The sequence below is a fragment of the Chryseobacterium sp. FR048 genome (assembly GCF_056844665.1).
In genome coordinates this window covers 1-115,343 of the sequence record NZ_JBXDSE010000004.1, presented here as the reverse complement: position 1 = coordinate 115,343, position 115,343 = coordinate 1, and the positions used below count along the sequence as shown (strand labels likewise).

Here is a 115,343-nt window from a genome sequence, read left to right as displayed (position 1 = left end):
ATCATCTTTTTTAGGATCCTGTTTTACCACAGTAACCCCGTCCGATGATCCTTCTTTGGCAAATTCTGCCTGGTTCAGCAATCTCAACTGATCGTCCAGTTTAGAGATGTTCTGCAATGTATTTTGTGAATTCACTGCTCTGTTGCTGACATCGCTGGAAATAGCAATCAATTGTTTTCTGAGATCATCTATAGATACGGTCTTTTCTCTACCCGGAACCTCGGTACCCGGTTTTCCATCTTTTCGTAAAACCAATGCAATGGCATCAAAAGCTAATCCGTATTTTGTTTTAAGATCGTTAACATTCTGCAATGCTGTTTTATAAGGCATTCCTATATGACCTTCAATTCTGTAGAAATCATTATTGTCAATATTATAATTCAATGGATTCTGAATAAAATCTTCTCCTGCTAAATTGGCTGTATGATAACTTAAGTTGTAGTTCTGTCTGTCAGTTTTCGTTTTTTCAAAGTTCCACTGAGCCAATAAAGGCTGATCTACATTATAGTAATAAGGGATGGCTTTGTCACCCAGTTTTACATCCATATTGGATGGTGTAATTTTAATACGCCCTACATAGGATTGAAATCCATTGATTTTCTGTACAAAACGATTGGCAAGCATTACCACTCTTTCGTAATTTTCATCATCATTGGTCGTTACCGGCGAATTGTAAAAGCCATGGCGTAAAGCCGTATATTGTCCTAATTCCATATTTGCTCCAACTGCTCCCAACATAAGGTGTTTAGGAAACGAAGCGATTTCCGGACAACATTCCACATTCAGATGTAAGATCAAATCTCTGATTTCGCCATAGGTATCAATCAAATCCTTTAGTAAATCATATCGGTATTGATAATCCTTCAGACCTGCTCCCGTCATTGACAGTAAAGCATTCAATTTATCATTGAGTGTCTGCCCTCCAAGGTTAAGACTTACTTTAAAAGTATCTGCAATGGAACTGAAACCTTTGCTTAATTCTGCAACTGCAGTAATCGCTCCCTGAAATTTTGACCTTAACTGATCTGCCGATTTAACGTCAGCATCCAGAATAACTCTTCTGGCCGCCAGGTTAGGCAAGCTATCAAAAAGCTTTTCATAGGTATCATGAAGTTTATAAATAGTATCTTTTGCATCCCCTCTGGCGATAAGCGCTGAAACAGACTCTGAATCTGCTAAAAGCACTTTAAGATTGGATACCTGCTCTGATCCGGTATGGTCACAATCTGCATCCTGACATGGGTTCTCATCATTGGAGTAGCTTTCCAGATACAGAATGACAATTTTATTATTTAATGTTCCACTGATTTCACTGACCAGTCTAAAACTTCCTGCATTGGCACCTGCAGCTAATGCTTCCTCATACTCCTTTGTTGTAAACAGCTCTAATAAAGGAATTTGCTGACCTCCAATACGGAAATGCTCATATCTCAGCACATCATTATAATCTCTGTAATATCTGTAGTTTTTGGATGTGAAGTCGATGACAGCCTCTGATGAAGTAGCTCCTTTCTGGCGCAGCGTTATCAGATCTCCGTCTGTGGTCACTCCTGCCCCTTGTGTAATCATAATGGTGTCGAAGGGAAGTTCCAAATCCGGTCTTCGGAGGTTATTGGAGGTTCCGTCCGACAAAGTAGGTCCTATTTCAAGCTCGATATACTTTGTCTGAAAACCGCACACTACTCCCACGCCGCTCAGCCTGGTTCTTGATAATCTGTCCTGATCTTCAAAATAGTCGATAAATTCGTTTAATTGCCCTTCGGTTAACGCCTGATTGTCGTTGAACTTCCTATATTGGGTTGTTACATGGTCTAATTTGGTATTCATTATTTTTTGATTTTTGATATGTTTGATTGTCCTATTATGAGTTTCCCGTCTAAGATGTCACTATCATCTGCTGCACAATCCAGAAGTCTTCCCGGACGATAAATATTGTTCAAATGGCTAAGGGCCGTCAATAAATCCATAATGCTATTCCCCAGATTCACGATATTGTTTCTCGATTTGTCTGACAGGTATTTTTTAAAAGCAGTTTCAAATTCAGCCAGGTCACCCTGAGCGGTTTCTTTTTCACTCAAACGATCTCCTACCCAGCAGATTTTTGCTAAAATATGGGCTGGAATTTCCTGTCTGATCACGGTTTCTGCATAGCGTCTGAAATCAGGATCCTGGAAACGGTAGGCAAATCCCGGAAGGACAACACTCACTCTGTAGGAATAAGGGTCAAAAACCTCTATTTCGCAACCTTCTTCACAGGAAGACATGAAGGCTTCCGTATATTTTATAGGATCAGATGCAGACACTTTGTCTTCAATGTCATACATCACCCGGAATGTACCTTCTATAGACATACAGCCGATTCCTCCCATCTGTTTATAATCTTTGGTGGTAGGCTTCAGTAATAAATGCTCTACAAGGAAAATTCCTTCTTCTGTAAACTCATATTTGAAATACCCTACTGTAGCCTTAATTCCAGCGATAAGATCTTCCGGATTCGAATAAGGGTTTGTTTTTTTATGAGCAGCCATTACATTTTTCTTTTCAGGATCGTCTACAATCTCGAAATAATAATTACCTCCTGATGAAATACGAATGATGATATTCCCGATCAACCTGTTATGCTCAATAGGTTCATTTAATGCATTTTCAAGATCTTCCTGATCGATCTGAATGGTCTGATAGATGGCATCATTCAGGTTTTTGATGGCAATATGCTCAGTGGTATAAGTATTTACCGATGATAAGACAATATTGCCATCTTTATCTTTGATCTTCCATGTGTAACTTTTTTTACCTAAACCGTCTACAGTCTCAATGATAGACACTGGTGATTGGGATAAATTTCTCTGCTGATAGTTTTTAATCCCCAACAAACGGGCAATTCTCTTCTGTACCCCGGAAATATTGTTGGTATTCCATATATCCGAATCTCCAATTAAGGTATAATTGTACCCTAATCCTCTGTCTTTACTCAGAGAGGTGTACTCGTTCAGGAAGTTTTCTTTATTACTCAGAATAATTTCGTCAGCAGATTTTCCGTACAATGATTTCATCAGGAACGTATAGTCGCTGAATGTTTCCGCAAAACGGGAGATCAAGTGATCCAAAACTTCATTTCGGCGCTCTACACTGTTATCCAATTCTTTATATAATGAATCTGTAAGCTGATCATCATCCCCCACAATGTATTTTTTGGAAACCAACTGATCAAAACCTTTAATATTTTTAAGAGCCTGTGTGAAGTAGGTTCTTTTCAGATCACCATGTACACTCAATACTTCTTTTACTTTTTCAAGGTGTTTGAAATAGCTGGCAAGGATCTGATCAAAAAACAGCAAATATCCTTTTAATTGTTTAGCCAGCGCTTCTCTCTCCGGAGAAGGGTTTCCTATAATACCTTCTGCTCCTACTCCGTAAGTATCCGGAAATTCATTTAAAATAGTGGCATAGTTTCCTATATCGTATGAAGTTCCCTGCGGTAAAGGCAATTCTTTGTTTTGTCTTGCATCTTCTCTCAGAACTTCTTCTTCTCTTTTAAGTGTTTGCTGGTACTCTTTAACCTTTTTTTCATTGATGTTTAAAGGAAGGGCTCCCTTGCTGTAGCTGAATGAACTCAATTCACACAATTCCGGCTTTCTTCCTTTTTCGATGCACAGCAGCCAATCGTTGGATTGTCTGATCACATTATCACAGCCTGCAATAGAAACATCATGAATTTCTTTCACCCCATCAATTTTCATGATCTCACTTACGATGTCGGAAAGACGGATCTCTCTTCTCAACTGGCTGTTTTTAAGCTCTTCAGTATCAATAAAACCGTTATTCAAAAGCGGTCCGTCAAAGATCTGATCTGTAGCAAAGCCTTTATCAAGCATCTGCTTCAGTGAATAAAAATGAACCTCCGGAGATAAATAGTTATTGATTGCTCTTAGTACTTTGGCATGTACGAGCTCTTCATCTGCTTTGTTTACAAGTCCGATACGGGCACACACTGCAACTTTCTGGGTTTCGACTTCTTTAATTTCTGCCAAGTCTTCACAAAGACTTCTATTGGCATGGTAACTGTCTAATACTTTAATATTGACATTAGATTTGTCGCATCCGCTGCCTGCAGCATCAATATCTTCGGCATAGTCTATATAAAGATCATACAGTCCTTTTACGTCAAAGCTCTTTGTCTTATCGCCGATAGGTTTAAAGTCTAATTTTCCGGTTTTGCAGTCAACATATAATTTTTCTGTTTTAGGAACCAGCCAACAGTTGCGGATGGGTCTCGGATGGCCTCCAGCCATGCTAATATCTATAAACAGCTTTCTATAGTCAAGTTCGTTTAAAGGTCTTGAAGGTAAAATCTCTGTAGCTTTCAGAAACTGGGTATGAATATCCGTCTCTTTGTCTTTGGATGCCAGGAGATCTTCCATATTCAGGTTCATTCTCATGCCGAGATCTGTAATGGCGTAGCTTAAAACCTCCAATGTGGTAATACCAGGATCATGAGAGTTGTAATCGGTCCAGAGTTTTCCTCCCAGCTTTTCGATGTATTCAATACCTGTTCTGCGTAGAAAATGAAAATCCGTCTGATCCCCAGTTTCTATATTTTTTGATATACTAATATGTTTATTTTCTGACATGATTATGTTTTCTTCTGTTTATTATTAAATACATGCTTGCTCCGTAATAGTTACCTTATGCTGCTTGGCAGATACCAGAATTGATTTCGGATCCACTTCGATCAATGATTTTTTCTGTAAAACATTGTTCACCAATATTTTGATCTCATCAATGTAATCTATGTAATACAGCTGCTCCAGATAATTAATCAGGTGATTAATATTCAGTTCCACATTGAAGTCAATATCTTTGGAGTCTGTAAAAGCCCACGGTGAGATATATTTTTTAATATCTTCATCTAATTGCTGAGTGTAGAATGTTTCATCATACTGCTCAAAGAATTTAACCTTTGTTTCTACTGTTGCTTCCTTATAGTTAGGATTCACCACCTGAGCTTTTACATGCATTGTATTTAATTCATTCACGTAATTCTGAATTTTGTTCAGACTGGCTCTGCTTACTCTTGGCTGATAGACGTCAAAAGCATTTTTATTTTTAATATTCGGTACCACCATCAGGGTTACATGCCCCGGAGCCATATAGGAGTTTTCAGAAGTATGGTTCAGACATTTCACCTTAAAGACTTCCGGAAATTCCTGCAATACCAGCTGCTCGTAATCCCATTGTGTAATTGCTCTGTGCTTATGTCTCAGCCTCTCACTCACACGTCTGTAAAATTCCAGATCTGCTTCTTTATATTTTCCGTCAAACGAGTTGTACGGCTGGCTGACCGATTTTACCTGAGGAACTCTCGTGATCAGTTTAGCAATGGTTTTTGCTTCTAATCCGTTATTCAGATGAGACAAGTCATTGTCCTGATTCTGGAAAGTCGCCAAAACAGCCTGGGTATAGATTCCCTGGATTTTACATACAGCATCATAACTTCTTTTTGATTTCGCCCTGATCCAGATTAATCCGTCGGTAAACCTTGTATGACTGGTGTTTATATCTCTTGGAATCTTGAATTTTACAATCCCCGATTCCAGGAATCTTCTGGTTTCATTCTGCAGCATATCATCTGACAGATCAACCCATTTATTGTTTGAAAGGATATGCCATTCTATAAATTCTTTTTCCTTGAAAGTGTCAACTATAGGGTTTTCGCTTCCTTCCAGCATTTGGATAAGCAGTGAAACGGTTGTTTTCGGCGTTGCATCCAGACCGATATACAATTCTCCTCCATTCTCGTGTACCGGTACAATACTGTTGGTGTCAACTTCTTTTTCGTATTGTCCGAACGCATCTTCATGGTACAGCTGTATTCCTTCATTTTTTGAAGCTTCTCCGGCTGCGTCTTTACTTAAATATGAGTATACACTTTCTACTGCGCTGTAATTAAGCTCTATATCTTCAGCAAAAGGAATATAAGGCTCATTAGGAATCAGTTTTTTCTTTAGCGGATTACTTGATAATGCCAGGGTATAAAGTTTCGGATATACATCCTGTAATGATGACTGATTCAGGGTTAATCTGATGGCTCCGCTCGTTCCCGGTTCATCATGCAAATTTTCTAAAGAAAACTGGGTTTTATAAGTACCATCTGACTTTTTGAATAATTCAATACCCTGAGCTTTGGTATTCCATACTTCTTTTTCCAGAAGCGCGGTGTCTGCTTTGAAATAATGATCTCCATCTACAATGGACGGTTTCTCTGCCGCCTCAAACTCACTCAAACTGATATTTTGATTAGGGCTAATGACGTACCCATTGTATAATTCTTTTATTGAGTTGGGCGCATTTTTCCAATTGATTTTGATGTCTGCCTTTTTCCATGTTTTGGAAAACATTTCAGGATATTTGATATAAAAATTAGATCCTGTAACGGGCTGTGCAGTGAACGGATAGTAAGGCTTTTCTGAGTTTAATGCCCCATTATCATTTTCTATCTGTACAGATTTTATTCCTTTTACATCAACCGATACTTCTATATTTTTTAAGACTTTTTCTGAAAGTGCTTCATAAATATCATAATATTTTTCTCCTTCGATCATCAGCCTTACCACAGGAAGATTTGTCTGGAATGTTCCTGATAAAACGTCCTTATTGTATGGGACAACGGCAGGGAAATCTTTCGGTAAGGGAAAGGAAAGTACCAACTCGTCCTGCAGATTATCGGTACATTCTAAAACGATGCCTGATAGCCATTCTTTTTCCCCGCTGCAAAATACCTTGATATTATTTCCTATATCTTCTTTTGAGAGTTTTTTTAGCTTCTGGGTTGAATTCTGATTAAAGCTGATTCTAAGCGTCACTCTTCGATCACCTTCTTTCAGATCAAATAATGATGATGCTACTGAGAAGCCCAGATTAGCTGTTGGCAGTTTTTTATAAATAGATTTTTCTGAAACAGTTTCATCAGAGTTGTATCCAAACGGCCACCAATAGTTGCTGTCTTCGGGTAATTTATCTCCCAGTCCGTCCGCTGAATTGGCCACCGGAGCCATTTTCAGCTCTCTTTTTTCAACATCATTCAAAAAGCTTTTGATTTCAACTACTTTTGCCTGGTTGGCAATGAATTCATCTCCTGTTTTGTAAATGCGTTTTTTTCCATTGGCGTCTTTACCGCCGTCCAGCAATGTACCGCCTGGAATTCTTTCCTGAATTGCTTTTTTAGCCAATTCAAAGATCACATAGACTTTATCTGCTCTGGCATCATTTTTCTCAATCTGAAGAATTTCGTTATAATAGAAGTCCAAATGTCTTTTCGTCAAATTATTGAAGGCTTTTTTTGAGAAATCCAATAATTTTAAAAAGCAGACAAATAATGTAAGGTGAGGCGTCAAGCTGCTGTCTTGTTCAAACTGGGAAATAAGATCTGTAACCTGTTTTTTCATACTTTTATACTCAACGCTTTCCCTACGTGGAACTGCATCGGTATCATCATCGCCCAGGAAGAAGTTTCCCCAGTTTCCTTTTGGCTTTGTATTATCATCTTTGTCAAAATAGTTTACACGCTTAGCAAAATTGTTTGCGAATAATAGCCAATCAAACAAATCGAAATCGTGTAATTCAAGATTGCCAGGATCTAATTCTGCTAAAAAGCGCTGCATTTGTGATTTTCCTTCACGATAATGTGAAAATGTATCTGTTTTTTTCATTTGTTTATATTTATCTTTCTATGGTCAGATGCAATACTTAATGTAGTGTTTGGTAGTATTTAAAAATGGCTACAGACATCCCGTAATTCATTATATTTCGGTAGCTTCTCCTTTGTAAAAAGGAAAAACAATATTGCTTCTTGTATTAGTATTTCTTACTTCGTAGTCAATCTGGATCAGAACTTCACCCTGAAGTTCCTCCTGGGTATCAATATCAATACTCAGAATATTGATTCTGGGCTCATGATATAAAATGGCGCGTTCAATGATTCCTTTCATCTGGGTAATCAGCGTCAGGTCCAGAGGTTTAAATAGCATTTCCTGCAGGTCACATCCATAGGTCGGGAACATGACACGTTCACCGGGACGTGTTGACAATAAAATAATAAGACTGTTGTTGATGTCTTCTACATCTGTGGTCATTGCCAGTTTTCCTTCAGTCTGATTAAACTCAGGCGGGAAGCTCCAGCCTATTCCTAAAAAATCTGTATTTATTTTCATACGTTATTGGTTTATATTTAATTGTAACATCTTGCATCTGTAACATAGAGTTTCAGTTAGTCTAACCGTTTTTGTTATTGATGTTTTACATTCTTGTTTACAGTCAGATGATATTGGGTATGGCATCTCCTATGGAAGCATCCACTTTTGTATATCATCCGCCTATCAGAACAGTAGCTTCCCCTGCCGTGATTACGCCTCCATGAGCGGTAGAATCGCCCATTCTTGCGGCTTGTTTTCCGCCTATCAGAACACTTGAGGATCCTGATGCAATGGTATCCAGCGGGCCGGTACATACTGCTTTATCTCCTACTCTTGCTGCAGGCATTCCGCCAATCAGTACGGTAGGTTCTCCTGCCGGAATGATCGGTCCCCCTACATGCGGAACAGTTCCGGTCACCATAGGACAGGTATGCATATCTGTAATTCTTGCTGCGGGTTTCATGCTGATTAATTAATTTTAACTTGAGATCCTTTTACTACGGTTACCGCTCCTGATTTAAGCTCTGAGCCTGAACTGCCCTCTGCTTTGAACTGGGCACTTGCTTTTACATTAATATTGGTTCCTTCCATCTTAATGTCGCCTTTTGCCTTGATCTTGATGTCTTTTCCGCTTTCGATACTGATCCCGTCTTTATTAAGTGTTAGAGAGTTAGAATGTTCATCTTCTATTTTAATAACATCTGCATCTTCATCCAAAATCACTTTTTTACCTTTAGGGGTTTCCAGTGTGTATGAAATTTTGTCATCATTAAAAATCATTTTCATCTCGCTTCGGGTAACAAATCCTTTTTCGTTATTCTCATCAGAAGCCACAATAGGAGCCGGTTTTGCACTGCTGTTCAACATTCCTAGGACAACGGCATCATTGGGATCATCATTGATGAATCCGATGATGACCTCATCTCCGATTTCCGGTCTGAAAAATGAACCTCTGTTTTCTCCTGCATCAAGGGTGGCAACTCTTGCCCAGATCCCTTCTTCTTCGGTATCGATGATCGGTATCTTTACCAGAATTCTATCTTCTCCGTCAGGATCAGATTCCAATTGTGATACGACCCCAATCTGTAATCCGCTGATGGCCGGGATAATTCCTGAGCCAGGCATTTCGCTTACATCATAGGTTTCTGAAAACCATGTTGGAGAAAGCCCGAACTGAGCGTCTACCAGCCAGTTTCCTTCGGCTATTTCATGACGGACACCTGTTACATATATTTTTCCGTTGAATCGGTTTCCTACTCCCTGAAGCGTTAATGAAACTCCTGGTTTTACTGATGGAATTCCCTGGAATTTTACTCTTCCCCTTGTCTTTGCCAGCTGCTGAAAGGTTGCTTTAGCATCGCCCCATTCCTGAAGTTCACCCTGGGTAAGGTTTCCGCCATGATTAAGTTGCAGATCTTCAATTCCAAAGACCTTTGCCAGATCACCGGATGAAAGGTTCCCATTGAGACTAATGGACGGATCCTGAGCTTCTACTTCTGTGAGTTCCTGATCGGTATAGCTCCAGGTTTTGGCTGTAATTTTGTTGAATTGATCTCTGGCGTCAATTTCTCCATCGAATTCATGGACTGATGATCCGTAAACCACTGTTTCTACGGTGTCACCGCTAAAATTAGGTTTAGCTACTTTCACTGTTCCGTCTTCAACAAAGCAAAGTTTTCCGTTGGCCTGTGCTCTGGTCAGTATAAAATCCCAATCTGAGGCACGGTACTGTATCAGTTCTTTATGGGTATTTGTGGTTGCTTCTACATCGGCAGTGGCACCACTGTTACCAATAAGTTCTTCGATAATATCACTGTCTTTACTGTCATAGAAGTATTTACTTTTTCTTCCTAAAGTCATTTTTACAGCTTTATCTCTACATTCTATGATGAGGTAAGAAGAATCATTTCTGACTTTTATATTATGCTTTACAACAACTCCTTTAAAAATAGTCTCTTCTTCAGAGTGGTATCCTGCAGTGATCTCAATTTCTTTTCCGGGAATTAATAGCTCTTCATTGCTTAGCTTAAAATCCTGTTCCGGTACACTTCCATCTAAAATAACAATGCGGGCATAAGGTATTCTGTTGACTTCTTTTTCTACTACAATGCTTTTCACACCGTATTTGCCTGGCAATTCTGTGCCTCCGGACATTACCTTATAGGTGATTAAATCCGGGTTTTTTGCTGTTTGTATGTATCCGCTATTATTCATCTTATGAAATTTTTTCTAATGGCGGAAAGAACAACTCTTGTCCTGGCTTTAACTGTCTGAAGTTGACAAGACTATTTACTTTAGCTACTTCCAGATAGTATTTGGAATCTCCGTAAATTCTTTCGGTCATTAATGGTAATGTATCTCCATCCTGTACTGTTCTTTTGTGGGTAAGATCAGGAGAAGTTGTTTTTACTGTTTTTGCTGCAAGCTCTTTACTCACTGCTCCGGAAAATGTTGCTTTTCCTACAGCTCTCAGAGGGGTTCCATCATTATTGAATAATTTATAATCTATTGTGAATTCGGTAAGAACTCCTTTAAATTCAAACTCCCCCCAAATAATGATAACATTATATGGTTTATGAATAGAGCCATTATAATTTCCAGTAGCTACATAAAATTCTTCTAGTTGATCTTCTACCGCTTTTTTACTGAAAGGATTTCTTTTTCCTAAACCTTCCTTTATTTTATTGATAAGCTTATTACCTGGATTAGCCTTTGTAACTCCGGTACCATCAAATAAAAATTCTAATTGTAAAGACCGGGGAGATCCACTGATATATTTGGGATCAATTTCACTTGTTCCAGGCTCCTGTTCCGCATTGTATTTATTTTTACGTGTCAAAGAAAAACCTGTCGGATTAATGAGAGCCACAAAAGCATTACTGCTAATCATGGTTCCGTATGAAGAATCTTTATAGGTTCCTATTGTTATTTTTTTTATTTCTCCTCCCATTATCTTTCTTTTTTACGTTGTTCTATCTTTACTGCCTGTTCTACACTTTCGCTGATTGCCCGCATGAGTTGTGCTTCATCTACCGATGTAGCAGTGGTCGTTGCTGCTGCTTTTTCGTCCACATTTATTTTAATGTGGAGCTCTTTTATTTCTATTGGCATTTCGTTTATTTTTAATCAATTATAAATACACAAAATACTTACAATCAATGATTTAACATTTTTATTTAAAAAAATCCAAGCACATAAAGGGTGTGTTCAGTCTCTGTTGTAGACCAATCTGTTGTTGTTTATGAAAAAAGATGTTGGTAAAAGTTATCTTTAAACTAACACACGCTTAAGTGCTTAGATTTGATTGTGAAATTACAAGCCTAGGCTTGCTAACGATGAGGGTATCGTGAAATATCTATATTTCAGTTCTATTGTTTCAATAGCAAGTTTGCTTTCTTCAGCATTGAATTCTGAGACTTCCCATCTTACAGGGTATGCTCCTACTACGTTCCAGACCATTAAAGGTGCTGTAGACTGCAGACCTCCCGAAAGAGAAATAATCAGGTCTCTGGGTTCAAACTGGAAGTTTTCCATAGCATCTCTACACCAGCTGATCAGTCCGGAACTTACGATTAATCCACGTTTAAGAACTAAATTGGGATATTTGGGTCTCAAAGGAAGCTGATGGGTAAATCTGTTTTCGCCTCCTTCGGCATATTCTTCAGTTGCAATTTCTGTTGATAAACCGGATATAGATTGAAATCTGGAATCAATACCCTCTGTTGTTGAAATCCCGTTAACAATAAAAGAGAAACTGGTTGGAGGATATAAAAGAGCCATGATTAGTTATTTTCAATAGTTAATCCTTCGTGTGCAATTTCTAAGGTTTCAACTGCTACCTCATTACCTTCTGCTTTCAGGTCTGTTGACTGCAACTTAAGCGGGAATGCATTTTTCAATTTCCAGGTTACTGCAGGCTCTCCGTTCTCATCTAAAAGAGAGATGGTAATAGATCTGCGCTCTACTGTATTAAGTCTAATTGTTTTGAACCACTCAAAATATTCGTTATCACTCTTGAAAGTTCCTCTTTTTAAAGTAACGTTACTGAAACTTGTCATTCCAGGCATTTTAATTTTGCTGAAATCAGGGCTCGCTCCGTGTCTGTATTCGATTAAAGCCGTTTCAGCATTTAAGCCTGTTACTTCCTGAAATCCGATTTTTTTCCCACCCCAATCTACTTCAAAGGCAAACTTTACTAATGGATATGTACTCATAATTTTATTTATATTTTATTGTTATTAATTTATTTTATGCTTCCTGCAGCTTGTGTGAAAAACGTAACACGATAAATTCTGCAGGACGTACTGCTGCCATACCGATCTCGATATTCATTCTGCCTTCTAAAATATCCTGTGCAGACATTGTTTTGTGAAGACCTACACTTACATAATAAGCTTCTTCAGGCTTGCTTCCTGCCAATGCTCCGTCTCTCCATTGCTGATCAAGGAAGTTTTCAATCATCGTCTGTACTCTGATCCATGTATTGGCTGTATTCGGTTCGAAAACGAAACGTTCTGTAGCATTCTTCACAGATTCTTCCACCATGTTGAAGAAACGACGTACTGATACATATCTCCACTCATTGCTGTTTCCGTCTAATGTTCTTGCACCCCAAACCAATGTTCCTTTTCCTGTGAAAGTTCTGATCGCATTGATTGATTTTCCGGCTACTGCATCTACATTCAGCATCTCCTGTTCTTCATGAGAGATTTTTACAGTTGGTGCCACTACCAGGTTAAGCCCTACGTTAGCCGGGGCCTTCCATACTCCGGAAGTGCTGTCTACTTTAGCATACACTCCTGCGATTGCTGATGATGGAGCCAATACTACTTTTTGAGCTGCGATTGCTTTTTGAGCGACGTTATACACCTCTGACTTATTTATTTTCAGCCATGCCATGTTCTTGTTTTCCGAAGCGATTACAACATCCACAAGAGCTCCTGCATCATTGGTTTCTTTATAGCTGGTAATTTTAACATCCTCATCATCAAAGCTATAACTTAAAACCGTTTCTAAGTTCGGGTAATACGCTGCTCCGTATTTCAAACGCTCACCGCTTGTCCCTGAACTTGGCCCTGCAGCTCCCTGAAATGCATCAGTCTTTCCAAGAACATCCATGATAACAAATCTGTCTTTCATTGATTCTGCCTGACTTAAAGCCAATCCGTATAAACCATAAGCTTCTGTTTCAGATATTGCTCCAGCATCCGGGAAAACAATAAGAGTTGGTTCGTCTTCTTTTTCAAGAGTAGCAAGACCTTTTTCGAAATCAACTAGTTCTCTTTGATCGGGATAGCCTACTACTGAAGCCTTTCCTACTGAAACAATGTAACATGGTCCTCCACCGTTGGCAAAATACATTTGCATAGCATAATGCATTTTGAAAGGGCTTACCTTAGCGTTATCCACCTTGGCAGTAACAGCAATATCTTGAATCGAAATAGAGATCGCTGTTTTTTCTTTTTTTGCTTTTCCAAAAATTGTTTCGTATTCCAACATAGAAGAGATTCTTGTCGGCTCATTTTTAGGTCCTTTTTCTGTATACCCGATAAAAGCCGGGATAGCTGTTTCTACTTGCGCTACAGATGGTGGGAATTTCGCAATTTCTTCTACGTAAACTCCAGGTGTTTTGTAATTCATTTGTTAAAAAATTTTAAGTTATTATTAGTTATTTTCAATAGTTAATCCTTCGTGTGCAATTTCTAAGGTTTCAACTGCTACCTCATTACCTTCTGCTTTCAGGTCTGTTGACTGCAACTTAAGCGGGAATGCATTTTTCAATTTCCAGGTTACTGCAGGCTCTCCGTTCTCATCTAAAAGAGAGATGGTAATAGATCTGCGCTCTACTGTATTAAGTCTAATCGTTTTGAACCACTCAAAATATTCGTTATCACTCTTGAAAGTTCCTCTTTTTAAAGTAACGTTACTGAAGCTTGTCATTCCAGGCATTTTAATTTTGCTGAAATCAGGGCTCGCTCCGTGTCTGTATTCGATTAAAGCTGTTTCAGCATTTAAGCCTGTTACTTCCTGAAATCCGATTTTTTTCCCACCCCAATCTACTTCAAAGGCAAACTTTACTAATGGATATGTACTCATAATTTTATTTATATTTTATTGTTATTAATTTATTTTATGCTTCCTGCAACTTGTGTGAAAAACGCAACACGATAAATTCTGCCGGACGTACTGCTGCCATACCGATCTCGATATTCATTCTGCCTTCTAAAATATCCTGTGCAGACATTGTCTTGTGAAGACCTACACTTACATAATAAGCTTCTTCAGGCTTGCTTCCTGCCAATGCTCCGTCTCTCCACTGCTGATCAAGGAAGTTTTCGATCATCGCTTGTACTTTGATCCATGTATTGGCTGTATTCGGTTCGAAAACGAAACGCTCTGTAGCTTTCTTCACAGATTCTTCTACCATATTGAAGAAACGACGTACTGATACATATCTCCACTCATTGCTGTTTCCGTCTAATGTTCTTGCGCCCCAAACCAATGTTCCTTTTCCTGTGAAAGTTCTGATCGCATTGATTGATTTTCCAGCTGTAGCATCTACATTCAGCAGATCCTGATCTTTATTGGAAATTTTTACAGCTGGTGCATCTACCAGGTTAAGTCCAACGTTAGCCGGTGATTTCCATACTCCCGCAGTTCCGTCTACCTGGGCATACACTCCCGCCATTGCTGATGATGGAGCCAATACTACCTGTTTAGCTGCGATTGCTTTTTTCGCCTGGTAATACAATTCAGAATTAGCAGATTTCAGATCAGATAGTTTTTTAATACCTAATACACCGGTAACTGAAACATCTGCATCTTTGAAGTCATAGCTTAAAACTGTTTTCAGTTTCGGATAGTAAGCAGCACCGTATTTTTGATGTAAAGAGGATACTTTGTTTCTGAAAGTAGCATAATCTCCAAGAACATCCATAATGACGAATCTGTCTTTTAATGATCCTGCATGGTCTAAAGCTTTGTTGTACACAGAGTATGCTTCTCCGATAGCCACCATATCTCCAGCTCTGGAACCAAGTGTAGTGCTAACCGTAGTTACTTTGCCAACAATATCGGAAGCGGTTATCAGATCTTTATCATAAGCGGTCAATACGTTCTGCGCAGCAAGCTTCACACTGGCAACAGTAGCGCCTGCAACAGCCGCTGCAGCTTTAACAGCATCTAGTACCGTCTGGGCAGCCTGAGCACGAACAATATCCAAATCGCCAGGATTAGCAACTGTAAAAGTAGCAGCAGCAGTGCTAGCAGCATCAACGGCAGCCTTTACATCTGCACCTGCAACAGCATTTGTAACAAAGCCAGCGGCATCTTTTGCTTTAGTAGCAACACTCTCATGATATGAAGCTGCCGGAACAACAGCCTGTGCAGCAACAACATCAGCATCAGCAGGAACTAAACTCTGAAGATCCGGGAAAACGATCAGTGTAGGTTCGTCTTCTTTTTTCAATAGTTCAAGACCATATAATAAAGTTTCTTTTTCCGTAGGCAATCCTACAGCCACCGATTTTGTATAATCTCCTACAGAAACGATATAACAAGGACCACCGCCATTGGCAAAATACATCTGCATAGCGTAGTACATTTTATAGTCGTTGACATCAGTCTGCATTGCTGTTGCCACACCTCCTTTGATAGCTACAGCGAAAGTTTCCGGGTTTGCTTTTCCAAAAAGGTCTTCATACTCCAACATAGAAGAGATTCTCGTTGGTTTATTTTGGGGTCCTACTGCTGTATATCCGATAAAAGCAGGAATTGCCGTTTCAACTTGCGCTACGGAAGGTGGGAAACTTACCTCCTCCTCTACGTAAACGCCAGGGGTTTTGTAATTCATTTGTTAAAAATTTTAAGTTAATATTAATTATTCCACGAAGTAAAACTTCGAATGTTCATTTGTGATTGATTGTTACGCTTTTTGTAATTTGTGTGAAAAGTTCAGTACAATAAACTCTGCCGGGCGCACTAATGCGATCCTGATTTCCAGTTCCATGGTGTTGGTATTTTTGGTTCCGGTAATGTTCACTTTGTAAGCTTCTTTCGGAGTACTACCTGCTAATGCACCATCCAGCCATTGCTGATGAAGAAAATTTTCAAGTTTAGTTTTTGCCCTTAACCATGTGTGTTCTGTATTGGGTTTGTCAATAAATTTATTGAGTGCTCCGTTTATAGATTGTCTGATCATGTCATAGTAACGGCGTACCTGTATATACTTCCATGTATTATCTTTCCCTTCTTTCTTATCCTGCCCGTCAACCGTTCTGGCTCCCCATACTAAGGTTCCTTTTCCTGTAAAGGATCTGATCGCATTGATTGACTTTCCTGAAATATGGGCATGCATACCTGCTTGTTCCTGATCGGAAATTTTTTCTGTTGGAGCTACTACATAGTTAAGGCTTACATTTGCCGGAGCTTTCCATATCCCTCTTGTACTGTCTACCCTACCATATACACCTGCCATTGCTGATGATGGCGGTAAGACTACGTTTAACGACTGTATTTCTTTTTTTACGTGATTGTATAATACTGAATTAGATAATTCTAAATTTTTAAGGGTTATTCCGTCCGCAGCTCCTTTTACGTCTTTTATATTAAGAATAGCTTCTTTTAATGCATCAAACTCTCCGCTGAAAACAGGTGCAGTTTCGTCAAAACCATCAGGGGTCATAAAATCATCAATTACTCCTGCATATATGGCTTCCACTACAGCTTTTGCTTCAGTAAGCGCCACCGTCAAAGCCTTTTTCTCAGTACCTGGATCAGCTGCTTCATGTATTTCTTCTGCAATCGCTACGGCCTGGCCCAACAGATCGGCAAGTACAAATGCATTGGCAGATCCGGTTGAGATTTCTTTACTTGCCAAGCTTTTTAATTCATCTAATGCAGCAGTTTCACCTGCATAAAGAATGGCACTTTCCTGTCCGGATTCCTGTTGTCCTGCATGTACGATAGGAGTTTCGGTCTCATCAAAAGTATAATTTAAAACAGTTTTTAAATGAGGAAAATACGCTGCAGCATGGCTGGTTAAATCAACATTTTTTCCAAAGTTATCAAGGGTATTAAAACCGTCTGAAAGGGTTGTAGAATTCCCATAATAGGTATCCAGTATAGCAAATGTATTTTTTGTTTCATTTTTTGCTTTACTAATGGCTTCATTATAAACCTCATAAAAATCAGATTCCTGAGATAAAGAGATGGCATCAGGTACAATAATAAGGTTGGGTTCTTTTATGGCATCCACGATCGCCAGTCCCTGTTTCAGTGGAGACAACGACACTTCACCAGTTGAAGGGTACTTCCCTACAGAAAAAATATAACATGGGCCGCCACCATTGGCAAAATACATCTGAAGTGAATAATACATTAAAAATTTTGCCTTAGGAGCGATAAGCGTCGTCCCTTTCCCCTTCACATCTTTTAATTGTAGACTTTCTTTTTTTGCTTTTCCAAAAAATAACTCATATTCTAAAAGGGAATTGATCTTTAACGGCTCATTATTGCGGGCAGGTACAAGTTCGGTATATCCGATGAATACTGGTACTGCTGTTTCTATTAATGCAACGAAGTACGGAAGCGTAGCAATTTCTTCAACTGAAACACCCGGTGTTGTTGGATTTGACATGTTCTAAAAATTTAAGTTAAAGGTTATTAGTTTTGTTTTTATTTTATAGTTGGTTGACTTGAATATCTTTTACATTAACATCTTTAATTAATTTAACAGAAGTCGGATCATTCGCTACAATTTTTATGATACTGATTTTATATAATACAGATGGCATTATCTTTCCGCCTAATAATCCCCATATGTAGCTCAGTTGTTCAAAAGGAACCGTGTGTAATTCTATTCTGAAACTGAAATCATTCGATGGGTCATTACCAGGATAGTGATAGGTCAATATATTATTGGCCTGAAATACTTCGATCACTTTTGAAATATTGGCCAAAGCGTTGTTATAGGTAGTTCTGTTTGCGGAAATCATCACGTAAAGATTTAAATAAGCCGGATTACTTTCCATTTTTATTTCATTCAGAGTGGGTGGTGTGACATACCTCGAACTGTTTTTCAATGTGGATTCTTCTTCAACGTTGACCAGGGTAATTACTACTTTATCTTCAATGCCCTGATTTTCGCCATCCTGTTTTGAAATGTTGTCAACAACAGTGATTTCACCCAGAATATCCTTTAAACCGCCAGGACCGTTCAACTGATCTTTTAAAACTGACAATACTTTATTAATCATAATTTCTGTTCTTAATTATTATGGTGCAAACATACAATCACCCCCCATCAAAAGACAAATATTTTGAGGTCTCAATACAGTCTTTGCAGTAAATAGGATTTTTAATTTTCGAAAAAGAGCAAAAAAAATACACCAACAAGCAATTAGTAATCAATAATTTAAACAACAAACACAATAAAATAAAATTTTGTCCTTAATATTTTTCTGATCAGACCACTACCAGATTTCATTTTATAGGTCTTATCTGGTTTTACCATTAAAAAGTATTTTATTCCAACATATGATGAATCGTAAGTAAGATATTCCTGTTTATTGATTTTGAATACATGTTTTTCATCGATATATACTGCTACTCATTCAATCCAGTAATCAACTGTTATTTGAAACAACTGCTTTTAATACTACCTTATGTTTTACTGTTTCACCGATCAGGAAATTTTCTGAAAAGGATCAGCCTGCATCATCAGAAAGATGATTTTGGTTTTTACTGCAAAGACAGAATGGAGCGGTCTTATAATTCGTAAAATGATTTTTCATCTTCTAATTTTGACCCCATAATTTTAAAACTTTAAACCTATGAACATCAAAAATCTTTTTGGTAAACGCAATGAAATCATTGGCGGCCATTTCAACGAATTACGCTCAAAGCTGGGTGTAGCGAATCAAAACGAAGAAGCTATTTTTTCTTTAAGAGAAGAAATCTGTAATGCATGCCCTTTAAAGAATGGCAACAACTGTAACGCTGTAAAATGGATGGATCCTAATACCCTGGATGTTGCAGACGGCCCGAAAGACGGCTACATCAGAGGCTGCGGATGCAGACTGAGCGCAAAACAAAGATCAAAATACAGCCTTTGTCCTGCAGGATTCTGGGGTGGAGAATTTGACCAGAAATAAAAGCTATCGGTCTACTATCGGTATTGTATAATTAAAATCTATTGAACGTGAATCAGGATCATAACATTCAGAAAGTTTTTGTTGAAATTACAGTTGACAATAAAGAAAGAGGATTGAGTATAAAAGAGGATATTAACAGCTTTTTGTCTATTGATGTTTTTCCGGAAATAGAAAAATACATCAATACTTTGGAATATAATTCAGTGGATTATACTCTGCAAATTCCCCGGTTAGAATTGAATCTGGATGTAAAAAACGGCTCGCTGAATACTGAATTAAAAGATAAAATTATCCAAATTTTTAAAAAAGAATTTTCAGCAATTTCTCAGTCTGTTGTAAGTGTAAATCAAAAAACAGAAAACGAATCCAAAGCCTACCTCATTGGTCATCAGGAAAAGACCCTAAAGGCTTTCCTCCACTTTTTAGAAAAAGGAAATATGCCCTGGTGGAATCCGGAGCGAAAAGGCATCAGCTTTTTGGAACCGGCTGTATTTGACACCTTGATTGCGGCTGAAAACTTTGAAAAAAGCATCATTCCTCTTTTGTCAAAGCAAAATGTTCAGGATCGAATGATCAATCAGCTTTCCAATGACCAAATAGCCCAACTATGTCTGGTTATTTTAAAAAATAAAGAATTAAAACTCAACTTAGAGGCAGGTACGATACGTCATTTTTCAAAACTGAGTCATTCCGACAGGCATATCATCTGGCGTTTAATCCTGAATATAGTATCAGAATATTTAAGGTCTTCAAACATCAATACACTGAAGGAATATCTTATACAGCAGATAACAAAAATAGAAACAGCAGGATTATTACAGACGAAAAACAGCCGTCAGGATTGGAAAGAAGTTGTTAAGATATTTCCTTTTATCAAAGAAAATGAAGTTTCTGAAAGCATCAAAATAAATGCGAAAGATCCTTCTGAAAATACAAAAACTTTGAAGGAAAGAATGGAGAGCAAGAATGAAAATGCAGATAAATCTGTGAAGGATGTGATGGTGAGTTTGGATGAGAATAAAGATGAAAAAGAGGATGAAAAGGTAAACTTGTATGAGCCGCTTCAGAAGGATTCGGATCAGAATGACGGACACTATGTTCAAAATGCAGGGCTTATCCTGATCCATCCATTCATTAAAACTTTTTTTGAACATTGCGATCTTCTGCATCCCAAAACCAAGCAACTCACTGATCCTGAACTAGCAGCCCATTTATTACATTATATTGCTACCGGAAATACCAATGCTCCTGAATACGACATGGTTTTTGAAAAATTCTTATGCAATATTCCAATGAATCAAAGTATTAACAGGCATATCAAGCTTTCGCGTAAACATAAAACACAAGCTAAAAATGTAATAGAAAGTGTTCAGCACAACTGGGCGCCTATGAAGAAATCCTCTGCCGCATTATTACAGAATGAGTTTTTCCAGCGTACAGGTAAGCTAGTGATTACCGATTATGATCATACCCTTACCATAGAACGGAAAGCACAAGACATTTTATTGAATAAACTTGCCTGGGGAATCGGCCTTTTCAAACTTCCGTGGCAGGAAAAATTCATATTTGTAAACTGGTAACGACTGAACTCTTTCTTTCAATACGCCAAACTGATTTTACATCAGAACCACAATCTCTGCACCTCTACTAATTCAAAATAAGATTATGAAATCTCCTATAAACTATGAACCCACCTCATTAATAAAAACAAAAGTTAATGAAAAAACAGAAGTAATTCAGCCCACATTTCGAGCCAATAATGTAAGCCACGAGTCTTTAAATGAAGAAATGCAATGGTTACAATCGCTTATTGAAATGCGGTGCAAAGAATTGTTTCTGGAAGATGATCTGGCATTAGACATTGTGCATGAAGTCCCTCAGCCTTCAAAATTTGATGATGAATCCCCCTATTCTATTACCATCAATTCACATGCACTTACAACTATAGACAGAGTGATTTTGGCTTTGGGTATTGCTTCTGCTCATTATCCGTCCATGCTAAAGACGTTCGTACAGATAGAAGAAAGCAGTAATGCCTTTGCTATTGAAGCGGGTGGTGAGTACAATAAGATCAATCGTAGTTTTAAACCCACTTTTCAAACCGCACTTTTTTTACTTGCCGGCAAAGATCTGGCATTGTGGTCACACTACAGTGCCCAACTGATGAATGGCAGTGTGCTTTTGAAAAATGACATCATTTACAACCGCTCTTCAACAGAGTTTATTTATGGAAAAATTGAATTGGATACCGCTTATTTAAATTATTTTTTATCAGGTCAGAAGCCACAATTAGACCATGGCTCCTATTTTCCGGGCAAGCTTTATCAATCTGACCTCACCATGGATGATATTATTTTAGAAGACCATGTAAGAGAGCAGATAAAACCCATTGGCCATTATATCAAAGCATTGGAAAACGGTTTTTTCAAAACCAATGAGCACAGTTTTAAACCTGGTTTTATCGCTCTGTTTTATGGAGCACCGGGAACAGGAAAAACAATGCTGGCCGGGATCCTTGCCAATACATACGGTATTGATATGTACCATGTAGATCTTTCACAAGTGGTCAGTAAATATATTGGTGAAACGGAGAAAAATCTTGAAGTACTGTTCAACAGGCTGCAAGGTAAAAACTGTATGTTATTTTTTGATGAAGCTGACGCCTTGTTTGGAAAGCGTTCTGATGTAAAAGATGCTCATGACCGCTATGCCAACCAGGAAGTTTCCTATTTATTACAGCGGATAGAAAAGTTTGACGGGTTAACAATCCTGGCTTCCAATTTTGAAAACAATATGGATGATGCGTTCAAACGCCGTATAGATGTGTCTGTAAATGTAATACGACCGACAGAGCCTACAAGAAAAGCACTTTGGGAGCATTATCTACCCCAAAATATAACCTTTGAAAGTGATGAGCTTTTACAATATTTAACGAAAGAGTATTCTTATACGGGGGCCAATATCCGCAATATTATGAAAAATGTAATGATGGCTTTATATGACCGTAACGAAACCATTATTACCTATTCATTACTAAGCGCTTATTTACTGATAGAAAACGAAAAGGCCTTTGGAAAGAATCAGGCCCGTCTCAGCCCATTTGTACAGAAATCAGAATAAAACCTTAGCACAGCATAATACACTCTTCTAATAACCAAAAACATGAGCAGACTTAAGAAAACATTTGCACCCAGGGCCACCAGGTCTGAAGCGCAAACCAATGATCATAAAGAGGATGAAACAAAATATGAGCCCATTAGCAATCAGGATGTTAAAATCTCCCTCGCCAAAACAGAAGTTACCCAAATAACATACGCTCCTTTCAGAAACAGAGCATTTAGCAAGATCGAAAAAGGTTTATCCAGAATAAAGTTTCCCAATAGCGGACTTCATGTACTGGCTCTCAACCAGGCACTCAACGCATTAGGGCACAAAGTACCTGAAAATGAAACCTCTTTTGGGGAGAAAACGAGGGTTGCCCTCATTAACTTTCAAAAAAAGAATGGTATTACGGGCTCCGGAATTTTTGATAAGGAAACTTTACTAGCAATGAATACGACATTGGAGGGAGTTAAAGATAAAAAAACTAAAAAAGGGAATAAAAATATTGCTTCAACTGCAAAATTGAAAAAGCCTAAAACCGATACTTCTAAAGATTCAGATTCAATTACTTATCCTATTGTTATTAAGAAAGGTCAAAAGTTTAATGGAAAATTAATTCAAACTGATGAAGATCTTAATCGCTTTGCCGAGCATACAATGAAGATAACCCGCCCTCTGACCTGGAATCCAAAATTTACGAATGAATACGTTAAAGAAAAAGTCAGCACCGGAGGAACTGTAAAATATAAAGTATCAGCAAAAGTAAACAGTATAGAAGGAGAAACAAAAGCATTGTCCTCTAATAAAAGACAATTTATAAGGGATGCTACCAGTACTGCCGATTATATTCAAAACATCCGTATACTTGATTTATTGAAGCAATTATCTGATGAAGAAGTGGCTGATTATAAGATTAAAGTTTCGAAGGAAACAACCGATTTGTTTGTGATTGAAGAGTCGCTTAAAGCATATATTGAAGCTCGGGATAAAGACCTTAAAAACCAAAACGAATTAGAAACCGCAAAAAACAAACTTTACGGCTTAGAAGATTTGTATAAAGAATATCAAGAGTATCAAAAGCTTCTTATTTATAACAAACCTACATATTCCGGGCAACGGTTTACTACCTCTAAAATAGAAAAAAATCGAATTGCAAGAATAAATGTGCGAAACAATGCCGCTAAAGAAGAACTTACTGAAAAATTAAATAAAAATGGATTTAAGTCTATTTCAGAATTCGAAAAGCTTATAAAAAGATATGAAAAGGCATTTGAAGCCAAAACGGTTCACATTGCAGAAGATGCTCTGATAAAATATAGACATATTCTTTTTGAACAAAGAAAGAAATTATTTAATGATACTTTCTTAAAAAATTTACTCGAAAAAATAAAAACTTCTAAGGCTAAGGAAAGTTATAAAGTAGCAAACGGTGCCAGTACACCTATAATAGTAGAGAAACCAAATTACCAAGATAGGGCTTATAAAAATGAAATGGAGCTACTTGCTGGAAGTAAAAAGGCAGAAGGTGATACCGCAATTAAAGAATTATCGTCTGTAATTCCCCTTGCTGAAGATAATGGCTTTAAGAAGGAACGTTTCGCCAAAATAGAAACCCAACAGGAACTCCGTAACTTCTTAGAAAACTACATTAATGACCAGGAAAAAAATATAACCAAAATCATTACAACATTACATGCCGATCAAGGACTTTCTATCTATGGCTTTCGAGACTTGCTTCAAAAATCAAAAGAAAAACAAGGAATAGTTAATGGCAGTATTTTTGACTCAATAATAGCAGATAAAACAAAAGAGGAAAGTACCAGACATATTATAAATGGTTTATTAATAGGTGCTTTGGCAGTTGCATTAGGATTACTTTCTTTTGGGACAGGAACAGTAGCAGTCTTATTAGCTGCAGGAAATTTTGCTTTAGGGGCCTATTTAACTTATGAAGAAATAGATGCATACCGTACACAACTTGCCGCCTATAAAGTAGATATTTCTGAAGATGAGCCAAGTGCGGTTTGGGTCGTGATTTCTGTTGTAGGTTCTATCATAGACGCTGCTGCTGTGGCTAAAATATCCAGTACATTGATAAAAGCAGGAAGGACGTTTGACCAAACAAAGAATATCAGTCAAACCGAAAAAATACTTGCAGAAGCAAAATTAGACCCTGTAATTCAGGAAAAAGTGATAAAAGCATTGGAAATTGATTTAGCCAGAGCTAAGACACTTGAAAATAAAATTCAACAAAATACTGCAAAACACACAAAACTCAAAGCCGAAATAAAGGAATCGCTTAATAGAGCTAAAAAAAGTATGTTTACACTAAATTCAGGGATAAATCCTGAAGCTGCAGCAGAGATAATAGCTGCTGGAGCTCAATTTATAAAAAAAAGCACGCTAAATTTTGAAAAGTTTTTGCTAGAACTGCAACATAGAAAAATAATCAAAGAAATAGAAAAACTATCACCTGAAGAATTATCTTTGCTTAGAAAAGCTTTTGAAGACGTAATAGAAATAAAAAATCCAAAAGCTGCTACAGATATAATAACTGCTGGATCTCAATTTATACAAAAGGGTACACTAGACTTTGAAAAATTTTTACAACAAATGCAACGTACAAACAGAATCAAAGAAAAACTATCACCTGAAGAATTATCTTTGCTTAGAAAGGCCTTTGAAGATGCAATAGAAATAAAAAAAGTAAAGGATGCCTTAAAAATAGAATTTTTAAATAAAATCGGCAAAAGACTCCCTGGAAATTGGGACCAGTTTTCACCACATACAAACATAGAGTTTGCGGAAGAACTAAAAAAATACAGAGGAGATTATGATTTAACTTTCGATGATAATTTTAGAGGCAGCGAAGGTCAATTATTTGATATACATCCAATAGAGGACCATGTCTTGAAAAGATGGTATGAAGGTAGAATAACAGATATGCCGAAGTCTATCCGCAAGCTAGAAGATGCTAAGAACATAGTAGATTCTAATCCTTTATTAAAACAATATATGGAAGTGGTAGAAATAACAGAAAAAGGAACAGACTGGATTGTTAGAGGTTTTGATTCTGATTCCATTCCTTTAAAAGATGCCATTTTAAAACCAAAAGTAAATAAAATCAGACAGTTAATGATTGATGAACTATCCAATAAGCAAAGTACTACTGAACAAGAAATTTTAAAAAAGCTTAATAAAAATTCAGCTAACCTCCATTGGTCTGAGACAAATAATAAAATATTAATTATTGATATGCAATAAATTTTAATAAAAATGAAAACTTTTGAAGAACTTAATAAAAAATTAAAACCATTAGAATTTTTACCTAGTGAATTGGGTACTACATATTTTATACCTAATGCCCCTCGTGAAAAAAAAATAATAATACGACACCTCGATGGTGAACTTACACCTGAACTCCTCCCAGTATATGTTCAATTATATGAGGCTGTATTAGAGTACATTGATGAACATCATAAAATAAAAGAGCATGTATTCATGCCTCAATTATTAGAAATAGGAGAAGATTATATTATTCGTCCTTTTTATGTGTATCTTGTACCTACCCGTAGATATTTTGACCCTAATGAACCATTAGAACCATTAAAAGAATACTATGAAATGATTCGGGATTTATCAGAAGAAATGATGAGTCAGTTTTCAGAAGAGGATATTACTGATCCCAATAAACAAAGTATTATAAAAAGAATTCTAAGAAAAAGTCTGATAGAACCAAGAGGCAAAACTTTTTTTGAAGGACGCTATCTAAAAAAACATATCATTGTAGAACCTGCTATATCCATAGAAGATTTAGAAAAATGGAAAATGATTGATGATTTTTTTTAAAAAGTAATGAATAAATACTGATTTAATCTTAACCCTCACTGAGGCTGTCTCAAAAGTACCCCCCTCTCTCGGACTCCTATTTAGGAGATTCTCAGAGCATTAGTTTACCTTTTGAGACAGCCTCTTTTATTTTCAATCACTTTATCAAAAACGATCTTTATAAAGCATAATTGATAAGTTCCCTGTTACAAACTCCGGACATCCATCCCTACAATAAAAATCTCTGAAGAACTCTTCACTGCAACTACAGAATCCTCTGCCCTAAAAACAGGTAATTCTCCTGAAAAAAAGTGAACTTTGAGCCTGGAAACTCAAAAAAGTAAGAGAAAAAACCAGAAGTAGCCCAATACCTCCTGTTTTCCGCCATCAACTGAACATCATCCCACTTCCGGTTACTCAGATTCTTAAAAAATCCACCATACACGATCTATTTTTCAGATCCAGGTATTCTATAAAGCTCAACCTTAGTGATTGTGCTTTGTATATCCTTTAAATCAATGTGAAATTAAAAAACTAAGTCAATGAAAGCAGCAACTCCTGTAGAAAAAGACAACAAATCCCACCAAAGCAAGAGCAAAAAGCAAAGGCAGCAAGAACAGGTGGTTGTACCTCTACCCGAAGTGGAAATGGCCGGTACACAGACTCAAAAACATGGAGATCCACCTCTGCAGGCTGGACCCGCAAATCCCAACAACAAGTCCAATGGGGCTATTGCACCCGTTCATGGTTCACACACCGTTTACGATCAGGGCTCGGAAATAATGTATGAAAAACTTCAGGAAAGTTTGGCACAAACCGGCGATATTAATCATCCTGATACCCAGGAGATCGAAAAAAGCTATATGACCACCCTGAATATTGACCAGATACAGGATTACCAACAACTCAAGTCGGGAACTTATCTGCCTCAAACAGCACAGGAACAGGCAACAGCCCACCAGGAAGCCAAGCCAAAAGAAAAAACAAAACAAAAGACAAAATCAGCCGGGAAAGGCAATACCAATATGGCTTTGTCCGATTTGGTAAATTCCCCGGCAACAAAATTGGCAAGTAATTTCAACGCTGTTCAAAATAACAGTACTACCCTTTTAAATAGCCAAGCCGAAAAAGCAACCGGTGAACTTCCAAAAGTGAACGCCAAAATAGGAAGTGCTTTTTCTCAATCCAAATCTAAAGCAAAAAGTAAAACCAATACAGATAAAACGGCAGCGAAATCAAGAAAAAAAACAATAAAGTCTGCCACTCAAAAGTCTAAGCCTCAGAAAGAAGCTTCCTTCTCACAAAGTGCTCCATTGAAAAAAGGAACCTATTCCTTTAAAGCGACAGGAGCTAAAGGCGAAGGGATTGAAAAACAGGTCCAAAATCAACTTGAAGCCATTAAACTTAATACTTCTGCGATTCCAACCACCATGCAACAAAGTGCCCGTCTGGATCTTACCGGCGAAGCTGATACGGAACACCTATCTATTGAACAAAACGATGCTGCACAAGATATGAGTATTCAAAAAAATAAGGCAGCAAAAGACATTCACAAAGATCACGGTGAAAATAATATTATCAAAAAACCAAACGATGAGATGCTTAAACCTTCACGTAAGATAAAATCCAAGGCCGTTAAAAAACAGCCTATTGAAGCAATGAAGCTTCAGGGGATTGATGAGGCCAACATCGATGCTCAGTTTGAACCTATGATTCAGTCAAAAATAGGTACCGAAAACGAAAAATACCAAACGGCAGAACTAGAGCATAATCAAAAAGTACTGGAACACGAAAAAACAGCAGAAACCAAGATAGGAAGCGAAAAAGATAAATCGCATCAAAACCAATTAAAAGCGGTAAAAGATGCTCAGACAGACGTTAACCAGTCGAAAACTGAATGGCAAAATGCTCTCGACAAAACAGAATCTGATTTTGCAAAAAAATCTAATGATCACGCCAAAACAACGCTTGGAAATATAAAAGCGGAAAAGAGCAAAGGGGAAACCAAAGCACAAAGCCATATCAACAAAGCCAACGAGGATGCACGCAAGAAAAAAGAAGCAGCAGACAAGGAAGCAGAAGAGAAAAAGACAGAAAAGAAAAACGAAAGCAAAGGTTTCTTTGGCTGGCTTTCTGATAAGGCCACCGCATTCATCAATGCGCTCAAAGATGCACTGAATTTTATTTTCACCAAACTCAGAGAAGCCGTGAAAGCTATTTTTGATGCCGCCAAAAAATTAGTACTGGAAGCATTAGAATTCGCCAGAAAAGCCATTGTCAACTTTATCAAAGGATTTGCTATATTATTAAAAGGATTCCTGGATATTGCACTGGCCGCATTCCCTGGTATCAGAGACCGACTAAAAGCAAAAATAGACAAATATGTAGCTGTTGCTGAAAAGTTTGTGAACCAGACCTTTGAAGTATTCAAAAAAGCAGTGGTTGCAATCATTGATTTCTTGGCAGATGTAGTAGATGCACTTATTGGTGCTCTACAGGATTATTATAACCTTATTCTAGATGCTGTCAATTTTATTGTAGCTGGAATTATAAAGATATTAGAATTTATATTTAATCTCAATATAGCTGCAGCAATGTCTGTTCTTGAATTTTTCGGAGCATTGGCAGAAGAGGCACTGGGAGGTAACCCGGCAAAACCACTTCAGGATATAGAAGTTCCTACAGGTCAGGAAAAAGCGTGGGCATCTGCAATGGGGACTGAAACAGAAAACAAAGTTGATCAGGAAGGAAACAATTCTGTAAATGATGCAGTCCCAGAGGTACTAACCAAAAGCAAACTGGATGATGATGATGTCGTTTTAGAACCTTATCCTGCAGTTTCGGTAGATAAAGAATTTATACAGTCATTACCGGATTTAAAAGATGGTGAAAAATTAGAATTAGGAGGAGCAGGAGAAAACAGTGTTACTACGCAACAATTTCAAAAATCTGCTGCTTTTGATGCAGGATATGGTACTTATGATGAAGAACAGAGTCTAGCGAAGACATCCAATATTACTGAAACAACACATGAAGTTCAGAAGGACTCTGGTCCGGATTGGAGACACATGAGTGATGAGGACAAGCTGATTTACTATAATGAACAAATGCTCGTTCAGTCTGCTAAGGAAGGTAGTGCAGAACCAACTTCTCAAAAAGAAACGCCTGAAGCTACGGAAGATAATTCTCCGGAAGTACTCATGACAAAAACCGGACGACTGAATGCAGGACGAAGGTTAGAATTTATGGGTGAACAAATGTTAACTGCCATAAAAGTATTTTGGAACAAATATAAAGCATGGATTATTGCAGGTTTTGTAGCTGCATTAGTTGCTATCGCTGCCATACTTTTCTTTAGTGGAGGAGCTGCTTTAGGCGCCGTTGTTTCGACTTTAGGTGAAGCACTGACGCTTATTTTTGGAGCTATTGCGGTATCCCGGGCAATGGGAATGCTGTGGGAATATGTGAAAAAAGCGTGGGCAGGAGATACACCAGGTGCGGCAAAAGCATTGGCCACTGCATTTGCCATTATCGTTGTAGAATTCTTTATCGAGAAAATTTTGATGGGAATGGGCAAAGTATATAAACGTATGCTAAAAGTGTTTAAAGCCACCAAAGTAGGACGAATCACCACAAAAGCTATTTCTTTCATAAAAACAGCACAACGAAGAACAAAAGGACTTCTTAAAAAAGGAGTTGCCACATTACGAAATAGCAAGGTGGCAATATATCTGGAAAAAATTACAGTAAAAGGAGCTCATAAATTAGATGATCTTCGTAACAAAATTTTAACTAAATTCGGATTCAAGAAAATTTGGCTTGAAAAACACGGGGAGTTTATAGAACTTTGGGGAGAATTTAACTCTAAAGTGCTATTAGGCTATTTTGTAGGAGATCTTGATTCTATGCCTGTAACAGCAGCTGAGATGAAATCTTTAAAGCAAGGATCCAAAGAATGGAAAGAAGCAATAAAAGCTCAGAAAAAAGCCGTTGAAAATCGTACAAGATTTCAAATTAAAGTAGAAACAAAAGCCGATGCCGATGCATTTTTAAAGGAAATGATGGGTGGAAAAGGTATGGATCGATACAGAAATCACAGATATAAAGAATTAAAATATAAGGAAGGATACGAAGTACATCAAGCATTTAATAAATATCCTGAGGCAGACAGAAATCATGCTGGCGTAATGCATATTAAATATTACACTGGCGGAACAAATGGACACATTTTTTTTGAATCTTTTTAAATAATCATCATGTATAAAAATTTAGAATCCAGAATGATCAAAGATCCTTTTTTAGTTAAAGAAATTGTAGAATTTAATTACTATAAAATGTATGAAATAGTGAATAAAAATAAAATTATTAGGAAACCAGATATTAAGCTTGGAACTCCATATAAAGACCTAGAAAATATTCTACAACGCTTAGATAACCAAAAAGATTACTTATTAATCGATGGTTTCATTCACTTGTCAAAAAGATCAGTTAATAACAAAATTTTCATTATTAATTACCAAGAATTACTAACTTGGATAAAAGAAATAGATGATGATTTTGAAGGGCCTGTTAACATTATGCCCATTGAGAAAAGTAATCCTGACTCATATATAAATGCTACAACTATTTTTTCTATAATAGAGGAAGGTGTCTGCTTTTTATTCGAATAAAATTAGTAATAATAAACTCCAACAACTTTATTATTTATGATAAAGATAAAGGCTGGGGGTTGAAAACCCAATCATACTATATACTCAATTTTATTGTTGATGGCAATATAAATAGCTAACACAATTTTCATCTTCAGTAGAAATAATAAAGAGGCTGTTTCAAAAGGTAAACTAATGCTCTGAGAATCTCCTAAATGACAAAATTTGTCAGACAGGAGTCCGAGAGAGGGGTACTTTTGAGACAGCCTCTTTTTATTTTTAACCCCAGACTTCTACTCCGCTACTCATATTTCAAAAAATCAACGGCAAAAATACAGCGATTGACCTGGCTTCCATTCTGAGCCCCGGCATTGGATTCATATTCTGTCAGGTTCCATCGACATATCTTGCCAGCCTTACCTTGGAATCGCAAGATGTCCAATCAAACCTATAAAAAAATCAGAGCAGAAATGATCTGCCCTGATTGATTGTTGATTAATAGATTAACCTGTTCTGCTTAAACCAGGTTATGAGTTTTGTGAAAAAGCCGTATCATTTTCAGTCACAACTTCTGCGTTATGATCTTTCACATATACAGGGATACCATTTACCCAGGTTTCCAGAACCGGAATATCCCGCATTTTCATATACTGTGAAGATTGAGTCTGTAATGAAAGAGGATCCTGATTCAGGATCACAAAATCAGCAAAAAGACCTTTATCTAATGACCCTACCCATTTGTCTGCGTAACATTGCCATGCAGCATCATAAGTAACGGCAATCAGAGCCTGCTCCGGCGTAAGACATTCGGCACTATTTAAAACTTCGATGTCTGCTGTATTTCTTTCCATGATTCTGGTAATCGATTGCTCCATCATTCTCAAAGGACCCAATGGACTTACTTCAATATCGCTATGAAGCGTAATTCTCATACCGGCGGCAAGCGTTGAACCGCAAAGATCAAGCTTTTCTGCCTTGTCACCGAATATTACTTTCTTAAAAGCATAACCCCAATAGCCTACGTGCCCGATAAGGAAACTTGGTGAAACTCCCATTTGCAGCATATTGGTAATTTGATCCGGAGTCAGAAGTGAGCAATGCTCTATACGATTACGAAGTTCAGGACCTTTGTAATGAGCAAGAGTACGTTGGTAAGCATTGATTGCAAATGTTACTGCCTGATCCCCGTTAGCATGAATCATCAGCGGCCAGCCTTTTTTAGCTACCGCAGTATTGATTAATGTATTATAACTTGGCGGAATAGCATGGGCAGGAATACCTGCCTGTGGAAAATTAAATACCCCTGTATTATTGGCAGGATTGCACAGGTAAGGGGCACTTTGGTAACCGGTAAGCCCCTGGTTGGAACCATCTGAAACTATTTTTATATGCCCGTGATATACAGGCTTATACTCCTCAGGTTCTTTATAATGATCCATCTGATCTACCTCTTTCTGGCTGGAACAAATATAAGCCCCACCTGTTCTCACACGCTCCTGATGTGTTGCAGAATACGCCTTTAAAAGAATATCTGAACCTTTATTCAATCCGGCATCGTACATAAAAGTAACCCCTCTTGAATTGGCCAATTTAAAAAGGTCGGTAAGATAACTATTGATCCGTAGGCTCATCTCAATGATTTGCTGTTTTACCACCTTCAGTGCAGGCATCATCTGTAAACCTTCCTGCAGCTGGCCTTTGGTTTCCTTAATATAATTATCAACCGAATTATATTCTTTCTGCACATTTTCATTATGCTTGAATACATATTCATAGGCCTTCGTATTGAGATAAAGCGTATGCATAGAAGCACTCAATATCATGACAGGGACCTCAGAATTAATATTATCAAGTACGGTATTATTAATTGTGATCAACTCTCTTTTACCATTTATTTCCTCAAAAGGCATCAATGATGGATCCAGTCCTCTTCCTAAAATAACATGTCCGTTTTTAGAAACATCGTTAATCTTTGATCCGACAAAGTCCAGGTTGTATCCGGATCGTAAAGTCTGTCCTTCAAAAGGGCTCACATCCACCCATTCATGCATCATGGCTGTAGGTACCATATGAACGTGGGGCTCGATCAGGCCAGGCAGTAATGTTTGGCGTTCGGTTAATTCTTTCTTATCAAATCCGGAATGATGCTTCTTCATATAGGTATCCACATCCACTTTTTTGCCGGTTATGACAACTTTTCCATCGGCAATCCCGATAGCTTCCACTTTATCCGTTGATCCGCCGATCATAGGCCGGATAATACCTCCGTAGATCATCAGGGTTTGTGGCTTTTCGTGGGTGGCTTTTCCGGAACCGGGATTGATTTTCATCAGATTCTCTGCACTGAAAAGATCATCTTTAAGAATTTTTAAAACTGGATTGTCGCAAGAGCAATGGGTGCAGCCATGCGCGTGGTTGTGTAAATTTTCCATAGGAACAATTGGGTTTAAATGTGTTTGTGTTTTGTATTTATTTTAATACGTTGTTTTTAATGTACGTAAAAGTATAGGCCTGTCATGAGGTAAGGCTTATGATATGACTAAAATCAAAAAGAATAGTTTTTAGAATATTACGTTAAAGTAGATATGGGAATGTGAATAAATTTCATTTGTTTTCATGTTTTAGTTTATTTTATAAAAGTAATAAAAATATTCTTTCAACAAACATTTTATCACCGAATATTGATTAATTTTTTAGTCTAAACTTTTAATTCACAATACGTTTCCATTTAATTCACAATTAGCATCTATATTTTCACAATCCTACACCAAGCATTACATCACAAAATTCTCACACTTCCATTTTCAATACAATGCAATTCATATTCACCCCTATACAGAATGAAAAAATCAAATATTGTTATCAGATAAATATTAATTTTGTTTTTTGCTTGAAAGACTATGTCCCGATATAGTTTTCTGAATAAGCAAATATTTAATTCATCATGTTCCGGGAATGCCTCATATCTACAATTAATACCAGTATATTTATGTCCGGAAAAATTATTTGAAGTCAATGAAAATAAGTGTGTGTTTAATTGTTAAGAATGAAGCGGAAGTTCTGGGCAGATGTCTGGAGGGTGCAGCAAAATTTGCAGATGAGATCATCGTAGTAGACACAGGGTCTACCGATAGAACCAAAGAGATTGCCCGACAGTTTACAGACAAAATTTTCGATTTTGAATGGATTGATGATTTTTCAGCTGCGCGTAATTTTGCATTTTCCAAAGCCACCATGGATTATCAGATGTGGCTGGATGCTGATGATGTGGTACCGGAAAAATCAGTTACAGAAATTAATGAACTGAAGAAAACCCTGAAGAATGATGTTGAGATGGTGACGATGAAATATATTTTGTCATTTGACCACAACCATAATCCCGCCTTTTATTCAACCCGTGAAAGATTATTCAAAAGAAGTAAAAATTATCAATGGATCGATCCGGTTCACGAATGTATCCCTTTGATAGGCAATCTACATTATACCGATATTGAAATCTGGCATAAAAAAACACCATCTGAAGCGATTTCTACAAGAAATATAGACATATATAGAGCTTTAGAAAAAAAAGGAAAAGAGTTTTCTGCAAGGCAGCTGTATTACTATGCCAGAGAACTGAAAGATCATCATGAGACTGCCAAAGCCATAGCATATTATGAAAAATTCCTGAATTTAGGATCAGGTTGGATAGAAGATATAATAACTTCCTGCCATCAATTAGCCATTGAATATAAAAAGATGGGCACTAAAGAAAAAATTCTGCCTATTTTACTCAAAACTTTTGAATATGATATTCCGAGACCGGATATTTGTTGTGAATTAGGCTATTATTATAAAGACGAGCAAAATTACAATCAGGCGTTTAAATGGTTTGATTTGGCGACAAGGCTTCCTGCATCAGATCCGGTAGGTTTTGTATTTTCCGATTATTCAGGATATATTCCTAATATTGAAGCTTGTGTCTGTCTATCTTTTTTAGGAGACTATAAAAAAGCCAATGAATACAATGAGAAAGCAGCTCTTTCAAGACCAGACTGTCCTTCTGTGAAACAAAATAGAGCATATTTAAGAGACCTTATTTAGTCGGGTAAGATTTATCCAAATTTCCTTTTTTAATGGCCATAAACTGCTCGTAATGTAAGCCTTATCAGATGGCAGAAATACCAGAAAACGTTTAGTATCTTTTTAATTATAAATTAATACAGTTATCATAATATAGTTATATCTTTGGCCAATAATAAAAACTAATAAGATATATATCAATATGCTATGAAAACTACACTTTTTACTCTTTCTTTGTTTCTTGTTAGTTTCTCGATGAAGGTTTCGGGGCAAGAGACCCTCAATACCAGTGGCAATAATATGTCCGGTACCACAGGAAATGTTACAGCTTCTTTAGGCCAGGTTTTTTACGAAACAGCATCATCTTCTGAAGGAAGTATTACTGCGGGTGTTCAGCAGCCTTATGAGATCACAGCAACATTAGGAGTTAATATCGCCGAAATCAGTTTGAACCTTAATATTTTCCCCAACCCCACCACAGATATTCTCAATTTGAAAATGGGATTTAAAGATTATGATAAATATCGCTATGATCTTTTTGATAGCAGTGGTAAATTACTGACAAGTCAACCTGTTCTTCAGACACAAACTCAAATTGTCATGACGTCTTATCCGGCTGCCATCTATTTATTAAAAATATCAAAAGAGGGTAAGACCATCAAAATTTTTAAGGTTTTAAAAAACAGATAAATAATTATATAAACTAATTACCTATGAAAAAGCTTTCTTTTCTAGCAGCCTCTCTGACCTCTGCTTTAGTGTTTTCACAAGTGCAGGATGCGATGAGTTATCAGGCTATTATCAGAAATTCAAGTAATCAAGTGGTCAGTAATCAGAATGTAGGAATGAAATTTTCTATATTGAAAGGCTCTCCAACAGGAACAGTAGTGTACTCAGAAACTCAGACTCAGTCTACCAATATAAATGGATTAGTAACTGTAAAAATAGGCACAGGTACTTTAGTGAGTGGCTCATACTCTACAATCAACTGGGGTGCAGACACTTACTTTATAAAAACAGAAACAGATCCTAATGGGTCCAATAACTATACCATAACAGGAACATCACAACTATTAAGTGTTCCTTATGCTTTATATGCAAAAACTTCAGGAAGTTCTCTTCCCGGACCTCAAGGTGCCATTGGCCCACAAGGAATCCAGGGGATCCAGGGTGTAACAGGACCAATGGGGGCTCAGGGATTAATTGGAGCTACGGGACCAACAGGGCCAGTAGGTGCTCAAGGAATAGCCGGAGCTACGGGACCGACAGGACCAATGGGGGCTCAGGGATTAATTGGAGCTACGGGACCGACAGGGCCAGTAGGTGCTCAAGGAATAGCCGGAGCTACGGGACCTACAGGACCATTTGGGGCCACAGGTGCCACGGGTGCGGGTCATACAAATGGTTCTGCCCCGGGACAGGTTTATATAACAGGAGGAGTAGCACCCTATGCTCCAACTGATCCGGTAAGTATAAGTGGAGACATCACAATGAATACTTCCGGAGTGACAACTATAGGAACTTCTAAGGTGACAACAACCAAAATTGCCGATGCATCTGTTACTGTAGCCAAAATATCTACCACTTCAGGTACGGCGAGCTCTTCTACTTATCTTAGAGGGGATGGAACCTGGTCTACACCAGCCAGCAGTAGTGTACAGCTATTAACAGGAACAGGAACTACAACTTTGCCAATAGCTGGAAATCCCGGCGTATTTACCATTACAGTGAACGGAGCAGCTGTAGGGGATGCGGTTATTGTAAATCCTACAAGTACTGTTCCAACAGGAAATAGTGTTTATCCACCCATCTATACGGCAAAAGTAACAGCAGCAAATACTGTAACGGTTTATATATATGATTCCGGTACTGCCGGCAACACATCCTTCTCTTTTAAGGCTACAGTGATCAAGTAGATCCATGTTACTTTACAAAGCAAATTATAATCACCTATCAAAAAATCCAGTAAGTCGCTGGATTTTTTATTTTGTATTTAATATATAGGTAAATATTTAAATCGTTCTGTTCCTGATTTCCTAATTCAGCCAATGTTTAAAATAGCTGTAGTGAAGTTTATTTTAATAAAAAGAAATATCAACTGTTGAAGAAAGATGATCAGCAAGGTTTTACAATTAAAACTACCCCATCCAAAGGCAAAAAAATGCTTCTGAAACCGGATAAATATTTTTTTTAAAATTAAAAACAAATATCAACTGTCGAAATCTTTAAATGCCTAATTTAGTGCTGGACTAAAATGCGCTAAGACTTCTATGAAAAACCTATTCTGTGTATTGCTACTTTCAATGGTACCACCTGTACTGGCACAAACCAAATTAGAAAAGGCAATTACCAATCTTGAGAATAATTACGAACAAGAAAAAGTATATCTTCTTACCGACAAATCACAATATGCAGCAGGTGACAGAATCTGGTTCAAAAGCTTTGTATTTGACGGTTATAACCGCTCTCCCCTATCTACGACTCTATTTGTTGAACTGTACGGTGCTGATAAGAAATTAATCGACTGGAAAACGGTACGTCTGGACAATGGTGAAGGCAGTGGAGATTTTCAACTGAAAGAAGATCTTCCTGAGCAGGTATATTTTGTAAGAGCGTATACGCCTTATATGACCAATTTTAGTGAAGATTTTCAGATTGTCAAAGCGATTCCCGTTTACAATCCCAACTCTCCGGAATCATTAGTGATTTCCAAGACTTCCGATTGGTCTGCAAAAGCCTTTCCGGAAGGTGGAACATTCATTAACGGGATGCCTACAAAAGTTGCCGTAAGATTATCAGGCAATACTTTCCTGCCGGAAAACTGGACCGGAAAAATAGTAGATGTACAAAAACCGACCGTCCCTATCACTACATTTAAATCTTTTGATAAAAATGTTGCTTCTTTTACCATCACTCCTGCTTCAGGAAAAAAATACCAGGTTATCATTCAGGATAACGTGGGAAAAAGCAAAACAATAGACCTGCCACAGGTTGCAGACAGCGGTCTTCATTTGGAAGTGAACAGTACCAAAGAAGGGATTAAATACACTTTAAAAGGAGCCAACTTAAAACAGCAGCTTCAAAATTATAAGATCGTAGGAACCATCAACCACCGTCTTGCTTACAAAGCCAATATCAACCAGCTTACCAATGAGGCATCCAGCCTTATTCCTACAAAGATCAGCAATGGAGCGAACGGCATTTTGCAATTAGCGATTTTTGATGATCAGGACAATCTGGTGGCCCAAAGACTTTGTTTTATAAAACCTAATGATTTAAAGATTGAGAAAGCAGAAATTATAGGCCAGAGCATAAAACAGACGCCAAGATCTTTCAATAGCATTGATCTTTCTCCGGAATCCTATTTTAAAAACTATACGGTTCTGGTAAGTGAGGATGATGGCAGCAACAAGCCGGAAGAAGAAAATATCCTGAGCGGACTTTGGTTAACAGGAGATTTCACCACAAAAATAGACAGCCCGGCACAGTATTTTACTAAAACAGCCAATACAGAAGCCCTGGATGCTCTTCTTATTTCTGAAAACTGGAAAAGATTCGACTGGAATTCCGTACTCAGCGGGGCTGCTCCAACGATCAAAACCAATTCTGAAAAATACCTTTCTTACAGAGTAAAGCCTATCAAAAACAATGCTTTGCTGGTCAACACAAACGTAAATCTAGTAATAAGATTGGGTAAAAATGAACCTGCTTTTAGCCAATTCACAACAGATCAGAACGGATATGTTTACCTAAACAACGTGAACACGGATGAACCGTTGGATGTCTCATTATTTGTAAATTCAGAAAATAAAGATTCAAATAATGATAATCTGCTCCTTACCATAGAACCCTTGGTAAAGCCAACCCCGTTTAATGGCAATTTTCCGGGTACAAAATATACATTGGTAAAAACCGCTGGAAATAAAACCCTTCCGCCAAGCATTTCCAAAGCAATCAACACTCAGAAAAACATAAAAAAAGCAGATAATGCCGAGATACAGATTGAACAGGTAAAAATTACCGGGAAAAAGAAAGATCCAAAAGAAGAGCTGGACAAACAGCTGTCTACCGGAATGTTTAGTTCAAACAATACCACGATATTCGATTTCGTCAATGAAGACCAGCATGTCAGCGGATCTACCAATATCCTGGAATGGCTGCAGGGAAGGGCTGCCGGTCTGACATTTCAAAGAAATAATTCGGGGGTAAGTGTACCTTACATTCGTGGTCAGCAGGCAAAGCTCTATTTAGATGAAATTCTTACAGATCCTACGATGATCGCCAGCCTTCCTGTAAACAACATTGCGATGGTAAAAATCATTAAATCATCAGGATTAATAGGTGATGCAGTAGCCATCTATACGATGAAAGGCGATATGAAATCCAAGTCTACTAAAAGCGAAAGTTCAAAGAATAACTCATCCATCATCAAAGGTTATGATAAACCTTCGGAATTCGTCGTTGAAATGATTGATGATGCAGCAAAAATAGACAATGATACCCGGGAAACTCTATACTGGAATCCTAATTTATTTGACAGTGATTATGTTCCGCCGAGAATTAAATTTTTCAACAATGACACTGCAAAACAATATAAAGTATTGATCATAAGCTTTGATGAAGACGACCATCTTCTTTATGATCAGCAAATTTTCAAATAAAATCCCTACCATAGAAAAGCCTTTCAAAAGAACTGAAAGGCTTTTTTAGTATTTTAAATTCAAGGCTTTTAAGTACATTGACTTTTCTCTAAACTATTTACTAAAAAATAGAAAAAAAATCTCATGATGGTTTTGTATCACACAAATAGCTTTAAAAAATCCAGGTTCTTCATTATTTTAAAAACTGCTCTGCAACAAAATATCCGCCTCCTATCACCAGTAACGGCAGGGCCAGTGATAAAAATACCAAAGGCCAGATAAAGATCCTAAAGTAGCTGTATAACCTGACGTTCGAAGGATCAGCAGGATCATAAATGACAATTTCGGTTTCTCCTATTTCCCAGGCAGACGGATTGGTTCCTTCAGGCAACTCGTAGGTAAAAGTGCTACCATTCATTGTCTGATAGGTAAAGATCGGAGAATATACTTCTCCATCTGATTCTATGGTACGTAAATCTGTAACCGTCGCCATCGTTTTTTCGCCCCTGTTCAGGAACTCAATCGTATTCCGGAAACTATATCCCGCAGCAAGCAGCAGGAGAACCCCCAACAGCAGAATTATATAATATTGCCACATAATCTTCTTATCTTTTTTTTTCATAAATCTGAAACTCACCCTATCCCACTGTTCAACAACGAAATAGATACGAATATAGTATAATTTCTCTTTTCCTGAATCATCCAGATTGAATGCTGTTATCTTCCGATTTTTCTTAAACACAAACTGATCTATCTGTAGGTCATATTTCATCATGATAGTAATCTTCTTCCAAAAAACAGGATCTTTCAAAAGAAAATACCAAATATTCCGTTTAATTCTTAAATTTGGCTCATGCGAAAGAATCTTTATTTCATCATTTTACTATGTTCTCTTACCAGTTGCTATACTTATCAGGTAAAAAAGCAAGTGGCTACAGCAACCGACAATAAGCAGGAAGCTAAAAAGGGTGCTGCTCCTGTTAACAATATGCCTCCACAAATGAAAGCTACAAACGCTGAGGTCCAAAGCCTGAGTGCACAACAAACACCTGTTCCGGTGAATATTCAGGAGAAGCTTACCCCTAATAAAAATGTTAAAATTGACGTTGACGGCAAGAGCTATAAAGTAATCGTAGACCGATGGGAAGGCGACAGTCTGGTTGCTCACCCAGTTCGTAATGCTAAAAAAACACTGAAATTCAACAAGAACCAGATCAATGCTGAGAAAATTGCAGAAAAGCGTTTTTCACAACCTATAGCTGATATTATTACCGTTGCTGCTTATACCGCCATTGGGGTTGGAATATATCTTCTTGTGCGATAGTTTTTAAACTTCTATTTTCTGATCCGCAAGCCACCTTGCCAAGGTTTAAACCTTGACAAGGTGGCTCCGACGTAAAGATTAAAAAAATGAAAAAAATTCACGAGTCTCAAAATGTAGTTTTGGAAGTAGAATTAAGCAGGAATATTTCTTCTGACAACCTATTTGGAAAATTGAGATGGACCATTAATGGTAAAAATATAGCCAACGAAGAAGAAAATAATCTAAGCTACTTCTATACTGATTGTGAAACCTTAAAGTTTATACTTGAAAAAAACATCGAAGTAGGAAATCAGTTATTTAACAAAGAAAATGAAGAAATTCTATCTTACTGGAAAGAATGGGAAAATTACAAATTACATTTTGACACAATCTGCGAAGAACCTGAAAATGTGAAATTCTTTGATCGGAATTATTTTAAAACAGGGAACATCTTCAACAGTTTTTTCTTTGATGATATAATGATTTTTTACGTGATAGAAAATGATCTGATCAAATTTAAATATTGGTATCAATTAAATGGCTCTGAAGTTTATGAAATCAGCGTACATAAAACTGAGCTGATCGGTAGTATTAATTCTTTTCTGATGTTTTTTAGCACGACTAATCAGGATTTAAATAACAGGTAAAATAAATACATATGATCCCCGTAAAATTATTGAGAATAGAAAATATTGACCCAGTAGGAGTGGATAATTTGGATCAGTTTATTCAAGGTTTAAATCTTGTTTTGGGGCATTCTGTAGAAACGGTAAACAAAATAGATCCTGAATTTGATGGATATTATTTATTGCCCATGGGTTTTACAATTCCAGAAGATGGAGCGGGAGCTGTGAAAGAAAATATTAATGAAAAAGTCTTTTTGCTAAGCGTCATCAATAGCAATATCCGAAGAATCCTGGAAGAATGCAGACCAGCGGGGTTAACGAACTGGGCACTTTTCTTTAGAGCAGGAACAGGGGTAATAGGTAAAAAAGAAGTGATTGATCAGGTACATACCCGTGAGGAAGGGGAAGACATATGGTATGAAGATTTAGGCTACGACCAATATATCCCCGTAATGAAAGATGGCACTTATGAAACTGTTGCCAAATCTATATTAAGTTATTTACAGGCTTATGATAAATATAGGAAGTAAAGCCTGAATAAGAGGAAATTTTATCATCCTCCGCAAAATACCTTCAAAAATAATACGGTGAATAAAGTATACATCAATCAACGCGAGATCAATATAAAAAGAGTCAACTATTTACAAATAGATTTTGGCAAACTGAATCCGGATGTTGATTACGATGAATATAAAATATTGATCAATATCAATGATTTTACAAACAAGATAGAGCCCAAATACCATGCTTTTCTGGAAGAATATATTGAAGATGATAAGATAGATAACGATTTTACCCCTATGTACGAGGGAGCAGAAAACTATCCTGATTTTACAATGTTTATGAATCTGAAAAGTGATCAGAAAATACAGACTGTAAGCGGCTATTTTATCTTTATCATACTAGATGAATTTATAGATGATTATTCTGTAAATAACACAGAGGTACATCTGATTAAAAATTTAGAAAAGATCACCGTCAATACTGATCATATTATCTTTGAAGGTAAATCTCTACATATTATAGATTGATAATGAAATCTTTTACTCTCACAGAATCTGCGAGAATAAAAGATAATCCTACTCTATGAAGCTTTCTTATCCCGGATGTTCCTCTCCCCTCTCCTTTCCAGAATAATATGCGCTGCATCCAGCATTTTAATCAGATGAATGTACGGATTGATGATATTCTTTTCCGGTAAATTCTCATACACTCCCATTGAAAAATACACCATCCCGGACAAAAAATAATCAAACTCCTGAATACTGTATTCTCTGAATGCCTTTTGAAAAACCAACAACGGATTTTGATATTCTTCCTCCGAAAGCAAGCCAAGAACCAATGGAGAAACATCATCCAAATGAGTATGAGCCGTCCATTTTCTTTCCTTCAACATGATGAAATATCCTGCACGCACAAGCAAACGCATAGACTGATGAAACTGAAAGATTACAAACAACTCTTCATTGATGCTGAAATTTCTTTTTACTGCATAGCTCACAATACTACTTAACCTTTCTTTAGTACCAGCCAGATCATTGAACTGAAAGAACGTCTCTATTTGCTGTATTACAGAGTCTTTCTTATAACCCGAACAGCATTGAGTTTTAAAATCTGTTTTATTTTTTTTCATGAGATTGTATTTTTTTATAAATGTAATAAAAGAAATTCAATTACGGTCGATCGACCGTAATTTTTTATTATTTAATTATTTCATTTGTTCTATGACAGATATAAACGAAAAAATTTGTTCATACATTACAAAAAAATGGTTGATACCTTGGCTTCAGGAAGGCAAGTCACAAAATTCTTTTGCCAAAAATCATGGTGTAGAAGAAAGTACCATTAGAAAAATCAAAAGTGAAGAAACTTACAGAATACCTGTTGAAACACTTTTCAAAATCTGTGAAGCAAGAAAAATTAGTTTATCTGATTTTTTCAAGCTTATAGGTGAATAAATCCTGACGTGAGTTGGGATTTAATTTTTTAATGAACAAATTGTAAAAATATCTAAAGTATACAAATGATTCTATTTTATATTTTCTAAATTTTCTGTTACAATATTGAATATTTTTTTTAAATCTTCAATAGAAATATTTAGAACATCCTTCATAGTAGAATTAGGATGAATAATTTCATTTCGTTTTTTGATCAGTTGATTTATATTTGGTAAATCGCAGGACAAATCATCTAATGTATTAATTATCTTTTGGGCCCATGGAATATTCCAATCGCTTATAAGATTATTGCCAGAATCCACATAATTACCTGAATTTAAAACATATTGTTTTAAAAAATTATTATTACGTCTAAACTGAAACTTAAATTTATCAGGGCTTGATGTCTTAATTCTATTATCTGCATCTATCAGTCTATTAGCAATATTTTCTAAGACAGTAAAAAAAATTGAAAACGACATGATATTTCCTTCGTTAGATTTATATTGAAGAATATTAGATACTCCAAATTCCAACCATTTTAAATATTCATTCACAAACTCCTTAGGCAGCTCTCTATTCTTTCTTCTTAGTTCTAATTGTTGCTTTAAAAAATTATATTTCTCAAAGTTCTTTTTCACAAAGCTATAAACAAGACAATTATCGATTGTTTGATATATATTTTCAATTAAACGTTCTGTAAATTTTTGATCTATGCTATTTTCTGGCGATTCTTTTAAAATAAAACCATCAATACCAATTTCCTGAAGTTCTTGTAAATTCCAAACTTTGTTAGATGCTGAAAAAATTATGACCTGAATCCCTTTATTATACTCTTTAATTCTTTTTAGTAAGGCATAACCAGTTAATTTTTTGGGGTCTCTTTCATCAAAATCATCATCATGTAATCTTAAATCTAAAATTATTATTTCGAAATCTTTAGCAGATTGAAAAGCTTTTTCAACTATCTCGTCACGTTCTTTAATTTTTTTAAAATCTTCTCCAACAAAGTTGAAATCTGTATTTCTACATATTTTTTGAAAAATAGATCCCCATCCTTTTTCAACTTCATCATCGATAAGTAAAATAGTACCATTATTTTTAAGTACTCTTGTATTAAGTGGCACAATAGGTGATATTGGATATTTTACATTTAAATATTTATAAAATAAAGAAGTTTTAATATTGCTTTCGTTTTTTTCCAACTCATTATCGAGCTCTGTAGATATATTCAACGCTTTTGACCACCGTAGAATTGACCATTCATTTGAAATAGAATGATGAGATTTGTAACTAGTGGGAGGCTTAATACCAATAAGATCTATTTTTTCTAAAGCTTCATTTATATCAAATTCCTTTAAAATATTATCATCAATTATTCCTTTAACATCATCAAAACTATTTTGAATATAATCAACATTAGGGCACTTTAAAAAGTTAGAATAATTACAATGTTTATAAAAAGATGCATTATCTTCTATTCCTAAGAGTACGACTCTAAAATTTATTTTGTTCAAAGAAATAATATGCAAGTACCAACGGATTGCAAAGTTAATTCCATCGTATACCATTGGATTTCTATTATCAAAAATAGTTGGTACAAATATTAAATCAGGAAAATCTGCTTCATTATAATTCTCAGGAAAATGATCTTTAATCTTAATTAGTGGAAAAGAAACAACATTTGTTATTCTTGAAATAACCTCTTTCAATTTATCATTCATTTCATCAAATCTTGAAATCCCTGAATTGGGTAAAAAATAAATACTTTTCATATTAATCTAAATATTTTATCATTCATCCTTTGAATTAATGGTAACAAAATTTGTTTCTTAACTGTTATAGGTTCCTTATTACTCTCTTCATTTAACCATTTAAGTAATTTCTCTTTATCCTCAATTAGTTCTTTTTCCTTTAAGCGTGCTTCAACTAAATCAATAATTTCATATAGATCATTAACCGTAAGATTCTCATCATTTCTCTTATCAAATAAATACAGAGTAATAATATTCTGTAGCTCTAATAATGAATTTAATAAATAGCCTTTTCCATTCACAAGTAATGGTATATTTACTTCTCCTCTAGATTGATAATCATTTATAAATGTTGGTAAATTTCTATAAAGATCACCACTATTGACATTACCATTCACTAAACCATTTTCTAGTACTAAGCTATTATCAAGCCCTCCGCTAAAGTAAACAAAAGGTATTTTTTGGTCAATAAAATATTTTTTCACATCTTCATTTGTAATTTTATTATCACTAAATGAGTATGATGAATGAAAAATGATAGCTTCAGAATTTTTAAATCTAGTTGATAAATAATTTTCTAACTCATTTTTCTGACAATCAATAATTGCTACTTTTATTATAGAAGAATCAAGACTTTCTTTTAGATAAGATCTCATTCTTCCATCTCTATCTTCAAATATGTAAATCATAAATTTTGAGTTTTATAAAATTTCAATATATATTTTACATAATTAATATTCTCATTACTTTTCTTTACAATATTTGGTGTCATTAAATTATCTTGTAATTTGGTGTTCTCATCTAAACAAATTATTCTTAAAGCCTGAGTATTCTCATGATTTTTTAATTGAGCAACTATTTCCCAATCTGCAACACTGAAAAGCATCTTTCTTACTTTATCGAAATCACCTGACAACCCTAATAATTTTACATCATTAGTCGGAATTGACAAATAACTATTTCTATGAATTATTTCAAAAATGTAAAATTCATCAAAGTTTTTTAAATTTATTTCGACATTAGATGATTTCGCTTTATTTGCTAAAATCCATTCAGACATTTGTTGTATGGCATTAAACAATAAATTAGTATCACAAAATAATTTAACAGATTGTCCAATATCATTAAAAGATTCACTAAAAGAAAGTATAATATCACCACCTAATAACCTTCTAATTAGTTTTCTTATTCTAATATTAAATGTTAAATCTGCTTCATCAGTTCTAAATTCAATTATTTGTTTAAATTGATTAATATATTTTTTAAATAAGTCTCCATCTAATTCTGCATTATAAGGATGTTCATTTGGGTGTTCTTTACACCATCTTTCAACGTCTCTCCAAGAAAACTTTATATTACCTTTTCCATAAATATTAGTTTTATGTTTATCTCCTGTATTAATAATGAAGTTTTTCACATTATGATAAGTTACATTATTAATATTCCATCCAGTTACCAAATTATACTCTTGATTTGCATTATCAATATATAATTTATAATCAAATTCTGATAATCCTTCAGGATTGTGTGTAAACCATTTAAATTTCTCTCCTATACTAAAATTATACAAGAATTTAACCATAGTTTTTGGAGAATGCTTCTTTTGCTTTGTTGAGCTAACTAAATTATTTTGTGATTCAATACCATGTAAAACAATTTCATCTTTAATCGATTCAGAATCAAATGATGACAAATTTTCATTGGCAGTTACCATAGAGTCTATTTTTAGTTTTAATACCTGAATTTCACTCATTATTTTATCTTCACTTACACTCAACCTTTGTAACTCACTGACTGACAGAAACAAAATCTTTTCCTTTTGAGAATTGCTAATTCCTTTTGAATTTAATAATTCGATTATAAAAGATATTTTATTATTCATCTTTAAAGTCATTAATTAAAAATATCTAATTTAGATCTACATATGATCTGATAATTTTCATTTATTGTTCAACCTTTTGTCTATAATAAACTTCCATTGCTTTTTCAATTCCATCATTTTCCCAAATATTAAGAATTAGATTAATTGGAGAATGAGAAATTAAAAAAGACTCAAAACGATTCTTTAATTTCAAATAAGTTTGATTTTTATCGCCTTTCACCATTTTAAGAAATAATAATTTACCTTTTATCACCATCAGCATATTTGGTGTTTGTGAAGACAATGTTCTTTTTTCTTTTAAATATTTATCCAAGAATAATGAATATGATTTATCATAACCATAAGCTTCCAAGTAATAAATCCATTGACGTAATTGTTTTATATATTTTCTTGCAACATTTACTTTATTATTTACAATCAAGCCAGTTACCTCTTGGCGGTAACCTTTTTTTTGCAAACGAATTTTATCTTCTTGAAGATGAAATTTTTCTTTATTAATAATACGCCTAACTTCTATATCAAATGTACTATTTACTGCAAAAATTTGCTCAATTAAGCCAGATTCTTTTTCATAAACATTATGTTTACTGCTAAAAGTAATATCATCAGCATATCTACTATAATTTAATCCAAATCTTTTAGAAACACCTGTTAATTGTCTATCTAGCCTTTCACATATAGCATTACTAATTACAGGTGATACTGGTGACCCTTGTGGTAACACTGGGGTTGTTATCTTTTTCCAGTGTCCTTGGATAGAACGTTCTACTTCAATAGGAGTACAAGATAACCCTGCGATCATATTAGCAATTTTTTTTCTTTCCGGAGTTGTGTTCAAGTTAAAAGGGCTTATTAGTAGCCTTCCCCAAACTCTTGATTTGTCAATACTTGAAAAAAAATCTTTTAAATCAATATTATACACATAAGTTTGTCCTATATGTACCTTAGCATTATCTACAATAGACTTACCAGGAATAAATCCTGTAGCAGCTTCATGAGGTTCAAAAACACATTGCAAAATTACATTTAGAACCCTCTGAAAATTTTTTAATCCTCGTATTGGAGAATGAATAACCCTATCCTTTCCTGATTTCTTTTTTATTGAAAAAGAATTGTAATATAGATTGTCGATATTTTTTATTAATTGATTATCTGCTGTTTTGAATATGGAATCTTTATTGATATAATAATTAAGCTGTTTTTCTTCAAAATCAAATACCTTATTTCCATACTCAAACATCTTTGCTTTATTTAATAAAGAAAGAAAATCATTTTTACTATTCATTTTACTGAACAAAATTCGAAGTTCTTTTTTTTGTTCTTGAGTAAGTTTCATTTTTGTAATCAGTTAAATTCATTGATACCCGTAATTTTTTATTCTTTCTTTATATAACAAAACGAAAAGGATCTAAATAAAAATATAAGCCAACGAAAAGGCTAAACATATAATAGCGATAACATCGTTAACATTCAGTTTTGGATTACTCCAAAACCACCAACCGATTTGATTTATAAAAATTTATAAATCCAGCAGGCAAGTCTATCATAGATAGACGTTCAATATTTCAATTACGGGCTACCAATGAATGATAATTGAATATACAAACGTACAACTTAAAAGTGTATTTTTATTACACAATAAAAATTATTTTTTTATAAATCTCTTTATCAAAATTTTGCAAATATACTAAGAACTAGAATGGCAATAATAAAGAATTCATTTAAAAATTATAGATAAACATTCACCCACTACCGCAAAAATTTCTTCGTGTGATCTTCAGGACAAAAACCAAACATTCCAAAAAACACATATACCTCCTAAAACTCCCCAATTCCCGAGCCCCACCATAAATTCCTAGTCTAATGTTACTTAGCGGAACAATTTTTCCCCAATCGTAGTTTTACTACAATTTTTCAGATTTAATATAATTTTACATTTCATACTGTTTTTTTTATCTAACTTCGGTGACATAAGACCAAAAAAACGCAGAAAATATTATGAAAAACACCTCAAATTCTGAGAAAGTTTCAGAAAACCACGTCTCGGGCATCAACCGGGTGGTAAAACTGGAAATTGTGGTTGAGGGCAAGACGATCAATCACTTTAAACACTTTCGTTTGCAACAGAGTGCAAGGAAGCACCATGATTTCGAACTTGTACTGGCTCATGACTCTTTAGGGGAGGCACAGAACCATAACCTTCAGCAGGCTCAAAAATTTTTAGGAAAAAGGATCACTATTGTTTTCAGATATAAAGATTACGAAAATGAAAGTCCCGAAAGAACATTTGTGGGTCTCATTACCAAAGTAGCCTTCAGCCAGGAAAAAATGAGCCTGGGAAATATTATCTTAAAAGGACAAAGCCCTACTATTCTGATGGATGCGGCTCCACATACCCAAAGTTTCGGAGGAAACCAGGGAGTGAATACCAATATTATTGCCGACAGGATCATCAAAGAAACCTTAGGGACCAATAAATTTGATTTCAGGATAGATACCCAGAACCAAAGCTATATCAGCTACAGTGCACAATATAACGAGACGCATTACAATTACCTGACAAGGATTGCAGAAGCTTACGGAGAACAGTTTTATTATGACGGTGAAATCCTTCATTTCGGAAAGTTACCTCCTTCTGAAAAGCCGATCCTTTTGGTATATGGAAGCAATGTAGTGGATGTGAATGTAGAGCTGAAAGCCGTTCACACCAAACCGGAGTACTTTGGCTATAACAGCAGCAGACATACTAAAATGGTAGGTGGTGACGACCGTATAAAACACTTGGGAGACTTATCTTCCAAAGCTTATGAACTGAATGATACTATTTTCACCACCCGGTCACTGACCCCTACTCCCATCAATGCCAATATGTTCCTTGATGTGGATGAATCTCAAAAGAGCGCCAGGGGAAGTAAGGCTGTTGAGGTTTTTACCGTGACGGGACAAACCACAGTTCCGTTCCTCTACATTGGCTGTGTTGCAGATCTGGCCATGAGAAAGACAGATAGCAATGAAACCTCGCATTTCACAACGTTGATGATTACAGAAGTGATCCATGAAGTAGATGCCAGAGGATATTATACAGGAAGCTTTGAAGCGATCGCCGAAGGAACCGGATTTATGCCAAAACCGGATTTTGAAATGCCTAAAGCAGAACCTCAGGTAGCCACCGTGATCTCCAATGTAGACCCATTGAACCAGGGAAGAATACAGGTAAGATTCGACTGGCAATTAAATGATACCACGCACTTTATCAGAATGATGAGCCCCGATGCCGGAGGAACAGATGCTGTAAGCCAAAACAGAGGTTTTGTAGCCGTTCCCGAGATTGGCGACCAGGTCATGGTAGGATTTGAATACCACAATCCTGATTTTCCATTTGCCATGGGCGGAATGTTCCATGGGCAGGTAGGTCTGGGCGGAGGTCTCGACAATCATCTGAAGTCGATACAGACAAGAAGCGGAATTAGGATTCTAATGAATGATGCAGAAAAAAGTGTCACCATTAAAGATCCGAGCGGAAATACCTATTTTATGGATGGTCAGGGGAACATCAATGTTACAGCCCCCAAGAATATGACTTTCACAGCAGGAGAAGATATGCATATTTCGGTAGGAAGAAATATGACGACCAAAATTGGTCAGGACAGCAACTTGCATATTGGCAATGATCATACCGAGTCTATTACCAAAAGATACACCCAGACCTCTGAAAATAAAATCGTTACTGTGAAACAGGATCAGACAGAAAGCACAGGAAATAAATTTAAAAGTACTTCCGGAGAAGCCGATATACAAACCTCTGCAGGTGATTTAAAACTGCGGGGAACTTCATTGGCTGTATTCCAGGGCGGAAAAGACGTTAAAGTAAGTAAAGGCTAACCCCATAACGGATAATGAAGTCAATTTTCATTGTCAGTGAATATGATTGCAGCCTCAACTATTGAATCCAATCCAAAAGAGTACCATATGGAAAATCAGAATACTTCAGCGCATGATCAAAAGCTTTCTGAAAAAAGAACAGAACAACAGAAAAAAGCCAGCGAAGATTCACCTTTAGAAAAAAGAGAAATGGTAATGAACGGAGCCACGCTGAAGTGCCCCTATGCCCAGGGACCGGGAGAACTGAAAGTAACCTCCAACGAAATCAACCTTCAGGATCAGCCCTTTGCCACAGTAGGTGATGGTAATAATATGGTCAACCTGCAGTTTAAAGGAACCTGCGGACATCCCAAATGGCCGGCAAGAAAGATGTCTCCCCCACCCTGTATGAGCGTTATAAAATTAAGTCCATGGCAAAACCCGGGAACTACTAATATACAGGAACAAACAGCCTTGGTAAAAGAATCCTATATCAATTGTGACCCGGAATTCAATTCTGCGACGGCTTCACCGATTCCGAAGGCAGAAAGTATAAAAAGTGAGATTCAAAATACTGATACTCCTAAAATTCTTGATGCTTATTTCGTGAAATGGGTCTCAGAGAAAGGAACTACTGTTGAAAAGGAAGAGGAGGTTTTCAACAAAAAACTGGGCAAGAAAGTTACCGTTAAAAAGAAAGTAGATACAAAGAAAATATCTGCGGAAAAAATATCAGAGCGTGGACTAAGCTATCAGGCTGCATTGGTAGTTGAAACTGAAGGACTCACAGGAAAGAAAATAAAAATTAAGATTAAAAGTGGTAAAAACAAAGTCTTAACAGACGTGGATACCGAGGTAAGCTTAATTGATTTAAAAGATGTGGAAAAAGTGACGGATGCTTCAAAATACGCAGGCATAAAAGCAAAAAGTGAATTTGAAGTAGAGGTAGATAATTTAGCCAATGACGCTACCATAGAAAATGCAAGCCAGTTCAAAAATAAAGCAGTGCTAAAACTGATGCTTAATCAGCGTGTTGATGATTTATCATTTAATTTAGCCAAGCTTATCACAGCAAGCCCAGACAAAGAAGCCTCAGTTTATATTGAAGTAACCTCTGATGAACCCAAAATTGAATATCTGGGTCAACAAGGAAGTGGCAGCTTAAAAAACACCTTTTTGAATGGAGGTGGTCAATATTTTAAAATAAAATACTTAGAACAACCATGGGTGGTGAAAGCTCGTGAAGAACAAGAACTTGGCGTTTCGGAAGCTACCGATTGCAAAAAAATTATAGATGAATATCATGCCATCAACCGACAGAACAAACCAAAAGCCTGCGCCGGTACCGATAATAGCTCCTGGTGTGCGTCGTTTGTAGGCTGGTGTTTAAAAAACAGTGGCTATTCTGCCCAATTGGATCCGGGAGCCTATTCATACGGTGAAGAAAAGACCAGATACAGAGCCGGATTTAAGAAAAATCCAACAGATAAAAAGGGACTGGAAAAAGAAGAATTCAGTGATCCTGTATGGGGAAAACTTATCGCAGGTAAACAGCCTCTACTGGGGTCAATATGTGTCTTACTTGGCGGACACCACGTAAGTATAGCAGTTGGAAAAAGCAATGATGGCAAAACCATATATTATCTGGGCGGAAATCAGGGGAACAAGGTCTGTGTAGGAACTTTCGGGCAAAGAACCTCTTCCATATATCCCATAGAATATACTAAAAAGACTGAAGATGATGAACTACCTATTTATTATACAACCAATGAAAAGCTTAGTTACTAGCCTTATATTATTTTTCTTTATCCCCGTTTGCGGGCAAGAATCTGTGCATGACAGTTTGAAAGTATATTATCAGGATTCGCTGATGATACATAAAAATGTCAAAAACGGAGCGGTATCCAATGAGCTTACCGTAAAAGTAATTAATCCCTGTAACGCTGAAAAAAACAGATTTGACGGAGCGGTAACCATCATTAGTGCTACTGTTAAAAATAAAAATTACAGCAATACTCTGGTGTACAATTATCCGGATGCCCAATCTGGCCTGATCAATGTAAAAGCAGACCATATATCCAGTTATGCCGTAGATAAAAATCAGGCTTTCCTAATCCCTTTCACCTATTGCGGGAATTGGGATAATGATACAAAAGTCTCTTATATTGTTTTGTATAACCGTAAAAAATATCTGTATCATATAAAATATTATTGTAGTGAAGGCGGTAAATGTAAGATCAATGATAACCTGAACACCAAACTAAAAGATTTGCCTTCAACATTAAAATTGAAAATCATCAAAGACATAGAAACAAAGTATAAGAACGTAAATGACTTTTACTAATCAAGTCAAAATGAGTAACGGAAAAGATAGTTATTTTTTATCCCAATCAAAGTTTTTTAATATACCAGAAAATAAATAGATTATGCAATAAGAGAATAGAAAAAATTAAAGACGGATTTTATGAAAGCAACATTTATTTCAACATTATTCATTCTCATTTTCTTTCAGAATAGCACTTTTATGAATCATAATTTGTGTAGTGATTCGCTTTTGCATAATACTTATGAAAAAGACAATAGAATTCCGGATTCCTTCATGGTAAACACCCCTTTTAAGTATAATGGAAAAAAGTATAATATCCAATTAACTTGTGAAAGATCTCAAAGCAATTCTGTAATGGTAACAAAAGTTACTAGTGACCTTTTATTACCTAAAAATTTTCAAGATATTTTGGAGAATGATTTTTCAATTCGAAATTTTTATTTTCCAGATAACTATGACACAGCATATAAAGAATATGCAGCAAATAAATTTATTGGTGACTGGCTGGCAATGTATAAAAAAAATCATTTTAGAGATTTTTCTTCTCGTCTTTTATATATTGTAGATGTTGATGATGATAGTTATGATGATATATTACTTCTCGATCTTCAAAGCAGTATGCGTGATAATGACGTATATGTTATGTTCAAAGGAGGTAAAAAGGGAATTTCATTTGAAAAAAACTTTTTCAATAAAGCAGCTTTCTACGGATGGGATACTACAGGAAAATATCTGATAACAGGAGTAAGTGATACCAAAGAAAGAAAACTTTATAAAAATAAAATTGTTCAGGGTAAACTGAAAACAGTGGATCAATGTAAGGAATATGCAGTAGCAGATAAACTCTGCTGGTAAATAAATATTTTAAAAATCATTAAAGACATAGAAACCAAGTATAAGAACGTAAATGACTTTTACTAATCAATTCAAAATAAAATGGTATGAGTGACGGACAAGAAAAAGACAGCTATACTGCCAATCCTAATCAGAGGACCTTTGACATGCCAACACCACAGAAAGATCATGAAGTGAATGTGGTGAAGATCTATTTTGCAAAACAGGTTCCTAAAATGAAATGGGAGCCTAAAGAAGAAACGTATTCTGTACAAAAAGGGGGTCTGGTATCTGACGTCAAAAAGAAGTATGAACAAAAAGGGAGAAAGAACATCCAGGCCGATAAAGCAGATTCTGTACAGTTAAAAGCAAAAGAATCTGTGAAAATTACCTGGGAAGAGGAAGTACAGGAAATGAAAGACGGTAAACCTGTTTTCGAGTATGAAAAAATAGATAAAGCCATCATAAAAAAGAAAGTATGGGTGGTTGCAGAATGTCAGGGATTCAGCGGAAAACTCTCTGTGGAAATCCATGAAAATAAATTGACAAACCCGGAAAACGTATATGATAATCCTGTAAAGTTTTTAGAGGGTGAGACAGAGAAAAGCACTATTGAATTCCCTATCAACGGAACATTGATCTATGCTAAAGAAATAACACTCCGCCCCAAAAGTAACCAGGATGTAAAAAAACTGATAGAGAAATTTACTAAAAGAGAGAATATCAATGCTTTTTTATATTTCAAAGCTGAGGTAAAAGAAACTCCGGATACCATCATATTTCCGGATGACACCCATGAGTTTTTGAATAAAGACGGCCAAAGATTTGAGATCCTGGGGACCCCTTGCTACTGTAACAGAGATATTACAGTGGATGAGATGATCGAATTAATATACCATTTAAGAGATAAGCAGAATTATAAATCAAAAAGAGATGCATTCTTTAATGAAGGAAAAGAAAAAATAGCATCTATTGGCATTACAAGTGGGAAAATCTCTGAAAACAGGGATAAAGTAAAACTTTTTACCGATGAAATGAATGCGATGTTTAAGAAATTCAGCATTAAAACCTGCAGAAGAAAGATTCATTTCCTGGGACAGATGTATCTGGAAACCATAAGTTTTACCCATACCTATGAAAGCAGAGACTCTGTACCGGATAATTATAAAGGCGGTGTCCCTTTCCAGGGAAGAGGAATGAAGCAGATCACCCACGATTACAACTATCTGGCTTATTATGTCTATATCAATAAAACAGCCCATTATGATACTTATATCAAATACAGATCCGGGTATGAAGGAGTTGGCGAATGCATCAAAAACAGACCCAAAGCCAGAGAAAATGGTCTCACAGAAACCTTTTATGAAGAATTAAAAACCTTTGCTAAAAATATTTCTGAAAATTTATTCCATGCTTTTAATTCTGCCGGCTGGTTTTCCACCATTCATAAAACAGAGACTATAGCTGCGATGGATAATGGACTGGAAGACTCTGATGTAGAGAAAGTAACACAGGCTATTAACGGAGGCCAAACCAATATAGCCGAAAGAAAAAACTACACCAAATGGACCAGAGAACTTTTTAAATATGACACAGAATGCGTAAACAAATAATATACTTATTTTTCATCCTCTTTTATACCCTGCAAAACTGCCAGAGTACTTCAGCGAGCAACGATAATATTGCGGTTTTACAGAATAAGAAAAAAGTAGGACTTATCAACCAGACGGCCGATATAAAGTGTGATAGCTGCTATGCCTTAAGAACGGTGAAAATAGAGAACCGGAATTTTACATTCAAAGTCCCTGTTTCTCTAAACAATATTGATGGTAAGAAGATTTTTCAGGAAGATTATGAGCTGATATTGGATCAGTCGGCCAACGGACCTTCGATCAAATACAACAGCCTTTATACTTCTGAAGCGCACGTTTTTAAGATTAAAAAAATTAAAAACAATTTTGTGATTGCCAAAGTAAGCAAAGTGAGCTCTGCAGTGAATCACTATAAAATAGCCAAAGATGATTATGCAGATTATCCTGCTACTTCCATATGTGAAAAAGATACCCATTATGTATTGCCGCAGAACCGGGAAATTAATCTGAATACATATTTTATCAATTCGGAAAAGAACTGCTTTTTGTGTCCTACAAAATACAGTGTACAGGAGTGTTTAGAAAAAAAGAAAACGAATGCCAGATTCAATTGGCAGTAGCAGGAGTGAAAAATTATGGAGCCAGTGTTTCCCATACATGTCAGACTGAACCTTCCCGAAGGAAAGAAATTTTATCGCTATACCTATAATGAATACACCACGATCTATGGGAAAACTCATAGAAAGGAGCTTAACAAAGTTTTTCATGTCACTCTGAAGCGACTGGAAGCAGAAAGATTTGAATACCACCTTGAAACTTTTGACAGAGTTCATCGGGATAAAAATTTCTCACTGTCTGAGAAAGATTTTTTAGACAGAGTGGCAGACATCAACTGCGATGTTGTACTTATCACCGACGATTATGCCCGCTTAAAGAACATACAGGGATTGTCAACGCTTCAGGATAAAGTGGAAAAAACAGTGGAAAGGCTCTCCCGCACCTTTGTGGGTAAACAGGCAGAAGATTTTTACAAGACTTTAAAATACTTTTACCAAAATGAAAACTTAGTCTGTATTGATTTTTTAAAAAACATCCATTTCGGAATGATCCTCCATAAACTCTATGGAAGGCATGATAAAGAGGAGCCGGTAAAGTATAGTGTACGCTACAATAATTTTATGGACAATACCATCATCGATATTGACGAGTGTATACAAACGGAGGCCATCCGCTATGACGATGAATTATTACTGTTGCAGTATACCGGAACTATTCCTTCAGATAAAAACTGGGAAATGTTTTACGGAGAAATGAAAAGAAAGGAAATTGCTTATAACAGCGAGACAGATTTCCCAAAGCTGGACAAATACAAAGGGCAAATTTTATTAGATTTTACCACCAAAGAAGTGATCGAGCATAAACTTACCATAGAATTTTCCCTGGGTGAGAACTACCAGAAAAAGATCATCTATCATGTAAAAGAAATAAGCCATGAAGAATTATAAAAAAGCAGGATGGATGGAAGAAATGCGACATCAGTCAGATGAAAATTTGGCAAAGGTTTAAACCGAGGATAATCTTATCAGGAAATATTAAAAAAAGAAAACTCTTACAATGGCAACACGTATTACCATAACAGATTCGGGACAGACACAAACCTTAAACGGTCCTGTGGCTCCGGATACTCCAGATAACTCATTGCAGCGTATCACTGATGTTTATTTTGCCAAGAAAGTGACAACAGACAATGGAACGAGAGTCAGTTTTACAAAAATTGATTCTGCTCACGTACAGCGCGATCATCAGAATCAGGAAATCCCTTACGATTCCATATTGGGAAAAACAGTATATCTGGTCATAGAGACCAGCAATATGACAGACCTGAGCATAGATGCGGTGATAAGACCATCAACCGATGTTATGACAGGAAATACAGAGACATTACAATTAATGCGTTTTGTATCTCCCAACCGATATGAGATGCAGAGATTATTCACGGTACAGGTAGGAAATTTTGATGCCCTGAATAACAGACAGGGAAGACACGATCATTACACGAACATCAATGACCACGCCAATAAAGCCATTATTAAACTACAACTGAGACCGGATGGAAGGGCAATTTTTGATCAGTGGAGCGAAAGACTGGCAGAAGGCAGTATTAATCTGGAAGTGGTGGTAGAAAGAACAGACAATAACCCCTGTGCCTATAAAAATGAAACACAGGAAGTAAATGGAGCAGGTATTTTCCTTAATGACGATAGTGGCAGATTCAGAGTTGTGAATAAGAATATCTACACCATCTATCATGGCAGTAATACTTACAATACATTACAACTGCTCAGTACAACTCCGGAAAGAAGAAGAAGAACTCAGAAGGTGGTGAACCGTCATTCTAATGATGTAATTTATTTTTATTACGATCAGCACGATACTGAACACAGGATCTGCAACAGAATTAAAGCCAGTGTAACCAGAAAAAGAAGAGTTAATACGATACCACTGCCAGCCCAGCGGGGAGAGCTTTTACAGACTATAGATTTCACAGCAAACAGAGCGGCGGGAGAACAGATTGATGCACAGCAGCTACTGGTGTATTCTAACGGAACTCTTGGTGATGGAAACACGGATAAATGGTACGCCAATCAACAAGGAGATGTAGAGCTCGTGAATATGGATATTTTAGGGGATACAGGAGTAGGTGCCCAGATCTTTGAAGCATTCAATTATAATCAGAATGGGGTCATCATCCGCTATGGATTTCAGCATACCAGAAGAAGAAGCATTCAGCCGGATTTATTTGCCGGTTTCTTAGGGGCATTAGCACAATTCAGGCAGGAAGGACATACGCATTATATTGTATCTCAAGGTTTTTCTTATGCTGATGCGTCTTGTTATCCCAGCGCAGAGCACGTGAATGGAGAAGCAGGGGATCTGAACCTGTTAACGACCCAGCAAAACGGCGTTAATACGATCCTTACAGCAGCCAACTTCGATTATGAGAATCAGGTTATTCTTCGGAATATTCTTTATGATTTCGGATTTACATCAGGCCGGTCAGAGAATTTCTCCAATACATCCAATGCCACTACTGAAGATGATACGACAACCATATTGCCACACACTACCCATACCAATACTCCAAGACATAATAATCACCTGCATGTTCATGGTTTCACCCCAATATTAGATATCTATGCCTAAAATTAATATCGCTTGTTTCACGGTTTTATTTTTTCTTTTCTCATGCTACAGCAGAGCTCAGACGGAAAATAAGGTCATAAGCACAGAAGCACGTTCCACAGATCAAGGATCCGTTTTATTCAATACCAACAAAGCGGATTGTATCAATTTGCCTTTTGGATATTCAGCTCTTTCAAAACAACGGGCAACAGCAGATGCTGTTCTGCCTGTCTTACAGGATGAAAATAAATTAAAGGAACTGAATGCATTACAATTTGAAAAAGTAGTCTCAAAAGATTGGGTATCACTTCCTGAAGCATATGATGTCTTTCTGCCTTTCAATAAAAATATCAATGAAAAGCACAACCCTATCAAGATAGCCTCTAAGTTTCTGTGTAATGGAAAATCCACGCTGTACTTTATGGCGGTTTATAATACCGTTCGTTACGCAGACCCATTTATTGAAAAGATCTATTTAATTTCCACAAAGGACAATAAGCCTGTTGATATGAAGAGAATCTATCTTCATCATGAGGGAGAAATGGGATTGGCCCATTATACGTTGTTCAATATCGATAAAGATTATATCATTTCTCTTCAGGATTATGAGTTTAGCGAAAGTCCTTTTACCTTAAAACCTTTGCAAAAATACCAGCTTCTTCCTTCCGGAAAATTTGTCAGATACTTTGACCAAGAAGGTTTATATAAAAGCGATGAAGAACAAGGTATGGTAAAAAATCATAAGAAAGAAGGAAAATGGATCGAGTACAAATCAAACAGCTTTATCGATAAACAAAAGCATCCGGAGTTTACAGATCTTTATACTTATCTGGAAGCAGAATACAAAAACGGGTTACCTGCCGGAACATGGAAGTTTTACAAATTGTTGCAAAAATATAATGAAGAAACAGGAGAACCTATCATCAATACAAGGAAAAAAGGACCGCTGGTCTATACGGAAACGTATAAAGATGAGGTATTGGAAAAACGGGAATTCCAGTAGAGATATTGAAGAGAAAACCAAGCACCCCCTAGTCCCCTTGTCAAGGTTCAAAACCTTGACAAGGGGACTTCCTACTTACATTCACATTCTCGTCCTGAAACAATTTTAAAGGAATTATTTTATTTTTTGGTCCAAAGCCTCAGATGTAATATATTTAATGACCCAACTGTTATATTGGTAAATAAAAAACTATTCCTCATGAAAAACCAAATTGTATGCTTGCTTCTCCTTGTTTCCAGTTATTTTTTTTCACAAACTGTTGCTCCTGAAAAATTAGATCATTACTTCAGTGATATTGAAAAAAATAATATAGGTGTTGGAAGTTTATCGATTTTTAAAAACGGTAAGGAAGTCTATACTAATAATTTTGGCCAGAAAAATATCCCCGGATTAACTTATAATCAAAACACCAGATACCAGGTGGGCTCTATTACCAAAATGATTACCGCCGTTTTAATTTTTAAATTAATTGAAGAAAATAAACTTCATTTAGAGGATAAACTTTCGGAATTTTTCCCGGAGATCCCCAATTCCAATGCTATAACCATCAAAAATTTACTGGAGCATACCAGCGGACTGGGAAGTTATGTGGTAAAAGATGGTGAAGTCTGGGTGACCGAAAAAGCAAGCGACCAACAGATTATGGATCTGATCATTCAGCAGGGAAAAAGTTTTGAACCGGGGGAAAAGGTAGCCTACTCCAATTCGGCCTACTATCTCCTGACGAAAATTCTTGAAAAAAAACGCCAGAAACCATTTCACGAAATACTTTATTCTGAAATTATAAAACCTTTAGGCTTAAAAAACCTGGCTTCTATCCGATCTGACCGTAAAAATGTATTTCTGCCTTACCAATATGAAAAGGGTTCCTGGAAGGTTCTGAAAAAGGAAATAGACCTCCTCAACGTCATTGGTGTAGGTGATATTTCTGCAACGTCCTATGATCTGAATATTTTCATCAACAGCTTGTTCCACAACGGAATCTTAAAAAAAGAATCTCTAAAGCTGATGGAACCCGTATTAGGAAAAGAAGATTGGGGAAGAGGTATGGCGATCTGGGAATTTGATCATCATATATTTTATGGACATGGCGGTGATACCCTAGGATCGCACGCTATTCTTATCTACAACAAAGAGGCAGACCTTTCCATCGCTTATGTGACGAACGGCGAGCGAATAAAAAAAGAAGAATTCATGAAAAATGTAGTCGATCTGCTTTATAACAAAGAGGTTAAACTTCCGGAAATCAAAGAGAAATAAGTAACACTTCTCAATTTAAATCACTAAAGACAATTCCCAACTCATCAATATGAAAATCATCAATTATACCAAAATTTTCAGAGAAGACTGCATTAAGATCTTCAAGAGCAATATGCCTAAGTATTTTGCTTTGGAAGAATTGCCGCTTTTTGAAAGCTTTTTAGATCAAAATACTGAAGAAAACTACTTTGTGGTCAAATTGGATGGCCATGTCATAGGATGTGGTGGTTTTTTCTTGGATACAAAGAATAATACAGCAGGATTATCATGGGGAATGGTTCACTCCGACTACCATGGAAAAGGAATAGGAAAAGCGCTTACACAATATCGGATTGATCTGTTAAAAAAGACCTATCCTGCCCTGCCCTACAAAATTGAAACGTCACAGCATACCGCAGAGTTTTATAAAAAAAGCGGATTTAAAACGATAGAGATTGTACCGGATGGATTTGGTAAAGGAATTGATAAATACACCATGATCATAGAAGTAGTAAAGCCATAATACATTTTTCGAATCCCCCGAATCAAACTATTTCAAATAATCTCACCAAAATATCCCATGAATAAAAGAAAACTATTAGAACAAAAAGACTGGAACTATTACCTTTATGAGGAAAACAGCATTCTTGAATTATCTGTCCCCATTTCCAGCCCAACCCCAGGATTTGATATTATCCATATCCTGAATGAGGTTGAAAAAGAAAAGTATTTACAGATCGGTATTAAAGCCCTTGAAGATAGGATACAGGATATGAAAACCAATTTTTCCGATTATAAAATGAATTCGTGGAGATAATACGTTGTTATTAATGGAAAACTATATTTCAAAGTCATGAGGCTTTGGAGATTTCATTATTCCGCAGAATTAATAGGCCCCTATATTTTAATAAATAATACAAAATGAAAGCAAAAACAGTAATGTATGCTCCACCAGCGGTTACTCAATTTACCTATAGATTCAATACAGAAAATAATACCCATATTGAGCATACCACTGAATTTTTGGAAGGCACACCTTTCGTCACTATAGACTTTAAAGAAACTCCATTTCAATTAATTTTTGAATACACTTACGAATTGGGAAGAATCCAGTCTCAATTGGCAAAGAAAAGAGAACAACTCTTGCCATTAGACTACTATCCTTATCCTCCTGGTGACGGAAAAAATATCTCTAACTTTCGTCATACCAAACAAAAATTATTTGATGGAGATGAAGGAGAATGCTTGCAGAAAGTCTTTCAGGTTGATGATCAAAAAGCTACTTTAACTGATTTTTACAACAACCCATTAAGAGCATTAAAAAAAGAAATAGATGCTGAAAGTTTTGATAAAGTCATTGAAGAAAGTAAATTTAACCTGATTAACGCTAATTTTGAAATCTATACCTCTGAAGAAAGATTAGAAGTTCATTATCTTATAAGAAATGAAATGATCTACCTGCTTTCCTACGGAGAATATCAGCCGGGAAGATATATGCTGTTTTTAGAAGGAGTTTGGTATTACGAACCATGGGATAAAGATGAATAAATTACTCCGTTCTATACAATCAATTTAAACAATTATGGGATACCATACAACGGATACTATTTTAGTAATAGAAAAAATGCTTACGAACGATATTGTAAATATCGTGGATGAAGTTATGCTGGAAAACAATTTCACAATTGCGTACAATTACCCTAGCTTTTACTTTGAAGATACAGATTCTGACAGTAAAATTGATGACTCGAAAGTCGTAGAATCGGAAACTCTGGAAGACACCTTAAAAATCTTAGAGGAATTTAAGAAACATCCTACAGGAGGTTCTTATAGCTATGACATGCATTGGGGATATAATGAACAAGGGCAAAAACTTGGTTACGATATATTGGTAGCCTATCTATCATTTGATAAGAAAAATATAGAAGCAGTTATTTTTTATGTGAGAGAAGGTATTTTTGAAATGGCCCATGAAAAAGAATTGAAAAAAGTATTTTCAGAAATAAATAAACGTGTTAAAGTAATAGCTGCCACACAGACAACAGATTACTATCAGGAAGATTATCATGAAATTGATGTGATAGAAAAGATTCTGTCCGGAAATATCCCTACAAAATATGAATATAAGTTTAGCGAATAGATCTATTTTTTCTGAAACATGAGCTTTTAAAATTATAAAATAAACTTTTGGAATTTTAGTTACATAGCTTAAAGTCAGGAGGCTTTGTGCAACGGGGATTACCTATTTCACAATTGCGCAGAAGCAGATAAAAATATAAAGAATGAAAGCGAAAAAAATCGTATTTGCCCCATCAGCAGTAGAGCAATTTACATACAAATTCAATAAAGAAAACAGCACCCATGTTGAGCATACAGACGAGATTCTGGATGGCTCTCCTTTTGTAACCATAGACTTTAAAGAAACCCCATTTCAATCAATTTTTGAATACACTTACGAACTGGGGAGGATTCAATATCATTTAGAAAAAGAAGATAAAGATTTTTTACCATTAGATTACTACCCTTTTCCTCCTGATGACGGGAAAAACATAGTCAACTTTCGGCATACCAAACAAAAATTATTTGATGGAGATGAACGAGAATGCTTGCAGAAAGCCTTTCAGGTTGATGATCAAAAAGCTACTTTAACTGATTTTTACAACAACCCATTAAGAGCATTAAAAAAAGAAATAGATGCTGAAAGTTTTGATAAAGTCATTGAAGAAAGTAAATTTAACCTGATTAACGGTAATTTTGAAATTTATACCTCTGAAGAAAGATTAGAAGTTCATTACCTTATAAGAAATGAAATGATCTACCTGCTTTCTTACGGAGAATATCAACCGGGAAGATATATGCTGTTTTTAGTAAGCGTTTGGTATTATAAACCATGGGTGAAAGATGAATAAAGAGCAGTTATTTGAAAATTGCATTAATGAATTCAATGATTTCCTTATTTACATCTCCAGTTATTACAGTGACAGCGCGGAATTATTTCTATTCATTGGTTCAAAGTAAGAAGATTTTTCACGACTCTTCCCTATTATTCAAACAAAACACCATACCACAAGTTTCTCTTCCGTTACAATATTTAATTATATTTGAAGATACACTAAAGAATCTATCAAAATGGACAATACCTTACATACAATACAACTCAGACCAACGACTGTTGAGGATCTGGATATTCTTTTCGAGTTTCAGCTTGATCAGGAAGGCAGGCACCTTGCGGCATTTACTTCACAGGATTCCACCAATAAAGAAGCTTATCTGGCCAAATATACCAGATTACTGAATGATCCTACCGTCAACAACCAGACCATTATCGCAAACTCTGAGATCGCCGGAAGTATCGCCAAATTTGTCATGGAGGGAGATGCCGAACTCACCTATTGGATTGACAGACAATTCTGGGGAAAAGGCGTTGCCACAACCGCATTGAAAGATTTCCTTACCCTTGAAACGGCCAGACCTCTTTTTGGACGTGTTGCTTTTGACAATTGGGGTTCACAGAAGGTTCTGGAAAACTGCGGCTTTATAAAAATAGGAACTGACAGAGGTTTTGCCAATGCCAGACAAGCTGAGATTGAGGAATTGATTTACAGGCTTGATCTTTGATTTTCGTACTGTCCTCAAATTCCCATAAAAAATTAAATCTTATGTAGGTCTATATTAATGATCACGAAATAAATGCCCATCATATTGCTTACGATGAATATTATTACGGAAAATATGCTGAAAATAAAGAAATTCATCCATTGATGATCCGTATTGAATTCAATGATTTTGATGAAAAAATGCGTCCAAAATATGAAGATCTCCTGCAAGAACTGATAGAAGACGACGTGCTTACAGGTGAAAATTTTGCCTTAGAATTATTTGAAAACCTTAGTACATATCCTTCCTACGAAGATATTTTGAAAGATACCGCAATGAGTATGAAAGAAAAAACAGGTTTTCTTACGACCTTCTTTATAGCACAGATCTTCAATGAATATTTAAAACAGGAAAATACCGTTGAAAACAGACATTGGATTATAAGAGAGGTGTTGTATTTCAATAAAAACGGTGATCATATTATCATCAAAGGGAATGTCCAGAAAATACATTGACTATAATCCGTTCTCCGATGTCCCAGACTTTGTGCAGCGATTTTCTAAAAAAGTATAATAGAATCCACACGAAAGGATTCGTGCGGCAGCTAAGGGATTATATTCCTAAAAATATATTAGATCAAATCAGCTGATTTCAGAAGCCTTAACAGCCCGTTGGAAATTATTGATAACTGCCAGATTAAGTGTGACTCATTCACTATAACTAATCGATAACATCATTCATGATTTATTCATTTTCAATATCTCTTATCGCCCGCTGGGCAACAGAATTGACATAATCATGGTTATATATCGAATCTATTTCTTTCCAGGTATCCAATAAACTTGTATCATTCATTGAGTATAAAGAATCTATCGCTGGAATAAATACAAAATAATCATTATCATTAAGAATTAAATACATCAATGCTTCCTGAGATTCTCTACATGGGTAATTTCTTAATTGCTCTGCTATGACTTGTCTTGGACCTCTTGATCTTTTCTCCTCATATACTTCGCTTAGCAATATTTTAAGAATCTCAGGACTGTTGTATTCTTCAAGAGACTTTAAAGCATGCTTCTTTACAGATTCTTCAACATCTTTTGTTCTTTCTATAATGTAGGGTATTGCCTTTTCATTTTTAATATCTCCTAAAGTACAAACCGCTGTTTCTCTTACCTCTTTTGATCTATGTTTCAAAAACGGCAAAGTCAATTCTAATGCATTATCAGGCTTTAAATCTCCTAAATCATCTAAAGCTCTTTCTATAATTTCAGGATCATCACTCTTTAAGGCCAATAAAATTTCACTTACATCTTGCATATCTTACTGTTTTTCTTTTACAATTACGTTACAGGCATTCAATTCTATTTCAAAAGACAGATGGCATTGGAAATAGAATAAGTCCTCTTATTTGGTCTTATACTTTTCTACGAGGTCAAAAATTTTCTTTTTCAGATTTTCATCAATATCTTCCGGAATGTTTTCAATGGTTGGATAGCCTTCCCCATCATTTACAAAAGGATCTGCTCTGTATTGCAGCAATAGCTCTATCATCTCTAAATTTCCATAATAAAAAGCCAATCCTAAAGGGGTTTTTGCATGAAAAGTTCCTGATCTATTAATAAAATCGTTGTTGGAATAAGGCAGTATTAGCTTTATCATTTCAAGATTCTGGTCCAGAGCTGCTCTCGTTAAGGGAGTCTCTCTCTCTTCTCCAACAAGATGTACATGAGCCCCTTTTTCTAATATGAGCTTCAGGACTTTAGGTTTATCCAAATAGATCGTCTGAAAGACAGGTGCATTATATTCTTCATCAAAATAATTTACATCCGCACCGTTTTCTATTAAAACTTCTATCATTTTCACATAAATATCCTCTTCTCCGGCTTCAATTTCATCTATGATATATTGTATTAAGCTTTCTTCACGAATTAAAGTCTTTGCATCACCCCCTTTATTGATCCAGCTCTGTAAAGCCTTAATATCTTTATTTAATATAATATCTATAATTTCGTTATGGTTTGTCATGGTATTTGTGTTAAATATATAAGTCTTCATAAGCCTAAGCTTCCTGGAGTACTTTTATGTATGATAAATAAGTCTGTAGATTCTAATTGAAAAAAGTTAATAATTTGCTCTGTTCCACGGTTACAATGTAAAAATTAAATATATAATTTTTATTCTATATAAAGGCTTTCTGTATTTTTTTAATCCTTATTATCTTTTTATATTGATAATTTAGCTAACATTGCAAAAAAAGACCCATGAAAACCTCAACCTTAATTACAGCAGCAGCCTTGATGCTTTTTTCTGCGATGAATTTAAAGAAACTGGCGGCTCGGGCATATTACCTTTAAGATACAGTCTATTTGCAGAACAATAAGGGTAAAAGATTATTAATACAGACCACCTGTCAGTAATCAGAAATATTCCAGAACCCATAAAAACAGATATGGAAAATATAAAGACTACAATACAGCTGCATAAAAAATGGCTTAACAAAGCTGGAGGAAAGCAACTGGATATAAAGGATGGAGATTTAATTTTATAACATCCAATTGGTATCAGTTCTTTTCAGTCATGTCCATATAACCCATATTGATCCAGTTGAATAATTCAATTAAATATTAAAAATAATAATTTAAAATATGATTTTTGCAACAGATTACTTTAACCATATTAAGGATGAGCTCCCTGATTTCAATTTAAAATTACTGTTGAATATTGAGGATCTGAATAACTCTATTTTCAACGAAGTGTTCAATATCCTCAAACCACAGCAGCAGGAGCAGTATATTATTTTTAAAGCCTCTGAAGAAGCCAGAAAGTACAGAAAACAGAGAAATGCTACACTCCCTTATGTAGACTTCAACAATTTACCTGAAGTATTTGATCATAAATTATTACAAAAGATCATGCTCTATCAAAAAGATGGGGAGGTAAGAAGAGCAGTATACGATTCGCTATCAGAAGACCATAAAGGTCAAATAACGCAGTATGAATGGAAAATATATGAAGAAGAGAAAGCAAAAAGAAGAGCTCTGATGTCGGAAGAGGAGAAAAGGAAAGAAAAGGAATGGTGGGATGCGTACAATGCAGACCCTACCCCACGTTTTATGGGCAATATGGGAGAGCCCGCTAATGCAGACGAATATGTATTAAGATATGGAAGAAATCCCTTTACCGGAGAACCGGAAACCGTTAAAAACTTTTATGAAAAATACATCATTGATTCTCATGGTAACATTATTCCAAAAAAGAAAAATATATAATCCTTAATTTTAAAATATGATTTTCGCCATATATGATTTTACCCCCTTTAAAGATGAACTGCCAAAGTTCAACTTAAGGGAATTATTAAACATTGAAGATCTGAATAACTCTATTTTCAACGAAGTGTTCAATATCCTCAAACCACAACAGCAGAAGCAGTATATTATTTTTAAAACCTCCGAAGAAGCCAGAAAGTACAGAAAAGAGAGGAATGCTACACTCCCTTATGTAGACTTCAACAATTTACCTGAAGTATTTGATCATAAATTATTACAAAAAATTATGCTTTATCAAAAAGATGGGGAAGTTCGAGATGCTATATATGACTTGCTATCAGAAGACCATAAAGGTCAGATTGCACGTTATAATTCAAAAATATATGAAGAAGAGAAGGCCCAAAGAAGAGCTCTGATGTCGGAAGAAGAAAAAAGGAAAGAAAAGGAATGGTGGGATACCTATAACGCAGACCCTGCTCCACGTTTTATGGGTAATGTGGGTGAACCTGATACCGTCACAAGCTATATCATAAAATATGGTATAAATCCATACACCCGAAAACCGGAAACCATTGAAAGTTTTCATGAAAAGTATACCATTGATCCCAAAACAGGTGATCCTATTTCAAAAGAGAAAAATCTATAATCCTACAATACGCTGCTACCGCACGAATTCTTTCGTATGGTTACCATATTATCGTTCAAATATTCTAAAAATAACAATATGATTTGGAAGTCCTTTTTCATCAGTATAATCTATTGCATTGTTAGTCTTTAAAAGTATAAAATTTGCAATCGCCGCTTACTAACTATGTTTTTAGAAAGATAAATCTTTTCTAAAAATGTATTTGAAATAGAAGTCACACGAAAGAATTTGTGCGGCAGCGAAGGGTAGCGAGCTCAAAGTCAGGAGACTTTGCGCAGCAAGGATTCGTGCGGCAGCGAAGGGTTGAAATTCATTTGTATCCAGGCCAACTACCCGTCATTACAGCTCCAACTATCTTCCTTCTTCCAGCTCCCTGCTTCTACATCCCTCTCCGTTCCAGTATAAGATGCCCCGCATCCAGCATTTTTATCAGATGGATATACGGATTGATGATATTTCTTTCCGGCAGATTTTCATACATGCCCATTGAGAAGTAGACCATCCCGGACATAAAATAATCAAACTCTTTGACACTGTATTCTTTGAAGGCTTTTTTAAAAACCAACATTGGATTTTGATATTCTTTCTCCGAAAGCAGGCCAAGACCCCACGGAGAAGGATTTTCAAGCAGAGGATCGGCAACCCGTTTCTTTCCTTCCAGATAGATGAGGTAGCACGCACGTACAAATGATCGCACCGCCTGATGAAACTGAAAAACTACCAACGGGTCTTCATTGATCCAGCTGTTTCGCTTTACGGCGTAACTTATTATACTGTTTAACTTCTCTTTAGAGGCTGCCAGATCATTGAACTGGAAAAAGTTCTCCATCAGCTTTAACCCGGAGCGCTTCTTACCTCCTTTCCAAAGTTGAGGTTCAAAATGTGTACTTGTCTTTTTCATGTTTGTATTTTTTTATAAATGTAATAAAAAAATACAAACGTGGGTATAATTACCCACAAGTTTTTATCTGTTTCTATTGAACTTGCTTTTTATTTAATTCAATATGTCTATAACATCTGAAAAAATAGCATTCTTAAAAAGCTTTGGAAAGAGGATCGAAGCATTGAGAACCGAAAAAAACTTAAGTCTCAGACAATTGTCACAAAACTGCGACATTGATTATAGTGACATTAGCAAGATTGAAAAAGGACTAAGAAATATTCAAATGTCTACTATTTTGGAATTAGCAAAGGGACTAGATGTAACAACAAAAGAATTATTTGATTTTGATATTGACAAATAAAATTTCAATAATAGTTGGGATTTTTTTATGTCCTCGCTCCCGCAAGAATCCTTCAATATGGTTCTATTCTAAAACAAAACTTACAAAATATAATCCTTCAGAATTCTGGAATTTGTAATTATGACTCATCAATTATGTTTTTATTAAGATAAAAATTTTAAGAGAAATGGTTTAAATAAAACCACACGATAGAATCGTGCAGCAACGAAGAGATGATTATAATTGCAGATATTGATGATTTATTCATTTTCAATATCTCTTATCGCCTGCCGGGCAACAGAATTTACATAATCATGGTTATATATTGAATCTATTTCTTTCCAGGTATCCAATAAACCTGTATCATTCATTGAGTATAAAGAATCTACTGCCGGTATAAATATATATGGATTTTCATCATTAAAAATTAAATATATCAATGCCTCCTGAGCTTCTTTACCAGGATAATTCTTTAATTGTTCAGCAGCTCTTTGCTTGGGAGAAGCTGATATTTTGGGCCGTTTTACTTCCTCTAGCAGAACATTTAATATATCAACACTCCTATAATGATCTAAAGCCAATAGAGCAAACATTCTTACAGACTCATCCTCATGTATAGCACTTTCTATAATATAAGGGATGGCTTTTTCATTGTTTATTTCTCCAAGGTTAAACACAGCGGTCTCTCTTACTGCCGTGGAATGATGTTTTAAAAAAGGCAAAATAGCCCCCAGAGAATCCTCATATTTTAATTTCCCTAAATCATCTAAAGCTCTTTCTATAATTTCAGGATCATCACTCTTTAAGGCCAATAAAATTTCACTTACATCTTGCATATCTTACTGTTTTTCTTTTACAATTATATTACAGGCATTCAATCCTATTTCAAATGACAGATGGCATTGGAAATAGAATAAGTCATCTTATTTTGTTTTATACCTTTCTATGAGGTCAAAAATTTCCTTTTTCAGATGTTCATCAATGCCTTCCCGAATGTTTTCAATGGCTGGATAGCCTTCACTACTACCGCACGAATCCTTTCGTGTGGTTACCATATTATCATTCAATATCTGCAACCTGCCTGTCTTCCATCTCAAACTGGGTCAGATGTTTCAGTTCCTCTAAGCCTTTTACTTCTGTAATGAGATGAGATGATATGACAAACGAAGTTGAATCAATTGCTTTAGTGTTCCTAACCCTTTTATCTCTGTAATCTGATTGCCTGAGAGATCAAGATCAATTAATTGTTCTAATTCTTCCAAATTTTTTATTTCCTCAATTTCATTGCAGCCCAAAATAAGATGAGTTAACTTTCTCAGCTTCTCCAGATTTTTTATTTCCGCAATTTGATTGAATCCCAAAATGAGTTCGGTGAGTTGCTCCAACTCCTCCAGACCTTTTATTTCATCAATAATATTCCCTGCTAAATTAAGCTCTGTTAATTGTTTCAATTCGCTCAACCCTTTTATTTCTGCGATATGATTGCAGGCAAGGTTAAGAAAAATCAGCTCTTTTAGTTCCTCCAATCCTTCTATTTCTGAAATTTGATTGAAAATCAACTCAAGGTAAGTTAATTTACTTAGTTCCGTCAGTCCTTCTATCTCTCTAATTTGATTACTTGATAAATCCAGCATGGTTAATTGCTTCACTTCTTCCAGCCCTTTTATTTCTGTAATCATGTTATTGGATAAATTCAGAAGTTCAAGTTTTGGAAATCCATTCATATCTGGAATTGATCCGAAAGAATTATTACAAATATTTAAACCGATCACTTCCTGATCATCACTCAAAAGATATACATTTGAGCATTTTGTATCAGTAATGATATGAGCCTTATCTTCGGTCTCATTCAATTCAATCCCATATAATTTTTCAAATTCTATAATGCTTTCAGGTTTCATGGTTTTTGTTTCTTTGATTATTTTATATGGTCAAATAGGTGTAGATTCTCTCAAAACATGGAAAATTCAGTAAGAAGTCGAATTACCAGGTTCTGCTGTCAATGGTAAAAGAATGATTCATTATATGTTCTTTTATTTCCTCTAAACTTTTTCCCATACTGATATAATTCTCAGAAACATTCCCAATATCTCCTACAATGTATTCATAGTCTATAAACTGAGCTATTTTCAAGATAAGCTCTTTGTGTTTATCAATACTTTCAAATGCCAGATCTTTGTTACTAAAGGAAACCTCAAAGCCATCAAGATATTGATCATCCCATGTCAGATAATTGATTCCTACCTGAAGTCTAAAATCAGGATGTCTATATAAAAGCAGCCCAAGGCCCTTCCACGAACAAACCAAATCTACAACCTGCTCACCAGTCATTGATTCCTCCAATTCTATATAATCCTTCTCTTCTTCGTTTCGGGTATCATTAAACACTATTATTTCATATTCATCTTTTTCCAGCAAAACATCTATGGATTTTAATTTCTCATTAAAGTCCATAATAAATGATTTGGGGTCCTTTTTTTCTTTTAATAATATTAATGTTTCGTTAAAATAACTCATTTTTTCTTTTTATCTACCAATTTCTACTATCAATTTTGAAAGAATTTTTTAAAATATGTTCTTTTATTTCCTCTAAACTTTCTTCCATTTGTATATAATTTTCAGACTCCTCATTAATATCTCCAACAACATATTCATAGTCAACAAATTCAGATATTTTAGATATAAGTTTTTCATGTCTATTGTCTTCAAACATAGTATCTTTTCGAGCAAAGAAGATTTTGAAACCATACACATTTTTATCATCCCATGTTAAATAATTAATTCCCAATTCAAAATTAAAATCCGGATGTCTATAACCAAGTGTACCTAAGCTTTTCCATGAGCAAACTAAATCTATTACATCTTCATCAGTCATTGATACATCCAGTTCTATATAATCTTTTTCCTCCTCATTTCGGCTATCATTAAAAACAATGATTTCATAATCACTTTTTGGAAGTAAAACATCTATAGATTTTAATTTTTCATTAAGATCTAACATAAATGATTTCGGTTCTTTTTTTTCTTTTAATAATAGTAATGTACCGTTAAAATAACTCATTTTTTACTTTCTTTTATGCCAGGCAATATCTATCCTGCAGATCATCCGATTTCTTTATCAATTATTTTCATCACTTCCTCTGCTCTGACCTCATCTATGAAGTCTCCCGGCGTAGGATCCGGATAATAGCTAAATGCCCCGTTATAAGAATGCCATTCTCCTTCATAATATTCTTCGCCTTCATAATATTCTTCACCCGGCTCGGCTTTATTTTTATACATTACCGCTCTTATCAGGGAATAATGCTCTTTATTATCGAAGATCATGATTTCAAGATGATAAAACAAAACTTTCTCTATGGCATCTTTATCGTTCATTTTCAAATAAATGTAGGTTTTTACAGGCTGAAATTATAGTAGCTTTTAATCCTTTTCTCCTATTTTTTCAGCTTCTTCAATATTGTATGTAATTCTGTTGTCCAGGTTGATGAAAGGGATAAAAACATCTTTATATTCATTAAAAGTACTCCTTTCGTAATGAACAAGTACTGGAAACAACTGGCTGGCCTGATAATACCTTTTATTTTGTAAGGCACTTTTCATGGCCTGCTCTATTTCTCCGAAAAGGGGCCTGCAATCGGTTTTCAACAGAAATTCTTTAAGATTAGATTCAAAGAAATGCTCCCCGTATACAATTAAAAACCATTTGATATAAGGATATAAGTCCTGCTTGTTTTTGCCATTCAGGGTCGCAATATGCAAAGCATTTGCCACCACATCATATACATTATCTTCACCATAGATTCTATGGGGCTCAAAATCTCCTTTATCCTCCCATCTTTCAGCCATGAACCGATTCAGAAATTCAAACCCTTCCGGCAGGTTCCATGAGACTAAAATAAGCATCGCCTGATAAGCAATATACCGATCATGGCTATGAAGAAGCCCTTTCAGTCCTTCTACCCTGTCAGCAGACTTTTGTTCAAGAAGCTGTACTTCACTCAAATCATATCCTTCGTATCCTTCTTCGTTATAATAATACAACAGATCTTGTTTTTCATGATACCATTTAATATAATGGCAAACGAAGATATAGTCATTGATTCGGGAATAAGGTATTGTGATCTCATCATTGATTTCACCGTTATGATGATTAACAATCGAAACATCCCTGTTTTTTACAGTGAATATCCATTTTTCAAACTCCAGCTGAGCATGAATACCTGCTTTTGCATTTTCAAAAAAAGCACCTAGTTTTCTTGCTTTTTCAAGACTGATCCGGATTTCAAATATTGAATAGCAATCCCTGATATGATAAGAATCTTCCTGTTTTCTATAATTGATGATACAATACCGGTCATATAGAATTACCTTCTCATGATCACTTTTTCGTATCATTCTTCCTTCCTCCTCAAATGAACTCTTAACAAAATCATCATGCTGCTCCCAGACATCAAAGCATGTACGGTGAGTATAGCTTTTCACAAAAGAAACCAATGGTGAATCCTGATCTGCAATATAAGGTAACAGTATAGCTTCCTTGAAACTGGCAATCAGCTCTCCACAAATTGAACATCGGGTTATATTTTTAATATAGAAAGACATATGGTATTAGTTTTTTACAGTTGTGATATAAGATAACCTTTATCTTCCTGATTTTACAGTTTGGGTCTTTACAGCGTAAGGATTGAATGAAAAGACGCTAATGAATAGTATTTCTTTCATGATTTTAAAAAATTAAATATACAATTTATCCCCATAACTTCCCTCATAAAAGACAGCGCCACTTATCTTTTAAGTGGCGCTGCTTTTAAATCTGAGATTGGTTGATGTCAAACCTTCTCAGCTTTTGTGTCAATAGAATCATCTTTATCGCTTGATCACTTTTACGGTTTTTACAGAGTCATTAGCTGAATTCACTTTAACCAGGTAAACTCCGGATACCAGTTTGGAAACATCAATAGTTCCTTTCGTATCATTGATGACCTTTGTAAGTACCTGTTGTCCCGCGGCGTTATAAACCTCTACCGAAAGAATCTTCTGATCAAATGAAATGGTCAGAAGATCCTGTACCGGATTTGGATAAACCTTCAGCTGATCCGCTTTTGTTGAGATCTCATTAACCGTTAAACTCCCTTTAGCAGAATTTGAAACTTTATTAACAGTCCCACTACTTGTACCACAAGCAACAGGTGTGAAAATTTTCTTCTGAGCAGTAGTACCATCTCCTATCTGTCCTTTGTTATTAAAGCCACTGATCGCTAAAAATCCTTGAGCATTGATCGCAAGGGTATGTTGAGTTCCTGCTTCAATACTTTGCCAATCAGTTGCAGTTCCGATAAGCATTGGGGTAGATCTGTTCGTCTCTGTTCCATCAGCTAATTGCCCCCAGCTATTATACCCCCAAGTCCACAGCGTTCCATCTGTTTTTATGGCTATAACAGAACCGTATTCACCGGTTTTAACACTTTTCCAGTTGACTCCTGTTCCTACCTGGGTCGGAATATTCTTTGAAATTGTAGTTCCATCTCCTAATTGTCCTGAATTGTTATACCCCCAGGTCCATAGGGATCCATCCGTTCTGATTCCTATCGAAGAACCGTTTCCTGCATCTACAGTTTTCCAATTCGTAGCTGTTCCGATTTGAATAGGAGAACTTACTGATAGTTTAGTTCCGTCGCCTAATTGTCCATAATAATTATCTCCCCAGCCCCATAGCGTACCATCTGTTTTTATAGCAAGGGTATGAGATTCTGAAGAGGTGACGCTGAGCCAGTCTGTTGAGGTTCCTATTTGTACAGGTATGCTTTTGTTAATGATTGTACCATCACCTAACTGTCCAAATCTATTGTAACCCCAGCCCCATAGTGTACCATCTGATTTTATAGCAAATGTCTGAAATTCTCCGGTTGCAATATCTACCCAGTCTGTTACGATTCCTACCTGCGTTGGGGTATTTCTGTTGACTGTGGTACCATCACCTAATTGTCCATAATAATTATCCCCCCAGGTCCATATCGTTCCATCGGATTTCATACCTACTGAAAAAGAAGACCCGGCAGCTATTTTCGCCCAATTATTTCCGGTTCCGATTTGTGATGGGGTGGTTCTATTTATTGGAGTTGCATCCCCTAATTGCCCTTTGGCATTATTTCCCCAGGTCCAGAGTGTTCCGTCTGTTTTGAGCCCCATTGAAAAATCAAAACCACCGCTCACACTTTGCCAGCAGCCTGTTTCAGTGGTAGGAAGTGTAGTAAAAGAACCTCCGGGTACCCAGATATACGGAGTGAATCCACAATTAGATGCTACCCACCAATAATAAGTAGTGTCAGGTAGTAAATTGGTCAAATTTGCTGTTGTTGAAGTAGAAGGAGTACTTCCCTGAATACCACCAATCACAGGACTGGTACTATAAAGATACACATAGCCTTGACCAGGAGTTACCGTAGCTGCTGTCCAGCTAATAGTAGCCTTTGTAGAAGTAATATTCGTGGTAGAGGTAACATTGTTTGTTGAAAATAACGTTGTCGGAGGAATACAATATCCAGGGCAAGCCATAGAAATAAATGTATTTTTGTTAACCTTAGTACCATCACCCAGCTGCCAGCTATCATTTCGTCCGCAAACCTTTAGGAAACTGTCAAATCTTTGTACAAGAATATGACTTTCTCCGGCAAAAACCTGCATATTGTCTGAAGAGGAATCTACTTGTGTGGGCGATGTTGCACTTCCTGTACTTGTCCCATTACCCAACTGTCCAAAGTTATTGTTACCCCATGACCAAAGCGTCCCGTCTGTCTTTGTGGCATAAGTAAAGCCATTTCCAACAGCTACAGTTTGCCAGTTGGTAGCTGTTCCTGTTTGTGTTGGGATATTTTTTGAAATGGTAGTTCCGTCTCCCAATTGTCCATAACTATTATTACCCCAGGTCCATAATGTTCCGTCTGTTCTAAGTCCTATAGAATGCTGAACTCCTGTATCAATACTTTTCCAGTTGGTGGCAGTTCCGATTTGTGTTGGGATATTCTTTGAAACTGAAGTTCCGTCTCCAAGTTGTCCTGAAGTGTTAATTCCCCATCCCCACAGGGTTCCATCAGCTTTTATGGCTAACGTCTGGTAATTGGCTGCACGAATACTTTTCCAATTCATAGCCGTTCCGATTTGTGTTGGAATATTTTTTGAAACTGAAGTTCCGTCTCCCAATTGTCCATAACCGTTACCACCCCATGTCCATAGCGTTCCATCGGTTTTGATTCCTACCGAATGTTCTGCTCCACCGCCAAGACTTTGCCAGTCTGTTGCAGTTCCGATTTGTGTTGGAGTATTTTTTGAAATGGTAGTCCCGTCTCCTAATTGTCCATATTTATTATCTCCCCATGCCCACAATGTTCCGTCTGTTTTAATGGCAAGCGTATGTCTATTGCCCACATAAACACTTTTCCAATTCGCTGAGGTTCCTATTTGGACAGGCACTGATCTCACATACGAAGTTCCGTCCCCTAATTGCCCTGCTGTATTACTTCCCCATGCCCATAATGTTCCGTCTGTTTTGATCCCTACCGAATGATCTGCTCTTGTAATAAGGGTTTTCCAACAGCCTGTAAAAGCTGTAGTCTGTACATTAATAACATTTCCGAAAACAGGGCCCCAAACACCCATATTGTCTTTGATACGGACGTTAAATACATGCAAACCATTAGCAGGCAAAGTAATTCCTGCATCTGCAAGCTGCTCAAAAGAGCTGTCAAAATGGGTATCAGCCGCCAATAAAGCAGTTCCATTTCCTTGTCCCGGATCGGTATCCCAGAAATATTCCGCCTGAGAAATTGCAATGATTGGAGAAGCTGAGGTTTGCTGAATATTAATGACATTGCTAAAAACCGGTCCCCAAACACCCATATTGTCTTTGATACGGACATTAAATTTATGCAGACCGCTACCTGGTGTAGCAACTCCTACTGCACTAAGTTGTTCAATCACGCTGTCAAAACTTCCATCAGTAGCCAGCACAGGAGTTCCGTTTCCTGTTCCCGGATCGGCATCCCAGAAATACTCTGCCTGGCTGATCAATACCTGTGCCGGGCACAACATGACCATAAACAGGGCCATTATACTATAAATATAATTTTTCATAGGTTATATCATTAGGAATTATTTAGAAAAACCAGATGCGTTGATATTAAAAGTTCCGCTGGTAATGGATCTTGGAGTTGACAGATAGTTGACCCGGGGTCTATTGCCATTACTTGCCGGCCAGTAGTTAGACCAGCTGTTAGATCCACCAACATTTCCGGCATCGTTCCTTGTTAAATCCAAATCTGTATATTTTATATCAGGATTTCCGGCATTTGCATTCATACCGGTTACAACATACGTTAGGGTATCGAAGACCAGACTCATTGATCCGGAATTGTCATTTTGGGTCATATTTCCTTCTGTTATAAAAGAATTGGTGAATACATTGTAGCTGGCTGCTATGCTCACATTATTACTTTTGTTTTGAATGCAGGCAGTGGTACCTCCTACCACAAAAGAAGCCGCGTTGTTCATAATAGCAATATTCCCGGCATTGGTACTAGTCCCTAAATTGACATAAAAAGGAGCGGTATCCACCGGACTAATATTATAAACAGTGTTGTTGATGATCTCGTTAGAGCTTCCTGCTTTGAGATTATAAACATAAATACCGGTACAGAAATTATTATTAAATTTAAAATTATAATTGGCTTGTGAATTCGATATAAATGTATTGGAAACATTGCCATAAACCTCAATATCAGATCCGATAGGGCTGTTATCCTGTGTAGCTACCACGGCAATACTCTGTGCTTTGTTGGCCGTACATCTTCCGTGAGAAAACTTCAGGTTTCCACTGATGGTACAACCGGAAATATTGGTAGTAAAATTCACCTTGTCTGTTAAAACATTATGCAGATCACAATTCACAATATTAACGAAAGTTCTTCCGGTACCTATTGGAAAAGTAGCCTCTACATTATAACTTCCATAGTTTCCTGAACTCAGGTTGCTAATGGTTACCGTTCTTCCTGTTGCAGGATTGATACTTACATTTCCCTGAATGATATATTTCGCATAATTGGTTTCGGAAACAAGAGTCAGCGATTTGTTGATAATAAGATTTTCCACATATGCCTCCCCATTCGCTTTAGGCTGAATGATGATACGGTCTCCATCTGAAGCCGCTGTAATGGCCATACTTACGGTAGGATAAGCTCCGCCTGCGCCCCCGTTTCTAACATATAAATCGGCTGCAAAAGCCATTGTACACGATAAGCCTGTAAAGGCCATGATTAGTAGTTTCTTTGTCATAATAGTATAAAAATTAATTAGTTTTAATATTAAATTCTTTGGGTTTTAAATAGTTCTCCTGTTGCCATTTTTCTGTCCACTCTTTTGCTGGGCACAAGGATCATGGTATAATAGAATCAGCTTTGATTTTGAAAGAATTTCGCAGATCAGATAACCTCTCACGTTTCAACAAAAGCGCATCTCACATCCGTATCGGGAATGAAATACCGCAGTACTTTTCATACAGGATATTCTCCAACTCTGGCTGATGGAAATAATCAAATAAACCTTACAGGTTCTAAATGTCTTGTAGCTTTAAAGAATTATTAAGGACTTAGTGTTGTTAAATTGCTGGAAACAATCAGTTTTGATGTATCCGTAAGGATAAATAAAGAATAGTGCTGTTTATTTTCATGGCTTAATGAGTTTTGAAATTTGGTTTTTAGTTTTTAGGAACAACAATACCATCACCTATAATGACTTTATGTTGTCGATTGCAAAAATATATTTTTATTATGAATCATCAAATAGTGAATAGAGAATAATATTATTATATATTTTTAATAAAAGTAATATTTTATCTTATTTTAATAATTTTAATTTAAAAAATAAACACATTTTAATACAACAAAGTTTTCATATTTCTATTTTTTTGTAATGATAATTTATTTAACATTGCAAAAAAAAACCATGAAAAACTCAAAACTCATTTTAGCAGCTACTTTGATGCTGTTCTCAACAATCAGTGTAACGGCGCAAAAAAAGAAACCTGCAGGTTCGGTAAAACGTCCGCCGTTAGAAATGCCTAAAGACACTCAAGTTCAGGTACTGGGCGGCAGTGAGAAAGCCCTGACTGATTTTTACAGCATCAACGATCGGGTTACGTTTAAATTTGATGCCAACTATCTAAATGCGGATATATATATTACTGAAGGAGGAAACTCGAAATTAATGTATAAAGCAAAATTCGATGAATCGGGTGTGGATACCACACTGGATGCAAAAATCAACAATTATAAAGTATACAGTTTAGACCGCAAAACTCTTTTATTCATTTACGAAACAGAAGCTGCAGCAAGCAGCCTAATCAAAATGATTGCTTTTTCTCCGGCAAAAACATCTACCATTCTTGATTTCTCGCAGGCATTCGGACCTAAGGAATATACGATTGGTAAATCAGAAACGTTTGAGAAATTTCCCGTTTTTCTATATTACTCCATATTTGATGCCCCTAAAAAATAACGGCATCTTTTGGTAGAATAGGATAAAAAACATAAGCCATTCTTTAAAAAATACAATTGAAATACCAGACTGTTTTACTTTGTTTAATTCCTTTTTTTCAGCTAAATTTACCAGTCCTTAGACTAAAACCATTGAAATAAAGAACTATGATTTTCGCCATCTATGATTTCACCCCCTTAAAAAAGGAATTATCAATATTCTATTTAAGGGAATTGTTAAATATTGAGGATTTAAATCCTTCTATTTTTGATGAGGTATTTACGGTTCTCAAGCCTTATCAGCAAGAACAGTATATTCTTTTCAGAGAGTCTGCGGCGGCTAAAAAGTATAGAGAAAAACGAAATGCCAAACTTCCTTATGTAGATCTCAATAATTTACCTGAAATCTTTGATAATATTTTATTACAAAAAATAATGGAGTATCAAAAAGACGGAGAAGTAAAGCGTGCCATATCTGATTTGTTATCAAAAGACCATAAAAATCAGATAACAGACTATGAATGTAAAAGATACGAAGCAAAAAGGGCCCTGATGCCTGAAATGAAAAAAAGGAAAGAAAAGGAATGGAGGGATAAGTACAATACAAATCCAACCCCACGTTTTATGGGCAATATGGGTGAACCCGCCAATGCAGACGAATATGTATTAAGATACGGAAGAAACCCTTTTACCGGAGAGCAGGAAACCATTAAAAGCTTTTATGAGAAGTATACCATTGACCCTCATGGGATTATCATCCCTAAAGAAAACAATCCATAATCCCATCTTCGGATTCATAAAGTATGATTACAAAGGTGAAATAACCAGATAAAAATTACTTAACGGAGATAAAGAAAAATGCTGAGAAAAAGTTTTTAAAATTGAAAACCGAATCATAGATCACTGTCTGTTATTTCCAGGGCTTCATTTCATATTTTACAGCATTTGTTCTCATGTCCCCCATCCTTTCTTCAAGGGTTGTAATCCCCTTGTGTAAATAATCTTCCTTCTCAGATTCGTTTAATCTATAAATGACATCAAACGCCTGCTTAGAATAGATCGTAGGAACAGACAATATCATATTGCCATCAAGCTCAAAGACATCATATTCATATTCTTTTCTTTCCAGGATCTTTTTGCCATTTGCCATTTCAATGATTACTTCCAGCTTATTGGAGGGTACCTTCAGAAAATCAAAGGTGATGTAAAACTTTTCATTCCTGGGAACCCTGAATGAGATTCCTTTGAAAGATAAGATCAGGTCTGTTTCTTCTTCAATAATCCTGGCAGGTAATTCGAACCGTTGCTTTTCATCGGGAGGCAGTATATTTTCAACATACTCAGTGTCATAGGCCGGGGACATAAAAGCGATTTCACAGGCTTTTATTGCCTTATTTTCTGCATCAAAAAGTTTTATCCCATTCCTGGCCAGTCTGCCAGTATCGTTGGAGAAATAAAACCTGCGTTCCCCATCACTATGGTTGGTTATTTCCAAATACAGGATGAAGCGGTTTTCTTCAAGATGATAAGAAATCTCATGTTTCATATTTTCAGTAGTCATGGTGCAGTAATATGGGGTCAAAAGTAATGATTTATGCTGTATAATAGATACCTTCCCTAATCAATATTCAAAACAGCTAACAACAAAAAAGCAATATTTATAGTTCCTGCGAAACGTATTTTTCCATAGTTTTGGTGCTTTTAATTTAATCTTTAAGAAAAACTAACAACGATGGAACACAAAGACCTGATAGAGCATATTATTTCTCTCAGAAATGAATTTGCAGCAAGAAATTTTACAGAAGACAACCAAAATAATACAATTTCTTTTTTCTTTGAAAAAATACAAAATTCCGGAACAGCTTTACAGGGAGATGAAAAGATTTTATATGATATTCTTAAAGATACTTTTGTTCTCGACTTTTATAATGCCAGCTTCAGTGGAGAAGAGCCTACCCAGATGAGCACTCCGGACTTATATGAGATTGAAACCTGGACTACCCGTGATGTCAAAAATTATATCTCAGAAAGTCTGAAAAAAAATGAGGCTAACGAAAAGATCCTGAAAACCTTTTCTCTCACACAATACAGAAAACTCTTCAGAGGTCAGGATCAGGATATAGCTTATTATGAAACTTTTCTGGAATGGTACCTGATGAGAAAGATCTCTTTTCTTTCTGACGGCGGATTCTTCACTAAAAATGAACAGAAAGAAAATGAAACTGAGATCAATGCAGTGTATGATCAGCTGATCAATGAAAATGAAGGTAACATAAAGTTGTATTTTATGCATCAAAAGGTACTTTATCAGTGGTCTTTACATAAAGAATATGATAAGGCAGAACAATTGCAGACTCTTTTGAAAGCCAATGTTGAAGGAGATTATAAAGCTGAGATCATGTATGACATCATTACCATCTACAGGAATGAGGACAAGAATCAAGAAGCTCTTGCAATGGCAGATCTGGCAAAAAAACAATTCCCGGATTCCCCATTTTTAGAGGGAATTCAGTACAAAGCAGATCTGATTACCAAGCCTTCTCTGGGGTTGTATTTCGAAGATCAGGTACAAAGTCAAAAGCCGATTCACATTGTAGCAGAGCATCAGAATATTTCTGATTTTAGCTTAAGTATTTATGAAGTACACAGTAACTACAAATCTCTTATTGAGCATACAGAAGACCATTATTCCGAAGGTGATCATTATTCTAAAATTAAAAAAAAGCTCGTAAGAGAAGAGTATTATCAGCTTCCCGGCAATGAAAACTATGAAGAAATGAAAACCTCATTGGAGATAAAACCATTACCTCCGGGACTTTATGCTGCTGAATTTTCTTTAAAGGAGCCTACGGACAAGTACTCCAGCAAAAACTACTTTTTCACAGTATCAGATTATAAAATACTCTATCATCATAAAAATAAAAATGATTTTCCTACGGCATTCAAACTGGTAAACAGCGAAAACGGAAAACCTATTCCCAATGAAGCGATCAACTTTTGGAGGTACAACCGCGGAGGAGCCAATCTGGCAGCACTTCATTCTAAAACAGATGCAGAGGGTATTTTTGAAATTCCTTCAGATCCTGATGATACATTTTACAGAAAATATATTGTTCAACAGCCCAGAACCAATGATGTTCAGATCATAAGTTTCTATGGAAATCTATTTCCAAAAAATAAAAATGAGAGTGAAGCCATTACATCCAAAGCACAGATTTTTACTGACAGAAAGATCTACAGACCAGGGCAAACCGTTTACTTCAAAGTCATTAATTCTAAACTAGAATCTGAAAAGGAATCAGTTGTTTCGGGAATTCAACAAAAAATAATTTTATTTGATGCCAATGATCAGGAAATTACTTCTCAGGAATTCACAACCAATGAATTCGGCTCTTATCATGGATGCTTTGTACTTCCGAAAGGAAAATTGAACGGGATCTTTACGCTGACTACGGAGGGCGGAGCAGAATCTCATCATTACTTTCGTGTAGAAGAATACAAAAGACCAAGGTTTGAAATTACTTTTGAACCCGTAAAAGGAGAATATCAATACGGACAAACCCTGGAATTAAAAGGAAAAGCCATAACGTTTTCCGGTATAGCATTGAGTAATGTAACGGTCAATTATGAAATCAGTAAGAAGAACATCCGGTATAAATTTTTCAGTCTGTATTCGAACGAAAGAACGGGCGGAGATTATTATTCAGGAGAGGTAACCACAAATGATCAGGGGGAATTCACCATTTCTGTGACTCTTGAAGAAAATCAATATTTAAAAGGTATTCAGGTCGATCAGTTTAAAATAGAAGCTTCCGTTACAGACATCAACGGAGAAACCCAATCAGCTTCCGCTCAGGTAAATGTTGCTTCAGTTCCTTATTACATCAAAGCAGAAGAGATAAAAGATTCTTTTGCCGATGAAAACCTTACGGTAAAAGTGGAAACCAAAAATTATAATGATCAACCTATTACAAAACCTTATTATGTAAGACTTTCAAAACTAAAACCCGTTGAAAAGATTTTCAGAAGTAATTTTGAAACTAAAATTCAGGATACGCCTCTGCTTTCCAAAGAGGAATTTACAGCCAAATTTCCCTATGATTATTTTGACAAGAGTGAATGTGGTAAAAACAGAGAAACAGAAAAAATTATTCTGGATGCCCTTCATACCCCTTACAACGATGATAATCTCGATTTAGGAAAACTAGAAGCCGGAAGATATAAACTGGAACTTTATGGGGATCAGGGTCAAGATCGTATTGAGACCGCTCAGTATTTTAATATCTGGGACAGGAATTCCATAAAAGACGAAAAGACTTTTTTAAACGTCATCAAACCTGAAAAAGAATTCTTAAGAGGCGAAAAAGCTAAAATTTACGTGTATTCCGCCATTCCGGAGGCTTTGGTTAATATTTTTGTACAGGATGGCCTTGGAAATACAGTTTCCGAAGTAAAGGAATTCACCCACGGAATATTGGAATACAGTATAGACATTCCGGAAGACAAAAATATTTCCGGTCTTACTATCCTGTTTCAGTTGGTTGCTTACAATGACATACAGCAATGTAAAATAGACCTTACTATAAAAGATAATGAAAGCCCTCTGATTGTAGAAACCACAACTTTCAGGGACAACATATTGCCAGGCTCTAAAGAAAAATGGGCGGTAAAAGTTTCAGGGAAAGAGAATGAGCACATTGTTGCTGAGGTTCTTGCCTCTATGTATGATAAGGCTCTGGATCATTTTACTGTTCATACTTTTAAGTGGCAAAAAGTATATAGCCGACCTTATTCGGTCGCTGCTTATGACTGGCAACAAAGTCTTGATAGAAAGTTTATTTCCAAAAATATTCCTTATGTCAATGGATTTTCAATAGATCAGCCCTATTTCAACTGGTATGACGGCGATCTGCCGGATCATGTAGTCATGATGGGTGGTTCTGCATGTGGTTCTGCAGACGAAGATGGAGGTACAGTACTGAATGAGCTTCAGGAACGGAGGGTTATGCATAAAAGAATTGCTTTAGGTGATCCTGAAGAAAAGGAAAGAGGACTTTCAGGAGGAGATGATCATCCATCAGATAAAATCCCAGTTCGCCAAAATCTTAAGGAAACAGCTTTCTTTTTTCCGGATCTACAAACAGACTCTGAAGGAAATCTGAGCTTCGAATTCACTTCCCCTGAAGCCTTGACCACATGGAAACTGATGTTCCTTGCCCATACCAAAGATGCAAGAGCCTCTATTCTGGAAAAAGAAGTGGTAACACAGAAGGAGTTCTCGCTAACGCCCAATTATCCAAGGTTTTTAAGAGAAGGAGATGAATTGAATTTCCAGTCAAAATTGTCAAACTTAACGGACAAAAAACTAAGTGGTTTTGCAGAACTGCAGATTTTGGATGCTTTTACCCATGAAGATATTTCGGCTCAATTCGACTTACTGGAAGATGTTCAGAACTTTGAGATCAATGAAAACGGAAATTCAGCGTTAACATGGAAAGTGAAGGTTCCGGATATGGTTTCTTCTGTAATTTTAAAAGTGGTTGCAAAGGCCGGTCAATATTCTGATGGTGAGCAGCAGGCAATTGCTGTACTTCCTAACAGAATGCTGGTAACGGATGTCCTTCCGATCTTCGTAAAAGAGGGAGAAACAAAGACTTTTGAACTTGAGAAACTAAAAAATGTAACCTCAACAACGATTTCAAATGTTTCGAATACCTTAGAACTGACCACCCATCCGATCTGGGAAATCATATTTGCACTCCCGGCTCTTAAAAACGACCCGAATGATTCTGCCGATGTGACCTTCAACAAATGGTTTGCCGATGTTTTAGCTTCTGAAATTTTCAAGGCTAATCCGAACATCAAAACGATCTTTGAAGACTATCAGAATAAAGAACTGCTGAATTCAAATCTTGAAAAAAATCAGGAACTGAAACAGGTATTGCTGGATGAAACACCGTGGATTTTAGAGAGTAAAAATGAGGAAGAGCAGATGCAGAAACTGGCATTGTTATTCGATGTCAATACGATGAAAAATTCTATTGGTCAGGATTGGGATGATTTCAGAAAGCTGCAGAATTCAGATGGTGGATTCTCATGGTACCAAGGCTATCCGAGTTCTTATTCAACCTCTCTGTATATTTTGAAAAATTTAGGAAAAATCAATAGCTGGCTAAAGGATCATGTGAAAGATTATCAGAGTTCAGAGCAGGAAATATTGGTGGAAAGCCTGATTCAGTATGTTGACCACGAAATCAGCAGGTATTCGGACATAAAGAAAGAGAATGTTTGGAACAACTGGGTCATTAACTATCTTGACACGCGAAATTACTGGGAAAAAGAGTATCCGTTAAAAGGAGAAGGAGCCGCATTAAAGTCGCTCATCATACAAAAAGCAAAAGAAGTAAAAATCACTGATTTTACATTCTTCGGGCTGCACAGACTTGCTTTGCTGATGAATGATTACGGCTTGAAAGAGGCTTCTGATGCATTAATAACTTATTTAAAAGAAACTTCTGTAGATTCACAAACTCAGGGAATCTACTGGAAACAAAACCTTGATGGCTGGGGTTGGTTCAGTTCAAAAGTGGTGAATCATGCAGGGGCTTTGGAAGCTTTCAATACCTTACAACCGCATGATCAGAAATTCATCGAAGACATGAAAATATGGCTGATCACTCAAAAAGGAGTAAACTCCTGGGGAAGCTCAAGAGGGACTGCTGAGGTTATTTTTACCATTTTAAATTCAGGAAAATCCTGGACGGGTTCTGAAAACTCAAGTGATACAGCAGAAATTATCTGGGGCGGAAAAGAAGTAAAAACTGAAAATCAGGCAACAGGATATGTAAAAGCTTCTGTAAAAACGGATGTTCTAGATAAAAGCCTGGCTGATGTCACCGTAACAAAGTCAGATCCAGGAATCGTTCAGGGAGGATTATTCTGGCAATATTATGAGGAGCTGGATAAGATACAGTCTTCTGAAAATCATCTATCCATAACAAAAGAACTGTACAAAAAAATCAGAACGGCAACCGGTGATGAATTGCAGAAAATTTCTTCTGAAGCGCCTTTAAAAGTAGGTGATAAAGTTACCGTAAGAATGATCCTGAATACAGACAGACCCATGGAATTTATTCATATTAAAGATATGAGAGCTGCCGGATTTGAGCCTGTAGATGTTCTTTCCGGGTATCAGTGGAAAAATAATCTGGGATACTATCAATCTACAAAAGATGCCTCTACCAACTTCTATATTGAGTATCTGCCAAAAGGAAAATATATTTTTGAATACGATTATATAGCAAATGCTTCAGGAAAATTCTTCAACGGAATCACAACCCTTCAAAATTATTATGCGCCACAAATGAGTGCTCATACAAAGGGTGATAAGGTTGAAATAAACTAGTATCGCAGAATCTAAAACAATATCAATCTCCGAAGTTTTCCGGCTTCGGAGATTTTTTGTTAAAATGAAGCAGAAACTGTAAATAGTCGGACTTCAGGCAAAACCCCTACTCTTTTTCAAGAACTCCAATGGCATAGGGCATTTTATCTTCTTTATTTTCAAAGATATAAAATCTGTAAGCAGATGGTGAAATGTCGTCTTTTACTAAAGAAACAAAACCGGTGGGAACACATTTATCCACTCCTTCTTCAATCACTTCTTTGAATAAAATCTTCTTTGCCTCTTCCTTGATCAAAATCCATTTACCAGAGCAGCCTAACGTAGGATAAGAAACCGTAGTATTCTGTTTTGAAGACATATCAACGTTGATCGCCCAGTACTCATTTTCACTTTTTTGGAATCCAACTCCTGTAAGCTGCTGGGAAAATAATAAAGACGAAGAAACTAAAGCTAAAGCGGAAATACATGTTTTCATCATTTCATAATATTTAATTGGGGTTGCGAAAATAGGATATTTTTGCTTTAACTGACATAAAATACTGATGTTTTATAGCCGATGAAACCATAATCAGATGTTCTACTCTCAGAACGCTCCATTCTTCTAAAACAACCAATAAAACTGAAAACCAACCAGCTAGGTATAAATACGTAATTTGTAATTCCGGTATTTTCCCTTAGCAGGGTGCTGTTTTATTTTCTTTACTTTGAATAGTTCTTTAATGAAGCTCTTAACATCATCAATAGGCTGAAATTTTGAAAAGCCCGAGGATAAACAGAGCAGAAAAAAGAAATCCATTACCAATAGATTTCAAATGACCATAGATTATGATGTCTTTATAGATTATTGATAAGATGAAATCAGGTTAAAAAATGAAGGAGAACCATCATTAACTGTACGATATACATAAAGCAAGTTCCTTATGGATAATAACATTACATCTTTCAAATATTTTTATAACCTTAAAAACCAATAATTATGTCATCACAAAATCCCGAAATCAATCAAAACGGAAGTGCAAGTATCAACTCAGGTCAATATTGTACCTGGAAAACAGCCAACGGCTCTTCTTCAACGCTAAACATTACGAATGCCAGCCGTGCCAACAACCTGATCATTGCGATTACAGGAGCACCTTCTACCGGCCTTATTGTACAGGTAAACGGGACATTACAACCAAGCGTGGACAACATCTGGACACTACCTCCCAATTCACCTTCAATGGCGGTTATTGCCACAGGTAATTTCGGTGGTTCAACGGTTACTATTACCAACATTACCAATGCTCAAAACGATGCCGAGGCAGCGATTCAATGCCAAACTACCGCAACAGTGTAGCGGCAGACTTAAATTTTTGCTTTTTTTATTATTTATACTTGGTCATACCCTGACGATGGGTCAGGGCTTGACCACGTCTAAAGCTGATACTCTATCGCTTTCCCGTTTTCAGTTTGTACAAAAAGTGACCAATAACGGAAGCGACTGTATCTGTTCGATTACCAATACCAGTCAGGCTAATATAGCTACCATCGTGCTGACCGGCGCACCCGATACCAGTTCTATTCTGATAGACAGCACAACAACCTTCAATGGTACACACCTTTTAAAACCTGGCCAGCAAGCCATTGCAGCAGGCAATTTTGCCGGTAAAAGAATTACCGTATTAAATCTGTCCCTTATGGATGTTGTGATTCTTGTTATGCTATTCTGCCCTGGTTAAATATTCACTTTATCTCATTTTGAGAACCAATAATCATTCTTATGGCACCATCCGAAACAGAGATAATATTCAGCAATGAAAACTCAGGAAACCCTGCACTCTATATCAGTAATCAGACAGGCCAACGCTGGTCTGCTTTATTGCTACCTGATAGCTCTTCTTATGCTGATCCTACCATTAGCCTGCAGGTGGCAACACAGCAACAGGTCTATTTCCTGTTTGCCAAAACAGCTCCCGCCGATGCAAAGACCTTTATCAACAGCTACCGCCCTTACCTTCTTACATTTCGGCAAAGCACTGCTGTCTACCTCACGGTAGCATGGCTAAGCAGTCCGGACCAGGCACCCTCCGATAAGAACACAACCCTCATCAACTTTGCAAAATTTAGCAGCAGTGCATCCTTTGTGGTAGGACAAACATTTAATGTAACGATCGGCAGCAAATTCGCAACTCTCACCATCCAGAACAATACCGTGCTGAAACTTCAGCCCACTGAAAATCCCAATGCCCTACAACTTGTCTGGAAATCTGATAGCCCTAATATGAGCTTTGCCAACAAAAAATTAGGGACCAACTCTATTTTCAGAAGCGATATTACGATTCCTTTTAATGGCCCGGGTATGGGCTCCTTTCGTTTTTTACTGGGACTCAATATGGCTCTCGATTTTAAAGGATATGGATTACAGAACAACTATTACTATATTGATGGCCAAAACACTAACAACGAAAACCTTACTTACTTTGCCTATCCTATACTGAAAGTGGGCAACAGCAATAATTTTCTCCTTACTCAAACTGAAATAGACCTACTCGATGTGGGCAATAGAGACGGGCTCAATACCTATTTCGCCATTACCGGCCAGATTTACGATGCAAATACCGGAAAAACAAAAGCAGCCAGCCTGCCCAGTCATTACGCCATCAACACCGGGTACCCTCTTACCCTATGGCCTGCAGTGAATATGGTAGATTCCGGAGCTCCGGTCAATAATTTATTTCCTACAGAACATAGTGCACGCTTTGTCATATCCCCACAGGATGCTGCAGGCACCCTGCCCTATTATCTGGCACCCGAAGGGGATTTTTATCTTGACCCCGGTGCATCACAGGCTGCCTTTGCCGATGAAAACGGACAATACAGCTTACTTCCGGGCCTCTCCGGTACAGAAGTGATTACCTTTACACCTTATAAAAATAATGCTGGTACCATCACCGGCGACACTATACGCTTTACCCCAAAACAGGCAGCCTTTGCAGCTAATTTTCCCGGCCAGAAAGTATCTCTGGCAGATCCCGGAACTGATAAACCCGTACTCGACAGCACTTACCTTACAGTATGGGCAAATATCGTCGCCGCTGCACCTGGAAACGTACAATATTCCTCTCAGCCTCAGGGAGCTTCTTTATTCGCTAAAGATCATGGGGTAGCCTCACCCGCCAATAATATCACCGGATTTCTCGGTTTTTACGAGCCTTCTGTAGATATGCCGCAAACCAACAGCTTTTCAGTTCCTATAACCCCTTATCTCGGTGTCAGCATTGTACCACCACCTAGTACAGACAATATAGGTATATTTGAATCCAAAGTGCTCAGTGCTGAAAGAAAAGCATTGATAACAGCTGCCTTTACCCAACCTAATGCAAGTAAAAGTAAAGCCCAGAGAACCCTGTCCAAAGCTGGAGATGCAGCCTTTACCGCCTCCAGCACTCCGCAAGGTCTGGTGGCCAATGTAAACAGCAATGGGAACTGGGATTTGCTGAACCTGGCTCAAAATACGGTAAACAATGGCCATCCGGAATATCTCAATCCCAAAGGACAAGCACCTGCAAACCCTCCACAATATCAGCTCAGTTTCATCAACCTGATGCCGCAAATGCAAAGCGCTTTCCTCACCAATCAGCAATTTTTGGTGGTAACCAATAACCAATATCTGGGCGATTTATTTTCCATGATGAAAACACCCGGCGGCGGTTTCAGCAGCCAACCTGTATTCAACAATAAAATGTCCATTGAAGACTGGCCGTTTGACCTGAATGTGGGAGCTAACAATACGTACGCTGACTACAATAATGTTTTAATCTTTAAGTTTTGTAAAGGCACTATCATCGACCGAATCAAGAATCCTAAAGAATGGACACAGGCCAATGCTTTTAATATTGATAAAAATAATACAGATCCTGGCGCCGCCTACAATCAGTTGGTTGCCGTATCATCCTGGATACAGGACTATCTGCAGGAAGCAGAAGACGCCTACAATCTTGCAAAAGCCTATCCTGCTTCAGGGCAGCTGGAATATTATCAGAAATTCCACACCATCATCAATGATCCCAACTGGAATGGTATTCTGGCCCTGAAAGCCACTATCGACCTGAAGGAATTTCCGCAGCAGTTAAAAGGATTGATCAGTGGGATCAACCTCAAGAATTTCTATGCCCATCACTTCGGCATAGAAGTCAACCGGGTAGATGCCAGCGGTATTATAACCATGGACCCTGTCAGTTCGCTATTTGGACTGATCAACTATGTAGATCCCGCTTATGCCCAACAGATAGCACAGGGACTGAACCCCAATAAACCTGTACAGCCCACCGCAGGAGCAACTTATGATTTTAAAGTATTGTTTCTCCAGGTATTGTTTGAAAATACAGCGATCAAAGACTTTGCCAGTAAGCTGCAGTTGACAATGAACAACCTGTTCTCCGACAAAGTTACCGGAACCAACAACCCTTATGGTTCGGCAAATCTGAATACGGTAGTCCTGAACGGAACTTATCAGGATCATAATGGCACACCGGTATATGTATTTGATAATAAAGACGATAATCTTTTCTTCTTTGACAGCAATCTGCTGACCAATGTGGAGATTACCAAGATACAGTTCAATACCTTGACTACCGATCCTGCCGCACTTGATATACAATCCCGGTTTACCATGTGGGGTTACCTCAATTTTGGTACAATGATCGCTCCGGCAGTCAATGAAGGGGATACCGCTTATCCGCTGGATGCTTTTTCTTTTGGGATCGCATCGAATAATAATGACATACGGCAAAAAGGTCTCAATTATAGCAACCTGTATGTAAACATGGCATTTAACCTCGATACGCCAACAGTTACTACTTTTGGTTTCGATGCTTCACAGATTGCATTCAATTCATCACAAAGTAATGCCAGATCTGGCAGTCTTTATCCCAATTTCGCTCTGCAGATCAATAAACTACTGAGTGGCAATGACAAGTCTGCACCATCAGACCAGGGCTATTTAAAGCTTGCCTTACCCGGAATCAATGCTACAGGACTTTCTGGCAATTGGTATGGATTGCAGATGACACTCAATATGGGATCGCCCGGAGAACTGGCCAGCAGTGCAGGTTTCAATGCCAGTCTGCTCATCGCCTGGAGTCCTGGTTCCAAAATCGTTGATCCCGGCTATAATGCCTTTGTGGGGATCAAGCTGCCCGGCACCGCAAGCAATGCTAAACTGCTGAGCATACAGGGAGTCCTGAAGCTCACTATAGATAAGCTCAGTCTGCAATATGTAGTAGATCAGCAATCTTACCTGCTTACTTTATCTAATATTGCCCTGAAATTATTGGGAATATTGAAACTACCGCCAGGTGGCAATACCAATTTTCTGTTGTTTGGTAACCCCAATCCCGGAGCCACAGCTAAAAGTCTGGGCTGGTATGCCGCTTATAACAAAAATGTATAACCATTGCTGAAAGCATAACAAAACGCATCTCTCATGGCTCGCATCTTATACTGGAATATACAGCAGTTTGGACTCAACAAAATAAATGAACCTGGCAAAAAGAGGACCTTGGACAACGTCCGTATGCCTACCTTTAAGTCAGTGTACAGAAAAGAGGTCATCAAAACTACACTCGCTCAAAATACACCTGATATTTTTGTGGTGGTAGAAACATCTACGGGGGCCGGAGCTCCCGGTACGCTGATAACCGGCGGCGGCAGAGAGGGCAGCCTCTTCCTGCTGGAGCAATTAAGAAGCTGGTTTCCCGCACCCAATGATTGGCGGCTTGTTCCTTCACTAAGGTTAGGACAAGGAAGTGTACAGGAAGGTATTTCCTTATTTTATAATCACTATCGTGTACAGTTCACAGGTCCTTGGGGCTGGCAAGGTGGGGCTAATCCTTCTAATCCGGTAGCGAGTATCGGACTGATGAATCTGGCCAATTATGCATATCCCTGGAATAATACCTTGCCACCAGGTAATACTCCTGGCGGAAATAATTTGATCAACCCGAACGTTCCTTACCGTAAACTGGCAGGCCAGTGGCTGTTTCATGGACCTCCAATTGGCGGTGCAGCCCCTGTACTGGGTTTTCCCAATGCGTTTAACAGAACTCCATTTTTAACCACATTCTGGGACCCTGTAGTCGGAAAAACCATCAAATTACTGGCTTTTCATGCTTCACCCAAAAAGCAGCAGGCTGCAGATGGCACCAATCAGCTTTCCCATATTCTGGAAATGACAACAAACCTCGCCGCCAATGAAGTCGGGGTAATAGTTGGGGATTTTAATGTAGATCTATTTAATACCCATTTTGAACCGATTGCCTACAACAATCTGCTGGGAGCTGCAGGATATACCCGTCAGATCAACCCGACCGCCAATGCATGGCCCAATAAAGGCTATGTATGTACTATGCTGAAATCGCACAAAAATGCAAAACCATGGAATACAAGCGGATACCCTGGCTATGACATCGTGATTCAGAATACTTTCTCAAGTATAGATAATGTGTTGACCCGATATGGAGGGGGAACAGCAGTTGGCCCCGCAACCAATATTACGATTGTAAACAGAGTAACCGGTACCCCATACAACTTAGATAATCCTCAGATAGCGGGAGTTCCGTCCGGCAGTCTGGCCTACAATTCGGCCATGGCTTTAAACGCTTTGGGTCTGCCGTCTGCATTACCGCTTCCACCACAGCCGAATCCACCGAACGGACATGGCGGTTTTCCTCCAGGCAGTATAGGAGCTCTTACCACCTTTGCAGGTTGGAACAATTACCGAAGGATCAAAAGCACCAGTGACCATATGGGGTTAATTGTAGATGTTTAACCGAATAGCATTTTATTATCATGAGCTTATCCAAATTAGCTGCTACGTTCAGGAGCCAGGCAGCGGCCAATAATAACAATATCACCATTAATGCAGCTTCTTTTACAGATTCTGATCTGATCTCTCCTGCCGGATTGAACGATCTGCTATCCAAAAGTTATAAGCTGCCTGCTGATTCGTATCTGTTGATCAATATTTCAGGAACTTCCATTCCTGAACCTGTGGGGAATACATTAACGATCTCTAAGGCAACCGCTGCGATACTTGGTGTAGAAAAGACCAATACTTCTGTCACGTTGACCGTTACAGCAAATAATGAGGATGAGGTTCAATTTACCATACAGATCAATCTCTCCAACTGGGTATTTGCAACCAGCTGGCCCTACATGACCGGCGGTGTGTTTGACAACCTTCCTTATACTTCCCCTTCTTTTGTTTTCAGCACCCAGGAAGTAACTGCTTTCAAATGGCAGCAAAAAAATATAACCTTAACAAAAGGACAGAACTTTGCAGCTCTTATTACACTAACCCAATGGCTTCAGCCCGTTGTTGATTTTTTTACTTCCTGGACAACCTCTACAAAACTGGCTCTTGTGGGAAGTATCGATCCCTCTCAGGTTAACAACGAAGACATTGTTTATCCGGAACTGGATCTTTTTGTGAATATTGATGCCACCCTTATATCACTGGGCTTCCTGAAAGTCAGCAACCCTGGCATTGGATTTCAGATCAAAACAGAAGAAGAAACAGTAGATCCCGATGATGACGAAGATTCATTGTACCTGAAGGAAGAAGCAGATGGTGACCTTATGATCATAGCAGCAGAAACGGAAAAAGTACAGACCCCCATTCTCTACTTCCGGTTATTACTGGCTGCAGGTGATGCTATTGTATTAAATTTCAGCGCTGCCGTTGAATCAGGATCTTCTTTCTTTACCCTGAATGTAGCAAGTGATCCTCAGAAGCCGCTCACCCCACTCAATCTGTTTGGACTGATGGCCGGACAGAACTGGTTTCAGAATATTCCCCCTACTTTACAGCAATACCTGAACAGTATTGCATTTAAAGGATTTAATACCTGCCTGGATTTCAGCAATGGGCTGAGCATTACCAGTGTATCAGCATACGTCGGATCAAATGGTGCATGGACACTCTTTGATAATTTTGTCATTGAACAGTTCAATGTAAACTGGGTCATTATTGGCCCGGGTACTACCAATTCTCAAAGTTTATATTTCAGTGCCAGGGTCAATTTCTTCCCTACCCTTTTTGTGGGTGGTTTTGATGTAGAAATCACTTCTGATCTGGTCCTTTCCGCAGCCTTTACCGGATCTGTCACGTTCAACAATTTATTATCCACAATTACTGGAGGGGCTATTACCATTCCGGAAAGTCTGCTTTTGGTTGAGTTTACCGCTTTTGGGATCAATATGGACATCAACAGCAAGTACTATGAGTTTTATGCGAATGCCAACATCGATCTCAATTTTATCACGAATGTTTCGGTAACTGACGGTACTTTGCGCCTTACCTCTTCTTCTCCTACAAGCGGAACAGGTCCAAGCCTTTTTACAGCACAGGTATCAGGGTTATTTGCTATTGGCCAGCTACAGCTTAATACGGATGTAAATTACAGTTCATCAGACGGATGGGACTTAAGTCTGGCAATGCCTGAAGGCAGTAGTTTAAATCTGGGTGAACTTCTCCAGCAATTGTTCCAGACTATCAGTCTTCCCACCAGCTTCCTCCCTGACAGTTTAAATATTACACAGTTTTCACTGAATGCTACGATACCCAGTGGAAAAGGGGAAAGCAGCTATGAAGTAAAAGGAGGCTTGCAATGGATATTCACCTTCCCTATTATCGATCAGAAAATCAACATCATTGCCAATCTCTGGTTGAAATATGAAGCAGCAAGCAATGATTCAGTCACTGGAAAATACTCCGGCGGCGTTTTAGGTATTGTAACATTAGAATATTTCAATGCCACTGTTGGCATCAGCTATAATTTCTCCGAAAATAATCAGCAGCTCGCCATTACCTGGGAAGGTTTTACCGCGATGTATGATGTAAGCGGACAAAGCAGGGTGATTGTTTTCTCCATCAAGAACTGGACACTGGGCGGTTTGATTACATCCTTCATGAAAATGCTGTTCAACCCGACCTTTGAGCTTGATGCTCCATGGGATATACTCAACAAAATAAGTCTGGACGGCTTCTCTGTTACTTACAACCTGGATACTAAAGACATTAAAGTTACCTATAAACTGCCTAAAACGCTTAATCTGGTATTCATCAATATCAACGGCATCAACCTTACCAAAACGCAGAAAGGGGTATTCATTACCTTCGACGGGAACTCTGTTGTACCTTCTATCAACGACAGCAACCTGTTCAAACCAGCCAGTGGCGGACAGGATATTCAGAAAATGCCGGAGGTTCCGGGACAAGGAACCCAATATTTCGATCTGCGTCTGCTGGCAATGGGTCAACATGTAGAACTGGCCAATCCAGCCCAATACAATTCGATCAAAGAAGTTACCAAAGCCATGCAGGAAGCTTTTATCGAACCTAAACCTGGCACTGTGCCTATAGGACCAGGTTCAGGTAATGCCCTGCTGAAATTCAACGAAGACAGCAACTGGCTTATCGCTACCAATTTTGGTATCCTGAATGCAGGCACCAAAGAGAAACCGGTATGGACTCTCGATATGCAGGTGGTATTTAATGATCCGAATCTCTACGGTCTGCGTATTGCTATGGCAGGCGGCAAAGCCAAGATATTTGAAGGTCTCGATTTTGAGATCATGTATAAAAAGATCTCGGACTCTATCGGAGTCTATCAGATAGACCTGACCCTGCCTAATGTATTGCGCTACCTGCAGTTTGGAGCTGTCAATATCACCTTGCCTTCTATTGGGATCGAAATCTACACCAATGGAGATTTTATGGTAGACATCGGTTTCCCTTATAATATGGATTTCTCACGCTCATTCACTGTACAGGCTATTGTTCCTCCGGGCATACCTGCTATGGGCTCAGGGGGTATCTATTTCGGTAAACTGAGCAGTGCTACCACCAATAAAGTTCCCAAAACCAATTATGGAAACTTCAATCCGGTGATTGTATTTGGCATCGGTTTGCAGGTAGGGGTAGGCTATAGTGTAAACTACGGTATACTCAGCGCCGGGTTCAGCATTACCATGTTCGGGATTATTGAAGGGGTGATTGCCGCTTATTATCCTTATATCGGCACATTACAGGAAAGCAATAAAGAGCAGGTAGAAACTTCCTATTATTACTACCTTCAAGGCACCATTGGAATTATTGGTAAATTATATGGTTCAATAGACTTCGGAATTATCTCCGCCAGTGTCAATATTACTGTTATGGTATATGCACAGGCCATTTTTGAAGCCTATAAGAAAATCCCATTGGCAATTGTAGCTTCAGTGGACGTCAGAGTTTCTGCTAAACTGAATCTGGGCTTCTTCTCCATTACCATCCATTTTACCTTTACTGCCAAAATCCGCTTTGATCTTACCATTGGTACAGACCAAACAGCTAAAGCACCTTGGAACAACAATCTTGGAGCCCCTCACACTGCGGCCCGCCTATCCACACCTGCGGCTAAAGTACGTATTGCTCCTGCCCGTAAAGCGACACCGCTTGATGGCGCCAAACCTGTTTCTTTCGCTGCAATAGATACATTTGAAACAGCAGGAGAAACGGTGAATGACCTGATGGTAATACGCCGTTCACCCAATCTCTCTATAAACTACAGCTCGATACTGAAGGCAACTTCTTCGGACGACTTGCCTGCATTGAATCTGTATTTTGTACCTCATTTAACTGTTGCAGGACCTGAAAACAGCAACCTGAATGATCAGACCGCCCAATATGTGGCCACCCTGTTCATCGATGCACCTGATCCATCTGGTAATGGTAATGGAACGACCACCTCTTTTGAATATTTATGCTCTGATTTCTTCCGTTGGCTGATTCTTAATTATATTGATCATACTCCATCACAATCGGGTCGTGAAGAAGTAGATACGGAGGGAATTTCAAAAGCGGATTTTGATGCATTAATCAACTTCCTGTCCAACGAAAACACTCCTTTTCCTATCCCAACCGATAATCTGCTCAGCTTCCTGCAAAACAGCTTCAAAGCAGTAAATATACAGTTACTCCAAGACAACCTGGCTTCAGCAGCGATCTTCCCTATGTTTTTTGATCTCGAACTGAAGGTGCCTGATATAGCGCTGGACATCCAGTTCAATCGTTATAATATGGCCACACAGGAGTATTTGGCCGCGGTGAAAAAATGGTTCAACGAGCTGGCCGTACAGGTACAGCAGGAAACAGCATCTGCAAACAAACTGGCAATGGCGTTCGATACGCAGCAATGGAGTATGTCTACTTTTGTTTTTGAAGATTATTTTGTGCTTCTGGGTAAACAATTGGCAGGCTATGCCTCCGATGCTATGGATAATTTCACCTATCGTCTCAGCAATGGCAACAGTTTATCATCCATGGTCAACTGGGCCAATGGCATTACTGTAGACGGAACAGGCAACAAGGTCAATGTACAGGACATCGCAACGGCTAACCGGACTCATCCATTGACTGGCAATACCCCGGTAGTGATTACAGGGATATTATATGATATTGTGGAAAGCGATACTTTCACTTTTGTTGCTGCTATATACGCTATTACAGCAACCATGCTGATCACTGAGAACGCAGAAGTTCCGGGATTGCTGGTACCACAAACCATTACTTATAAAGGTAATTCTTATCATGTACAGGCTACTGATACCATCAATGCAATAGCTACCGGATTAAAAACGACGGTAAGTGACCTCGCTGCTGACACCAACTTCCAGAATACGGCAGTCCTTACGGCAGGCAGCTGGCTGATCATTGGTGCAGCCATCTATACTGCTAAGAATGAGGATACCTTCAAGAGTATCGGTACTGATGTGTATAAGAATCTCAACGTAAGTGCTCTACTGATGCAAAATCAGATAACACCAGACTTATTCATTGCAGGTAACAGCTTCGAGTACAATAACACTAAATACACCATTGTACCAGGCGACACACTTACCAGCATGGCAAAAGCTATTTCAATATTAACAGATACCACAGTTTCCCCTCAGAATCTCGCAGATAATGCGCAGGTACAGGGGCAACAGGTTCAACCGCTGGGTCAGGTACTGATACAACCATTTATCCATACTACCGCTACCTTCACTGATGTAGCTCAGGCTGACACGCTGGATTCTTTAGCACAACAATACAATACTACAGCTGCCCTGCTGGCAACCAACTATGCCAACCAGCAACAAAACAATTTCTTCTACAATGGAGAAAAATATACGAATGCTAATATCCCTGGGTTACAATACCTTACCGTAGGCAGCATTCTGGAATATTTTAGCGATAATAATTCTTATGGACAGTTATCAGGTATGGTATCACGTTACCAGTTACATGGTATGCGCCTTCCTACTACTCTGCCAGGTCTTACACTTTCAGCAGATTCCGGTTGTTCCGGTACCAATTGTGCCCTATATGCACTTACAGGACAGGAATTTGCTCTGCCAGCAACAATACCTTCTGATTTTTCTATACAGCTTATCAATAATTCCTTAAACTGGCTGCAGTTCAACGGAAAAACGATGCAGGAAGAAGGCGGTAATATACTCGATATAAAACTAGCTTCTGAAGATCTTAACCAGATCGACCGCTTACTTACCTATGCACAGAAAACAGGTATAAAACCTGATGTACTGGAACTCACCCCTATGCAGCCTTTCAATCTTCAGCCGGTACAATACACCTTCCAGACTACTACGCAATGGCAGACCTCCGGAGTTCCGCAGCTGCCTTATGGATCATCGGAAGACACGGGTAATGCCTCACTGCTTATCTGGCAGTTCCCTTCAGGTCTGCTCAATCAACTGGCACTGCCCAAAGAGCAAGGTTCAGCATTCAGCATCCAGATAGGGCAATACGATGCCGCTAAGGGCGTGATGGATTACAGACCATCTTCTTCCTACGGATGGAGTACCATGGTCGATATAGAAATAAAACTTCTCGATACCGATTCTACGGCTCCGGTAAACGCTTACAGCTATGAGCTCCTGGGTGCAGGTGAAGCAGGTGCTACCATTCTGCAAAGATTATTACTGGCACTCGATCCGAAATCTACAGGCAATAACAGGGATAAGATAGTCGATATACAATGGCTGTATGAAGGTTCGGACGGATTGTTGTCTGTGGGAATGGAACATATGAAAACATTCATCGTACAGGCCAACCTCTCTACCGAAACCAATCCTGATACCTCCGCTCTGAAAATGTTAGTAAAAGAAACTGCAGCATCAGCACCTACTACGGGTGTACTGAACAGTATCTATGATTTCATCCGTTTACTATGGGAGTGCAGTATTACCCGTTCCGGAGGCTATTATCTCATGTATAACGAAACTGAAAGTAATACAGGTTTCCCTTCCAGTGTATTCGGAAAAGGAGATACAGCCAATGTACGCTTGCTGGTTACATACAGCAGCCAGTATGACAATAAACCTACCGATTATATGACCTGTGCGGTAACAGGTGATAAAATTGATGCTACTTCCTGTGTAGTATATGCACAAAGTGAAATGCAGAAAGGCCTTTCATATACTGTGAGCACACCGGATAAAACTATCGATACCATTACTGCCCGCTTCAATATATTGCCTGCTGAATTGGTAGAACTGAATAAAAAACTGTCTCTCAATACCAAAGCCGACATCAATGATCCTGTGAAGTACCCGATACCTGTTATCAGCTTTAATGGACTTGTATGTGAAGTGGGAACCAATGGCCCTGGTAATACTCTGGCATCTATTGCAGCCTATTATGATGTGGATGCAGCAGCCATTCAGCAACTCAACCCGAATATCGGTGACTGGAACAATCTTCCTATCTGGCAACTTGTAATATTACCAACGGTGCAATATACGATCAGTACCAATGGTAAAGCAGGTCTTACATTTGAAACCATTGCTGCCTATTATTTTATAGATATGGCAGCCATAGCCTGGGCTGCAAGAGATGTGGTAAACATTTTTGCGAACCCAACTACCCTTATTATCAATGATCAGATCCTGCACAAAGTAGCGGCCATACAGCAAGGTACTGCCGGCTTTGACCTCAACCGAACAAATCCCAACCCTGATCCTGACAAACAGCCTAAAGTAACAGATCCTGATTATGCGGAAGTCTACCTCAACAATATGTACAACCTACTCAGCTATAATATCGTAGAAAACGATTGGTTTACGAAAAGTGTTGTAGGTTTACCTGCTGGACCAGCCAAACCGCAGACACAGGATGATGTATTAGGAAAAACAGACAACAGTAACAATCAGGATGATCTGATCTGGTATTATAATCAGGTTGTACCAATTTCTAAATTTGCCAGACAGAATCCGTCCATGAACTATCCTGAGGGCTATCCACAGGAAACAGATAATCCTTATCGTGGTATAGGGCATATGGTACAGGTCCATTTTGACTGGGTAGATTATTATGGTAATATAACCGTTACTCCGTTCAGCGATCCACAGCTGGATGCTGATACTCCGATAAATAATCCTCCAATACAGATAGGATATATAGATGAACTGAAAGGATTGGGTAAATGGCCAAGTGTTGAACTGAGCTATTTGTTTGACCTGGGTACCAACATGCAGCCGGAACTCAAGCTGGAATTCAACTTCAATATTCAGCGCTATAATGAGCTGCCTGATGTACCGCCAGATCAACAGCAAGACTGGAAACAGAATGCTGCCAATGATTTGCTTACTTATACCAATATCTATTACCAGCTGACTCAGCTTAATCCGGCAGATGGTAAGAATACACTGACTGTTATGCTCAGTACCTCTCTTACTCCTGATAAAGCCGTCGACCTGTCTGGTGATCAGTTTGATCAGTTGCTGCACTTTGTAAAAGATATTTATATTTATCTATCAGCACGCAGCCAAGGTAATCAGGGAACTGCTCCGGTAATGGCCCCACTCACCCATCCGATTGATGTAGCAGATATAGATACCCGTTCTATATTACAACTGACTGTAAATCTTGATTTTTACAGAGATTTGCAGTATGTGAATACTGATTTTAAAGACAGTGCTCTGGTGACCCGCGCTCTTACACAGGTGAAGCCTAAAACAATGTCTACAACAGAATCCGGGAATGATCCACAATATAGTCTGAATGAATTTGCTGCGTTGTTTGAAGCCGCTTTCTTAAGCTCTGGTAACTATGAGCTGAAGATTGCCATTGGTACCAATTCAGCAACGGCAGGTGGTTCTAATAACCAGGCTGTATTTGTAGTACGTATGGGCCTAAAATCCGGTCAGGGTATTTACTGGCAGGTAAACCAGGCGGGAACTTATCAGCTGACTGCTGATTCTATTGCACAACTTACAGCAAACGGTGTTCCAGCCGATGTTACCACAGCTCTCAATAGTTTGACAGGTAGTCTGTATGACAGCAGAGACCTATTCGACACTGCCTTGCAGCAACAGTTGACAGCAGCGCAGTTTACCCAATATCGCATCAGTATTTATACTTATAGTTTGCTCAATGCTGTATTCTATGCACCTAAACCATTGGCTACAAGTCTTGTTTCCAAAAGTGATGTCCCTGTATGCAGCTATGTGACAGGTCAGGGTCTGGATTGCAGCAAAGGGGAAGTGAAGACTTTCACCGGTATCGATATGGATACCTGGGGCGCACAATCTCTCAATGCCATCGATGTATTCCTAAGTGCAGACTATGCAATACCTGCTTTCCTTGTAGACCAGTTGAAATCAGATGAAGAAAAAATATGGCTGACAGCAGAGGGCATTGATGCTACTTCCTTTCTTCAAGCGATCACCAATGCCAAGACCACTCTGGCTGGAGTAATCTCCTCTGAAGTAGAGCCTATACTCACAGCGCCTTATGTTTCACCTGTTTTGGGAGAAAACACCAGTCTTGGCAATGCTAAAGAAAAATTTAAACAACAATTACTCAACCAATTAGGCAACGCCTACACTGTAAATGCTCTGGTACAGTTTGAAGTAACTGCAGAATCTGACTTTGTAGCATCCGGCAACTATAAAACCCCGCCTCGCCTGTATGGTACCCCGGTAATCAATAACCAAGCGGATGGAAGTGCAAAAGAATACAGCATCTCCACCTCCAAAATACAGCTGAATGAAAAAGGAGCAACCGATACGGATTCCTTCCTTACCTTCAGCTTTACCACCAAAAATGCAAAAGAATTTACTAGCGTAGATCTGGACATGACCTATGTAGTCACTCATGTGGAATGCGACATCAGTGAGGTAACAGGCATCAACGGTTACAAAGGGTCTAACTGGCTGACTTTCATCATCCCAGCCGACGTCAGCAGCAATAGCAAAAAAAATCTTAAGACTGCATCTGTTGCCGCATCGTTACAGCAAAGTTTGGGTAATGTAGAGATCCCGGTTGTTCTGCGCAACTATCCTACTCCACCTACACTGACCACTCAGACCGGCAAAGGGGTATCTGTAGAAGGTGATACTACTAAAACACGTCTGGCCAAAGCATCTGAATGGAACTTTACTTATTCTTATACTGAAGACCAGGCAGCACAGGACAAGATATTCTCTGATATTGAGTTTAACATGATTCCCAATCCTTCTGCAAGCAGGCTGGCCGCACCTTCCCGTGATCTATTCAGTGATCTGGCCCAGTTTGTCACTGTATGGCCACAGGTATTAGATGATTTCAACCGTTATCTGAAGCTTATCACAGCTAAGTCAGACAGCAACGATCCTAATCTTGCCAATGCTTATTCTGCCTTACAGACCATGGTAGTTTTGACCAATAATCTGGCCATTGCCTGGAGCCAGTTCAATAGCCTGTTATTCGGCAATCCTTATGGTAATGCTACTTACCGTGCTTATGACTTCATTATCCGGCAGACCGATGACATTGATTTCAATAACCGTCTGATGGTAAGCATTGTACCTGCTTTGGATATGCCTGCTGATGACCTGTTGTTGTACCGGGGCACTAAGGATGTAATGGCAGTAGAGCTTCCACAAACACCTTATGTAACCATTGATCAGTATACAAAAGTGAATGCCACAGACAAGAATGGAAATCCTATTCCTAATTCGTATTGGTATCAGGCAGCTGACAAGACTTATCTGTCATGGGAAGATTCTTTCAATATCCCATCCCGCACCGTCAACGTAGATGCCCTGAATGTATTAGAATTCCAATATGCATGGGCTGGGCTGTCCGTTATCCGTAATGAAGATCTTGTGCCTTACAATCCAACGGTTGGTGATTTTATCTACCGTACCCCATTGGTAAGGTTCTCCAATAAGCTGATCCCGCTCCTCAGCAATGATAATACTTTTGACATTGCCCGAATTAACAATGATGCAGGTCTCAATCTGCCTTTAGCACAGCAGCTGGCTAATTTCTTCAATGCTTTCTTTACCGACGATAAACTGAAAGAGCAATTGATGAAACTCAGCGTATCATGGAACTATCCACTGCTGGCTGTATCAGACGATATAATGCCTGCCATAGAATTACCGGTACTGCTGGCTGCCCCTTTTACATTCGAGATTCCTGCCGATTATCAGATACCTGCAGGAGGATGCCAGCCTGCCTTTAGCGATTCTGATCCGTTTGTCTGCCGTCTGGCCAATACCCTTAAAACATGGTATAAACAACATAACCCTGTCAGTAAGGATGCCTGGTTCCAGATCGACATAGCCGTTTTCTCCTCCCTCAGTGAAAGCAAACTGCCATTGATAGAGCTTCAGGATGTGGTATTGTACTATAAGAACATTACAGATATGAATGCATAATAATAGATAATGCTCAATATTTAAGGAGACCTTATTGAATAGAGGTCTCCTTTTTTTATGCAAAAATTTCCGGATATTATGATTTCAAAATGTAAATCTGATCTTATGAACTTCTCAGCTCGCCGATTTCCTGTACCAGTTTTGGGTACATCTTCTGTAGGTCAGCACCTCCTTTAGGTTCACGGTTCATCTTCCGGTTCATACTGTCATAATGATTGTCCGGGTACAATTCATCAACGGCATCTCTTATTTCTGATTCATCGGTATTCTCATAATTTTCGGAATAGGCTTCGTCCGAAACATACAAAAGTTCCTCTGCCCAGCAATCGCCGATATTGAAGCTGTATTTTCCGCTTACAAATGACTGAATATCTTTTGTAATGTCTTCAAAGAACTCTTTACCTTTCAGCAAAAGCCAGCATCTGAAATAAATGAATCCATCATCAGAAAGATAATCATTGAAAACATAGTTTCCGTTTTCAGCTTTGAATTCACATTCAAGAATAATGGAAAGTTCAGCAATTTCTGCGGTATACAGCTCGCTCAGTTTCTCCTGAAGGGTCTTTTCAAAAAGAATGAGCCTTTCTTTTCCGAATTTGGAGAGATGAATCGTTAGGTTTTCGAGATGCTCATCTATATCGTATTCGCTCCAGTGGGCTTTTTTGAATCTATTGGATTTTTCGATGGCCTCCCAGAAATAAATTTCTGCTTTTTCATTCCCGGAAAGCTCTTTTTTCTGAGGAATTTCAGCATTTTCTGACATTTCGGAATATCCTTTTTTTATCTTTTGGCTGATGAGCTTCTCAGACTCTTTTATGCATGTAGCTTCATCGGCAAATTCTTTGATGGCTTCACGGCCTTTTGTTCCGATCTTCCCGAATACTATTTTTTGTGTGGTTCCTGAATAGTCTATATTCCAAAATTTATCTGCAAGTTCGTTTTGATTAATAAAATTTCTTTTCATAAAGTCTGTAAAATGTGATGTTCTCTTCCGAGCCAATTAAGCTACAAAAAATAAAGGATTTGCCCGTACTTTACACGTTTTTATCTCCTCGATTTTTTTATTTCCTTGAAATGCATACAGCCAGGTAGCCTCCAAATATCAGAAGCAGCCTGGTTGTATGAATGATTTAAAGCCTTAACGTTTTAATTAAATTATTTTTCCTTCTTCATGCGATGTTTCCTCTACAATCGGCCTTTTCCTGAAAAAGAAGAGCAGTGAACTGAAAAATACCAGATAAGCAATATTGAATATGGCTCCTCCCACCCATCCTGAATAAGGAAGTGGTAAAAGGCCTTTCACAGGAATGATCAGTAAGGTCAGAACGAAAGGTGTGAGCAAGGCCACCCACCTTGGGAGCAGGGTTTTATTTAAAATAATACAGACCGCAAATGAAATCCAGCCGATCGCCAACACTCCAATTGCGGCACCCCAGGCTATGTTCAGCATTTTCATAAATTCTCTTCCTGTTTCTAAAAGGTAAGGATGTGAGACAGGATCTGTGTGATAGACTGCTTTATAGATTTCTCCTACGTAAAAGAATCCGGCATGACCTAAAGGAGAGAGCACTGCCCCAGCCAGCAAGATCCAGTAGACGGAAATGGCATACCATTTTTGGGTATCTTTAAAAAAACGGTATACCAACCAGGTTGCAGGAAGCAGCAATGGCCCCGTGAGTGCCCCTATCAAAGCACCGAACATCAGTCCCGGAGTAGATCCTTCCAGCATTAAAGTGGCAAATTCTACATTGACCTGATCTGCATACGTTTTTGAAAACAACGGATAATCTGCTGGGTTCGGATCGAATCCGGCGACAAAAATATCACCAATGATCCAACATATAGACACTGCTATTGCGGCAGCAAAAGACCAGTTTATTTTACTTGAATATTTCATATTTCACCCTCGTTTATTTTGTTTCTAATTCTGCATTCTCTTCATGTCTTGCCATCGCCGACTTATCTTCAGCAACTCCGGATTTCCAATAGGAATACGCATATAATTCTTCCTGTTTCCACTGTTTTTCTTTACGGAGGTAATTTCGGATCTCTTTAACGGAAGAGAATTCTGCGGCTACATATCCTGATCGTGATTTTTCCGGCAGTACCTGTTGTCTGACAACTTCTGCCAGGCGGCTGCCTTTTTGAGGGTTTTCATTATGAATCCAGATGAATCTTATATCTGCCAGAGTTTGTAGTTCCTGTTCATCAATTTTACTATCCACTTCAAGGATGCAGATGCCTTTTGCTGATGGGGGTAAATCTTCCAGAATTGAAGCAATTACCGGAATTCCCGTTGCATCGGCAACTAAAAAGTAATGATCAGCTTTAGCATATAATTCTGTTTTGCCGTCTTTCATTAGAATGCCCAGCAAATCTCCTTTTTTTGCATTGAGTGCCCATGCGGAAGCAGGTCCTTCGTCTCCATGTGCCACAAAATCGATCCAGATCTCATTTTTGGTAAGGTCAATTCCCCGGTGAGTATAGGTTCTTACAATAGGACGAATATCTTCCGGCTGAGGTTTCCACTGCATCTTTTCATAATCAAACTCGGGAAAATAAATTTTGTCAACTCCTTTGGGCGGAACGAGAATTTTATTGTTGACTCCTACCGTCGTATTAGCAATTAACGGAACTTTTTCACCGGTAAAAAAGATTCTGATATAATGCGGGGTAATGTATTCTTTTCTGGTCACTGTAAATTCCCCTTCTATGGTCTTAAAATTTTTCATAATGTATCCTTTTCTGTTAGTTCTTGTTTTGCTTTGTATAATTAAATCGAATTCACTATTAAGAACCATTCTAAATAATTATTATATTTGTGCAAAAGTAACAGGTAAAGCAACGCATGCAGGTACGCAAGAGGGAATAAAAAGTCCGCAAAAGGGAGAATACTCACTAAAGAAAGCAACAATGACATTACGACTCTACGATAAAAAGATGGGAAGGACGATCGTCGAAAGAGACTATCCTCATGTCTATTTTTTGAATGATGGCGGGATCAAAGAGAGTACAACCTATCTGAAACCTCCTTTTGGAAATGGATTTTATCATGAAATCTGTTTTGAGAATATTCATATTGGTTTCGGAAATATTGCTTTAGAAAACAGCCTATCACTTTATTTTGAAGCTGACATTGAAAGTGTCGAGATGCATTTTACATTAAAGGGGAAAAGTTCGGCGGTATCTGAGAATTTCGGTGATAAGGTAAGCTTTGAGAGCCATCAGCACAATATTATTTATGCCCACCAGATGTGCGGACAAATGGAATTTGACGGACCTGGCATGCAGATTCTGGAAATCAACCTGGCTCCTGATTTTTTTAAGAGATTTCTTCCTGAAGATTCTGAACTTTTCAATGTTTTCAGAAATGCTATTGACAAACGGCATTCTTCTCTCATCAATCCAGATCACAGCAGGATCAGCCTGGAGATGTACCAGATTCTCAGCGATATTATAAATTGTGATAGAAAAGGGACCTTTAAAAGGATTTATCTCGAGGCGAAAGTAGCTGAACTTCTTCTGTTACAGCTTGAACAGCTCGTCAAAGAAACGTCTTCAACCTCATCACTTCTCAGAAAAGATGAAGAGAAAATATATGCTGTTCGGGATTTTATCGTCAATAACCTCAACCAAAACTGCTCACTGATCGATCTGGCGCATCAGGTAGGTACCAATGAATTTACTTTAAAAAAGGGCTTTAAAGAGCTTTTCGGAACTACAGTTTTCAATTTCTGGAGCGATACCAAGATGGAACAGGCAAAGAAAATGCTTCTTGAAGGAGATTTAAATATCAATGAAATATCTGAACTCGTCGGCTATAAAAATCCGAGACATTTCTCAGCAGCATTCAAGAGGAAATATCATATCATTCCAAGTCAGCTTAAAAAGATGAATGGAGTAAGTCATTAATCCAGACAACAACTCTATTTCAGAGGAATATTTTTTCAAAAAAACACCAATTTAACTAAGAATCAACCTCTTATCAATCTATTACAAAATCTTTTAAAATAATTATATTTACAAAAAAATAACCTGGATTCAAAGGCTAAACAAAAAGAATAATGCATGGATAAAATGGATTTATTAAATATCATAACGATCATTTCGTTGTTCATTTCAACTTTCCTTGTATTCTTTTTACTTACCTTGAAAACGGAACATAAAATAAGCAATCGTCTTTTTGCCACTTTTCTCATTCTCACCGCAATAGATGCCGCTACTCCATTATTGAATTCAAATTCTGACGGCCCCTCAAATCTGGGAATGCTGAGAAATACTCTTGCTTTTCTACAAATTCCCGTGTTCTATCTGTATGTACTCTCTGTTTGCTATTCTGATTTTAAACTCAGGCCAAAATATTTCCTCCATCTGCTTCCGTTTTTAGTTGTGAATGCTATTTTACTGCCTCGTTTTTATAGCGTAGATCTGGCATCTAAGATTGATTTTCTCACCAATCGACAGAATATGATAGAGTTGCAGATCACTCATATTCTTTTCCATATTCAGGTCATTGCATATTTTGTGGCGATATTTCTGCTGCTGAGAAAAGCGAAAAATATATACCTGGAAAATAATGCCGGAACTCATCTCAATTCCTATCATTGGTTGTTTCAGTTTACAGTGGTACTGACTGTTTTATATACGATTGCTTTTGTAAAGAATATTTTCAAATTTTCTGATTATCCATACATCTCTGAATGGATAAAAATCGGGGGGCTGGTATTTTACCTGTTCATTGTCTGCTGGTATTTGTACAAAGCATTGAATCATCCTGAACTTTTTAGAAATATTGATTCAACATTAAAGCTTGTTTCCACGATTATTTCTGAGGAAAAAAACACTAATGATGAAGTTTCAGATGAAAATAAGTACCATGAAGAGCTCTTAAAGCTGAAGAAGTTTATGATGGAAGAAAAACCTTTTCTTAATCCTTCTTTAACCATACAGGATATTGCTAAAGAAGTGGAAATTCCGGTCCGGGATTTATCTGTTCTTATCAACCATCAATTGGGGCAGCACTTTTATGATTTTGTGAATATTTATCGGATCGAATATGCTAAGGATATTCTGAAGGATTCTACAAAAAATAAGGTGACCATTCTTGAAATTCTGTATGAGGTAGGCTTTAATTCAAAATCTTCTTTTAATACTGCATTTAAAAAACATACAGGAAACACACCAACCGAATATCGCAACTCACTACAAAGCAAAACATTGTAAACGGATTTAAATTTGTATTTTTATGACAAAATAAAAATCGCTGTATCAGCATAACCTGACCGTGGTAAAAAACTAATTCCTAAGACCAACAAAACATCGAACATGCCCCATTAAAAACAACTGGCCTTCATTTTCACATTCCTATTACTTCTGACCAATCATTCTTTTGCCCAGTCAAAGAAAATACATCAGATTGATTCACTCATGAAAAGATCAGGTGAAAGCGGAGATTTTAATGGTAATGTTTTGGTTGTACAAAAGAATATCATCCTCTACAATGCTTCGTTTGGCTTTGCAGATGCTGCAAAAACGGAAAAACTAACGGCTGATTACCGTTTTAATATAGGTTCTATCACTAAAGAATTCAGCGCTGTTGCTTTGGCCCAATTGCAGGAACAGGGTAAGTTGAAATTCGAAGATAAAGTTTCCCGGTATATCCCGGAGCTTCCTCAATGGGCCCATGAGGTAAAAATAAAAGACCTGTTACAGTACACCAGTGGTATTCCTAATGTAAACTGGAAAAAAATCAAAAATGATAAAGACCTTTTTGAAGGATTACAACTTGTGGATTCGCTTGATTTCAAACCTGGCACTCATTATGATTACAACAACAATAATATCTTCCTGCGCCAGTTTATTGTTGAAAGGCTGACCGGAATGCCATTTAAAATGTATGCAGAAAAATACATTTTTAAGCCCTGTAAAATGACTTCTTCTGTGATGACTCCTTTTGAGAATGAAAAAAATATAGCCAAAGGATTCAATAAAGATTTAATAGCAGACAAAGCTGATTTACCCATAACGGGCGGAACTTATCTTACTGCTCGTGATTTGTTGAAATGGTCAGACTGCCTGCACGCTAATAAAGTAATTAATGCCAATTTATTATTTGAGTTAGGCCAACAATTCGATCTTCCAGAAACCCAATCTTCGCTGGGATTGGCAAAATTTAAAAACAAAAAATTAACCGAACATATACACGACGGAAGAGCCGGAAGCTATGAAGCCCTTCTTGTTTCTGATCTGAATAAAAACCTGACCATTATTCTGCTGGGAAATAACTATCACGGAAAATTATTTGAAATTTCAGATGCCATTCAAAACATTTTGAAAGATAAAATGTGGGTGAGCTCACTCAGCCATAATCCGGTTTTGAAATGACCACTGGCGTACAGACTGACATTGGTCACCATGATCAGTATTTTCAAAGGACTCATATTCTTGTTGTTTTGTATCACAAAGTTCGGAAGAAAGGGATCATATGATGTAGCTTAATCAAGGAAAGTTGTAACAGAATCTCTGAATATCTTTGATGTCTTCTTTAAGTCAGAAGTCACAAAAGTTATTAAACACTTAAGTCTTTTAAGTTTACACTATTTTCGTATAAGAAGTTCACTTAAGTTTTTGAAAATTGCTGAGTTTCTATATTGCATAGTATGGAACATTCAATCATTAAATGAAATAAATAAACAGGGTCATTCCGTAGAAAATCAATTAAACGAAGCTCTGAATTCCAGAGGTGAGAAAGAAGTGCGGTTCTTAAACAGACGGTGGAAAGATTGTGGATGTTCAAAGCCCAGCTGGTAAGCAATTTCAGAGACTGACATTTCGGTAGTAGACAGTAGCTCTTTTGCCTTTTCGATCAGCCTGTTCTGAATATGCTGCTGAGTTGTCTGCCCCGTCTGAATCCGAAGCATATCGCTCAGATAATTGGCACTCAGGTTCAGCTGTTCTGCAACAAAATGAACGGTAGGAATACCACTGAGGACCAGCTGATCATTTTTAAAATAATCATCAAGCAGGTTTTCCAGCCTTGAAAGCAGATCATTATTCACTTTTTTTCTGGTTAAAAACTGGCGGTTATAAAAGCGATCGCTGTATTTCAGTAAAAGATCAAGGTTCGAAATCAAAAGATCCTGAGTGAAAGAATCCATATTGGCATCTATCTCCTGTTCTATATTGTCTATAATATCCATCACAGACTTTTCTTCTTTTTCGGAAAGATGAAGGGCTTCGTTGGTGGCATAAGAGAAAAAACCATAGTCTTTAACCTTCGAAGCTAAAGGATACCCATGCAGAAAATCAGGATGTACAACCAAAACAAAACCTTTTACGCCGTTCAGAAGTATATCTTCAAACTGCAGCACCTGATGGGGAGCGGTAAAGTACATAATGCCTTCATCAAAATCATAGTACTGCTGCCCATATTTGCATTTTCCTCCGGCACAGTCTTTTTTGAGTGCTACTACATAAAAATCGGTTATTAACGTACTGAGAATCGTGTCCTGCTGTAGTTTTACATCATCAAAATTAAATACGCTGATCAACGGATTGGAAGGCTTTTTCAATCCTAAAAACTGATGCAGTACGCTGATTGACGAAACTTTCTCTGGCGTTTTCATATGATTTTCTGAATTATATATTTTGAACACATTCTAAGATACAGTTTTTATTGTTTTCCTGAAAGCTGTTCATTTTTGATCTGGCTAATTCCCTGCTTATAAGTCGTTACCTGAAACTCAGGAAATCGGTTTCTGAACTTCGAATCATCGAATATATTATCATGCTCATATCTTGGAAGCAGTTCCAGAAGTTCTTTTAGTTTTTTGTTGAATAAAGCACCCAATTTAAAAACAAATTTGGGAACAGCAGAATAGTTCAGATCCCTGTCGTAAACACCAGAGGCTGTTCTGATAAATTCCCGGTAGGTTGGATGGCTTTTGTCTACCGGCAGGTGCCAGGTCTGTCCGTAAGCATCCGGCGTATTTCCAATGAGTGCAGTGGCCCGGCTGGCATCAGGAGTCCAGATTAAGCTTCTTTTTTTATCAGTTCTCAATGGTACTTTCAGCTTTTTATCTTCTTTGATATTGTTAAAAACCAATGTATTGGTAATGCTCTGTGTTTTTCCGGGACCATAGAATTCAGGAGCGCGGCAGATAACGGCTTCCAATGCTCCGGACTGTATTTCCTTCAGGACCATTTCTGCCATTTCTTTTCGGACTTTTCCTTTTCTGCCTACCGGAGCAAATGGAGTATTTTCAGTCAAAACCCGGTCGTCCTGAGGATACATATAGGTATTATCAAAGAAGACAAGCTTTGTTCCATTGATCTTACAGGCATCTATCACATTTCGAAGGATAAGAGGAAACTGTTCTTCCCAGAGATCAGAACTCATTGGAAGACCTAATGTAAAATAGGCAATTTCACTCCCCTTTACAGCTTCAATAGCTTTCTCACGAATAGAAAGATCTGCTGAAAAGACTTCATCTGTATCATTTACTTTTTTTGCTGCTCTGCTGACAATGCGAATATCTGAGGTAAAGTTTCTTTTTAATTCTCTTGCCAACTCTTCACCAATCTGCCCATTGGCTCCTAATATCGTTTGCATATCATTTTATTTTAATTATTGACAGGGCAAAGTTCAGAAGAATACGGATCATCTGAGTAGCTCAATTAAGGGAAGTTGTAACAGAATCTCTGTTTAGGAAAAAAGATGGGTTCCTGGCTTTTATTCCAAAGGGTATAACTTCTATTGAAATCACCTGCAACAAGTGCAAATACGTGTTTTTCAAAACGGGTATTCTCCTTCTTCTCCTGCTTTCACGCCATCATTATCTTTGTGGTATCAAAAGCTTTTTGACAGTGAAGATCTGCAATCACTAAAAAAACGAGGCGAAAACCGAAAAGCCATATGAGTAGGAAATTAACCATTTAACAAAATAACAATCATGAATCATTACACCATTAAATCTATCGGAGGAGACGGAGGTTCTCTCTTTGACATGTCTACCGTTCAATCCATCGGGCTTCATGCCGGGAAATATGTAGACCAGATCATCATCAATGGTACCTCTCATGGCGGAGGTGGTGGTGACAACGACGGAACTCTAATTCTGGAAGATGATGAGTACATTGACAGAATTGACTACAGAGCCGGAAAATACATCGATTATATTAAATTCACGACCAACAAAAACCGCAGTATTTCAGGAGGTGGAAGAGGTGGTGACGAAAGTACAATTGACGGAAAGTTAATTGCCATTACCGGTCAAAGCGGAAAATATGTGGACCGCTTAAATTTTCTTATCGAAACCAACTGATCTGATCCGGAAGAAAATTAATTGCCACGAATGCACGAATAAAATATTTGTTTATTCTAAGACCTATGCAAATTTATCTTGTTAAATTGACAAAAGGTTCGTCTCTTTTTACAACAACGAACGTTCTATAGACGAGTTTACAGCATATCACATTGATAGTAGAATTATGTGTTTTTCATTCTCTTTTATTCGTGCATTCTAAGGCAACTTCAAATTTATTCGTGTATTCTAAGACATATGCAAATTATATCTTGTTAAATTAACAAAAAGTTCATTTCTTTTTACCACGGCGAAGATTCTATAGACTAGTTTACAGCATACCGCGTCCGTAGCAATATTCAGCGGTATACAATTTTATCGAAGATAAAATCCTTGCGTCTTCCAACACTTTGTATGTAAAAGAACTTGCGCCTTTGTGATTTCCAACCTTTCATACTTTCCGCACAGAACCCTGG

General features: G+C 37.3%; 88 protein-coding genes (1 of these 88 running past the window's edge). 48 read left to right on the top strand and 40 right to left on the bottom strand.

Annotated features, from left to right (window positions below; translation table 11 throughout):
- The 15 genes from AC106K_RS13020 to AC106K_RS12950 form a co-directional block, all read right to left on the bottom strand.
- Window positions 1–1,827 carry the 5' portion of a PKD domain-containing protein gene (locus tag AC106K_RS13020; protein ID WP_482445900.1) on the bottom strand. Its footprint begins 1,167 nt before the window's first position, so the window shows 1,827 of its 2,994 coding nt (coding positions 1–1,827); the start codon lies at window positions 1,825–1,827; the stop codon falls past the left edge of the window.
- Complete coding sequence (locus AC106K_RS13015) at window positions 1,827–4,631, bottom strand: hypothetical protein (RefSeq protein WP_482445898.1); 2,805 nt, start codon at window positions 4,629–4,631, stop codon at window positions 1,827–1,829. The genes AC106K_RS13020 and AC106K_RS13015 overlap by 1 nt, the downstream gene beginning before the upstream one ends.
- Window positions 4,632–4,655: 24 nt before the next feature.
- Window positions 4,656–7,709 carry a baseplate J/gp47 family protein gene (locus AC106K_RS13010; RefSeq protein ID WP_482445896.1) on the bottom strand — a complete coding sequence of 1,018 codons (3,054 nt, stop codon included), beginning with the start codon at window positions 7,707–7,709 and terminating at the stop codon, window positions 4,656–4,658.
- A 90-nt stretch (window positions 7,710–7,799) separates the two neighbouring features.
- Window positions 7,800–8,210 (bottom strand): GPW/gp25 family protein, encoded by a 411-nt coding sequence (locus tag AC106K_RS13005; protein WP_482445894.1) that lies wholly within the window; start codon window positions 8,208–8,210, stop codon window positions 7,800–7,802.
- 154 nt (window positions 8,211–8,364) lie between these two features.
- On the bottom strand, window positions 8,365–8,655 hold the full coding sequence (locus AC106K_RS13000; RefSeq protein ID WP_066757051.1) for a PAAR domain-containing protein: 291 nt from the start codon (window positions 8,653–8,655) through the stop codon (window positions 8,365–8,367).
- Window positions 8,656–8,660: 5 nt separating this feature from the next.
- Window positions 8,661–10,406, bottom strand: a complete 1,746-nt coding sequence (vgrG, locus tag AC106K_RS12995; protein WP_482445892.1) for a type VI secretion system tip protein VgrG — start codon at window positions 10,404–10,406, stop codon at window positions 8,661–8,663.
- A 1-nt stretch (window position 10,407) separates the two neighbouring features.
- Complete coding sequence (locus tag AC106K_RS12990) at window positions 10,408–11,142, bottom strand: CIS tube protein (RefSeq protein WP_482445890.1); 735 nt, start codon at window positions 11,140–11,142, stop codon at window positions 10,408–10,410.
- Window positions 11,142–11,303 carry a DUF5908 family protein gene (locus AC106K_RS12985; protein WP_185114384.1) on the bottom strand — a complete coding sequence of 54 codons (162 nt, stop codon included), beginning with the start codon at window positions 11,301–11,303 and terminating at the stop codon, window positions 11,142–11,144. Before AC106K_RS12985 ends, AC106K_RS12990 begins: the two co-directional genes overlap by 1 nt.
- Before the next feature lie 201 nt (window positions 11,304–11,504).
- Window positions 11,505–11,972, bottom strand: coding sequence for a phage tail protein (locus AC106K_RS12980; protein WP_047095328.1), 468 nt, complete (start codon window positions 11,970–11,972; stop codon window positions 11,505–11,507).
- Between the two features lie 2 nt (window positions 11,973–11,974).
- On the bottom strand, window positions 11,975–12,406 hold the full coding sequence (locus AC106K_RS12975) for a phage tail protein (protein ID WP_047095329.1): 432 nt from the start codon (window positions 12,404–12,406) through the stop codon (window positions 11,975–11,977).
- A gap of 34 nt (window positions 12,407–12,440) precedes the next feature.
- A complete protein-coding gene (locus AC106K_RS12970; protein WP_482445887.1) occupies window positions 12,441–13,832 on the bottom strand; it encodes a phage tail sheath family protein in 1,392 nt (463 codons plus the stop codon).
- Between the two features lie 24 nt (window positions 13,833–13,856).
- A complete protein-coding gene (locus tag AC106K_RS12965) occupies window positions 13,857–14,288 on the bottom strand; it encodes a phage tail protein (protein ID WP_047095329.1) in 432 nt (143 codons plus the stop codon).
- Window positions 14,289–14,322: 34 nt separating this feature from the next.
- Window positions 14,323–16,044 carry a phage tail sheath family protein gene (locus tag AC106K_RS12960; RefSeq protein ID WP_482445884.1) on the bottom strand — a complete coding sequence of 574 codons (1,722 nt, stop codon included), beginning with the start codon at window positions 16,042–16,044 and terminating at the stop codon, window positions 14,323–14,325.
- Between the two features lie 72 nt (window positions 16,045–16,116).
- Window positions 16,117–17,829, bottom strand: a complete 1,713-nt coding sequence (locus AC106K_RS12955) for a phage tail sheath family protein (protein WP_482445883.1) — start codon at window positions 17,827–17,829, stop codon at window positions 16,117–16,119.
- A gap of 43 nt (window positions 17,830–17,872) precedes the next feature.
- Window positions 17,873–18,448 carry a Pvc16 family protein gene (locus tag AC106K_RS12950; protein ID WP_482445881.1) on the bottom strand — a complete coding sequence of 192 codons (576 nt, stop codon included), beginning with the start codon at window positions 18,446–18,448 and terminating at the stop codon, window positions 17,873–17,875.
- A gap of 576 nt (window positions 18,449–19,024) precedes the next feature.
- On the opposite strand from AC106K_RS12950, the gene AC106K_RS12945 reads away from it, so the two are divergent.
- The 7 genes from AC106K_RS12945 (at window position 19,025) to AC106K_RS12915 (ending at window position 30,945) form a co-directional block, all read left to right on the top strand.
- Complete coding sequence (locus AC106K_RS12945) at window positions 19,025–19,345, top strand: hypothetical protein (RefSeq protein ID WP_482445879.1); 321 nt, start codon at window positions 19,025–19,027, stop codon at window positions 19,343–19,345.
- Window positions 19,346–19,392: 47 nt separating this feature from the next.
- Window positions 19,393–20,925, top strand: coding sequence for a contractile injection system tape measure protein (locus tag AC106K_RS12940; RefSeq protein ID WP_482445878.1), 1,533 nt, complete (start codon window positions 19,393–19,395; stop codon window positions 20,923–20,925).
- A gap of 85 nt (window positions 20,926–21,010) precedes the next feature.
- Complete coding sequence (locus tag AC106K_RS12935) at window positions 21,011–22,465, top strand: ATP-binding protein (RefSeq protein WP_482445876.1); 1,455 nt, start codon at window positions 21,011–21,013, stop codon at window positions 22,463–22,465.
- A 42-nt stretch (window positions 22,466–22,507) separates the two neighbouring features.
- On the top strand, window positions 22,508–25,711 hold the full coding sequence (locus AC106K_RS12930; protein WP_482445875.1) for a peptidoglycan-binding domain-containing protein: 3,204 nt from the start codon (window positions 22,508–22,510) through the stop codon (window positions 25,709–25,711).
- A gap of 12 nt (window positions 25,712–25,723) precedes the next feature.
- Window positions 25,724–26,296: a hypothetical protein gene (locus AC106K_RS12925; protein ID WP_482445873.1), complete on the top strand. Its 573-nt coding sequence runs from the start codon at window positions 25,724–25,726 to the stop codon at window positions 26,294–26,296.
- 521 nt (window positions 26,297–26,817) lie between these two features.
- A complete protein-coding gene (locus tag AC106K_RS12920) occupies window positions 26,818–30,522 on the top strand; it encodes a hypothetical protein (RefSeq protein WP_482445871.1) in 3,705 nt (1,234 codons plus the stop codon).
- A gap of 9 nt (window positions 30,523–30,531) precedes the next feature.
- Window positions 30,532–30,945, top strand: a complete 414-nt coding sequence (locus tag AC106K_RS12915) for a hypothetical protein (protein ID WP_482445869.1) — start codon at window positions 30,532–30,534, stop codon at window positions 30,943–30,945.
- 506 nt (window positions 30,946–31,451) lie between these two features.
- Here AC106K_RS12915 and AC106K_RS12910 read toward each other — a convergent pair.
- Window positions 31,452–33,356 (bottom strand): amidohydrolase, encoded by a 1,905-nt coding sequence (locus AC106K_RS12910; protein ID WP_482445868.1) that lies wholly within the window; start codon window positions 33,354–33,356, stop codon window positions 31,452–31,454.
- Between the two features lie 583 nt (window positions 33,357–33,939).
- Between AC106K_RS12910 and AC106K_RS12905 the strand changes: the two genes are divergently transcribed.
- From AC106K_RS12905 to AC106K_RS12890, 4 genes are all read left to right on the top strand, one after another.
- The gene (locus AC106K_RS12905) at window positions 33,940–35,007 is read left to right on the top strand and encodes a glycosyltransferase (protein ID WP_482445866.1); all 1,068 of its coding nucleotides are present in this window, start codon (window positions 33,940–33,942) and stop codon (window positions 35,005–35,007) included.
- Between the two features lie 186 nt (window positions 35,008–35,193).
- Window positions 35,194–35,676, top strand: coding sequence for a T9SS type A sorting domain-containing protein (locus tag AC106K_RS12900; protein ID WP_482445864.1), 483 nt, complete (start codon window positions 35,194–35,196; stop codon window positions 35,674–35,676).
- Between the two features lie 23 nt (window positions 35,677–35,699).
- Window positions 35,700–36,902: a hypothetical protein gene (locus AC106K_RS12895; protein ID WP_482445863.1), complete on the top strand. Its 1,203-nt coding sequence runs from the start codon at window positions 35,700–35,702 to the stop codon at window positions 36,900–36,902.
- 354 nt (window positions 36,903–37,256) lie between these two features.
- On the top strand, window positions 37,257–39,647 hold the full coding sequence (locus tag AC106K_RS12890; protein ID WP_482445861.1) for a hypothetical protein: 2,391 nt from the start codon (window positions 37,257–37,259) through the stop codon (window positions 39,645–39,647).
- 172 nt (window positions 39,648–39,819) lie between these two features.
- On the opposite strand, the gene AC106K_RS12885 is transcribed toward AC106K_RS12890, so the two are convergent.
- Window positions 39,820–40,401 carry a DUF3592 domain-containing protein gene (locus tag AC106K_RS12885; RefSeq protein ID WP_482445859.1) on the bottom strand — a complete coding sequence of 194 codons (582 nt, stop codon included), beginning with the start codon at window positions 40,399–40,401 and terminating at the stop codon, window positions 39,820–39,822.
- 78 nt (window positions 40,402–40,479) lie between these two features.
- Between AC106K_RS12885 and AC106K_RS12880 the strand changes: the two genes are divergently transcribed.
- The 4 genes from AC106K_RS12880 (at window position 40,480) to AC106K_RS12865 (ending at window position 42,586) form a co-directional block, all read left to right on the top strand.
- On the top strand, window positions 40,480–40,950 hold the full coding sequence (locus AC106K_RS12880; RefSeq protein WP_482445857.1) for a hypothetical protein: 471 nt from the start codon (window positions 40,480–40,482) through the stop codon (window positions 40,948–40,950).
- Window positions 40,951–41,036: 86 nt separating this feature from the next.
- Entirely contained in the window at window positions 41,037–41,576 is a 540-nt protein-coding gene (locus AC106K_RS12875; protein ID WP_482445855.1) for a hypothetical protein, read from the top strand.
- An 11-nt stretch (window positions 41,577–41,587) separates the two neighbouring features.
- Entirely contained in the window at window positions 41,588–42,085 is a 498-nt protein-coding gene (locus AC106K_RS12870; RefSeq protein WP_482445853.1) for a hypothetical protein, read from the top strand.
- Window positions 42,086–42,142: 57 nt separating this feature from the next.
- Window positions 42,143–42,586, top strand: a complete 444-nt coding sequence (locus tag AC106K_RS12865) for a hypothetical protein (RefSeq protein WP_482445851.1) — start codon at window positions 42,143–42,145, stop codon at window positions 42,584–42,586.
- A 53-nt stretch (window positions 42,587–42,639) separates the two neighbouring features.
- On the opposite strand, the gene AC106K_RS12860 is transcribed toward AC106K_RS12865, so the two are convergent.
- A complete protein-coding gene (locus AC106K_RS12860) occupies window positions 42,640–43,188 on the bottom strand; it encodes a hypothetical protein (protein ID WP_482445849.1) in 549 nt (182 codons plus the stop codon).
- A 91-nt stretch (window positions 43,189–43,279) separates the two neighbouring features.
- Here AC106K_RS12860 and AC106K_RS12855 point away from each other — a divergent pair, with 91 nt between their 5' ends.
- Window positions 43,280–43,513, top strand: a complete 234-nt coding sequence (locus tag AC106K_RS12855) for a helix-turn-helix domain-containing protein (RefSeq protein WP_482445847.1) — start codon at window positions 43,280–43,282, stop codon at window positions 43,511–43,513.
- Between the two features lie 71 nt (window positions 43,514–43,584).
- Here the strand turns inward: AC106K_RS12855 and AC106K_RS12850 are convergent, their stop codons facing one another.
- The 4 genes from AC106K_RS12850 to AC106K_RS12835 form a co-directional block, all read right to left on the bottom strand.
- Window positions 43,585–45,267 carry a response regulator gene (locus AC106K_RS12850; protein WP_482445845.1) on the bottom strand — a complete coding sequence of 561 codons (1,683 nt, stop codon included), beginning with the start codon at window positions 45,265–45,267 and terminating at the stop codon, window positions 43,585–43,587.
- Entirely contained in the window at window positions 45,264–45,935 is a 672-nt protein-coding gene (locus AC106K_RS12845; RefSeq protein ID WP_482445843.1) for a hypothetical protein, read from the bottom strand. The genes AC106K_RS12850 and AC106K_RS12845 overlap by 4 nt, the downstream gene beginning before the upstream one ends.
- Window positions 45,932–47,128, bottom strand: coding sequence for a hypothetical protein (locus tag AC106K_RS12840; protein ID WP_482445841.1), 1,197 nt, complete (start codon window positions 47,126–47,128; stop codon window positions 45,932–45,934). Before AC106K_RS12840 ends, AC106K_RS12845 begins: the two co-directional genes overlap by 4 nt.
- Window positions 47,129–47,189: 61 nt before the next feature.
- Window positions 47,190–48,464: a reverse transcriptase family protein gene (locus AC106K_RS12835; protein ID WP_482445839.1), complete on the bottom strand. Its 1,275-nt coding sequence runs from the start codon at window positions 48,462–48,464 to the stop codon at window positions 47,190–47,192.
- A 662-nt stretch (window positions 48,465–49,126) separates the two neighbouring features.
- On the opposite strand from AC106K_RS12835, the gene AC106K_RS12830 reads away from it, so the two are divergent.
- The 17 genes from AC106K_RS12830 to AC106K_RS12750 all read left to right on the top strand — a co-directional run bounded on the left by AC106K_RS12830 (window position 49,127) and on the right by AC106K_RS12750 (window position 65,278).
- The gene (locus AC106K_RS12830) at window positions 49,127–51,010 is read left to right on the top strand and encodes a type VI secretion system Vgr family protein (RefSeq protein ID WP_482445837.1); all 1,884 of its coding nucleotides are present in this window, start codon (window positions 49,127–49,129) and stop codon (window positions 51,008–51,010) included.
- Window positions 51,011–51,097: 87 nt separating this feature from the next.
- Window positions 51,098–52,777: a PAAR-like protein gene (locus AC106K_RS12825; protein WP_482445835.1), complete on the top strand. Its 1,680-nt coding sequence runs from the start codon at window positions 51,098–51,100 to the stop codon at window positions 52,775–52,777.
- Window positions 52,758–53,333, top strand: coding sequence for a hypothetical protein (locus AC106K_RS12820; protein WP_482445833.1), 576 nt, complete (start codon window positions 52,758–52,760; stop codon window positions 53,331–53,333). Before AC106K_RS12825 ends, AC106K_RS12820 begins: the two co-directional genes overlap by 20 nt.
- Window positions 53,334–53,453: 120 nt before the next feature.
- Window positions 53,454–54,170, top strand: a complete 717-nt coding sequence (locus AC106K_RS12815; RefSeq protein ID WP_482445831.1) for a hypothetical protein — start codon at window positions 53,454–53,456, stop codon at window positions 54,168–54,170.
- An 86-nt stretch (window positions 54,171–54,256) separates the two neighbouring features.
- Entirely contained in the window at window positions 54,257–55,762 is a 1,506-nt protein-coding gene (locus AC106K_RS12810; RefSeq protein ID WP_482445829.1) for a hypothetical protein, read from the top strand.
- Window positions 55,747–56,361, top strand: coding sequence for a hypothetical protein (locus tag AC106K_RS12805; RefSeq protein WP_482445827.1), 615 nt, complete (start codon window positions 55,747–55,749; stop codon window positions 56,359–56,361). Before AC106K_RS12810 ends, AC106K_RS12805 begins: the two co-directional genes overlap by 16 nt.
- A gap of 15 nt (window positions 56,362–56,376) precedes the next feature.
- Window positions 56,377–57,246 (top strand): hypothetical protein, encoded by an 870-nt coding sequence (locus tag AC106K_RS12800; protein ID WP_482445825.1) that lies wholly within the window; start codon window positions 56,377–56,379, stop codon window positions 57,244–57,246.
- Window positions 57,247–57,355: 109 nt separating this feature from the next.
- Window positions 57,356–58,945: a hypothetical protein gene (locus tag AC106K_RS12795; RefSeq protein WP_482445823.1), complete on the top strand. Its 1,590-nt coding sequence runs from the start codon at window positions 57,356–57,358 to the stop codon at window positions 58,943–58,945.
- Window positions 58,938–59,927: a hypothetical protein gene (locus AC106K_RS12790; protein WP_482445821.1), complete on the top strand. Its 990-nt coding sequence runs from the start codon at window positions 58,938–58,940 to the stop codon at window positions 59,925–59,927. Before AC106K_RS12795 ends, AC106K_RS12790 begins: the two co-directional genes overlap by 8 nt.
- A 198-nt stretch (window positions 59,928–60,125) precedes the next feature.
- Window positions 60,126–61,187, top strand: a complete 1,062-nt coding sequence (locus AC106K_RS12785) for a serine hydrolase domain-containing protein (protein ID WP_482445819.1) — start codon at window positions 60,126–60,128, stop codon at window positions 61,185–61,187.
- A gap of 49 nt (window positions 61,188–61,236) precedes the next feature.
- Window positions 61,237–61,689 carry a GNAT family N-acetyltransferase gene (locus tag AC106K_RS12780; protein ID WP_482445817.1) on the top strand — a complete coding sequence of 151 codons (453 nt, stop codon included), beginning with the start codon at window positions 61,237–61,239 and terminating at the stop codon, window positions 61,687–61,689.
- 57 nt (window positions 61,690–61,746) lie between these two features.
- On the top strand, window positions 61,747–61,983 hold the full coding sequence (locus AC106K_RS12775) for a hypothetical protein (RefSeq protein WP_482445815.1): 237 nt from the start codon (window positions 61,747–61,749) through the stop codon (window positions 61,981–61,983).
- 104 nt (window positions 61,984–62,087) lie between these two features.
- A complete protein-coding gene (locus AC106K_RS12770; RefSeq protein WP_482445813.1) occupies window positions 62,088–62,714 on the top strand; it encodes a hypothetical protein in 627 nt (208 codons plus the stop codon).
- Between the two features lie 34 nt (window positions 62,715–62,748).
- Window positions 62,749–63,306 carry a hypothetical protein gene (locus AC106K_RS12765; RefSeq protein ID WP_482445811.1) on the top strand — a complete coding sequence of 186 codons (558 nt, stop codon included), beginning with the start codon at window positions 62,749–62,751 and terminating at the stop codon, window positions 63,304–63,306.
- A 142-nt stretch (window positions 63,307–63,448) separates the two neighbouring features.
- Window positions 63,449–64,075, top strand: a complete 627-nt coding sequence (locus AC106K_RS12760; RefSeq protein ID WP_482445809.1) for a hypothetical protein — start codon at window positions 63,449–63,451, stop codon at window positions 64,073–64,075.
- 220 nt (window positions 64,076–64,295) lie between these two features.
- On the top strand, window positions 64,296–64,784 hold the full coding sequence (locus tag AC106K_RS12755) for a GNAT family N-acetyltransferase (RefSeq protein ID WP_482445807.1): 489 nt from the start codon (window positions 64,296–64,298) through the stop codon (window positions 64,782–64,784).
- Between the two features lie 143 nt (window positions 64,785–64,927).
- Window positions 64,928–65,278 carry a hypothetical protein gene (locus tag AC106K_RS12750; protein ID WP_482445805.1) on the top strand — a complete coding sequence of 117 codons (351 nt, stop codon included), beginning with the start codon at window positions 64,928–64,930 and terminating at the stop codon, window positions 65,276–65,278.
- A 229-nt stretch (window positions 65,279–65,507) separates the two neighbouring features.
- Here the strand turns inward: AC106K_RS12750 and AC106K_RS12745 are convergent, their stop codons facing one another.
- The gene (locus tag AC106K_RS12745; RefSeq protein WP_482445803.1) at window positions 65,508–66,083 is read right to left on the bottom strand and encodes a HEAT repeat domain-containing protein; all 576 of its coding nucleotides are present in this window, start codon (window positions 66,081–66,083) and stop codon (window positions 65,508–65,510) included.
- Window positions 66,084–66,170: 87 nt separating this feature from the next.
- Window positions 66,171–66,791 (bottom strand): ankyrin repeat domain-containing protein, encoded by a 621-nt coding sequence (locus AC106K_RS12740; RefSeq protein WP_482445801.1) that lies wholly within the window; start codon window positions 66,789–66,791, stop codon window positions 66,171–66,173.
- Window positions 66,792–67,411: 620 nt separating this feature from the next.
- Between AC106K_RS12740 and AC106K_RS12735 the strand changes: the two genes are divergently transcribed.
- Window positions 67,412–68,035: a hypothetical protein gene (locus AC106K_RS12735; protein WP_482445799.1), complete on the top strand. Its 624-nt coding sequence runs from the start codon at window positions 67,412–67,414 to the stop codon at window positions 68,033–68,035.
- Between the two features lie 16 nt (window positions 68,036–68,051).
- Window positions 68,052–68,678: a hypothetical protein gene (locus tag AC106K_RS12730; RefSeq protein ID WP_482445797.1), complete on the top strand. Its 627-nt coding sequence runs from the start codon at window positions 68,052–68,054 to the stop codon at window positions 68,676–68,678.
- 379 nt (window positions 68,679–69,057) lie between these two features.
- Here AC106K_RS12730 and AC106K_RS12725 read toward each other — a convergent pair whose 3' ends face one another.
- On the bottom strand, window positions 69,058–69,579 hold the full coding sequence (locus tag AC106K_RS12725) for a hypothetical protein (protein WP_482445795.1): 522 nt from the start codon (window positions 69,577–69,579) through the stop codon (window positions 69,058–69,060).
- A gap of 103 nt (window positions 69,580–69,682) precedes the next feature.
- On the opposite strand from AC106K_RS12725, the gene AC106K_RS12720 reads away from it, so the two are divergent.
- Complete coding sequence (locus AC106K_RS12720; protein ID WP_482445793.1) at window positions 69,683–69,922, top strand: helix-turn-helix domain-containing protein; 240 nt, start codon at window positions 69,683–69,685, stop codon at window positions 69,920–69,922.
- A 239-nt stretch (window positions 69,923–70,161) separates the two neighbouring features.
- Here the strand turns inward: AC106K_RS12720 and AC106K_RS12715 are convergent, their stop codons facing one another.
- The 8 genes from AC106K_RS12715 to AC106K_RS12680 all read right to left on the bottom strand — a co-directional run bounded on the left by AC106K_RS12715 (window position 70,162) and on the right by AC106K_RS12680 (window position 79,231).
- Window positions 70,162–70,737, bottom strand: a complete 576-nt coding sequence (locus AC106K_RS12715; RefSeq protein WP_482445791.1) for a HEAT repeat domain-containing protein — start codon at window positions 70,735–70,737, stop codon at window positions 70,162–70,164.
- A 294-nt stretch (window positions 70,738–71,031) separates the two neighbouring features.
- Window positions 71,032–71,802 carry a leucine-rich repeat domain-containing protein gene (locus tag AC106K_RS12710; RefSeq protein WP_482445789.1) on the bottom strand — a complete coding sequence of 257 codons (771 nt, stop codon included), beginning with the start codon at window positions 71,800–71,802 and terminating at the stop codon, window positions 71,032–71,034.
- Between the two features lie 82 nt (window positions 71,803–71,884).
- The gene (locus AC106K_RS12705) at window positions 71,885–72,418 is read right to left on the bottom strand and encodes a hypothetical protein (RefSeq protein WP_482445787.1); all 534 of its coding nucleotides are present in this window, start codon (window positions 72,416–72,418) and stop codon (window positions 71,885–71,887) included.
- Between the two features lie 13 nt (window positions 72,419–72,431).
- On the bottom strand, window positions 72,432–72,962 hold the full coding sequence (locus AC106K_RS12700) for a hypothetical protein (RefSeq protein WP_482445785.1): 531 nt from the start codon (window positions 72,960–72,962) through the stop codon (window positions 72,432–72,434).
- Window positions 72,963–73,003: 41 nt separating this feature from the next.
- A complete protein-coding gene (locus tag AC106K_RS12695; RefSeq protein ID WP_482445784.1) occupies window positions 73,004–73,279 on the bottom strand; it encodes a hypothetical protein in 276 nt (91 codons plus the stop codon).
- 45 nt (window positions 73,280–73,324) lie between these two features.
- Window positions 73,325–74,506 (bottom strand): hypothetical protein, encoded by a 1,182-nt coding sequence (locus AC106K_RS12690; RefSeq protein WP_482445782.1) that lies wholly within the window; start codon window positions 74,504–74,506, stop codon window positions 73,325–73,327.
- A gap of 264 nt (window positions 74,507–74,770) precedes the next feature.
- Window positions 74,771–78,034, bottom strand: coding sequence for an RCC1 domain-containing protein (locus AC106K_RS12685; protein ID WP_482445780.1), 3,264 nt, complete (start codon window positions 78,032–78,034; stop codon window positions 74,771–74,773).
- Window positions 78,035–78,052: 18 nt separating this feature from the next.
- Complete coding sequence (locus AC106K_RS12680; RefSeq protein WP_482445778.1) at window positions 78,053–79,231, bottom strand: right-handed parallel beta-helix repeat-containing protein; 1,179 nt, start codon at window positions 79,229–79,231, stop codon at window positions 78,053–78,055.
- Window positions 79,232–79,900: 669 nt separating this feature from the next.
- Between AC106K_RS12680 and AC106K_RS12675 the strand changes: the two genes are divergently transcribed.
- Together AC106K_RS12675 and AC106K_RS12670 are read left to right on the top strand one after the other, a co-directional pair.
- Entirely contained in the window at window positions 79,901–80,452 is a 552-nt protein-coding gene (locus tag AC106K_RS12675; RefSeq protein ID WP_482445776.1) for a hypothetical protein, read from the top strand.
- A gap of 146 nt (window positions 80,453–80,598) precedes the next feature.
- Window positions 80,599–81,210: a hypothetical protein gene (locus tag AC106K_RS12670; RefSeq protein ID WP_482445775.1), complete on the top strand. Its 612-nt coding sequence runs from the start codon at window positions 80,599–80,601 to the stop codon at window positions 81,208–81,210.
- Between the two features lie 130 nt (window positions 81,211–81,340).
- Here the strand turns inward: AC106K_RS12670 and AC106K_RS12665 are convergent, their stop codons facing one another.
- Window positions 81,341–81,976 carry a hypothetical protein gene (locus AC106K_RS12665; RefSeq protein WP_482445773.1) on the bottom strand — a complete coding sequence of 212 codons (636 nt, stop codon included), beginning with the start codon at window positions 81,974–81,976 and terminating at the stop codon, window positions 81,341–81,343.
- Between the two features lie 186 nt (window positions 81,977–82,162).
- Between AC106K_RS12665 and AC106K_RS12660 the strand changes: the two genes are divergently transcribed.
- Complete coding sequence (locus tag AC106K_RS12660) at window positions 82,163–87,835, top strand: alpha-2-macroglobulin family protein (protein WP_482445771.1); 5,673 nt, start codon at window positions 82,163–82,165, stop codon at window positions 87,833–87,835.
- A gap of 106 nt (window positions 87,836–87,941) precedes the next feature.
- Here AC106K_RS12660 and AC106K_RS12655 read toward each other — a convergent pair whose 3' ends face one another.
- Window positions 87,942–88,313 carry a hypothetical protein gene (locus AC106K_RS12655; protein ID WP_482445769.1) on the bottom strand — a complete coding sequence of 124 codons (372 nt, stop codon included), beginning with the start codon at window positions 88,311–88,313 and terminating at the stop codon, window positions 87,942–87,944.
- A 498-nt stretch (window positions 88,314–88,811) separates the two neighbouring features.
- Here AC106K_RS12655 and AC106K_RS12650 point away from each other — a divergent pair, with 498 nt between their 5' ends.
- Genes AC106K_RS12650 through AC106K_RS12630 form a run of 5 tightly spaced genes read left to right on the top strand, consistent with a single transcriptional unit; the run spans window position 88,812 to window position 105,565 of the window.
- Window positions 88,812–89,171 (top strand): hypothetical protein, encoded by a 360-nt coding sequence (locus AC106K_RS12650; protein ID WP_482445767.1) that lies wholly within the window; start codon window positions 88,812–88,814, stop codon window positions 89,169–89,171.
- Window positions 89,128–89,553: a hypothetical protein gene (locus AC106K_RS12645; RefSeq protein WP_482445765.1), complete on the top strand. Its 426-nt coding sequence runs from the start codon at window positions 89,128–89,130 to the stop codon at window positions 89,551–89,553. Before AC106K_RS12650 ends, AC106K_RS12645 begins: the two co-directional genes overlap by 44 nt.
- Before the next feature lie 41 nt (window positions 89,554–89,594).
- Window positions 89,595–93,266, top strand: a complete 3,672-nt coding sequence (locus tag AC106K_RS12640; protein ID WP_482445764.1) for a hypothetical protein — start codon at window positions 89,595–89,597, stop codon at window positions 93,264–93,266.
- 33 nt (window positions 93,267–93,299) lie between these two features.
- Window positions 93,300–94,643 carry an exonuclease/endonuclease/phosphatase family protein gene (locus AC106K_RS12635; RefSeq protein WP_482445762.1) on the top strand — a complete coding sequence of 448 codons (1,344 nt, stop codon included), beginning with the start codon at window positions 93,300–93,302 and terminating at the stop codon, window positions 94,641–94,643.
- 20 nt (window positions 94,644–94,663) lie between these two features.
- A complete protein-coding gene (locus AC106K_RS12630; protein ID WP_482445760.1) occupies window positions 94,664–105,565 on the top strand; it encodes a LysM peptidoglycan-binding domain-containing protein in 10,902 nt (3,633 codons plus the stop codon).
- Between the two features lie 103 nt (window positions 105,566–105,668).
- Here the strand turns inward: AC106K_RS12630 and AC106K_RS12625 are convergent, their stop codons facing one another.
- The 3 genes from AC106K_RS12625 to AC106K_RS12615 all read right to left on the bottom strand — a co-directional run bounded on the left by AC106K_RS12625 (window position 105,669) and on the right by AC106K_RS12615 (window position 108,297).
- Window positions 105,669–106,529, bottom strand: coding sequence for a DUF4240 domain-containing protein (locus AC106K_RS12625; RefSeq protein WP_482445759.1), 861 nt, complete (start codon window positions 106,527–106,529; stop codon window positions 105,669–105,671).
- A gap of 186 nt (window positions 106,530–106,715) precedes the next feature.
- On the bottom strand, window positions 106,716–107,462 hold the full coding sequence (locus AC106K_RS12620; protein WP_482445757.1) for a DUF6796 family protein: 747 nt from the start codon (window positions 107,460–107,462) through the stop codon (window positions 106,716–106,718).
- Window positions 107,463–107,475: 13 nt separating this feature from the next.
- The gene (locus tag AC106K_RS12615; RefSeq protein WP_482445755.1) at window positions 107,476–108,297 is read right to left on the bottom strand and encodes a siderophore-interacting protein; all 822 of its coding nucleotides are present in this window, start codon (window positions 108,295–108,297) and stop codon (window positions 107,476–107,478) included.
- 181 nt (window positions 108,298–108,478) lie between these two features.
- On the opposite strand from AC106K_RS12615, the gene AC106K_RS12610 reads away from it, so the two are divergent.
- The 3 genes from AC106K_RS12610 (at window position 108,479) to AC106K_RS12600 (ending at window position 111,949) form a co-directional block, all read left to right on the top strand.
- Window positions 108,479–109,477 (top strand): helix-turn-helix transcriptional regulator, encoded by a 999-nt coding sequence (locus AC106K_RS12610; RefSeq protein WP_482445753.1) that lies wholly within the window; start codon window positions 108,479–108,481, stop codon window positions 109,475–109,477.
- Window positions 109,478–109,642: 165 nt separating this feature from the next.
- Entirely contained in the window at window positions 109,643–110,788 is a 1,146-nt protein-coding gene (locus tag AC106K_RS12605; protein ID WP_482445751.1) for a helix-turn-helix domain-containing protein, read from the top strand.
- 204 nt (window positions 110,789–110,992) lie between these two features.
- Entirely contained in the window at window positions 110,993–111,949 is a 957-nt protein-coding gene (locus AC106K_RS12600) for a serine hydrolase domain-containing protein (RefSeq protein ID WP_482445749.1), read from the top strand.
- A 329-nt stretch (window positions 111,950–112,278) separates the two neighbouring features.
- Here the strand turns inward: AC106K_RS12600 and AC106K_RS12595 are convergent, their stop codons facing one another.
- Window positions 112,279–113,190 (bottom strand): helix-turn-helix domain-containing protein, encoded by a 912-nt coding sequence (locus AC106K_RS12595; protein WP_482445747.1) that lies wholly within the window; start codon window positions 113,188–113,190, stop codon window positions 112,279–112,281.
- 47 nt (window positions 113,191–113,237) lie between these two features.
- Window positions 113,238–114,176 carry an NAD-dependent epimerase/dehydratase family protein gene (locus tag AC106K_RS12590; RefSeq protein WP_482445745.1) on the bottom strand — a complete coding sequence of 313 codons (939 nt, stop codon included), beginning with the start codon at window positions 114,174–114,176 and terminating at the stop codon, window positions 113,238–113,240.
- A gap of 340 nt (window positions 114,177–114,516) precedes the next feature.
- On the opposite strand from AC106K_RS12590, the gene AC106K_RS12585 reads away from it, so the two are divergent.
- A complete protein-coding gene (locus tag AC106K_RS12585) occupies window positions 114,517–114,888 on the top strand; it encodes a jacalin-like lectin (RefSeq protein ID WP_482445743.1) in 372 nt (123 codons plus the stop codon).
- Window positions 114,889–115,343: the final 455 nt, after the last annotated feature.

What these genes read in the sequence shown, in the direction of transcription:
- AC106K_RS12890 (WP_482445861.1), top strand. Translation starts at nt 37,257, where the DNA reads ATGAAAAACCTATTCTGTGTATTGCTACTTTCAATGGTACCACCTGTA.
- AC106K_RS12905 (WP_482445866.1), top strand. Translation starts at nt 33,940, where the DNA reads ATGAAAATAAGTGTGTGTTTAATTGTTAAGAATGAAGCGGAAGTTCTG.
- AC106K_RS13005 (WP_482445894.1), bottom strand. Translation starts at nt 8,210, where the DNA reads ATGAAAATAAATACAGATTTTTTAGGAATAGGCTGGAGCTTCCCGCCT.
- AC106K_RS12795 (WP_482445823.1), top strand. Translation starts at nt 57,356, where the DNA reads ATGGCAACACGTATTACCATAACAGATTCGGGACAGACACAAACCTTA.
- AC106K_RS12740 (WP_482445801.1), bottom strand. Translation starts at nt 66,791, where the DNA reads ATGACAAACCATAACGAAATTATAGATATTATATTAAATAAAGATATT.
- AC106K_RS13010 (WP_482445896.1), bottom strand. Translation starts at nt 7,709, where the DNA reads ATGAAAAAAACAGATACATTTTCACATTATCGTGAAGGAAAATCACAA.
- AC106K_RS13015 (WP_482445898.1), bottom strand. Translation starts at nt 4,631, where the DNA reads ATGTCAGAAAATAAACATATTAGTATATCAAAAAATATAGAAACTGGG.
- AC106K_RS12875 (WP_482445855.1), top strand. Translation starts at nt 41,037, where the DNA reads ATGAAAAAAATTCACGAGTCTCAAAATGTAGTTTTGGAAGTAGAATTA.
- AC106K_RS12630 (WP_482445760.1), top strand. Translation starts at nt 94,664, where the DNA reads ATGAGCTTATCCAAATTAGCTGCTACGTTCAGGAGCCAGGCAGCGGCC.
- AC106K_RS12815 (WP_482445831.1), top strand. Translation starts at nt 53,454, where the DNA reads ATGAAAGCAACATTTATTTCAACATTATTCATTCTCATTTTCTTTCAG.
- AC106K_RS13000 (WP_066757051.1), bottom strand. Translation starts at nt 8,655, where the DNA reads ATGAAACCCGCAGCAAGAATTACAGATATGCATACCTGTCCTATGGTG.
- AC106K_RS12640 (WP_482445764.1), top strand. Translation starts at nt 89,595, where the DNA reads ATGGCACCATCCGAAACAGAGATAATATTCAGCAATGAAAACTCAGGA.
- AC106K_RS12970 (WP_482445887.1), bottom strand. Translation starts at nt 13,832, where the DNA reads ATGAATTACAAAACACCTGGAGTTTACGTAGAAGAAATTGCGAAATTC.
- AC106K_RS12965 (WP_047095329.1), bottom strand. Translation starts at nt 14,288, where the DNA reads ATGAGTACATATCCATTAGTAAAGTTTGCCTTTGAAGTAGATTGGGGT.
- AC106K_RS12845 (WP_482445843.1), bottom strand. Translation starts at nt 45,935, where the DNA reads ATGATTTACATATTTGAAGATAGAGATGGAAGAATGAGATCTTATCTA.
- AC106K_RS12715 (WP_482445791.1), bottom strand. Translation starts at nt 70,737, where the DNA reads ATGCAAGATGTAAGTGAAATTTTATTGGCCTTAAAGAGTGATGATCCT.
- AC106K_RS12770 (WP_482445813.1), top strand. Translation starts at nt 62,088, where the DNA reads ATGAAAGCAAAAACAGTAATGTATGCTCCACCAGCGGTTACTCAATTT.
- AC106K_RS12595 (WP_482445747.1), bottom strand. Translation starts at nt 113,190, where the DNA reads ATGAAAACGCCAGAGAAAGTTTCGTCAATCAGCGTACTGCATCAGTTT.
- AC106K_RS12835 (WP_482445839.1), bottom strand. Translation starts at nt 48,464, where the DNA reads ATGAAACTTACTCAAGAACAAAAAAAAGAACTTCGAATTTTGTTCAGT.
- AC106K_RS12960 (WP_482445884.1), bottom strand. Translation starts at nt 16,044, where the DNA reads ATGAATTACAAAACCCCTGGCGTTTACGTAGAGGAGGAGGTAAGTTTC.
- AC106K_RS12955 (WP_482445883.1), bottom strand. Translation starts at nt 17,829, where the DNA reads ATGTCAAATCCAACAACACCGGGTGTTTCAGTTGAAGAAATTGCTACG.
- AC106K_RS12950 (WP_482445881.1), bottom strand. Translation starts at nt 18,448, where the DNA reads ATGATTAATAAAGTATTGTCAGTTTTAAAAGATCAGTTGAACGGTCCT.
- AC106K_RS12585 (WP_482445743.1), top strand. Translation starts at nt 114,517, where the DNA reads ATGAATCATTACACCATTAAATCTATCGGAGGAGACGGAGGTTCTCTC.
- AC106K_RS12705 (WP_482445787.1), bottom strand. Translation starts at nt 72,418, where the DNA reads ATGAGTTATTTTAACGAAACATTAATATTATTAAAAGAAAAAAAGGAC.
- AC106K_RS12775 (WP_482445815.1), top strand. Translation starts at nt 61,747, where the DNA reads ATGAATAAAAGAAAACTATTAGAACAAAAAGACTGGAACTATTACCTT.
- AC106K_RS12920 (WP_482445871.1), top strand. Translation starts at nt 26,818, where the DNA reads ATGAAAGCAGCAACTCCTGTAGAAAAAGACAACAAATCCCACCAAAGC.
- AC106K_RS12685 (WP_482445780.1), bottom strand. Translation starts at nt 78,034, where the DNA reads ATGAAAAATTATATTTATAGTATAATGGCCCTGTTTATGGTCATGTTG.
- AC106K_RS12675 (WP_482445776.1), top strand. Translation starts at nt 79,901, where the DNA reads ATGAAAAACTCAAAACTCATTTTAGCAGCTACTTTGATGCTGTTCTCA.
- AC106K_RS12695 (WP_482445784.1), bottom strand. Translation starts at nt 73,279, where the DNA reads ATGAACGATAAAGATGCCATAGAGAAAGTTTTGTTTTATCATCTTGAA.
- AC106K_RS12605 (WP_482445751.1), top strand. Translation starts at nt 109,643, where the DNA reads ATGGATTTATTAAATATCATAACGATCATTTCGTTGTTCATTTCAACT.
- AC106K_RS12935 (WP_482445876.1), top strand. Translation starts at nt 21,011, where the DNA reads ATGAAATCTCCTATAAACTATGAACCCACCTCATTAATAAAAACAAAA.
- AC106K_RS12820 (WP_482445833.1), top strand. Translation starts at nt 52,758, where the DNA reads ATGAAAAGCTTAGTTACTAGCCTTATATTATTTTTCTTTATCCCCGTT.
- AC106K_RS12665 (WP_482445773.1), bottom strand. Translation starts at nt 81,976, where the DNA reads ATGAAACATGAGATTTCTTATCATCTTGAAGAAAACCGCTTCATCCTG.
- AC106K_RS12765 (WP_482445811.1), top strand. Translation starts at nt 62,749, where the DNA reads ATGGGATACCATACAACGGATACTATTTTAGTAATAGAAAAAATGCTT.
- AC106K_RS12620 (WP_482445757.1), bottom strand. Translation starts at nt 107,462, where the DNA reads ATGAAATATTCAAGTAAAATAAACTGGTCTTTTGCTGCCGCAATAGCA.
- AC106K_RS12975 (WP_047095329.1), bottom strand. Translation starts at nt 12,406, where the DNA reads ATGAGTACATATCCATTAGTAAAGTTTGCCTTTGAAGTAGATTGGGGT.
- AC106K_RS12805 (WP_482445827.1), top strand. Translation starts at nt 55,747, where the DNA reads ATGCGTAAACAAATAATATACTTATTTTTCATCCTCTTTTATACCCTG.
- AC106K_RS12900 (WP_482445864.1), top strand. Translation starts at nt 35,194, where the DNA reads ATGAAAACTACACTTTTTACTCTTTCTTTGTTTCTTGTTAGTTTCTCG.
- AC106K_RS12660 (WP_482445771.1), top strand. Translation starts at nt 82,163, where the DNA reads ATGGAACACAAAGACCTGATAGAGCATATTATTTCTCTCAGAAATGAA.
- AC106K_RS12625 (WP_482445759.1), bottom strand. Translation starts at nt 106,529, where the DNA reads ATGAAAAGAAATTTTATTAATCAAAACGAACTTGCAGATAAATTTTGG.
- AC106K_RS12840 (WP_482445841.1), bottom strand. Translation starts at nt 47,128, where the DNA reads ATGAATAATAAAATATCTTTTATAATCGAATTATTAAATTCAAAAGGA.
- AC106K_RS12655 (WP_482445769.1), bottom strand. Translation starts at nt 88,313, where the DNA reads ATGATGAAAACATGTATTTCCGCTTTAGCTTTAGTTTCTTCGTCTTTA.
- AC106K_RS12930 (WP_482445875.1), top strand. Translation starts at nt 22,508, where the DNA reads ATGAGCAGACTTAAGAAAACATTTGCACCCAGGGCCACCAGGTCTGAA.
- AC106K_RS12670 (WP_482445775.1), top strand. Translation starts at nt 80,599, where the DNA reads ATGATTTTCGCCATCTATGATTTCACCCCCTTAAAAAAGGAATTATCA.
- AC106K_RS12985 (WP_185114384.1), bottom strand. Translation starts at nt 11,303, where the DNA reads ATGCCAATAGAAATAAAAGAGCTCCACATTAAAATAAATGTGGACGAA.
- AC106K_RS12870 (WP_482445853.1), top strand. Translation starts at nt 41,588, where the DNA reads ATGATCCCCGTAAAATTATTGAGAATAGAAAATATTGACCCAGTAGGA.
- AC106K_RS12680 (WP_482445778.1), bottom strand. Translation starts at nt 79,231, where the DNA reads ATGACAAAGAAACTACTAATCATGGCCTTTACAGGCTTATCGTGTACA.
- AC106K_RS12860 (WP_482445849.1), bottom strand. Translation starts at nt 43,188, where the DNA reads ATGAAAAAAAATAAAACAGATTTTAAAACTCAATGCTGTTCGGGTTAT.
- AC106K_RS12810 (WP_482445829.1), top strand. Translation starts at nt 54,257, where the DNA reads ATGAGTGACGGACAAGAAAAAGACAGCTATACTGCCAATCCTAATCAG.
- vgrG (WP_482445892.1), bottom strand. Translation starts at nt 10,406, where the DNA reads ATGAATAATAGCGGATACATACAAACAGCAAAAAACCCGGATTTAATC.
- AC106K_RS12590 (WP_482445745.1), bottom strand. Translation starts at nt 114,176, where the DNA reads ATGCAAACGATATTAGGAGCCAATGGGCAGATTGGTGAAGAGTTGGCA.
- AC106K_RS12990 (WP_482445890.1), bottom strand. Translation starts at nt 11,142, where the DNA reads ATGGGAGGAGAAATAAAAAAAATAACAATAGGAACCTATAAAGATTCT.
- AC106K_RS12915 (WP_482445869.1), top strand. Translation starts at nt 30,532, where the DNA reads ATGTATAAAAATTTAGAATCCAGAATGATCAAAGATCCTTTTTTAGTT.
- AC106K_RS12615 (WP_482445755.1), bottom strand. Translation starts at nt 108,297, where the DNA reads ATGAAAAATTTTAAGACCATAGAAGGGGAATTTACAGTGACCAGAAAA.
- AC106K_RS12780 (WP_482445817.1), top strand. Translation starts at nt 61,237, where the DNA reads ATGAAAATCATCAATTATACCAAAATTTTCAGAGAAGACTGCATTAAG.
- AC106K_RS12800 (WP_482445825.1), top strand. Translation starts at nt 56,377, where the DNA reads ATGGAGCCAGTGTTTCCCATACATGTCAGACTGAACCTTCCCGAAGGA.
- AC106K_RS12885 (WP_482445859.1), bottom strand. Translation starts at nt 40,401, where the DNA reads ATGATGAAATATGACCTACAGATAGATCAGTTTGTGTTTAAGAAAAAT.
- AC106K_RS12895 (WP_482445863.1), top strand. Translation starts at nt 35,700, where the DNA reads ATGAAAAAGCTTTCTTTTCTAGCAGCCTCTCTGACCTCTGCTTTAGTG.
- AC106K_RS12755 (WP_482445807.1), top strand. Translation starts at nt 64,296, where the DNA reads ATGGACAATACCTTACATACAATACAACTCAGACCAACGACTGTTGAG.
- AC106K_RS12785 (WP_482445819.1), top strand. Translation starts at nt 60,126, where the DNA reads ATGAAAAACCAAATTGTATGCTTGCTTCTCCTTGTTTCCAGTTATTTT.
- AC106K_RS12600 (WP_482445749.1), top strand. Translation starts at nt 110,993, where the DNA reads ATGAAAAGATCAGGTGAAAGCGGAGATTTTAATGGTAATGTTTTGGTT.
- AC106K_RS12790 (WP_482445821.1), top strand. Translation starts at nt 58,938, where the DNA reads ATGCCTAAAATTAATATCGCTTGTTTCACGGTTTTATTTTTTCTTTTC.
- AC106K_RS12725 (WP_482445795.1), bottom strand. Translation starts at nt 69,579, where the DNA reads ATGAAAAAGACAAGTACACATTTTGAACCTCAACTTTGGAAAGGAGGT.
- AC106K_RS12745 (WP_482445803.1), bottom strand. Translation starts at nt 66,083, where the DNA reads ATGCAAGATGTAAGTGAAATTTTATTGGCCTTAAAGAGTGATGATCCT.
- AC106K_RS12980 (WP_047095328.1), bottom strand. Translation starts at nt 11,972, where the DNA reads ATGGCTCTTTTATATCCTCCAACCAGTTTCTCTTTTATTGTTAACGGG.
- AC106K_RS12910 (WP_482445868.1), bottom strand. Translation starts at nt 33,356, where the DNA reads ATGGAAAATTTACACAACCACGCGCATGGCTGCACCCATTGCTCTTGC.
- AC106K_RS12735 (WP_482445799.1), top strand. Translation starts at nt 67,412, where the DNA reads ATGATTTTTGCAACAGATTACTTTAACCATATTAAGGATGAGCTCCCT.
- AC106K_RS12925 (WP_482445873.1), top strand. Translation starts at nt 25,724, where the DNA reads ATGAAAACTTTTGAAGAACTTAATAAAAAATTAAAACCATTAGAATTT.
- AC106K_RS12700 (WP_482445785.1), bottom strand. Translation starts at nt 72,962, where the DNA reads ATGAGTTATTTTAACGGTACATTACTATTATTAAAAGAAAAAAAAGAA.
- AC106K_RS12710 (WP_482445789.1), bottom strand. Translation starts at nt 71,802, where the DNA reads ATGAAACCTGAAAGCATTATAGAATTTGAAAAATTATATGGGATTGAA.
- AC106K_RS12760 (WP_482445809.1), top strand. Translation starts at nt 63,449, where the DNA reads ATGAAAGCGAAAAAAATCGTATTTGCCCCATCAGCAGTAGAGCAATTT.
- AC106K_RS12880 (WP_482445857.1), top strand. Translation starts at nt 40,480, where the DNA reads ATGCGAAAGAATCTTTATTTCATCATTTTACTATGTTCTCTTACCAGT.
- AC106K_RS12825 (WP_482445835.1), top strand. Translation starts at nt 51,098, where the DNA reads ATGGAAAATCAGAATACTTCAGCGCATGATCAAAAGCTTTCTGAAAAA.
- AC106K_RS12635 (WP_482445762.1), top strand. Translation starts at nt 93,300, where the DNA reads ATGGCTCGCATCTTATACTGGAATATACAGCAGTTTGGACTCAACAAA.
- AC106K_RS12650 (WP_482445767.1), top strand. Translation starts at nt 88,812, where the DNA reads ATGTCATCACAAAATCCCGAAATCAATCAAAACGGAAGTGCAAGTATC.
- AC106K_RS12610 (WP_482445753.1), top strand. Translation starts at nt 108,479, where the DNA reads ATGACATTACGACTCTACGATAAAAAGATGGGAAGGACGATCGTCGAA.
- AC106K_RS12645 (WP_482445765.1), top strand. Translation starts at nt 89,128, where the DNA reads ATGCCGAGGCAGCGATTCAATGCCAAACTACCGCAACAGTGTAGCGGC.
- AC106K_RS12720 (WP_482445793.1), top strand. Translation starts at nt 69,683, where the DNA reads ATGTCTATAACATCTGAAAAAATAGCATTCTTAAAAAGCTTTGGAAAG.
- AC106K_RS12830 (WP_482445837.1), top strand. Translation starts at nt 49,127, where the DNA reads ATGAAAAACACCTCAAATTCTGAGAAAGTTTCAGAAAACCACGTCTCG.
- AC106K_RS12855 (WP_482445847.1), top strand. Translation starts at nt 43,280, where the DNA reads ATGACAGATATAAACGAAAAAATTTGTTCATACATTACAAAAAAATGG.
- AC106K_RS12945 (WP_482445879.1), top strand. Translation starts at nt 19,025, where the DNA reads ATGAACATCAAAAATCTTTTTGGTAAACGCAATGAAATCATTGGCGGC.
- AC106K_RS12850 (WP_482445845.1), bottom strand. Translation starts at nt 45,267, where the DNA reads ATGAAAAGTATTTATTTTTTACCCAATTCAGGGATTTCAAGATTTGAT.
- AC106K_RS12750 (WP_482445805.1), top strand. Translation starts at nt 64,928, where the DNA reads ATGATCCGTATTGAATTCAATGATTTTGATGAAAAAATGCGTCCAAAA.
- AC106K_RS12730 (WP_482445797.1), top strand. Translation starts at nt 68,052, where the DNA reads ATGATTTTCGCCATATATGATTTTACCCCCTTTAAAGATGAACTGCCA.
- AC106K_RS12690 (WP_482445782.1), bottom strand. Translation starts at nt 74,506, where the DNA reads ATGTCTTTCTATATTAAAAATATAACCCGATGTTCAATTTGTGGAGAG.